We start from the raw sequence: 115,343 nt of genomic DNA, 5'->3' as shown, positions 1-115,343 counted from the left end.
CATCCCCGACATTCTTCAACGTGACGTTTCGCCACAGGTGGGCTTTCCTGCCTCAACCATGCCGTCAGCGGCCCAAGGCGCGGCGCCGGCGCGCCCCTCCTCGGCCGAGGCGCCCCCCGGGATGTGGCCGCGCTCTCGGACGCCATCGCCGGATGGCGTTACCAGCTCCCTGGATTTCCACAGATCGGCAGCACGTCATCCGGGTAATGCATGGCGCGCGCCTCGCGCCTGCGCGGCGGGAGGCGGCGCGGCGAGGGAGGCCGCCGCGAGGCGGCCGCGGCCACGAGAAAAGCGTCTGGTACCGCGTGGATGCAGCGCAGGCCTCGACGGTCCACGCGAGGTCGAGGCGCGCGGACGGCGGGCTCGAGCGCGGCGCGCTGGCGAGCGGCCGGGCATGGCGAGCGGCACGACCGGCGCGGCCTGCCGCGAAGGACCGCAGTCGAGCGATCCCACAACCAGCGTTCGAGGAGAGCAAGGAATTCGCGGTTTGTTGCGATGCGTCTCCGTCCCAGGGTCGAGAGAGCGCGATACGCTCTTCGTTTCTCTCGATCCCTGCGGCAGCCATCGTGGGCCAGTGTTGGCCTGAGCACCTCGATCTGGCTCGATCTGCCGAGTCCGTCCGAGTCGACGGCGAGAGGCGAAATTCCACATCTCCAGATCACATCTGGCGCCCCGGACGTGCTCACTTCCCGGAATACGACGATTCGGCACGAGAGTTGCTTGAATATGACCCATGAAAAAGAGGGGGCGAGAGGGCGAGCGTCGCGAGGAGACCTGCCTGCTGATTGCTGAGCCCGGCGCGCCCTGGACCGAGTGCGCCGCCTGGCTGAGCACCCGGACGCGCGACCTCCACACGGTGATTCAGCTCCCGAGCGAGCACGCTTCGACGTTCCAGTCGCGCTTGCAGGAGAAGCTCCGGCTCCTCGGCGAGGTGAGCACGGCCGTGTTCGTCGCGGGGTCGTCCGCGAACAAGCTCATGGTCCGGTCCTCGCTCGTGCGCGCCGTGCTCGGCGCGCTCCCTGGCGTGAGGCGCGTCGTGCTCTGCCCCGGCTCGGACCCGCAGGCCCCTGCGGCTCGCGAGCTCGCGGGCCTGTCGCTGACGATGCGCGAGCTGATCGGCAGGAGCGGCGCCGTCACCTTCTCGCTCGAGGGCCCGAGGGGCGAGCCGCTGCGCGGCCTCGCGCACCTCTCGGCCCGCGCCGCCGCCTGAGCGGCCCTGGCGCGAGGGCGACAAGATCCCTGTTTCACGTCCATCGACAACACGCACACCTTCGGTGTCCGGGAGGAGAATGCATGAAAGCGACACAGCTCTTGAAGGGGCAGCACCGCGAAGCCGAGAGGCTGTTCGATCTGGCGGCCTCGGGCGTCGGCGATGTCCGGCGGGTGACGGACGAGCTCACGAAGCACCTGCTCGCCCACATGCTCGCCGAGCAGGTGGTGCTCTTCCCGGAGCTGCTCGCGATCGAGCCGGATCTCATCGGCGGGGCCTGCGAGGAGCACACGGTCGCGCGGTTCGAGATCCGGCGCGTCGTCAACACGGCGCCAGAGGACCCGAGCTTCAAGGCCAGGCTATCCACCCTGAGGGAGCTCGTCATGCACCACGCCGACGAGGAGGAGCGGGAGCTCTTGCCGCGGATCGAGGCGGAGCTGAGCGAGGAGGCGAACGAGCGGCTGGGCCAGCAGATGCTGGAGCTGTTCGACGCGCTCATCGCCCATTCCCGCCGCTCCCACAGCCACGGCCAGAGCCACGCCCCGGCGCGCACCGCGACGGCGGCCTGACGGCGGCGGCCTCCTGCCGCTCTCCTCCTCCTCACGCTCGGTTCATCGCCCGGCGGGCACCTCCAGCGCTCGACGCGCGCCGCGAGGGCCTGCGCCCATGTCACGGGCGGTGTCCTGGGGCGATGGCCTGGAGTCGGCGCCTCGGGACACACGGCATACGGCGGCGGCCGCGGCGACCGGAGACGTCTCCCGCGGCCATCGCCGCATGCCGTGCCCCGAGCCGGGGAGCCCGGGGCCAGCGTGAGTCGCGAGGGGGGGTGAGGGCCGGTGGGCTCACGGGGTGGGCGCCGGCGCGTCGCCGGGGCCGGTCGGGCCGCCGTGCGCGGGCCCGTACCCGTGCGACTCGCCGTAGCCGAGATCCTCGGGGACCATCTTGTCCGCCGCGGCCGACGGCTCCGGCGAGGCGGCGCTCCGCGCGTCGTCCGAGGCGAGCTCGTAGACGCCGCGCTCGAGCTCCATCTCGTCGAGGGCCGAGCCGCAGGCCCGGCAGGGCGTGGCCGCCGTCGATACGAAGATGTACCGGCGACCGCAGGATTTGCAGCGGAGCTCGCGGATCATCGCACGCCCGCCGGGTCAGCTGGGTCGACCGCGCCGGGTCGCCTCCTGGGCTTCGCGCAGCGCGTCGCCCTCGGGGCCGTCCAGCGCCTCGGCGGCCTCCTCCGCGTGCTGCTCGATCTTGCCGCCCTTCACCGACCTCTGCACGCCTTCGCGGTAGCGCCGATCGGCCGTGTGGTTGCCCTCGCCTTCGATGTCCGCCGACTGGGTCTGCTGAGTCGTCTTCTGGTTCTCCATGGTGTCCTCCTCTGTTCGAGCTTGCTGGCAGGCTCGCGTCAGACGCGCCGCCTCGCCTCCTGGATGGCGCGGTCCAGCTCTTCCACGCGCTGGTCGACGCCCTTCTTCACTTGTTCGAGGTTCGTGCTCGTGGCTGCGTCGAGATCGCGCAGGCTCCTGCGGACCGCCTCCGACTTGTCCTGGAGGTCCTTCACCATCCTGTCGACCTCGTCCCTGGACAGCTTCTTCTCGGCCTTGGCGCGGAGCTCGGCGACGTCCTTTTCGAGGTCCTCGATCTTGCGCGTCGCGGAGGTGCGCACGTCCTCGCGCGCCTTCAGGAGCTCCGCCTGGGCCTCCACCGTCTTTTCCTTGGCCTCCAGGGCAGCGTTGTTGAGCTTCTCCGCGGCCTCCCGGAGCGCGTTGTCGGTCTCCCGCTCGGCCCGCTGGTCGATCTCGGCGACCTTCTTGTCGAGCTCGGTGGCGACCTCCGCCGCCTTCTGCTCCGCCTCGACCTGCGCGCGCTCGGCCTTGGCTTGCGCGTCTGTCGGGGAGTCGCAGCCCGCGACGACGCTCATGACGATGGCGATAGGAAGGAATGTACGGACGGTCAGCATGATGATCTCCTCCGGTCTGCCGCTCGGGCCCGACCTTGCGCCCGGGCGAGAGCCCGGCGCGACACGTAAAGCCCCATCGAAGCTGCCCGGGGTCGAGCCTCTCGGCGCCCTGGATGGGTTCCTCCACCGGCCATTGCGACGGGCGTGCCACGCAGAACCGCGGAGACCGCCCGGCCCGACGAGACATATCGCCCCGATCGTGGCCGCCATGCACGTGCAAGCAGGCATCGCCGACACAGCGCGCGACAACCAACAACGCGTCGCGTCATCACGTCGCCCGTGGACGGGGTCTGCGCAGCGCTGGAGTGCGCGGCCGACGAAGGCATGGAGTCGTGGGGTTCGCAGGAGAGAGGATGAGATGGCGCGCGCGGCGGGGCGGCCCGGGCGCCGGGATCGACGCGGCCGCGTGGGCTCGTGTGAGACGAGCGCCCACGCGGCGCTCGAGGGGCGACGTGGAGGGCGTCAGGCCCGGACGCGGCGGCCGAGCGCGAGGGAGACCACCGCCAGGACGAGAAAGATCACGAAGAGCAGCTTCGCCACCGAGGCGGCGCCCGCGGCGATGCCGCCGAAGCCGAAGATGGCGGCGATGATCGCGACGATAAAGAACGCAACACTCCAACTGAGCATGATAACCTCCTGATCGGGTGAATTGGTGTTCCAGCGTCTCGAACCATCGTTGTTGCAGCCGCCGTGCCGCGACGCCCCATGTTGACCCGCATGTCGAGCAAGACGGTTGATCCCCCCGGCCCCCGACAGCCCGCTTCACCGGCGGTCGCACGGCCCGGGCGGGCGCAGGCGCTGCGGCAAATTGTCTCGTTCGTGACGTCGCGCACCGCACATCGCCGCGAGCACCGGCCGCCCGGGCTCGGCACAGGGTTTGCCCGCGTCTGGGCCCGTGCGCGCGCGAGGGAAGTCGGGCTCGGCTCAACAGCCGTATCGAGGTCGACGTCGGCGGAGGACCACAGGCGGCTATCCCTTGAAGGGGGCGGTCGCCTGCCCGACGCCGCGTGGGCTGCGCTGGCGGGGCGCCTTGTGGCGCTCGGTCAGCTCGCCGAATATGTCGTGCTCGCAGACGCCACCCGCGGCCCAGGTCGTCCAGGGCCGCTCCCCGCTCGCTGCCCGGGCCCCTGACGGCGATGGCTGCCGGGACTGCGCCGACGCCGCGAACGACCCGATCATGACGACCCCGCTCTCCACGCTCATCAGGACCCGCCGCGAGGCCATCATCGAGCGGTTCGTCGGCGAGCTGCGCAGGCGAAGCGCGGTGGCGCGGGACCTGCCGAAGCCGCTGCTCATCAACTCGTTACCGACCTTCCTCGACGAGGTGGCCGCCAGCCTGGAGAAGGGCGCTCCCACGAACGGCAGCGACGAGGCCGCGCGCGAGCACGGCGAGGCGCGCTGGGAGAACGGGTTCGACCTCGACGTGATGGTCCGCGAGTACAGCGTCCTCCGGCGCGCCATCCTCCGCGAGCTCCACGAGTCAGGGGTCGCGCCGAGCCTGAGCGACCTCGAGGCGCTCTCCGAGCGCGTGGACGCCGGGATCGCCCAGGCGGTCGGCGAGCACACCCGGCTCCAGCTGGCCGCGCTGGAGACCGAGCGCAAGCGCACCGAGCTCGAGCGGGGCAAGAGCGGCTCGCTGCTCGCCGAGGCGCCGGCGCCGATCTGCCTCCTCAAGGGCGAGGGGCTGGTGTTCGAGCTCGCGAACCCGCTGTTCTGTCAGCTGGTCGGCCGCGACGATCTGCTCGGCAAGCCGCTCGTCGAGGCGGTCCCGGAGCTCCGGGGGCAGCCGCTGCACGCGCAGCTCGAGGCCGTCATGGCGAGCGGCCAGCCGAGCGTGGCGAACGAGATCCCGGTGCGGATCATGCACTGGACCGGGGAGCTCGTGGAGCGGCTCTACAACGTCCTGTGCAAGCCGCTCCACGGCGTGGGCGGCGCCGTGGAGGGCGTCATGGCGACGGCGTTCGAGGTGACGGAGCAGATCGGCGCGCGCCGCAAGGCGGAGCGCCTCGCGCTCGAGCTCCAGCAGAGCGTGGCCCAGCGCCTGCGCGCGGAGCAGGCGCTCCGCGTGAACGAGGAGCGCTTCCGCAAGGCGCTCCGCGGGTCGCCGGTCATGGTGTTCAACCAGGACCGGGACCTCCGCTACACGTGGATGCACAACGCCTTCGGCAAGTCGGAGCGCGAGGTGCTCGGGAAGACCGACGCGGAGGTGCTGGAGGACCCGGACGCCGCGAGGGCGCTCGAGCGGGCGAAGCGAGAGGTGCTCTCCAGCGGGGTCGGCCAGCGGCGCGAGATCGCCCTGCACTCGGGCGGGCGCACGCAGCACCTCGACATCTCGATCGAGCCGCTGACCGACGACGCGGCCGAGATCGTCGGCATCACCTGCACGGCGACGGACATCACCGAGCGGAAGGCGATCGAGCAGGCGCTGCGCGCGAGCGAGGCGAGGTTCCGCACGGTGCAGGAGGCGTCGCCCGACGGGTTCATGATCCTGCGCAGCGTGCGCGACGCGTCCGGGGCGATCGCCGATTTCGAGTGGGTCTACGTGAACCCGGCCACCGGGCCGATCGTCGGCGGCCGCGGCAAGGATCTCGAGGGCAAGCGGCTGCTCGTGGAGATGCAGGGCAGCTCGCTCGCGAGCGCCTTCGACACGTACGCGAAGGTGGTCGAGGCCGGCGAGGCCGCCCGGGTCGAGATCTCCTGCGCGCACGAGGGCGCGCCGCAGACGTTCCGCGCCATCGCGGTCGCGCTGGGCGACGGGGTCGGCATCTCGTTCCACGACATCACCGAGCAGAAGCGCTCCGAGGCCGAGCGCGCCCAGCTCCTCGAGCAGGAGCAGCGGGCGCGCCAGCACGCCGAGCAGCTGAACAAGCTCAAGGACGAGTTCCTCGCGACGGTGTCGCACGAGCTCAGGACGCCGCTCCAGTCGATCCTGGGCTGGGCGCGGATCCTCCGGACGGGCGAGGTGGACACCGAGTCGCTCGAGCGGGGGCTCGCCACGATCGAGCGCAACGCGAAGGCGCAGTCGCAGCTCATCGAGGACGTGCTCGACGCCTCGACGATCATCGCGGGGAAGCTGCAGCTCCGCACCGATCCGGTCGACGTGCGGCAGGTGCTCTCCGCGGCGCTCGATCTCGTGCGCCCGGCGGCGCTGGCGAAGGGCGTCACGGTCAACGCCTGGGTCGTCGAGGACGTGGGCATCTTCCTCGGCGACGCCGATCGGCTCCAGCAGATCGTGTGGAACCTGCTCACGAACGCCGTGAAGTTCACGCCCTCGGGCGGGCAGGTGCGGGCCTTCGCCCGGCGCGTCGAGGCCATGCTCGAGGTCGAGGTGGAGGACAACGGCGAGGGGATCCCGAAGAGCTTCCTGCCGTACCTGTTCGAGCGGTTCCGGCAGGCGGACGGCGGGATGACCCGGGCGCACGGGGGCCTCGGGCTCGGCCTGGCCATCGTGCGGCACCTGGCCGAGGCGCAGGGCGGCACGGTGAACGCGGAGAGCGACGGCGAGGGCAAGGGCGCGCGCTTCCGGGTGCGCCTGCCGATCCGCGCCGAGCCGCACTCGACGCCGCCGTCCCCGCAGCGCCGGGGCAGCGACGCGCCGGGGGGCGCCGCGCGCCGCTTGCTCGAGGGCATCCGGGTGCTCGTGGTCGACGACGAGACCGACGCGCGCGAGCTGCTCGGCATCATCTTCGGGCGCGCCGGCGCCACGGTGAGCGAGGCGGCCTCGGCCGGCGCGGCGCTCGAGGCGCTCCGCGCCGGCGAGTTCGACGTGCTCGTGAGCGACATCGGCATGCCGGGCGAGGACGGCTACGCGATGATGCGGCGGCTGCGCGCGATGGGGGCCGAGGTCCCGGCGAGCGGGATCCCGGCGCTCGCGCTCACCGCGTACACGCGCGTGGAGGACCGCCGCCAGGCGATCGCCGCCGGCTTCCAGATGCACCTGGCCAAGCCGATCGAGCCGAACAGCCTGGTGACGGCGGTGGCGCACCTCGTCGGCCGCGCGGGCAACCGCGGCAGCTGGCCGTAGCCCCCGAGGCCCGCGCCCCGGCGGGGCGACCGTGGCCCTCGAGCGCGCGGCCGCCGGCGAGGGCCGTCTGGCGCGGGCAGCCGTCGTGGGGCCCGGGCCCACCGTGGCACCGATCGCCTCTTCCCGACGCCGCGGGCCCACGTTAACTTCAGCCGCGCGAAGCAGGCCGTATGCGGTGTCTCCGTCATCCGGAAACGAGTGAGCCGGCCTCCAGCTCCGTCGCCATCGCCCTGCCCACGTGCAGCGTTGCTCTCGTATGCTATCGACGGGCCAGCGTTTTGCCCCTCAGCGAGGACGAGGATGGACGGTAAAATCCTGAATATTATCCTGGTCGAGGACGACACCGTCGACGTGATGAACGTCCGCAGGGCGTTCGAGAGGGGCAAGATCACGAACCCGCTGTGGGTCGCGGGCGACGGGGTCGAGGGGCTCGATCTGCTGCGTGGAACCCAGGTGCCCAGGGACCGGCGCCTCGTCCTGCTCGACCTGAATATGCCCAGGATGAACGGCATCGAGTTTCTGCGAGAGCTCCGGTCCGACGCCTCGCTGCGGGCGACGCCTGTCGTCGTGCTGACCACCTCGAACGACGATCGGGACAAGGTGGACGCGTACGACCTCAACGTCGCCGGCTACCTGCTCAAGCCCGTGACTTTCCTGAGCTTCGTCGAGCTCATGACGGCACTGAACCGGTACTGGACGCTCGTGGAGATGCCTTGAGCCATAGGTCGGTTCGTCTCCTCGTTGTCGACGACGACACGGTCGATCGGATCGCGATCCTGCGCGCGCTGCGCAGCGGCCGCGTCGACGCCGAGATCAGGGAGGCCGACTCCGTCGATTCGGCGCTCGCGGTGCTGTACGAGCAGCAGATCGACTGCGTGCTGCTCGATTTTTACCTGCCCGGGGGCGACGGGCTCACGGTGATCGAGGCGGCGCGCAAGGCGAAGCTCACGGCGCCGTTCATCATGCTGACCGGGCAGGGCGACGAGTCGCTGGCGGTCGATCTGATGAAGCGGGGGGCGGCGGACTACGTGCCGAAGAACCTGCTGACGCCAGAGCGCCTGGTGCAGAGCCTGCGCTACGTGCTCCGGCTGAACGAGGCCGAGCGCCGCGAGGACGAGGCGCGCCGGGCGCTCGCGCGCCACGCGAACCAGCTCGCGCAGCTCACCGAGGCGACGCTGCGCATCCACCGGTCGCTCTCGCTGAACGAGCTCATCCAGCGCACCACCGAGGAGGCGCGCGCGCTGCTCGACGCGAACGTGGCGGTCGCGCGGCTGGCCGCGCGGGGCGTGGCGCAGCGGTCGATGACCGGCATCTCGCTGTCCGAGGAGTACGCCGCGCGGGAGGACCGCGACAGCATCCGCGAGGTCGCGTTCGGCCTGATCGAGCGGCGGAGCACGGGCGTCCGGCTGACCGGCGACGAGATCATGAGCGATCCCACGTGCGCGGACGTGCTGTCGCGCGCGCCTTCGGAGCTGCACCCGCGCTCGCTCGTCGCGGCGCCGCTGCGCGGCCGGGACGGCCAGTGCATCGGGAGCATCTTGCTGCTCGACCGGCGCGACGGGCCGTTCGTCGAGAGCGACGAGGTGCTGCTCACGCAGCTCGCGCAGTCGGCGTCCGTCGCCCTCGAGAACGCGCGGCTCTACAACGAGGCGCAGGCCGCGACGCGCGCCCGGGACGACCTCCTGGCGATCGTGTCGCACGACCTCCGGAACCCGCTCAACACGATCGCGATCACGGCGTCGCTCCTGCGGAGCGATCTGCTCCAGCGGAAGGACGGCGAGGAGGACGACGCCGTCCAGCTCGTCGACCGGATGGACCGCGGGATCCAGCGCATGACGCGGCTCATCGAGGATCTGCTCGACGCGTCGCGCATCGAGGCGGGGCGGCTCGTCGTGTCGCCGCGGGTGGAGCGGGGCGGGGCGCTCGTGCGCGAGGCGCTCGAGGCCGCCGCGTCGCTCGCCGAGGCCAAGGGCTGCCGGGTGACGCAGGGGCCGCTCGACGCGGGCCTGGAGGTCCTCGCCGACCGGGATCGCGTGCTGCAGGTGTTCTCGAACCTGCTCGGCAACGCGCTGAAGTTCACGCCGAAGGGCGGCGTCGTGAGCGTGTCGCTCTGCCGGGTCGCCGGCCTCGCGCGCTTCTCCGTGGCCGACACGGGGCCGGGCATCCCGCCCGAGCACCAGCCGCACCTCTTCGATCGCTACTGGAAGGCCGCGCAGGAGTCGCGCACCGGCGCGGGGCTCGGCCTGTACATCGCGCGCGGCATCATCGAGGCGCACCACGGGACCGTGGCCGTCGAGAGCACCCCGGGCCAGGGGACGACGATCCACTTCTCGCTGCCGCTGGCGAGCTGAGCGCCCGTCGCCGCGTCGACGGGCGCGCTCGCCTCAGCTGGCCTGGCTCGCCGCCGGATCCGCGGGCTCGTCGCGGGCGACCGGCGCGTCCTCTCGGTGCGTCAGCCGGTAGAGGACCGGCAGGACGAGCAGCGTGAGCGTGGTCGAGGAGAGGATCCCGCCGATGACGACCGTCGCGAGCGGGCGCTGCACCTCGGCGCCGGTGCCGGTGGCGAGCGCCATCGGGACGAAGCCGAGCGCCGCGACGAGCGCCGTCATGAGCACGGGGCGGAGCCGCGCGATCGAGCCGTGGAGCACGGCGTCGTCGAGCCCCTCGCCGCGCTGCCGCAGGTTCTCGATGAACGTCACCATCACGAGCCCGTTCAGCACGGCGACGCCCGAGAGCGCGATGAACCCCACGGCCGCCGAGATCGAGATCGGGAGCCCGCGGCCCCACAGCGCGAAGATGCCGCCGGTGAGCGCGAGCGGGACGCCGGTGAAGATCAGGGCGGCGTTCCTGAGCGTCCCGACGGAGAGGAAGAGCAGGACGAAGATGAGCCCGAGCGCCAGCGGGACCACCACGGCGAGGCGCCGCTGGGCGGCGAGCATGTTCTCGAACTGGCCGCCCCAGGACATCCAGTAGCCCGGCGGGAGCTTGATCGCGGCGTCGATCCGCTCCTCGGCGTCGGCGACGAAGCCGCCGAGGTCGCGCCCGCGCACGTTGCACTGGACGACGACGCGGCGCTTGCCGCTCTCCCGGCTGACCTGGTTCGGGCCGTCTTCCAGGCGGAGGTCGGCCACCGCGCCGAGCGGCACGAACGCCGCTCGCCCGGGCGGCCGAGCCGCCGCGGCCACGGTCGGGCCGCTCGGCCCGGTCGCGTGCTCCGGCGCGCCCCGGAGCGGGATCGGGAGCCGCTCGAGGGCCGCGACGTCGCGGCGGATGGCGTCGGGGAGCCGCAGCACGAGGTCGAAGCGCTTGTCGCCCTCGAAGACCTCGCCGGCGCTCACGCCGCCGATCGCGGCCTCGACGACGTCCTGCACGTCGGCGACGTTGAGCCCGTAGCGGGCGACCATGCGCCGATCCACGTCGATGGTCAGCACCGGCAGGCCCGTGACCTGCTCCACCTTGACGTCGGCGGCGCCCGGGGTCGCCCGCAGGAGCGCGCCGATCTTGTTCGCCTGCTCGAGCATCACGCCGAGGTCGTCGCCGAAGACCTTGACCGCGACGTCGCTCCGCACGCCGCTGATGAGCTCGTTGAACCGGAGCTCGATCGGCTGGCTGAACTCGTAGTTTTGCCCCGGCAGCTCCCGGATCGCCTCCTCGATCGCCTCGGCGAGCTCCTCTTGCGTGGCCGCCTTCTTCCAGGCGCTCCGGGGCCTCAACATCAGGTAGGTGTCGGAGACGTTCGGGCCCATCGGATCGGTCGCGACCTCGGCCGTGCCGGTGCGGGCGAAGACGTGCTCGATCTCGTCCGGGAAGCGCTCCTTGAGCAGGCGCTCGAGCTGCGCCTGCATCGCCACGCTCGTCGTGAGGCTGATCGAGGGGATGCGCGCGGGCTGGAGCGCGAGCGCCCCCTCGCTCAGCTTTGGCGCGAACTCGCGGCCGAGCCCCGCGGCGGCCAGGCCGGAGGCGACGAGCACGACGCCGGCGGCGGCGACGACGAGCGGCCTCCGGGACAGCGCCCAGGCGAGCGCCCGGCCGTAGGCGCCCTTCGCCCGGTGGAAGAGGAAGTTCTCCTTCTCCGACACCCTGCCCGTGAGGAGCAGCGCGACGAGCGCCGGGACGAACGTCATCGACAGGATCGTCGCCCCCGCGAGCGCCAGGACGACGGTCTGCGCCATCGGCCGGAACATCTTCCCCTCGATGCCCGTGAGCGTGAGGATGGGCAGGTAGACGATGGCGATGATCAGCTCGCCGAAGATCGTCGCCTGCCGGACCTCCTGCGACGCGTCGTAGGCGAGGCCGAGCCGCTCTTCCCGGGTGAGCGCGCGGCCGAGCCGGCGCTGCTCCTCGGCGAAGCGCCGCACGCAGTTCTCGACGATGATCACCGAGCCGTCGACGATGAGGCCGAAGTCGATGGCGCCGAGGCTCATCAGGTTGCCGCTGATCTTGCCCTCGACCATGCCGGTGACGGCGATCAGCATCGAGAACGGGATGGCGAGCGCGGCGATCAGCGCGGCCCGGAGGTTGCCGAGCAGGAGGAAGAGCACGACGACGACGAGCGCGGCCCCCTCGAGCAGGCTGTTCCGCACGGTGCTCAGGGTGGCGTCGACGAGGTAGGTGCGGTCGTAGACGGTCTTGACCGTCACGCCCTCGGGCAGCGACTTGTTGACCGCCTTGATCTGCTCGTCCACGCGCCGCGAGACGGCGCGGCCGTTCTCGCCGACGAGCATGATGGCCGTGCCGATGACCGCCTCCTCGCCGTCCTCGGTCGCCGCCCCCGTGCGCAGCTCCCGGCCGACGCCGACCTCGGCCACGTCCTCGATCCGGATCGGCACCTCGCCGTGGTTGCCGACGATGATGCCCCGGATGTCGTCCTCGCTCTGCACGAGGCCCGTGGCGCGGACCAGGTACTGCTCGCCCTTGTGCTCGATGTACCCGCCGCCCGCGTTGGCGTTGTTGCGGGCGAGCGCCTCGAGCACGTCGCGGAACGAGAGCCCGTAGCCGACGAGCTTCGCCGGGTCCGGCGAGACCTGGTAGAGCCGCTCGTAGCCGCCGATCGAGTTGACCTCGGTGACGCCGGGCACGGTCCGGATCTGGGGCCGCACGATCCAGTCCTGGATCGTGCGCAGATCGGTCAGATCGTACGGCTGGCCGTCGGGGCGCCGGGCGTCCGGCGCGGCCTCGAGCGTCCACATGTAGATCTCGCCGAGGCCGGTGGCGATGGGGCCGAGCTGCGGCTCGCCGAGCCCCGGCGGCAGGCTCTCCTTCGCGGCGCCGAGGCGCTCGGCCACGAGCTGCCTCGCCCAGTAGATGTCGGTGCCGTCGTCGAAGATCACCGTCACCTGGGAGAGCCCGTAGCGGGACAGCGAGCGCACCTGCTCGACGCCCGGGAGCCCGCCCATGGCCCACTCGATGGGGAACGTGACCTGACGCTCGACCTCGACGGGGGAGAGCGCCTTGACCGACGTGTTGATCTGCACCTGGACGTTGGTGATGTCCGGGACCGCGTCGATCGGCAGGCGCGTGAAGTTGTAGGCGCCGAGCGCGCCGACCGCGATCGTCAGGGCGACGACGAGGAAGCGGTGGCGCACCGAGAACGAGAGGAGCCGCGAGAGCAACGTGAGCATGGGCCGCCGCTCCTCAGTGCTGGTGGCCGGCCTCGGACTTGCCGAGCTCCGCCTTGAGGATGAAGCTGTTCTTGCCGACGTAGCGCTCGCCGGCGGCGACCCCCGCCAGGATCTCGACGACGGCCGCGTCGCGCGGCGGCTCGGCGCCCTGAGCGCCGGGCTGCGTGTCGGCGCCGTCGGCCCCGGTCCCCGGCGCGCTCGTGCCCCGGCGCCCGATCTTCACCGCGCGGGCCTCGAAGCCGCCGCCCTCCTCGACGAAGACGACCTCCTTGCCCTCGACCCGCTGGATGGCCTCGTCCGAGACGACCACGGGCGCGGCCGCCTCCTCGACGGCGATGTCCGCGGTCGCGAAGAGCCCGGGGCGCCACGCGGCGCCGGGGCTCTGCAGGACGACGCGGGCCACGGCGGAGCGGTTCTGCTCGTCGACGACCTGCCCGAGGTACGCCACCGATCCTCGCGCGACCTGGTCGATCCCCTCGGCCTTGACCCAGGCGGTCTGGCCGACCTGCACGCGGCTGAGATCCTTGGCGTAGACGGTGACGTTGACCCAGATCGTGGACAGGTCGGCGATGACGAAGACCTGGGTGTCCTCCTTGAGGACCTCGCCGATGGCGATGTGCTTCTCGATGATGGTGCCGTCCATCGGGGCGACCAGCGCGTAGCCGGTGCCCTTGGCCGCGCCGGCGCCGGCGGTGGCGCTGAGCTTCTGGGCGGCGCTCCGGTGCTCGATCCGCGCCTCGGCGACGGCCTGCCTGGCCGAGAGGTACTCCTTTTCGGCCGAGATGCGCTCCTTCCAGAGCGCCTCGTGGCGCGTGAAGCTCGCCTCGGCGAGGTCGAGGCGCTCCTTGGCCGCCAGGAGCTCGCGCTGGAGCTCGGCCAGCTCGCGGCTGTCGAGCACGGCGAGCACCTCGCCGCGCTTCACCGTGTCGCCGAGCTGCTTCTTCACCTCCCGCGCGGTGCCGGGCACCCGCGGGGTGACGTGCGCGATGGCCTCCGCGTTGAGCGCCACCTCGCCGGGGAGCGTGACGGTCGCCGCGACCCTGCCCGGGCCGGCGGCGAGGATCTCCAGCCCCGCGTTCTGGCGCATCGCGGGCGAGAGCTCGAGCCTGCCGCCCGCGTGGGCGTGCGCTTCCTCGTCGTCGCCGTGGTCCTCGTCGTCGCCGTGCGCGTGGCCCTTGCCGTGCGCGTGGCCCTTGCCCTCGTCGTGCTCGTCGCCGTGGCCGTGGGCGTGCCCTCGCTCGCCTTCGCCGTGCTGGTGCCCGTCGTGCTCTCCGTGGCCGGCCTCGTGGTCGTGCCCGTGGCGCCGATGCTCGATGAGCACGGTGAGGGCGACGGCCCCGACGAGGAGCGCCAGCACCGCGGCGAGGGCCGCGGCGATCGCCTTCGGCGACAGCTCGATCTTCCGCTGGGGAGCGCTCATTGGAGGGCCCTCCCCGCCGCGACGAAGAGCTCGATCTTGGCCGCCGCGTGGGCGTGCTCGGCCTCGAGCAGCGCCGCCTCGGCCTCGATCACCTCGCGGCGGACCAGCAGCACGCTCGCGAGGTCCTTCTCGCCGAGCTCGTACCCGCGCGCCGAGATGGCGGCCGCGCGCTCCATGAGGGCGGCCGTCGGCGCGAGGGCCTGGAGGGCCTCCTTCGTCGCCCGGTAGCGCGCGTAGAGCTGGTGGATCTGGCCCACGGCGCCGGCCCGCGCGGCGTCGGCGTGCGCCCTGGCGACGTCGATCTCGGCGGCGGCCGTCGCGGCGCCGGCCCGGTTGGCGTTGAGGATCGGCAGCGGGACCGCGAGGCCGAGCATGCCGATGTTCGCGCCGTCGTCGTGCTCGACCTGGGCGACGACGTTGACGGTCGGCCACCCGGCCGCGCGCTCTCGCTCGGCCTTGGCGCGGGCGGCGTCGACCGAGGCCTCGGCGGCGCCGACATCGGGGCGCCGCTCCACCTCGCCGAGCATCGACGCGAGCGGCGGCGGCTCGCCGGGAGGCACGAGGGGTCCCTCCACCGGGAGTGCCTGCGCTGCCGGCGAGCCGAGGCCGAGCTGGGCGAGCAGCGCGGCCTTGTCGGCGTCGCGCGTGCCTTCCGCCGCCTTGGCGGCGGCGACGTCGCGCCCTTTCTGGAGCAGCGCCAGGGTGACGTCGACCTCCGGCACCTCGCCCGCCTTGCGCTGCCGCTCCGCCGCGGCGTGGAGCCGCTCTGCGAGGGCGACGCGCGCGCGGGCGAGCTGCACCTGCCGCTCGTCGCGGAGCACGACGGCGTGCTGGAGCAGGGCGGCGAGCAGGACGCGGCGCCGGCCGTCTTCGGCGCCGATCTCGGCGGCGCGCTGCTCGGCTCTGGCCGCGGCGACGCGCTCACCTCGCTGGCCGCCGAGCTCGATCGGCCACTCGAGGGAGGCCGACGCGGCCGGCGGCTTGCTTCCGTCGGGGTTGAGGCGGACGCCGCCCATCCCGGTGAGCACGGGGTTCTCGAGCGAGAGCACGCCGGCCGCCGAGGTCACCGCGCGGGCGACGCCGGCCTCGGCCGTGGCCACGCGCGCGCCCGGCGCTGCGCGGGCGAGGTCGGCGACGCGGGCGCGGCTGAGGGGCGGCTCCGCGGCGGGGACGGCCGGGGGCGCGAGCAGCAGAGACAACAGGAGACCTAGGGCAATCGAGGAAGCGACGAACGGACGACGCACGCAGGAGCGAAGCATGGACGGGCAGCCCTCGAGCGCGTGGAGCGCTCGCGCGAAGAACCGCGGTTGAGTCCGGTCAGGTGCGCGCGAGGGGGCCGAGCCCGTGGCGGCGTGGCGCGGGGGCGCTCACGCGCCGGAGGACGGCGGCCGTGCTCGTGGATGCGACGCCTGACGCGGGCGCCTCAAACGAGGGGGCGTCGGGGTGGCCGTTCGAGGCGGCAGGAGGGGGAGCGCCCTGGCATGGCCGGGGGCGACGATGCGGGGATCTCGTAGGCCTCGAGGAGGATGTACGGCAGCACCGCCTGGAGGGACAGCGTCATGGGGATGCGGCCGCACGCGCAGTCGCTGCAGCTGGGCGGACAGTCGTGGTGCGAGCCGTCCGGCGCCGCGTCCTTCTCGCCCTCGTCATGGGCGGACGACGGCTCGAGCATCGGGTGCTCGCACGCGATCGCCACGCCGAGCGCCTGGAGGGTGTGCCCCTGAGCGACGAGGCCGACGACGAGGAACACCGAGAGCGCGGCGCAGATCCAGCGAAGGATCGCGCTGCGGGTACGGTGGGGTCGCCGGACGCGGGACATCCGATGCGAGGGTGGAGGAGGATGGGGCGAGCGTCAAGGAGGGCGCGGGCCAGGCTGAGCGCGGGAGCGATCTGCCGCTGCGGACGGGGCGGCGTCGGAGTCGTGCTGGCAAAGCAGAGGCGGGACCTGCGGCGCATTCTTGGAGAGATGGTGACGCGGATGCGCATGAAGCACAGGTCGCGCGCGGGAGCGTGCCGCTCGGCGTGCGCGATAGATTCGATCGAGGTGCGGATACGTTGAGCGGTGCGCATATCCCGCCGAACACGCTCGATCGGGTACTCAGCGGCGCGTCTCGGTTCGGTGTGAGAATGGGAGCAGCACAGCAGGCACGCCGTCCAGGAACCGAGGCATGCCGTCCAGGAACCGAGGCGCGCCGTCCAGGAACCGAGGCGCGCCGTCCAGGAACCGAGGCACGCCGTCCAGGAACCGAGGCACGCCGTCCAGGAACCGAGGCACGCCGTCCAGGAACCGAGGCGCGCCGTCCTCCGGGAAGCAGGCGGGACCGGTCACCGGCCGATGAACGCCAGCAGGCCGCGCGGTGGCGGCCGAGAGCGCCCGCGCCCCGCCGTTCGCTGCGAGCGCGGTCAGTCGTGGCGCTGTGCACACGGGCCGCGGTAGATGCGCTCGGTCACGTCGCGAGCGTCGAACGGCTCGGCCGCGGCGGTGTCCTCTGCGCGTCGAGCCGCTCGACCGCGCGCTACGGGAGCGTCGTGTCCGTCACGGTAAGGCAATGGTTCGTCAGCTCCACGCCCTCGCGCTTGTACACCACGCCGGTCGCCACATCGGTCATCGCGCCAAGGCCGAGCTCGCCGTAATCGACCTCGAGCTGAGTCACATAATCCGGAGAACCGTCGCCCTCGGTAGGAACGTCGATGCTGAATGTGGCGCCCGTGAACAGGTTCTGCAGGTAATAGGTCGCCGTGTCCGGCACCGGCACGCTGGCCCTCTCGACGTCGATCAAGGTGTAATGATTGACCAGTACAGCGTCATCCGAGGAAATGTCCTCCTGGAGGGCTAGTTGAGCGGCTCGCTCGAGGCCAATCGCTCGAGAAACGTTGTTGTCCGGCCAGCTCGCCAGGAGAAAGAAGCTCGTCGTGTAGCGCTCCTCGCAACCGAAGCCCACCTCCTCGGCGGACAGCGCCACGGACCAGTAGCGGCGGTCCGACGCGTTCTGCACGAGCTCCCAGCCTCTGAGCGTGCCAGCGGGCATGTCCCATGCGACGAACACGATGCGCTCGAGCCGCGGCGGCCCGAGCGGGGGCCAGTAGACCTCGGGGAGCCAGAGGTCGTCCTTGCACAGGAGACCACGCTGCCGGAGGCCCGAAGCCAACCTGTGATCGTTCCTGCTGTGCCCGGCTCGAGCGAGCAGCTCCTCGACATCGACGGGGACCGGGGGGTGATCGCCCCCGTCGTCGCCGCAGGAGACCGCCGCGAGCGCGACCATCGCGATTCCAACGAGCTTCGACCGCTGCATCCTTTCCTCCTCGGCTCACTGGGGAAAGCCGGCCACGTCGATGGCCACCCCATCGTCGCCAGCGGACCCAGCGACGCTCGGGTTCGCCCCAAGCCCGCCCTTGCCACCCGTTCCCGCCTTGAGCTCAGCCTCCATCACCACCGGGAGCGAGGCACCTACCACGGCGACGGCGATCGAGGGCCCGCCCTGCCCTCCGCCGCCGTGCCCGCCGTTGCCCCCTTTGCCGCCGTCGCCGCCGGAGCATCCGAAGGGCGAGCCGCCGAAGCCCTGCCCGCCAGGCGCCCCGAGCCCGGGCGCCCCGCCGATCTGGAAGACGCCGCCATGGCCGCCGTCGCCGCCTCGCGCGGCCGTGATCCCGGTGCCGTGGAGCTCCACGCGCGCGTTCAGGATCACGAGACCGATGCTCGCGCCCCCATGGCCGCCGCCGTGCCCGCCGCGCCCGCCGCAGCCGCCCGAGCCGCCGGAGCCGCCGCCCGCGCCGCCGGCCTTGCGCGGGGTGCCGCAAAACATCGCGCCCGCCCTCGTGCCGCCCCCGCCGCCGCCCCCCTGCCCGGGGAGCCCGTCGCCGCCGTCGCCGCCGTTCACCCCGAGGTAGTGCCCTCGCGGGCCGAACGCGCCCAGGCCGCGCGCGCCCAGCCCGTGCGCGCCGTCAGGACCGTTCGCGCCGGTGCGCCCGTTCAAGCAGTCGTCGGTGCTGGTGGCCCCCTGGCCACCGAGGCCGAAGCCGCTGGGGTTCGGGATCGGCGTCAGCTCGCCGTCGCCGCCGGGCGCTCCGTGGTCGACCGTTCCATCCCCGCCTCGCCCCCCGATCGAGTCCCCTAGCTCACAGCCGGTCTGCACCACCTGGTCACCGCCGGGCACGACGTCGCCGGCGCACGCGTCCCGCCCGAACCGTCCGTGGCGCCCCGCCCCGGCCGGCTCGTTCTTCGGATCGCCAGGCGCACCGTCGCGGCCCTGCGCGCCATCGCCCGCGGCCAGCTCGCCACGGTGCAGGGTGATCCCAGCGCCCTCCAGCACGATCGCCGCGATCGACGAGCCGCCCGGCACCGTGGCCGACGCCGCCCGTGCCTCCAGATCGAAGACCTTTGCCGTGGCATTGGCCTCGAACATGAGCGGAATTTCGTTCGGCCCGGGCTCGATCACGGTGCTGCTCCCGCCGCCATCGTGGATCCACTCGAGATGGCAGTCGAAGCCGCCCCAAATCTCCAGGGTCCCGCGGACTCGCACGGCCTCGGGGAAGTTTTCGCTACAGGCATGAACCCTCGGAGGCCGCTGGGGCTCCTGGGCCAAGAGCTCGATGGCCCTCGCGATCGTCTTGACAGGAGCTTTGCTCGTCCCCGGGTTTCGATCGTGGCCAAGGCTCGAGCTGACGAAGACGCCGCACTCGTCCTTCGCAACGAGGCCCGCCTGGGGTTCGTCGGGACAAGGCGGTTCCTTGTCGGGCAGCTCCTCCTCGGCCGGCGGCTCACAGCGCAGGCGAGGCCCGCAGGGGACCTCCGCGCAGCCGGCGCCCGCGCCGCAGGAGGCCAGCATCAGGACGACGGCCTCCGCGAAGACAGAGCGCCACGAACGCGTGCGCTGGATGGATAGCGGCATCGAGGTCACCTCACCACACCCCGCTGAACGACACGCCGGCCTGATCGCCGGCGATCATCGGCACCACACGCACAGGCTGCCGGCGCCGCTCGACGCCATGGATAATGAACGAGCCGATCGTCGCGGCAGCGACGACACCCGCGCCGATGAAGAAGCCCGTCGCGACGTCCCGGGCCACCTCGTGCGCATCGTACAAATCGTTGATCTCGGCGCACGCCAGGGCGTTCTCGGGCGACGGCGATGCGCAGATCGAGCGGCTGTTGCCGTTGTTTCGCAGGAGCCGCGCGGCGCGCCGCTCCGCCTCTTCGGCGTACTGCGCCGCGAGAACCGAGGCGACGAGGCCTCCCGTGAGGCCGAGCGCGGTGACGCCGATTCCGCAGATCCGCTGCGCGCCCGCCGTGCCATCGAACGACCCGGGCGGAGCCGGTTGGGCCGGCGGCGCGAGCGGGCGCTTGGTCACGGCTTTCTTGGAGGTCACGGGCTTTGTCGAGGCCCGAGCGGGCACCGGGGCCTCCTTGGGCTTCTCAACGAACCGGAGCGCGACCTTGATCGCCTTCCCCTTCTCCACCTGGACGGTTTGCTCGGCATCGAGGAAGCCGGGGAGCGTGGCCTTGATCGTGTGCGTACCGGGCTCGACGTACGTATAGCCGGACGTCGACGCGTCCCTGCCCCGGACCTCCCCGCCGATCGTCATCAGCGCGCCCGGATGGCTCAAGGCGAAGTCGATCTGCCCCACCTCGCGCCGGGCTCTCTCAAGGCCGTCCGTGTAACGGCGCCGCTGCGCGGCCGTTCCCACCCCGGGATCCTTCAGGCATCTATCGATGGCCATCGCGGCGTCGACGTGCCGCCGGAGGGCGAGCAGCGCCATTCCCCATTCGCAGCGGGCCCTGCCGCCTGCGCCGAGCTTGTACGCGAGGTAATAGGCCTCTTCTGCCTGCTCCCATCTTCCCTGGTCGCGGGCGACGTCTCCCACGCGGATCAGCGCCTCGACATCGACGTCGGGCTTGCCCTCCGCCTTCGCCGGAGGCCCGCCATCGTCGGGCCGAGGTGGGTCGGCGCGGCTTGGCTCGGCGACAGCCAGGCTTGCAGCAAGAAACAACAGCGCCGCGACGCAAGATGGCGTGATCCGAGCCTGCGACAAGCACTCTCGAAGGATGCACATACCGCGTGGCTCACGTCGCGCCATCGAGGAAAGCTGCCGCCGCGCTGGCTTGCCCAGCACGGCGTCCTTTCATTTGTCGCCCATGGCACCCTGTCGTGGCACGGCGGTCAAGCGTCGGTCGCATCCATCGCGCGCCGCCTCTTCCGCGAGGCATTCCGCTCGAGCGTCCGGGATTCTCGGTGAAATGGCGAAATCGACCGTGGCGAACATGTCGCCGACGCTGAGGTCAACCCACGAGTCGTGGCCCTCTCGCGCAAGCCGCGCCGAATCGCCGATGCAGCGCGGCCCGCGGCGAGGTCTCTGCGATTCGCGGCGATATGGCTGCCGACGCTCCTGGTCAATCGCACGAAGACGCCGAACACGACCGGACCGAGCCAGGCAGCCGAAACGACACGTCGAGGCGACCGAGCGGAAGACCCCTGAGGCGCTCCCAAGCTCGCTCACGCGTGCATGCCCCGCGCGCGCTCGCGTGACGTTCGCCCAGAACAGGCGTTCGGTCCTGTCGCACGCCCCCGGAGCTCCACTCCCCCACACGGCGGGTGCTGCTCGCGCGCGTCGCGCTGGGCACAGACGAACGCTCAGCGGCGCGGCGTCAGGGCAGGCCGTCGAGCCTCAGACGCGATCTCCAAAACCGAGCCCCCCGGCGACCCAGGATGGCCACCGCTGGCACTGCACACCAGCTGACGGGAATCCGCTCAGCCAGGTGCGGACAAGGATTGGAGAACGATGCGTCGTAGAGAGAGAGACAGAGTGCGAAGGGGGGGACTTGAACCCCCACGGTGTTACCCGCTAGCACCTCAAGCTAGTGCGTCTGCCAATTCCGCCACCTTCGCGAGTGGGTCGCGGGACGGAACCTACCCAGCTGGCCAGGGAAGTCAAGCTAATCCTCTCGAAGTCGTCACACGGCGGCCCCGCGCGCTGCCCAGCGCGGTGTGCCGGCCTGGCGGCCTCGGCAAGCAGCCTGCCGCAGCGGTCGCGGCGAGGCACGAGCGCGCGACCGCTGCGCGAGCGAGCCCCCCGCGCCGCCCTTCGAACGCTGAGCGGGCCCCCGCGCCGCCGCTCCCGTCAGCGGACGAGCGCGTCGACGATCTCGCGGATCTCGAACGGCTTGCGCACCCACGACACCCCGGAGTTCGCCGGGAGGGGAGCCGCGACGGCGCTGCCGGACATCACCACGAGCCGCACGTCGGGGTTGGCGCTGCGCACCGCGGAGACGGTGCCGAGGACGTCCTGCGCGATCGGCGAGATGTCGAGCAGCGCCGCCTGGAACGGGCCGGACGCGAGCGCGCCCGGGAGCTCCACCGCGCTCTGGACGCTGACGATGCTCGCCCCGCGCGCCGTGAGCGCCGTGTCGAGCAGATCCACCACCGCGTCGTCGTCCTCGACCACCAGGATCCTCACGCCCTCGAGGACCGCGCCGGGAAGCGGCGACGTCGTGCTGCGCGGCGCAGACGGCGCCTCCTCGGCCTCCGCCTCCCTGGCCTCCACGTCGTCACCCGACGAGCCGCCCGCAGGCGCGGGCGCGGAGCCCTCGATCGGCCAGCGCAGCTCGAAGCGGGCGCCCTCGTCCGATGGGACGAGCGCGAGCGCGCCGCCAGCAGAGCTCGCCAGCGCCGCAGAGTGGCGCAGGCCGATGCCCGCCCCACCCGGACGCGTCGACACGCCGGAGCTCAGCAGCGTCGCGCGGCGCGACGGCGGCACCCCAGGCCCCTGATCCGCGACCCCGACGATCACCGCCGCGCCGTCCAGCCTGGCATCCACGCGCACGGCAGAGCCGCGCGGCGAGAGCGCGACCGCGTTGAGCAAGAGGTTCGTCAAGATCTGCACCACCGCGGCGCCGTTGCTCACGCAAGCCCGCGCGACGTCGGGATCGATCTCGGCGCGGAGCGCGATCGACGAGCGGCGCGCCTCGGGCTCGAGCCCGGTCACCGCGTCGTCGATGACATCGGCGAGCAGCCGCGTCGGCTCGCCCAGCGGCGTCGACGCGACCTCGCCGTCGCCGGCCGGACGCCCCGCGGCGTCCGCGCCGATCGCCCGCCGGATCAGGCGGCGGGCGTCGCGCGCCCGCGACACGGCGACGCCGAGCGCGCGGCTCAGCTCAGCGCCGTGCTCGGCCTGGGCCCGCTCGATGCAGCCCACGATCACCGTCAGCGCATTGGAGACCTCGTGCAGCGCGACCGCGAGCTCCTGCGCCGACGGAAGGGACGCGCTCGCGCGCTCCTCGTCGGTACGCTGCCCCGATTCGCCGCGCAGAGGTGGCGCGAGGGTCAGGCCATCCTCTGTTGAAGGCTCCGATGTCCCACCGCGCGTCGGCTGCGCCACGGGCGCTAGCCTATCTCGCTCCGCGCTGAGCTGGTACCGCCCTTTTTCGCTCCGACTTCACCTGGACGTCGATGGGGGGAGCGGCAGGACGTAGGAGCCGTCGGGCTCCGACCGGGTCTCGCCGATCTGGATGACCCCCGTGACCGTCCCCTGCGCGGTCTTCCTCTCGACCGGCAGCCAGGCCACGACCGCGGCGTCGCCGAGCCGGTCGCCCGACGCGTCGCGGACCACGCCCTGGAGCACGGCCGGGTACGACGTGGCGAGCTCCAGGTCGATGACCGCGGCGTCGGTCGGGGGGACCACCAGGCGCGGCAGCACGAGCCACGGGTAGGCGGAGCCCGGCGTCGGCCGGACCGAGAAGTCGAACTCCCCGGGGTCGGCGCCGATGGAGAACGCGCCGTTGCGCAGGACCCCGGACGCCTGCCGGGGCAGCGGCGGCTCCGGGTTGAGCACCTGGTTGAGGTAGTTCGTGACCTCGCCGAGGGAGGGGACCGCGACCACGCTCGCGCCGTCCATCCACTCGCCCGTGGGCCCCTGGACGCGGCCGCGCAGCGTCCCGGCCTCGGGGATGAGGATCGACTGGCCGCAGTAGCAGTCGTCGCCGGCGGCGAACCTGAGCGACTGCCTGGCCCTCGCCTTGGTGGTGTCGTTGATCGGCTGCGCGAAGACGACGTACTCGCCGGGCGGGAGGTCGGCCCGGAAGAGGCCGCTCGAGTCGGTCTCGGTGTCCAGCTTGTAGGCGGCGGTGGGGGCCTGGTCGATGTTCGCGCTCTGGATGCGGACGGCGGAGAGCACCGGGTTGCCGTTCGCGTCGAGCGTCCGGCCCTCCACGCGGCGCGCCGCCGCGTCGAGCTGGAGCAGCGAGAGGGTCAGGTTCGCCGTGGACCCGTGGAGCGCGACCGCGGCGAGCTCCCAGTAAACCGTGGGCCGCGGCTCGCCGTCCTTGGGTCGCAGGCGGATGAGCGGGCTCTTCTCCTTGTCGGTCCAGTAGAACTTCACGCTGAACTCGACCCGCGACGCGGTCCCCGGCGGGCTGGGCTCGCCTTGCTCGAGGACGCCGACCTGCGAGATGACGCTGCCGGTCAGCGGGTCGACGACGTCGAGCTTCCACCCGTCGACGCTCAGGCCCGCCGGCACCTGCAGGCTGCCTTGAAGCACGGCGGGAGCCTCGGCGTTGATGCCGAGCGTCCACGGCTCGGGCACCTGCTGGTTCGGCAGGAAGATGGGCGGGGGGAGGTCGTCGCGGCAGCGGCTGTGCGGCTGCGGTACCAGGTAGAGGTGATAGCTCCCGGCGGGGACCGCGAGCCGGAATCGGTGGCCGTCGGAGCCGTTCGGCTCCGAGACCGCCGCGTAGCTCTGGGCGGGCAAGCCCAGCAGGGGCGCGATGCGCCGGAGCTCGGCCTTCACCGGGAAGTCCCCGCCGGTGAGGTCGCCGCAGTAGGAGCCGCCGAGGCGCAAGGTGACCGTGACGCTCACGGGCGGAGGGACCGTGAGATCGAGGGAATGCACCTGCCCGCCGGCATCGTCCGGGGGGAAGCTGCTGCCGGCGTCGAGATCGAGGAGGTGAGAGACCTCGGCGCTCACCTCGCGCGAGACGCGCGGCCGGATCTCCAGGAGGAGCCCGTCGAGGTGCGCGCTGGTCGAGACGCACGCGCGGTGCCCGTCGACCTCCGCGCAGGTCGCCCCCGGGCCACACTCGACCGACCGGTCGCAGGCGTTGGTGGGGCTGGAGTCCGCAGCCTCGAGGGGGATGCTGCACGCCGCCGAGGCCGGCAGGCAGGCGAACAGCAGGGCGCGCACGGCGGGTCGCGAGCTCACGGCGCCCTCCTCGCCGAGCGCGCGACGCGCTCGGCGCCGAGCGCGCGCGGTGTCGGCGCCGTGGGAGCGCGCGGCGGCGCCGAGAGGACGCTGGCGACCGGAAGCCGCCGAGCCGAGGAGAGGAACGCGCGCGGCCCGAACGGGTCCGCACCCGAGCAGGCGCAGGGAAAAATCACGTTGGAAAGAGAAGGCGATGTTCGTGCCAACGCGCCGCCGGCGTTCCGGGCAGCGCGAGGCGTGCGCGCTGTCCGCTGGGCAGCGCGAGGCGTGCCTCCTGCCAGCGGGGCGGCGCGCAACGGGCGGCGAGGCCGTGACAGCGCTGTCGCGTTGAGACGGACGCACCGAGGTGACCAGGCCGCAAACGTCGCAGCGGGGTGAAGCGTGGGCGTGCACACGGGAGACCTCGGGTGGACGGGGTGCAACAGGGGCCAGGCCGGCGCGGGGCGCGCGGTCGAGCGCAGAGGAGATGTCGTCGAAGGCGGCAGCGCGGCGGCTGCATCGACGCCTACGTGCCGGCGCGGAAGCGCGAGCTGCCCGTGTCGACCCGCCGGAGTGAAGGCACCGTACCGGGCTGCCATCGCGCTTCGGCGTACTCCATCCGCGTCGCGAGGCGTACGAGATCGGCGATCTCCGGGTGCGCCGCGCACGCGGCGGCGAGCCCCTCGGGGTTGGAGAGCGGGACCGAGAGCTCGAGGCCGCGCTCCTTGATCGTCGCGCGCACCGCGGTGGCGAGGTTGCCCGCGGCGAAGAGGCCGGCGCGGCGCATCGCGGTGCGGGTCGTCTTGACGGCCGCCTCGTAGGTCATCTTGCTGGCGCTGTCGCAGATCTCGCGGAGGCGGCGCTCGGCGCGCGGAGGGATGAGCTGCCAGAGGTTCTGCTCCAGCCGCACCACGGCCGGGTTGCCGCGCGTGCTGTGCGCGGTCGCCTCCAGCGGGCCGAAGGCGGCGACGACCGCGGAGAGGAGCGTGCGGAGCTCGTCCTCGGCGCTGGTGTTCACGAGGACGTAGTCGGGCATGGCGCCGGCCAGGTGAGCGCCGAGCAGGTAGCGCAGCTCGGGGCTATCCTCGCGGATCTCGCCGCGCAGGAGCACGGCCGGCGGGTTGACCCGGATGACCTGGCCCTCGGGCGACGGCGGCGCAGGCGACGGCGCGCGCTGGTGGAAGAGCGCGGTGCGCAGGAGACCCAGGTGACCGGCCACGGCGCCATAGAGCTCCCCGAGCACGGTCGGCGACGTCGGCTGGACTCGCTCGGAGGCGACGAGCCCGGACTGGGTCGCGTCGCGGCGGTAGAGGCCGGTCTCCCAGACGAGCGCGAGCGCCTCGTTGACCGGCGACTCCAGGTCGCGGAAGAGCAGGGCGCTCACGAGCTCCGGCGCGTCGCGCTGCGCGGCGAGGAGCGGGGGCAGGACGGCGCCCTCGCCGCGCCGGTCGGACGGCTCGTCGCCCTCGAAGGCGCGCAGCACGTGCTCGATGGCGCGGGCGTAGGTCATGTTCTTGTCGGCGATCGCGGCCGCCTGGAGGCGCTCGAGGGCGCCCCGATCGCCGAGCCGCAGGTGGGCCTGCATCCGGCGGACCGCCAGCGCCTCGCGGGAGCGATCGTCGCGCGGGGCGAAGCTCTTCATGAGCCGCTCGCCCGCCTCGTACGAGCCGGCGGCGAGCTCGCGGAAGAGCGAGGCCTCCTCGAAGCTCTCGGCCGCAGACGGCGGCCACGTCGTGAGGAGCCGCGTCGCGGAGGAGGGCGGCTGGAGCGACGCCGGGACGGAGACCGGCGGCGAGGCGTGCTGCGCGCCCGCGCCGGCGCGGCCCGGGGCGGCGCCGCTGCGCGCGACGTTGCCCTCCGCGGCCCCGGAGGGCGACGCCCCCGCGGGCGGGGCGACCGCCGGCCCCTCGAGCAGGTCGTCGTCCGACAGCGCGGGAGCGCTGGCCTGCGATGCGTCGGCGGCGATCAGCGACTCGTCGAGCGGGTCGTTGAGCTCGACCAGATCGATGTTCGGATTGCCGGAAGCCGGCGCGACGCCGCTCGACGGCGCGCGGCTGCTCGCGGGCGCGCTGGCGCTCGACGGCGCGCGGCTGCTCGCGGGCGCGGCGCCGCTCGACGGCGCGCGGCTGCTCGCGGGCGCGCTGGCGCTCGACGGCGCGCGGCTGCTCGCGGGCGCGACGCCGGTCGACGACGCGCGGCTGCTCGCGGGCGCGCTGGCGCTCGACGGCGCGCGGCTGCTCGCGGGCGCGGCGCCGCCGGCCGATGGGGATGGGCCGCCGGGCTGCGCCTCGGGCGCCGCCGGGGCAGGCTCCAGGGCGGCGGCCCGGGCCGCTGAGGCGTGAGGGACCTCCTCGGGCGGCAAGGTCGCCCGCTCGCTGGCCAGCTCGGCGTTCAGCTCGGCGATCTTCAACCCGAGCGAGCGATCCGAGCCCGCCAGCACCGTGGCCTGCGAGAGGATCTGCGCTGCGCGGTCCGGATCGCTCGACGCGTGCAGGCGCGCGAGCTGCATCAGCGCGCGCGCCCGGTCGATCCCCGAGCTCTGCGCGACGAGCTCTTCGAGGGCCTTGCGGGCGGCCTCGGGCTCGCCCCGGGAAGCCGTGAGCTCCAGCTGGCGCCGCAGCGCCAGCGCGCGCGTCTCCGGCTCCGCCGCGGCCTCCTCGAGCAGGCGCGCCGCCGTCTCGAGCTCGCCGGCGTTCTGCGCGGTCTCGGCGGCGGCGAGCGCGACGCGGCCGCGCGCGCGCATGCCCTGGAGATCGCCGCCGAGCGCGCGCTCGAACAGCGGGAGGGCGGCGGAGAAGTTCCGCTTCAGCGCGAGGCGCTCCGCCATGCCGAGCGCGACCAGCGTGCTCGGGCCGACCTCGGCGTGGCGCCGGGTCAGCTCGCGCATGCCCGCGCCGTGGCCCTGGATGACGTCGAGCGTCTCGGCCAGGAGAAACGCGTGCAGATCGACGTGCGCCGGGCGCAGGCGCGGCGCGATGCGGCCGAGCTCCTCGACCGCGGCCTGCGCGTCGCGCGGCGTCCCGGTCCCGCGCAGGCGATACTCGATGCGGCGCGCCTCGAGGACGGCGTCGGGCGAGTCCGGGGCGAGCTTCATGGCCCGGCGAGCGCGCTCGAGGGCCGTGGCGTCGTCGCCGAGCATCGAGGTGGCGCGGGCCGCCTCGACGAGCAGCTGCGCGCGCCGCTCGGGGGCGTCGCGCGACGCGCTGGCGAGCTGATCGAGCGCCGCGGCGAGCGCGTGGCCGTCGCCCTCCCGGCGGGCGATCTCGACGCGGAGCTCGATCACGGCCTCGCGCGGCGCGATGCGCGCGACGCTCTCCAGGGTGTCCTTCGCGGACTCGACGTCCCCGCCGCCGAGGTAGCTGCTGCACGCGCGGAGGTTGTACTCGGCCCGCTCGTCGGTGGTCGTCGCGAGATCGCCCAGCCTGCACCAGAGCGGGGCGGCGCGGAGCGGCGTCCCGAGCCGCTCGTAGATGTCCGCGAGGAACCGGAGCGCGCTCACGTCGTCCGGCGACGCCGCGAGCAGGGCCTCGAGCTCGGCGCACGCCTCGTCGAGCAGGCCGAGGCGCTGCTCGAGCAGGGCAGCGCGCCGGAGCCGCAGCGCCCGCCGCGTGTCCGGCAGCGGGGCCGCCTCGATGCGGCGCGCGAGGAGGGCGGCGACGGCGGCGTGATCGCCGCGATCGCTCGCGTCCTGCTCGACGACCTCGAGGGCGTGCAGGTCGGTGAGGTCCAGCCGGGCGATCGCCTCGTAGAGCGCCACCGCGGTGCCGCGATCGCCGAGCTCCTGGGCGAGCGGCGCGAGCTCGCGCAGCACGAGCAGCCGCTCCTCGTCGCTGGAGGCGGCGCCCTGGAGGCGCGTGAGCACGTCGAAGAGCTGCCGGCGATCGTCGCCGCGCCGGGCGAGCCGGATGAGCTCGTCGAGGTGCGCCTTGTCGAACGGGGTCTTCTGCGCGGCCTCGAGGAGGAGCTCCAGCGCGCCGTGGAGATCGCCGCCCGCGGCGAGGATGCCGGCGAGCTCGCGCGTCATCTCGAGGCGGGCGGCGCCCGTCACGTCCACGCGCGAGAGCTCGGTCTGGAGGAGCGCCTCGAGATCGCCGCCGCGCTCCTCGGCCGCGTACAGCCGCCGCAGCTGGGCGACGATCCCGGCGCGCGCCTCGCCCTGGAGCTGGCCGCCGGCGAGCGCCCGCTCGAGGGCGACGATGGCCTCGGCGCGCTGGCCCTCGCGCTCGTGCTTGTCGGCGAGGTGCAGCAGCGCCTCGAGGCGCCGCGCGACCGGCAGGGCGTCGTCCAGAGCGCGCTTCAGCGCCTCGTCGCCGCTGGCCTCGACCGCCGCCTCCGCCTCGTAGGCGAGCACGTCGTCCTCGGGCGCGCGGCGGGCCGCCTCCACGAGCAGCGCCGCCGCGACCGGCGGCACGTTCAGCGCGCCGGCGAGCTTGCTCGCCCACCGGAGCAGGCCGGGGCCGACGCTCGAGTGCGGCCGCATCGCGGCGGCGTACACCGCCGCGATGAGGTGCGACGCCGGCTCGGTCTGCCGGGCGAGCTGGCCGACGATGTCGAGCAGCGTCTGGAACTCGTCGACGTCGCCGTCGGCGAGCATCGCGCGCTCGATCGCGGCGAGCGCGAGCGCGGGGGAGTCGAGGACCTCGACGGCGATGCGCGCCATCGCGAGCCCCGCGCGAGCGCCGTCGGGCCCATCGAGCTTCGCGATGCTGGCCTTGACCGCGCGGTCGAAGCGGATGGCCTCGACCTCCGGCTGCCCGGTGGACGCGACGAGGTCGCGGATCGCCGCGCCCACGTCCTCGACGATCGCCGGATCCGGGCGCACGATCATCGCGCGGAGCAGGATGTCGAGGCGCAGCCGGAGGCCCTCCTCCGTGCGGCCGGTGAGGGCCGCGGCGCGCTTCAGCCACGCGTTGCGCGACGCCGGATCGGCGGTCGCCGCCACCCGCTCGAGCGCGCGCACGGCCTCCGAGGGCTCGCCGGCGTGCTCGGCGAGCCGCGCGAGCAGCACGTACGACGTGCCCTCGGTGGGGACCGCCTCGAAGCTGGCCACGGCGTGCGAGAGCGCGAGCTCGAAGGCGCCGCGCCGCTCGAGCTGCCGCGCGGCGCGGTAATGGGCGGCGCGGCGGCCGTAGCAGCCCAGGGCCGCGTCGGCGAGCAGCCGGTAGGTCTTGTCGAGGACGTCGACGCCGCCGTCGGCGTCCGCCGACTTCTCGACGAGCGCGACGGCGTCGGCGCGGAGCGGATCCAGCTCGATCGCGCTCGCCGCCGCGGCGAGCGCCCGCTCGGGCAAGCCGTGCTCGTGCGCGAGGTTGGCGGCCTCGATCAGCAGGTTGGCGCGCCGGCGCCGCTCGGGTCCGACGTCGCCCGACCACCTGCTCTCCTCCGCGGCGGGCTGCGCTCCCCCGTCGCCCCGCGCCTGGGCGGCCCGGGCGACGATCGCGTCGAGCGCGGCCTCGACGCCCGCGAACTCGCACATGTCGCGCGCGTAGCGCTCGGTCCCGCCGCTCGGCGCGATCTCGCTCGCCCGGAACAAGGCGGACTCGGCGCCGCGATGATCCTCCGCCAGGTCCCAGAGCAGGCTCCCGAGCTCGCGCCACGCGGCCGCCGCCTCCTCCGCGGCGTCGCCGCCCTGCGCGGTGAACGCCCGGGCCTTCGCGTCGGCCAGCGCGATGGCGCCGTCGGAGCTCAGCCCCTTGCCGAGCGGCGATGTTTCGATGCGCTGCACCCGCGCGAGGACCTCCTGGGGGTCGGTCTCCGCCGCGGCGGCGCGCGCGAGCTCCTGCGCCGCCCCGTCGGGGTCGCCGCCGTCGAGGCGACAGTCGGCGAGCATGAACATGAGCTCCGCGGCGTGCGACGCCGTCATCTCCACGGCCAGCCACCGCTCGAGCACGGTCACGGCGAGGTGCGGATCGCCGGCGCGGCGCGCGAGCTCCAAGAGCCGCTCGCGCAGGAGCGGGTTCTGCGGGCCGAAGACGTCGAGCGATCGGCGCGCGAGCGCCGTGCCGCGCTCGGGGTCGAGGTCGTAGAGTGCGTGCAGCGCGCTCGCCAGCGGGGCCGCCATCTCGCCGAGCGGCTTCGGCTGCGCCAGGATCCACGCGAGCGCGTCCGAGAGCCGGGCCGCGTCGCCGGCGACCGCGGCGCGGCGGATGAGCTCCGTGGTCGCCTGGGGGGACCCGGGCCGGAGCGCGAGCCACCGCTGGGTCCACGCGAGCGCGAGCGGCAGCTCTCCGAGCGCCTCCAGCGCCCTCGCGAGGCCGTCGCAGAGCGCGCCGCGCGGGAACACCGTGGTGATGGAGCGCTCGATCGCGGCGGCGACCGCGCGGTCGACCTCGAACGGCGGCGCCTCGCCCGCCTCGGCGGCGGCGGAGAGCTCCGCCGTGAGGATCGACGCGAGCGTGGCCACGGCGCGCGTGCTCGACGGATCGGCCTCGCAGGCGAGCACCGCGACCTCGCGCGCGAGCGCCGCGGCGCGCTCCCGCTCGTAGAGCGCCGCGGCGACCGCGAGCAGCACCGCGCGCAGCGCTGGCCAGACCGGCGCGGCGAGCTGCACGATCGCGTCGGCGCGCTCCCGCAGGCGCCCGGCCCGCGTGGCCAGCACGAGCGCAGCGCTGGCGGCGCCGCGGTGCCCCGGCGCCTCGCCGAGCAGCGGCGACACCTCGTCGAGCGCGCGGGCGTCCTGGCCCTGCCGCCGGGCGATCGCCGACAGGAGGAGCCGGGCGCGCACCAGGTCGACCCGCGTCAGCGCGGACGCGCGGATCGCCTCGGACCTCACCGAGCGCACGCCGTCGCCCTCCGAGGACGGCGGCCGCGCCGCCTCGGCCAGCCGCGCGCGCAGCAGGGCGTCGAGCGCGGCGCCGCCCCCGGTCCGCCGGCTCAGCCGATCGAGCGCCAGGAGGCAGCCGCGGTCGGTCGGCAGCGCCCGCGCGAGCCCCACGAGCGCCTCCTCGTAGGCGGCGCGCTCGTCCGGGCGGCCGCGGTAGATCACGACGAGCCGGCGGAGCGCGTCGATCCGCCCCTCGGCCGTGTCCGCGCCGCGGAGCGCGCGCTGCGCCGCGGCGAGCGCCTCGTCCTGCGCCTTGAGCCGCTCCGCGATCCGCTGGAGCCCCGCCGCGGCGCGCTCGGGGTCGCCGCCGACGCGCTTCAGCGCCTCGAACGCCCACCGCGCGAGGCCGGGGTCGCCGATCTTCTCCTCCGCGAGGCGCGCGAGCTCCGAGAGCGCGTCGATGCGCGCCGCCGCGTCGTCCCTCGCCCTCGCGTCCGAGCCCTCGCCGATGCGGATGAGCGCCTCGACGAGGGGCGCCATGTCGTGCAGGGTCGCCGCGTGCTCGCGGAGCGCGGAGCGCGCCGCCGCGTCGCTGGAGTCGCTCGCCGCGGCCTCGATCCAGGCCTCGACGGCGCGATCGGGGCTCGCGAGCGGGCCGGCGTAGAGCCGCGCGAGCGCCGCGTACGCCTCGGCCCTCGGCGCCCCGGCCCGCTGCTCGGCCCTGATCTCGAGCCGCGCGGCCACGAGCTCGTAGAGCCCTGCCTGCTCGAGCACCTCGTCGATCGCGCGGGCGGCGTCGCCGTCGACCTCTCCGTCGAGGCCGGCGTCGAGCACGCAGCCGACCGCGCGCGCCCAGTCGCCCTCGCTCGTCGCGCCCTTGAGCCGGTGGCCGTGGACCTCCGTCGCGCGCTGCAGCGCGGCCTCGCCCTCGCCGCCGGACGCCCGCGCCGCGAGCGCTTCGGCGTGCGCCCGGAGCACCTCGTCGGCGGCGCCGTGCCGGCTGCGCACGAACAGCGCGGCGGCCATGGCCTTGGCCGCCGTGTCGTCGTGGGGGGCGATCTCGAAGGCGCGCAGGCGGTCCTCGAACGCCGCCTCCCGCTCGCGCGCGGCCTCGCGCCGCTTGGCCGCCTCCAGGTACGCCTTCGCCGCGGCGGTGGGGAACACCTCCTCCGACGCCCACGCGGCGATCGTGCCGAGCAGCTCGCTCGCCATCGCGTCGTCCGGGGCCAGCTCGCTCGCCTCTTCGAGCGCGTCGACCGCGCCCGCGACGTCGCTGGCGCGCGCCAGGAGCACGGCGATCTTGACCAGCATCCGCGCCGTCGCGCCGGGCGGCTGCGCGTCGTCGCGGAGGCCGCGCAGCGCCGCTGCGGCCAGGGCCGGCTCGCCCAGCCCGGCCAGCCAGCCGGCCAGCTCGCTCCTCATCGCGGCGTCGTCGCCCAGCGAGAGCGCCCTCCGGGCCAGCGCCGCCGCCCGGTCGAGCTCGACGCCGCGCGCGGCGAGGATCCTCGCGAGGGCGAGGGCCGCCTCGCGCTCTCCTTGCGCGTCGCCGGCGGCGCGGCGCTCGTCCACGCGCGCGCGCCAGTAGGCCTCCTCAGCGCGCGGGCCGCGGTGGCGCGACACCGGCGCGACGGCTCGGCTCCCTCCGATGAGCAGCTGCCCCGCGGAGGCGGGCCCCGCTGGCTCCATCAGCTCCGGCGAATGCAGCGACCTCCGCGCGCCCGACGCTGATGCTGCCCGTTCCGGAGGTGAAGAGCTCATTTCGGCGACCCGCTTCGGGTATGCTGAACCCGATCAGCCTAACAGAACGACCGCGGTACAAGGCCAATCTTCCGGTGCGATCTCGCGCCTTACCTCAGCGTCACCGCGAACGGTAACACCGTGAGCGCCCGCTCTCCGGCCAGGAGCGGCGCCATGGAGGCGGCGAAGGTCCCGATCTCCGGCGCGACGCCGAGCCACTCGGGCAGCAGGGCGCCCGCCATCGCCTCCCGCGCGCGCTCCCTCAGCGCGGCGCGGTCCGGGGCCCGCGCGGCGCTCTCGCCGGTCTCGTCGCGGGCGGCCAGGAGCTCGATCAGGCCTCCATCGTCCTGCTCGATCTCGACCGGCGCGTCCTCGGGCAGCTTCGCCAGCTCGCGCGCGAGCGCGATCGCCCGCTCCAGCCCGCCGAGCTCATCGACGAGCGATCGCTCGTGGGCCTCGACCCCGCCGAAGATCCGCCCCTCCGCGGACGGCGCGATCGACTCCAGCGGGAGGTTCCGGCCCGCCGTGATGCGCTTCAGGAACAGATCGTAGACCGCCTCCATGCTGGCGAGCACGCGGGCGCGGGTGGGCTCGTCCCAGGGCGTGAGCGCCGACATGTACGCGGCGCGCGCCGCCCGCGTCGGATCCGGGTTGGCCGCGACGGTCTCCGCGTTGATCCCGATGTCCGCGAGCGCCTTCCCCACGGCGAACTTGCCGCCCACGACGCCGATCGAGCCGATGATGCTCGTCGGCTCGGCGAGGATCTTGGTGCCGGCGCAGGCGAGGTAGTAGCCGCCGCTCGCCGCCATGCCGCCGATCGAGACGACCAGCGGCTTCTCCTCCCGCAGCCGCATCAGCTTCTGCCAGAGCAGATCCGACGCCAGCGCGGACCCGCCGGGCGAATCGATCCGGAGCACGACCGCCTTCGCGCTCGTGTCCTTGGTCAGGCGCGTGATGATCCGCCCGAGCTCGCGCTCGCCGATCCCGTCCGACGAGCCGAGCGGCATCCCGCTGGCGGTCATGGTGATGCCGCCGATCGCCGGCACCACCGCCACGTGCGGCGTGCCCAGCGTGCTCGCCCCCGAGATCGAGCGGAACACGTCCACGAGGCTCCGCGAGAGGCTCGCGTCGCGCGGGGCGCCGCCGAACCGCGGCACGGAGAGCTCGGTGCCGGCGAGCTTCTTCGCGTCCTCGATCGCGGCCTCGACGTCGCCGAGCTCGTCCACGAGCCCCCTCGCCTTCGCCTCCTCCGGAGCGAACGGGCCGTCCTCGACGGCCTCCCGGAGCTCCGGCTTGCCGCGCCCCTCCACGATGCCCGAGAGCCACGCCTCGCGGAGCCCGCTGAGCGCCGACTGGAGCGACTCACGCGCCTCGGGGCTCGCCCCTTCGCGCGTGAACGGCTCGCTCGCGCCCTTGAACTTCCCCACCTGGAGGAAGTCGACGTCCACGTTGAGCCTGTCGAGCAGCCCCTTCGCGAACATGAGCTGCGCCGCGATCCCCACCGTGTCGACCTGCCCGGCCGGGCTCAGCCAGAGCTTGCTGCAGGCGGCGGCCGCCAGCAGCATCGTCGCGTTGTTGTACTCGTCCGCGTGACACACGACCGGTCGCCCCGCCTTGCGGACGTCGCCGAGGATCCGGCCGATCTCGTGGGCGCGCGCGAACGCGAGGCGCGCGCTCCCGAGCCGCACGAGGAAGCCCTTCGCGCTCTCGGCCTCGGAGAGCGCCCGCAGCGACCGCACGAGCTGCGCATGGGTCCTGCCGCTCGGCGGGCCGAAGAGCGACGCCGACGCGCTCTCGGGGAGCCCGCGCGAGAGATCGATCTCGACGACCGCCGGCTCGTCGAGGCGCCCTGCGGGCGGGGCCGGCAGCGGCGCGGCCCGCTCCCTCCCGGTGCACCCCGCCATCGATGCCGCCGCCGCGAGGGCCCCCGCACCGAGCCACCGCATCCGTCGAGCTCGGCGCTTACTCATGCTTGATCCCGGGCAGATCGGAGGTGTCGATCACAGGCGCCGTCGTGCTCGGCGCGGCGGCCGGCGGCGGGTGAACGCCGGGGAGATCGCTCGTATCGATCGTCCCCCCCGGGGCGACGTAGTCGTCCGGCACGCGGCCGTCGTCCGGCCCCGGCGCCCGGCGACCGCGCCCCGGCGCGGCCGACGAGCTCGGGCCGGGAGCGCCCGGCGCGGCCGACGAGCTCGAGCCGGGAGCGCCCGCCGCGGAGCCCTCCGGGCGCGCGCTCGAGGCCGGCTCGACGCCGCCCCTCGGCTTGTCCTGCTCGTCCGGCGCCTTCTCGACGCGGTCGATGAAGGCCCGGAGCGGGCGCGCGAGCAGGTGCGGCGGGCTCATGGCGAGCAGGCGGTCGCTCTCGACGCGCGCGGCCGCGAGATCGCCGGACCGCGCGAGCGCATAAACGAGGAGCGCCCGCGCCCGCCCGGGGATCTGCTCGACGCTCGCCGCCGCCCGGAGCCGCTTGACGACCGTGGCCCAGCTCGGCTGAGCCTCCGCGAGATCGAGCGCGGCCAGCGTGAGGGAGTTCTCGGGTTGCGCGCTCTCGGCCGAGATCGACGCGACGAGCTGCCGCGCCGCGGCGAGGTCCCCCTGCACGCGGAGCAGATCGATCGCGGCGCGGCTCACCTCGGCGTCCGTCGGCGCGACGCGCCGCGCGTGATCGACCGCCTTGCGGGCGCGGTCGATCGCGCTCTTGAGCTCGTGCCGCATCGTGTCCAGATCCGGATCGTCCTCGGCGAGCAGCTGCAGCCGCAGCCACCGCATGTCCGCGTTCACCGTCTCGACCCGGGCCAGCGCCGCGGCGACGCGCGGATCGTCCTCGGCGAGCGCGCTCGCCTTGACGAGCTTGTCCCTCGCGGTCTCGAGATCTCCCTCGGTCAGGCTCCGCTCGCCGTCGGCGAGCAGGGTCGCGACGCGATCGTCGCTCGTCGCCGGACGGGCCTGGACGGCCGGCTTGAGGTACCTCGGCCCGAGCGTCGCGACGCTCACCACCGCGAGGCCGACGACGACGAGCCCGACGATCCACCGCGCGATCCCGGTCCTCTTCATCGGCAGCGAGGTGATCCGCGTGTCGCCGTCGCCGTCGTCGGCGTAGGAGGGCCCGCCGTCGGGGTCGGCGGACGACACCAGCGGCATCGCCCCCGCCCTCCGCCCCACGCGATCCTCGGCCGGCGCGCGCGGCGCCCCGCGCCTCGCCACGGGGCCCTCGTCTCCATGGCCGTCGGCCGAGGCAGGAGCGGCCGCGCGCTCGGCGCGCGGCGGCGGCGCGCTGTTCGGGATCCGGAGCGGGCCGACCCCGGCGGCCCGCCCCTGCCCGTCACCGCCGGCTTCGGCCCCCGGCTTGACGCTGCGCGCCTCGGCGACCCCGGCGCCGCGGAGCGTCCGCGGCTCTTGCCGGCGCGCGGGGTGCGCGTCCGGCAGCGGCGGCGCCTCTTCCGGCGGCACCACGACCCCGGGCAGCGCGCTCGGCTTGAGCATCGCCCGCGCCGGAGCGCTGGCCTCGGGCTCGAAGGCCGCGGGCAGCGTCGCCCGGCGCGGCGAGGGGCGCTCCTTGGCGGACTGGACCTCCCGCACGTCGCGCACCACCGTCTCGTCGTCGTGGATCGACCCGGGACCCGCCTCCGCGCTGGGCTCTGCGCGCGGGAGCGGGATCGCGACCGAGCCGTCGGTCTGCATCGGCGCCGGGCCGCCGAGCCCCGGGGGCGTCAGCGACCTCGAGCGGCTGGGCATCGGCGACGGCCCGCCGATGCCCAGCGCGGTCCCGGCCATGACCATGCTCCCCGGGCCCTTGAAGAACGGCTCCAGCTCCGCGATGGAACCGAGCCGCCGCGGCCGCGCGTTCCCGCGCGAGATCACGTCGTCGCGGGTGACGTGGCCCTGAGCGATCGCCGCCTGGAGCTCCCGGAGCATCCTGAACTCGAGCTCCCGGCCGCCGAGGGTGCGCACCAGCCACTTCTCGGGGAGGGCGCCGTCGGTGCGGCGCACCTTGAACTGGTAGCCGCAGTTCGTGCACTTGACCGTCGTACCGCGCTCCGACACGAGCGCGTCGTCGAACTCGTACTCGGTGCTGCAACGCTCGCAGGTGACATCCATCGGCTCGACCGGTCCCCGTGTCCTCGCGAACGGCTGGCCCACAGGCGCGAGCCTGCCGGGATTCCTCATTCGGAGGTGGCCGCCCGGAACTCGGCGGAACGGTAGCACGGGTTCCCCTGCGTGCCCCAAGCGGTCCGCGCCGCGCCGCGCCATCCTGTCCGGCCGCCGCGAGCCGCCCGCCGCGGCCACCCGCCGCGAGCCGGCCGCCGCGGCCACCCGCCGCGAGCCGGCTGCGCGAGCCACCCGCCTCGGCTTCACGCCGCGAGCCAGCCTCCGCCGGGCGCGGCGCATCCGCCGCGAACCGCCGCGCGCGCGGGCCACATCCCGACGTGAACGCGGCTTCACGGCGCGCGCGCGGGCCGCCGAAATGCGCCGCGTCTCGCTGGGCTTGTTCGGGGCATGTCGCTTGCTACGCTCGTCCGGTCGCGACCGTCACGCGCGAGGGCGCCGCCCCTCGACGCCGGGCGGCCGAATGCCTTCGGGAGACGGTGAATGAAGCGACTTACTCTGCTGGGTCTCGCGAGCGTGCTGGCGCCCCTCCTCGCGGGTTGCCCCATCTACGATGACGCCGACAGCCACTTCTGTGATGCAGAGGACTGCGGGCCCGGCATCCCGAACTCGAACGGCTGTGACGAGCCGGCCGACTGCGGGATCAACGAGACCTGCGGCGAGGACAACGAATGTCACGTCGGCGACTGCACCGCCTGGGGGTGTAGCGACGGCTTCGAGTGCGTCGTCGACGACGATCACACCGCCTCGTGCGTCGCGACCGGCTCGACCGGGCAGGGCGGCGGCGGCGGCGGCAGCGACGCGGTGTACTGCGGCAACCCCGACGACTGCGCCGAGGGCGAGACCTGCGCGCCGGACGGCACCTGCCAGCCGGGCAGCTGCGATCAGGTCCTCCCGAGCGGCGAGCGCCTCGGGTGCATCCACGGCTATGTCTGCGAGGGCGCCGGCGACGACGCGACCTGCGTCCCGGCGACCCCGGCCGCGTGCGGCGCCGACGCCGACTGCGCCAGCCTCGGCGCCGGCTACCTCTGCGTGAGCGGCATCTGCACCGCGCCCCAGGACCAGTGCATCGACCAGACCCAGTGTCCGGTCAACGACAAGTGCGTCGAGGGCAAATGCACGCCCGCCTGCAGCGAGGACGCGGACTGCCCCAGCAGCTACCGCTGCGACACAACCCTCGGCATCTGCTCCCAGCCTGCGCAGCCCTGCGTCATCACCGACGACTGCGGCGGCCCCTCTGCCGTCTGCGTCGACGGCGCCTGCGTCCCGAGGAGCGACGGCGAAGACTGCCCCGAGGGCGACGTCCGGGTCGAGAACGGCTGCATCCCGAATCAGTCGAGCAACTTCGTGTGCGGCGAGGATGGGGCGCAGGACGTCTGCGCGCCGGGGTCGCTCTGCCTGCACCACAGCTGCTACATCTCGTGCGGCCCGTCGAACCCGAACGCCTGCGACAACCAGTCGCCCTCGCTGAGCGAGTGCAGGACCGTGACGACGTTCTCCGGCGTGCACCAGGTGTGCGGGTCGAGCGAGAACCTCGGCGGCGAGTGCGATCCCGAGACGTCCTGCGCCGACGGCGGGATCTGCGTCGACGGCTTCTGCCGCTGACGCCGCGGCGCTCCCCCGCGTCACCCTCGCTCTCGGGCAGGGCGCCCGCGCGCCCTGCTCCCTCCGTGCGCAATATGCCCTTGGCATGCGCGCTGCCTCACGTCCCGCCGGTCACCGTTCCAACCAACGTGAATCCACGCTGAGGGATGCGCGATGCTCGCGCCCCGCACGCTGTGTGAACCGACGGAGCCACAATGAAGGCAACCGATCTCGTCAATTACATGGCCGACATGTTCCCCTACAGGAGAAGGAGCTCACTCGACTGGATCATCCCCGTCTCGGTCGGGCTCGGCCTCGGCGTCGCGGTGGGCGTCGGGGTCGGCGTCCTGGTCGCGCCGACGTCGGGTGACGAGGCGCGCCGCCGGCTGCGCGACAGCACCGGCCGGCTGCGCGAGCGCGCGGAGAAGGTCAAGGATCGCGCCCTGGGCGCCGCGCGGCGGGCCCAGGAAGAGATCCAGGAGAGCACCAGCGCGCCCCCCACGGGGGAGCGCTCGTTCGCCAACGACCTCGGCGTCCGCTGAGCGAGCCCCCAGCGCAGGGCGCGAAGGCGCCGCACCGTCCCAGCGCGGCGCGGCGCCTTCCATCATTTCCCGAACGCTTTCCGGCGGCCGAGCGACATCTGCGCAGCCGGAGCGGCACAAGCGATGCTTTTCCGAGAGCAGATGGATTGAGCGAGACACCTCGCGAAGCGCGTCACAGGGGTCCTCGGCGAATGATGTATTACCGGACGCTCACTGCATTCTTCCCAGGCCGCACGGAAGCCGCGGGCGCGCTTGGCCGCCTCCTCGCCCTGGGCGTCGCGGCCGAGGACATCAGCATGGTGCCCAAGCAGCACACCCGTCTGGACGAGCTCGAGCTGACCATCCACAGCAAGGCGTCCGAAGGGGCCGCCTTGGGCGCTGTGATCGGCGGGCTCGTCGGGGGCGCGCTCGCCGCGATGACGGCCGGAGGCGCGCTGATCATCCCGAGGCTCGACGCGTTCCTGGCGGGGCCCATCGTCGCGTGCCTCGCTGGAGCGGGCGCCGCCGGCGCGGCCGGCACCCTGCTCGGCGCCGTGCTGGGCGCGCGCTTGCCCGAGTACGAGGCGCGCCGGCTCGACGAGGCCGGCAGCGCCGGCGGCGGCGCGGTGCTCTCGGTCCGATGTCTGCCCGACGTGTCCCGCAGCGTCGAAGAGGTGCTGAGCGAGAGCGGCGGTCGACGCATCCGCAAGACGTACAGCCGCCGAGCCTGAAGGGGCTCGCCCGGCGCAGCGCGACGGTGCGAGGTGGGACGGCGCGCTCCCCGGGGGGCAGCGCGCGGCATCTGGGGGGACGGAGGTGGGGCAACGCGCCCGCGCACGACGGCGGACGCGCGTCCCGCGCACCGGCGGCGCAGGGCGCGCTCGCGCGGGCGCGGGGCTCAGGGCGACGAGCCGAGCTGGCCCTGGGACCGCGCCTGCTCGTCGAAGAAGGTACCGACCGCCTGGGCAAAGGTGCCCTTGACGTAGCTGCGGGTCGCGAGGGCCCCGAGCCTGCTGAGCACGCGCGGCGTCAGGCCCCCGCCGAGCAGGAACCCGAGCCCAGCCGCCGCAGCGAGCGCGACGTGCGGGTTCTCTCGCGCGAACGCCGAGACCGCCCGCGTGACCTCCGTTGCATCGAGCCGGCCGAGCGCGTCGTCCGCCTTCTCCCCCGCGTCGCGCTCCCGTGTCGCCTCGACCTCGCCTTCCGTCATGGTGACCTCCTCAACCCAGCCGTGTAACGACCCGTCCGATCAGGTAGCCCACCGCGGCCACCGCGCACAGCGTGGCCACGGGGCGCTCTTGCACGAGCGAGACAAGCCGCTCGTCCGCGCGGCGGACCTCGCTGAGGACGCGAGGGACGACGGCGGGGACGTCCGCTTGCCGCACTCCGCTCCCGGGCTCTTGTTCGAAGCTTGCATCCTTGACGACCATCGTGAGCCGGCCTCCAGCAACGCCCGAACCATCCGGAAGACGTGCATCGGATGCACGATCCGGAGACCGCCGCGCCGGCGCGGGGCAGCAGGGCGAGCAGATCCAGGAGCGAAGCGCGCGCGACGCGCGCGGGGCGGCGGCGCCTCCCGGGACGTTCGTGCTCACCGAAAGGAGAGCGCCAGGGGAGCGCCGCCCGTGGTGGTCTCGCGCGCCGGCCGCGCCCTCGCGGGCCACCGCCGTCCAGGTGACGGGCGCCGCGCGCGCGGAGCCCGCGCCGACCGTGACGGCGGCGGACCGCCTAGAACCGCACGCCGAACGCCCGGAGCGCGCGGCGCAGCGCGTCCGCGCCGTCGCACACGGCCACGCGATCGGCGTCGGGCCGCGCCGCGGCGCCCTGCGGATCGCCCTTGAACCAGACGGCCCGCATCCCTGCCGCGAGCGCGCCGTCGACATCTGCGGCGAGCGAATCGCCCACGTGCACCACCGCGGCGAGCGGCGCGCCGAGGCGCTCGGCCGTCCACGCGAAGATCTCCCTGCCCGGCTTCTCGAACCCGAGCCGCCCCGAATCCGCGATCGCCACGAAGTGCGCAGACCAGCCGAGCTCTTCGACCAGCTCGGCGAGCCGGCCCTCCGAGTTCGACAGCACCGCGACCGGCACGCCGGCCCGCCCGAGCTCGACCACGACGTCGATCATCCCGGCGATCGGCCGGCGCCAGAGGTTCTTCCGGGGCTGCTCCGTCCAGAGCCAGTCGACCGCCGCGCCGACCGCGCCGGCCGGAACGCCGCCCGCCTCGAGCAGGCGGCCCATCATGATCTTCCACGGGTGCCCGCCGAGCCCGCGCCGGATCGCGTCGTTGTAGACGCGCCACCCCTCGTCGACCCCGCCGTCCAGCTGCTCCCGGGACACGGCGATGCCCCGCTCGGCGAGGCGGACGGAGAGCATCCCGGTGTCGAGCTCCACCAGGGTCTGGCCAAAATCGAAGGAGACGGCGGTCGCGGGCTCGTTGCGCATGATTACTCGGCGTACATCGCCTCGATCTCGCGCGCAAAGTTCTGGCTCACGCTGCGCCGCTTGATCTTCAACGTCGGCGTGAGCTCGCCGTCCTCGATGGTGAAGCCGCGCGGCAGGATCGAGAACTTCTTGATCGTCTCGACCTGCGCCAGCTCACCGTTCACCTCGTCGACGGCCCGCTGCACGGCCTCCCGGAGCTCGGGCGACGCGTGCGAGAGGTCGCCGCTCAGCCCGCGCTCGGCCGCGAAGCGCTTCACGGCGTCGGGCGCCAGCACGAGCAGGGCGGTGAGGAACTTGCGCCCGTCGCCGACGACCACCGCCTCGGCGATGAGGTCGTGGCGCTTCAGCGCTTCCTCGATGTTCTTGGGGGAGACGTTCTTCCCGCCGGCCGTGATGAGGATCTCCTTCTTCCTCCCGGTGATGTGGAGGAACCCCTCCTCGTCGAACCTGCCGAGATCCCCCGTGTGGAGCCAGCCATCGACCAGGGCCTGCGCCGTCGCCTCCGGGTCCTTGTAGTAGCCGAGGAACACGGTGGGCCCCTTGACGAGGATCTCGCCGTCGTCGGCGATCCGCACGTCCATGCCCGGCACCGCCGGGCCGACGGAGCCGAGCTTCGTCCTGCCCGCCAGGTTGTAGCTCGTCGCGCCGCTCACCTCCGACTGGCCGTAGACCTCGGTGATCAGGAGGTCGAGCGACGCGAAGAACTCGAGGAGCTCCTTCGCGATGGGGGCCGCGCCGGTGCTGCACACGTGCGCCCGGCCGAGCCCGATGGCCGCCTTCACCTTCGAGTAGACCAGCTTGTCGTAGAGGCGGTGCTGCAGCGCGAGCAGCGGCCCCGGCTGCTCGCCTCGGGCGCGGAGCTCGCTGTGCTGGAGGCCGACGCGCCGCGCCTGCTCGAGCGTGAATTTCTGGAGGCGCTTCGCCCCGGCGAGCTTCGCTTCGATCCCGGCCCGCATCTTCTCCCAGACGCGCGGGACCCCGAAGAAGGCGGTCGGCCGCACCTCCCGGAGGTTGTCCGCGAGCGCCTCCATCGACTCGGCGAAGTACACGGCCGCGCCGACCGAGGCCGGGAGGTGGATCGTGAACATCTGCTCGGCGATGTGCGACAGCGGCAGGTAGGACAGGCCGATGTCCCAGGGCGAGAACGGGACGATGCGCGCCGCCACGTCGGCCGCGCTCGTGAGGTTCTCGTGGCTCAGCATGACCCCCTTCGGCGGCCCCACCGTCCCGGAGGTGTAGAGCAGCGTCCCGAGCCCCCGCGGCTCGAGCGCGTCGAGCCGCTGCTCGAACAGCTCGTCCGGGACGCGGCTGCCCCTGGCGAGGAACTCGTCCCACGACAGGACCCGCGGATCGCCCGCCTCCGCCGTGCCCCGCATCAGCACCACCCACTCGAGCTGCGGCAGCCGATCCCACTGGCGGACGATCTTCTCGAGCTGGGCCCTGTTCTCGACCAGCACCAGCTTCGAGGCCGAGTGGTGCACGACGTGGCGCACCTCCTCGGGCGAGCACGTCGTGTAGATGCCCGCGGGAGCGCCGCCGACGGCCATGCCGGCCACGTGGAGCACCACCCACTCGGGCCGGTTGAAGCCGAGGAGGCTCAGCGCGTCGCCGGGCGCGACGCCGAGCGCGATGAGCGACTTGCCGGCGCGCTGCACCTCGCTCGCGTACTCCCGGAAGCTGGTCATCCTCCAGAACCCCCCCTCCTTCACGTAGTGGGCTGGAGCCTCGGGCCGCACCTTCGCCTGACCCAGCAGGCGCCGCGGAATCGAGTCACAGGGCATCGGCCACCTCATCACGAGACATGGTGCGCACGTCGAGGCGAGCTTCTCACACTCTCCTCCCAGGTACAGAAACCTCGCAGACCGTGACGCTTCTCACAATAGCAGGCGCCGCCTCGGGTTGCCGAGGGGAGACGCCCCGCTGCGCTCGTGTGTCCAGCGGCGCTCCGATGCCGGCCTCGGCGGTCCTCGAGGCTGGAGGCGCGCTCAGGTGCGGGGCGCCCGGCGATGGTTATTGCTGCGGTTACGGGCTGGACGCCGGCGCGCCGTCGTGGGCGCGCCGATCCGCGTCCGCCCGCCGCTGCGCGAGCGATTGCGCGCGCTACCGTCGGCTTGACTGGACGGCGTTGGATCAGGACCATTCTGCGGTGAGCGAGCACAAGGGGACGAACGACGAGGCTGACTGGGCGGTGGACTCCGCCCGCAGCAACGAGCTCGCCGCCTCTGGCCCGCCGGAGCATGTGCAGGCCGCGATCGACGCCCGGACCCTGCGCTCGCGGCAGCTGCCCGCCCCTGTGGCCTCGGAGCCCCCGCCGACGATCCCCATGCGGCGCCCGGACCGCGACGCGCCGACCGCCGTCGGCCGGGATGCGCCGCCGGATGCGCCGCCGTCCCCTCCCGACCGGCACGCGCGCAGCCTCGGCAAGTACCGGTTCATCGCGACGCTCGGGCGCGGGGGCATGGCGGACGTGCACCTGGCGGTCGCGGTGGGGCCGGCAGGCTTCAGCAAGCTGCAGGTCATCAAGCGCCTCCGGCCCAACATCGCCGACGAGCCCGAGTTCCGGGACATGCTGCTCGACGAGGCCCGCCTCGCCGCCCGGCTGAACCACCGCAACGTGGTGCAGACCAACGAGGTCGGCATCGCGGACGGCGAGTACTTCATCGCCATGGAGTACCTCGACGGGCAGCCGCTCAGCCGGGTGATCTCCCGCGCGCGCGAGCAGGAGCGCGCGATCCCGCTCGCCGTGCGGCTGTGGATCCTCAGCGAGGTGCTGGCCGGCCTCCACTACGCCCACGAGCTCGTCGACTACGACGGGACGCCGCTCAACGTCGTGCATCGCGACGTCAGCCCCCACAACATCTTCATCACGTACGACGGCCAGGTGAAGATCGTCGACTTCGGGATCGCGCTCGCGGCGCACCGCGTGGTCGAGACGCAGGCCGGCACGCTGAAGGGCAAGGTCGCGTACATGGCGCCCGAGCAGGCGTTCTCGCACTCGTCGCAGATCGATCGGCGCGCCGACATCTTCTCGGCCGGCGTCATCCTCTGGGAGATGCTCGCCAGCCGCCGGCTCTGGCGTGGGCTGACGGATCCGCAGATCATCTCGCGCCTGATGCGGGACATCCCGGACGTGCGATCCGCGCGCCCCGACGTGCCCGTCGATCTCGCGCGCATCTGCGCCCGGGCGCTCGCCCAGGCGCGCGACCGGCGCCATTCGACGGCCGCCGATCTCCGCGCGGAGCTCGATCGCTGCGCGGAGCGCCTTGGAGAGCAGGTGACGGCCGAGCAGGTCGGCGAGCTCGTGAGCGCGCTGTTCGCGAGCGAGCGGGCCGAGATCCGGACGATCATCGATCGCCAGCTGAAGCAGCTGCAGGAGCACGGCCCCGACGCGGGGGGCGCGGAGCTCGGCGGCCGCGCGTCGAGGCTGCCTTCGCTGCCGACGCGCGAGCCGCTCGACTCGTCTCCTTCCGCCGAAGAGGGGGCGATCACGGCCTCTGATCCCTCGGCGCCCGCGCGCCCTCTCCACCGCTCGAACCCTCCGCAGGCGACGCTCCACGCCGTCGTGCGGACCGAGCCGGCCCCGGCCGCGCAGCCCGGGCCGGCGCCGCGGCGCTCGCGGCTGCCGCTCGTCGCGGCGGCCGCGGTGGTCGCGCTGATCGGCGCCGCGACGGTGTACCTGAAGGTGCGCGATCCGGGTCGGCCGAGCGCCCGCGCGATCGCGCCGCCGGCCGAGAGCGCGCCGCCCGCGCCAGCGCCGCCGCCGCCCGCGCCCTCCTCGTCGGCGGCCGAGAGCAGCCCTCCGCGGCCCGGGACCGACGCCGCGCTCCTCCGGGCGTCGATCAAGGCGAGCCCGGCCAGCGCGAAGATCCTCGTCGACGGGGTGGAGCTCCCGTCGAACCCCTTCGACGGCAAGCTCCTCAAGGACGGCGCGGCGCACCGGATCGAGATCTCCGCGCCAGGCCACGTCGCGCAGCGACGGATGCTTGTGTTCGACAGGGACATCGAGCTCGAGGTGACGCTCCATCAGGCGCCCAAGGGGCCCGCCCCCTCCCCCGCGATCACGGCCGCGGCGAGCGCCGCAGCGACCACCACCGCGACCTCCGCGACCTCGCAGCCGGTTGCGCCCCCTGCCGAGGCGGATCCGACCATCCCGCCGCCGAAGCCCGACCCGTACTGATGCGGCGGACGCCGTTATAGATCGCGGTAGCCCGTGGGCGGATCCACGAGCTTGGCCGCCTTCGCCACCCCGCGGAACACGTAATCCGAGTAGCTGTAGGGGCCGTCCGACCACACGAGAAAGTCGTCCTCGAGCACCCCGTTCGGCGCCCCCTCGCAGAGCTCCGGCGCCGCGAGGACGGGGCCTTCGTTGTAGATCGGCGCCGACGCGTTCACCTCCTCCTCGGCCTCCTCCATGGCGGTCAGCGCCCCGGCGTGCCGGTCCGCGTCGAGCTCGTCCACGGGGTACAGCTCCCAGTCGAGCAGCACGAGCTCCGGGTGCGGAGGATCGTCCGGGGCCGACTCGAACGGGGCGTGCGCGGCCTCGGGGAGGCCCGTCCGCGCGAGCGCCTCGAGCAGGCGATCCCGGTAGCGCGGCGCCGCCGCGTCGGGGGTCCAGAAGGCCGTGAGCGCCGCGATCACCTCCTCGGTCTTCGCCTCGCGCCACAGCGACGGATCGCGCGAGCCGAGCTCGAGCCCCCGCTCCTTCTTGAGGCGCGCCTCGAAGGCGGCGGCGTGCGGCGCGAACTCCGGCAGCTCGGCGAGGGCGTGATCGACGGACCAGTGGAGCCGGTGATCGACCTCGCGCACGTAGCGGTGCTTGCCGAGAGCACGGAGGAGGCGGGCGATTTCGTCGGGTGTGCGCGCTGCGAACGACCAGGCAAGCATCATGGGGCTGGGCTCATCGATCCGTGCAGGTGACGGCGCGCCGCGCCCGCTCGCCGGCGCCGCTCAGGCGAGCACGGGCGTCGAGCAGCTCGGCACGGGGTGACTTTCCATCGCGCGGACGCGGCGTCGATCACTTCTTGCCGGGCACGTGCCATACCCCGGCGAACCACACCAGGGATCCGTCGGCGCGGCGCACGGTGGCGGTGGGCGCGAAATACCCGCCCGGCGGGACGGCCTCCCATCGTCCCGGCTGCCACGCCCAGCGGCGGCTCCGCCACTGCCACTCGCCGTCGATCCAGACGAGGCCCGGCTTCTCGGGCGGCGAGATGATCTCGACGCGCGCCGGCGGCGGCGGGTAGGGCACGACCACGGCGGGCTCGCTCGGCAGGTGGGGGCCGGTCGGAGGCAGCGGGAGCGAGCTGCCGCAGCCCGCGAGGGCCAGGGGCAGCGCGAGCGCGCGCGCGCGGCGGAGCAGGACCTTCATCCAGCGTCGATCCATGAGAAGTACGCCTCGAGGATGTCGCGCCCGACGAGCAGGCACTCCAGCGTCGCGAGCGCGAGGAACGGGCCGAAGGCGATGCGGGCCTGGCCGAACCCCTCGCCGGGCTCCTCCGCGAGCGGATCCTGCGCGAGCTCCTTCTCGGCGGCGGCGCGCTCCTCGGGGGACATCGCCGAGAGCTCGGCGCGGATCTGCTCGCGCTCGAGGCGCACCGCCTCGGGCTCCTCGATGCTCCCGCGCAGGAGCAGCAGGGCGATCGCCACGATCGAGCCCTGGACGGCGCCGGCGCCGAGCACGAACAGCGCGCCCCCCCAGCCGAACCAGGCGCCCGCCAGCATGAGGAGCTTCGCGTCGCCGAGGCCCATGCCCACGCGGCCGCCGCGGAGCCGAGGGTAGATCACGACGAACGGGAGCCAGACGACGGCAAAGCCGACCGCGGCGCCGAGGAGCGCGTCGGTGAAGCCCATCGAGCGCAGCGACGCGGTGGCGACGCCGAGCACCGCGCCGCCGATCGTGATCCCGTCGGGGATGTACATGTGCTCGAGGTCGATGAACGTCGCGGCGACGAGCCCGAGCGCGAGCGCGAGATCGGCGGTGTACGTGGCGAGCGCGTGGAGGATCGGCGTCGACCAGGGGAGCCGGAGGATGATGAGCTCGACGATGGCGAGCGACAGGACGCCGCCGACCGCCTCGACGAGGGGGTAGCGCGGCGACACGGGGGCGCCGCAGCAGCGGGCGCGGCCGCGCAGCAGGAGGTAGCTGAGGACGGGGATGTTGTCGTAGGCGCGGATCGGCGTGCCGCACGCGGGGCAGCGCGAGCCGGGGCGGACGACGCTGAGCTCGCGCGGGACGCGGTGGATGACGACGTTGAGGAAGCTCCCCCAGAGGAGGCCGAAGCACAGCGCGAAGGCGCGCAGGAACCACGGGGGGAAGTCGGCGAGCGTCACCTTCGGCTCATGTCCTCGGGCTCGAGGCGGCGAGCCGGAGCATCATCGTGAGCGCCTGCTCGAGCTCCGCGACCGTGGGCTGCACGGGGTTCTCGGAGAGCGCCGCCTTGAGATCGACGAGGCGCCCGCCGAGCTCCTGGTAGTGGCGGCGCACGCCCTCGGTCGGCGCCTCGGCGACCCACCGCCTCACGATCTCGCGCAGCTCGTCGAGGTCGCTGCCGGCGAGGAGCTGCGCCATCTGCGAGGCCATCGGATCCGGTGCGTCGCTCACGCCCTGCCCCATCCCGGCCAGCATAGCGCGGGCACTTTGACGGGCGAGGGGTCCTGCGACATAAGGCGGAGCGCTTTCGAGGAACCGTGCCGACGAGGACGCCCGCCGCTGCCCTGATCCTGCTGGTCGCCGCCGCCATCGCGGGAGGGGCGGGCTGCGACCGCGCGGAGCCGCAGCCGCAGCCGCAGGCCGGGGAGAAGCGCGCGGACGGCGGCGCGCCGGCGGCGCCCGCGCCGTCCGGGAAGGTGCTCGAGGCGGCCGAGAACGAGTCGCCCGCCGCGAGCGCGAGGCCGCAGGCCGGCGCGGTGCCGGCGGGGCCCGCGCGCGTCGAGATCCCCGCCGGGAAGCTCGTCGCGGGCAGCACGCCCGGGGACAAGGGGCGCGATCCCGCGCTGGAGCCGGCGTTGCTCGACGTCGAGCTGGGCGGCTTCACCATCGATCGCTACCTGTACCCGAACGATCCGGCGCAGCCGCCGCTCACCGGCGTGACGCGGGCGCGCGCCTCGGAGCTCTGCGAGCAGGCCGGCGGCCGGCTGTGCACCGAGCTCGAGTGGGAGCGCGCGTGCAAGGGCCCCGAGGGGACGCCCTACGCGGGCGGGGCCGCGTGGGATCCGGCGTGCGCCAAGGCGCCGGCGTCGTGCGCGTCCGGGTTCGGCGTGCTCGGCATGGGGGCCGCGCTGCGCGAGTGGACCGCGAGCGACGTCGCGCCGATCGAGAACCTCCAGCCCAAGGCCGCGGCCGTGCGCGGGGCGACGGCGAGCGCGAGCAGCGTGGATCACCGGTGCGCGCGCCGCGCGGCGGTCGATCCGGGCGCGTCGGGCGACGACATCGGCTTCCGGTGCTGTCACGGCGCGCCGAACGCGGCGTCGATCCCGTCGCCGCAGTGGCAGCAGACGTACCGGCGCGCGGAGATCGGGCCGCAGCAGGTCGCGGAGCTGCTCGCGTCGGTGCCGCAGCTCCGCGATCTCGGCGGGGAGGTCACGTTCTTCAAGGAGCCCGACGACGTGAAGGTCGTGCTCAGCCGGGGCCGGACGCGGCTCTCGCCGAGCGGCACGCCGGCGCTCCAGCCCGAGGCGAGCCCGCCCCCGAACACGACGCTCACCACCTCGCCGCTGCTCTGGAACCCGGTGCCGGGCGAGGAGGTGCTCGTGGTGACGGGGAAGTCCGACGATGACTCGTTCATCGTCGCGTTCCTGAAGCTCCCCGGAGACCGCTACCGGATCGCGTCGTCGCTGCTGCTGAAGGGCGATCGGGGGCCGATCGCGCTCGGCTTCAACGGTTACGTGCGGCGGCGGCTCACGTGGGCGACCTGCTGGGATTGCCGGGGCGAATCGGGGAACGTCACCTACCGGGACGACAACCGCGTGGTGATCACGCAGAGGTGATCGCGCCGGGCGCTGGCAGGGCGCCGGCCCCTCCCCGGCCGCTCAGGTGTCGGTGCCGAGCAGCGCGTGCCGGTACGCGGTGGCGTACTCGATGATGCGCTCGACCGCGTCGACGAACTCGGAGCGGTCGAGCGACTCGGTGGGCAGCTCGGCGCACAGCAGGATCTCGTTGCGATCGCCGAGGGCGAACTTGGCGATGCGCATGTCGCGGTTGGCCTCGAGCAGGTGACGGAGCAGGCCGAGCATCTGGCCGGTTTCCTCGGCCAGGGGGGTCAGCCTCGCCCCGGCCTCGTCGCGGCCCTGCATGTCGATGGAATCGAGCACGCCGAACATCGAGAGCACGACCCAGTTCTCGGTGCACTGGACGAAGAACGGCGGGAGATCGACGACCCCTTCCTCGCGCGGGCGGATGCGCAGGGTCGACGGCTTCGTCAGCTCGACGCTGTAGCCGATGTCTTCCGTCCAGCGCTGCAGGGTCGCCACGTCGATCACGGTTCACCGTGATCGCCCCGCTGCCGCCGGAGATCAAGATGCGCGCGCGGCGAGGCGCTCGCGCTGGGCCGAGGCGGGGCGCCGCCGCGCGGAGGAGCGAGGCTCCGCGGAGCGGCGCGCCTCGGGCCGCCGCGCGCCGCGGCGGCCGCGCTCCGGCAGGGGATCCGCGCTAGAGGCTGAGGACGGCGTCCTCTCCCCTGCCGGCGATCTTCGCCTCGATCAGGCTGAGCAGCGCCTGCCGCCGCTCCTCGAGCTCGACGAGGGCGCGCGGCGGCACCAGCTCGTCCTCGATCCCGCCGGGGCGCAGCGCCGCGGCGGCCTGCTCGGGGCCGAAGCGCGCGAGCGCGTCGCGGAGCGCCCGCGGGAACCGCGCCGCTTCCACCAGGCGATCGAGCTGCCGATCCAGCTCGTGCGACTTCACGTGCAGCGGGAACGCGCTGGCGTTGGCCTCGAGGCTGAGGGCCCCCGCGCTCACGTCGATGACGATCTCCTTCCGGAGCCCGTTGCCGGCCAGGTAGTCGAGCGCGAGCACCTCCAGGTAATCGCGGAGGATGGAGGCGCGCTCGCCGCGCGCCGGCGAGCGCGAGCGCGCCCAGCGCGCCCACACGTCGAGCTCGGGCGCGTCGTCGAACCGGACCGACCGCCGGCGGGACGACACCCAGCGCGGGCCGGGCGGACCGGGCGCGGGCGCGAGGACCAGCGCGTCGACCGTCCCATCGTTCATGACCGCGAAGCGGCGCAGCAGCTTGCGCCCGTTCGGCTCGCGGCCGATGAGCGCCGCGAGCTCGCCGATGCCGATCCGGCGCGCCGTCGCGGCGGGCACGACGTGCGCGCCGAGCGCCCTCGCCAGCCGGTAGAACGCGACCGGATGCCGGAATGCGAGCGGGGCCTTCTTCTGCGCCGGCGCGAGCTTCACCTTCACCTCGCGGGGCCCCGCGCCTTCGGCGCCCACGCCGAAGGCCAGGATCGCCTCGAACCGACCGTCGGTCGGTTTGCCCGTGAGCCGAAGCGCGCGCAGCGGAGAACGCTGGAGCGCGCGCGCGACCTGCGCGTCCCCTGCGGCGCTCGCGACCTGCGCGTCCCCTGCGGCGCTCGCGACCTGCGCGTCCCCTGCGGCGCTCGCGACCTGCGCGTCCCCTGCGGCTCCAGCGCGCGGCGCCGGGGACGCGGGCGGCTCGCCCGATGAGCGCACCGGGGCCCCGCCGGGCGCAAGCGCGACCTCGTTCTCCGCCAGCGCCGCGATCGCGCCGGCGGACCCGCCGCTCGGCTCGGACGACGGCCGCGCGCACGAGGCCGCGATCAGCGCTGCGGCGACGAGCAGGCGCCGCGCCGCCGCGCCGCCGCGCGGTCGCAGCCGCCCGCGCGCCGGTCCGGGCGCGGGTGCGTCTGGCGCACGGCGGCTCATCGATCGTTCGAGAGCCCGCGTGGGTCCCCTGGCGAGGGCCCTTCCTCGGCCGGAGGCTGCGCCGACCCATCCATGGCCGGAGGCTGCGCCGACCCATCCTCCGCCGGCCGTTGCGACAGCTCCCCGCTGTCCGGCGCCTGCGAGGGCCCGACGCTCGCGCCGCTGCTGTCCGGCGCCTGCGAGGGCCCGACGCTCGCGCCTTTCCCGACCGGGGCTCCACCGAGGACGCGCTCGAGCAGGAACTGCTCCACGCGCTCGATGACCATCTTCTTGCGCTCCAGCGGGACGACGTGCGTGCCGCCGCTGACCATCATCAGCTCGCCGCGCGGCAGCGCCGCCGCCATCTCCTCGGCGAGGCGCGGCGGCGTGAACGTGTCGCGATCGCCGGCGATCACGAGCGCGGGCAGATCGATCTGCGGGAGCAGATCGATCGTCGAGTGCTCGCCGGCGCTGCGCAGCATGTGGAGGAACATCGAGAAATCGATGTCGACCATGTGCCGCATGTACGGCAGCAGATCCGCCGGGGTGACCGCGCTCGCGTCGACCTCGCGGGCGAGCAGCGCGATCCGCAGCGCCATCGGCGCGGGTACGCGGCTCCAGATCGCCCGCGCGATGTGCGGGTACGCGTCGACCTGCTCGATCAGCCGCGGCAGGAGCTGCGCGAGCACGTCCGTGCCCTTGAAATGATGCGTGATCCTGCCGGACGAGCCGCAGATCAGCACGAGCCCGCGCACCCCCTCGCGGTGGGTCCGCAGGTGCTCCAGGATGACCTGACAGCCCATCGAGTGCCCGAAGAGCACCACGGGGCCGTCGCCGATCGCCGCGCGCACCGCGGCGAGATCGCTCGCGTGGTCGCGGAGCTCGACCGCCTTCGGATCGACCGGCAGGCTGCTCCGCCCGTGGCCGCGATAGTTCCAGTGGGCGACGTTGACCGTACGGGCCAGGTCGTCCCACAGGTACTTCCAGATGAAGCCATCGCACGCGATGCCGTCACAAAGCACCGCGGTGAGGCGTTCCGAGCCCGCCCCGACCCCGCTGGCCAAGCTTCCGATGCCGCCGGGACCTTCCCGGTAGCGGACATAGATCCGCGTGCCGTCCTTCCCGGCGGCGAAGAGCTCTCGACCCATCGATCCCCGAGCGACGCGGCTTACGCGAGGCTCGCGGCGATGTTAGTCGCCGCTGTCCTCGTCGTCAGCCACGTCGTTGACACTCGGAAGCTTTTTGATGTCTATCCGCGCCAGCTTCCACGCGCGCTGCACGACCCAAGAAAGCGAGCGATCGAGCCGCGCCGCTTCCTCCTTGATTTCCTGCAGCATCGACTCCGGAAAGTAGAGGCTCTGCTTCCGCTTGTCCGTCTTCGAGGCTTCGTTGTTTTTCGCCAGCGTGTCCTTGTCGGTCATACGCTCTTGGGGCTCCTCCCGATCCGCCACAGAAGAGCACCTTAGCGTACGGCGCACTTCCGTGGAAAGCATTCGTTTTTCCATGATGCCGATTGCGGCCACTATGTGTGTATCTCCGCGATAGGCGCTCTGCGTCATGACTCCGGGAAAGCGATTTTCCCCGCGATCGCGCTGGCCGCGACGATCAGGGGACTGGCCAGGTAGACCTGGCCGGGTCCGCTTCGGCCCGGGAAATTCCGGTTGATGGCCGAGACCGTGACCTGATCCTTGCGGTCGGATACACCGGGTCCGGCCTTGATGCACGCCCCACAGGAGGGGTCGACGAGCTCAGCGCCCGCCTTCTCGAAGATTTCGAGGTAGCCCTTCGCCTCGGCGTAGCGGCGGATGTCCTGGGAGCCGAACTGGATGTAGAGGTGCACGCCGTCGGCGACGCGCTTGCCCTGCTCCACCGCACGGCGCAGCACCGACGCGTACATGTCCATGTCGGCCTTCTTGCCGCCCGTGCACGAGCCGCCGTACGCGATGTCGATCTTCACGTCGCCGCCCGCGACCTCCCGGAGCGACCGCAGCGGCACGCCGTTCCGCGGATCGCCGGGCGTCGCGACCATCGGCTCGATCGCCGCGAGATCGATGTCGAACGTCGCCACGTACTCCGCGCCGGCGTCCGCGCGCACGACGCGCGCGCGCACGGCCTCCGCGGCGAGCCCGCGCTGCTCGACGAGGTAGCGCACGATCTCCTCGTCGGCCTCGATGATGCCGGTGAAGCCGCCCGCCTCGACCGCCATGTTCGTGAGCGTCGCCCGCTCGTCGAGCCCCATCGCGCGGACGCCGTCGCCCGCGAACTCGAGCACCTTGCCGATGCCCTGGCCGGTCTTCCAGAACGGCTGCGAGAGCAGGAACAGCATCACGTCCTTGGCGGTGACCCCCGGACCGAGCCGCCCGGTCAGGTTGAAGCGCACCGACTGCGGCACCGCGACACGGACGTCGCGCGTGAGCCACGCGTTCGCCATGTCGGTCGAGCCGACGCCGAACGCGAAGCACCCGAGCGCCCCCGCCATGCACGTGTGCGAGTCGGTGCCGGCCACGATCTGCCCCGGCAGCGCGAGCTCCTCGATCACCTTGTTGTGACAGATGGCCTCGGAGCCCACGGTCCTGCCGTCGCGCTCGACCTCGCCGTACAGCTTGATCCCGTGCCGCTCGGCGAAGGCCTGCTGCACCGTCGCGAGCGAGGCTGCCTGCTCCCGCAGGCCGAGCTTGAGGTGCACCTCCGGCATCACGCGATCGAGGAACGTGAGGTGATCGCGGAAGGCGAAGACGCTCTCCGGCTCGGTCACGACCGCGTCCGGCCCGAAGCCCGCCCGGAAGAGCGACTCGGCCATCGGCGTGACGTACTCGTGCGAGAAGCGCACGTCGATGCGGACGAAGAGCGCGTCGCCCGGCTTCACCGCCGGGACCCCGATCTTGCCCGCCCTCGCGTCCACGATCGCGTGCGCCGCGATGATCTTCTCGCACAGGGTCATGGGCCGCGGCGGCGTGTCGAGCGTGGGCGACGAGACCTCGCCGGCCATCCGCGCCTTGTTGTAGGCGAAGAGGCCGCCGTACTCGACGACGTCGGCGCTGATCGGATCGAGCCCGCGGGTGAACTCGCCGATCGGGATCTCGTCGCCCCGCGCGAGCCGATCGAGGAGCGAGAAGTCGGTCGTCGTGAGCAGCCCGATGTTCTGGCAGTTCTGGCCGTAGATCTTCTCGATGCTGCGCGCGACCACGATCTGGATCCCGGCCTCGCGCTCCGAGTACGGCGCCGTCTCGCGCGAGCTGCCGCACCCCTTCGAGCGCCCGCTGACGATGACGCCGAAGCCGCCGCTCTTGATGGCGTCGCGCTCGATGTGCCCACCGCGCAGCCCGACCAGGCAGTACCGGGCGAGCGTCTCGTCGTAGTAGTAACAGACCCAGCCCGGCGTGAGCTCGTCGGTCGAGATGTTGTCGATCAGCGTGTGCTGCGCGGGATCGAAGCGAAGCTCGCCGCCCGCCAGCTGCTGCTTCAGCAGCTCCGGGTCCTCGGTCAGGTAGAGGATCCTCCCGGTGACTTGGACCGATTTCCGGCGGGGGATGGGCATCTTTGACCTCGGATACCTCGGACGCCCCAGAGCGCTCGGCGCGCGCGACGGGACCTAGACACACCTAGTCGCTCTGGGCGGAGGCGCCAACGGCGGTCTTCGCCGGCGCGCGCGGAGCTCGGGCCGCCTCACGCCGAGGGCAGGAAATCCAGCATGGGCGAGCGTCGCCGGCCGGGCACCGCGCCTTGACCGCGCACCGGGGAGGTGGTGTCTTCGCGGCCGCGGCCGCGGCCGGGCCGCGAGCGATGACCCGACCCACGATTTCCAGCGTTCCCGTCGCGATCCTCGGCGCCGGCCTGACGGGCATGGCGGCCGCGTACCACCTCGGGCGAGCGGGCGTGCCGCACCGGCTGTTCGAGCGCCTGCCGCGCCCGGGCGGCCACGCGATCACGCTCGAGGACGGCGGCTTCCGCTTCGATCGGACAGGGCATCTCCTTCACCTGCGCGACCCGGCGACCCGGGAGCTCGCGCTCGGCTGGCTGGGCCCCGACCCCCTCGAGATCGAGCGGCGCTCGATGATCTGGTCGAACGGCACGTACACCCGCTATCCGTTCCAGGCGAACACCTTCGGCCTGCCGCCCGCCGTCGCCTACGAGTGCCTCCGCGGCTTCATCGACGCACACTTCGCCGGGGACCGGCCCGAGCCCAGGAATTTCGAGGAGTTCTGCCTGGCGCATTTCGGCGAGGGGATCAGCCGCCACTTCATGATCCCCTACAACAGCCGCCTCTGGGGGGTGCACCCGAGCGAGATCACCGCCGACTGGTGCTCCCGCTTCGTCCCGTTGCCGAAGCTCGAGGACGTGCTCGCCGGGGCGGTCGGGCTGAACGACCGCGAGCTCGGATACAATGCGAAGTTCCTCTACCCGCGGCTCGGCATCGGCCAGCTGACGCACGGGCTCGCGCGGGCGCTCGCCGAGCAGCGGCCGCGGGACGCGGGCACCCCGGCGATCGAGCTCGGCCGCGCGCCCGCGGCGATCGACTGGCGCGCGCGCGAGCTCGTGTTCGACGACGAGATCGTCCGGTACGACGTGCTCGTCTCGTCCGCGCCGCTGCCCGCCCTCGTGAGGCTCCTCGCGGACGCGCCTCGATCCGTCGCCGAGGCGGCCTCCCGGCTGCGCTGCACGCACCTCCACTACCTCGACGTGGCGCTCGACACCCCGTGCGGGCAGCCGCTGCACTGGGTCTACGTCCCGGAGGCGAAGTACCCGTTCTACCGCGTGGGCTGCTACTCGAACTTCTCCCCCGCCATGGCCCCGCCGGGCAAGGCCGGCCTCTACGTCGAGCTCGCCGATCGCGCCGAGCCCGATCTCGCGGCGCTGCTCCCCCGCGTCGCGGAGGGCCTCGTCGAGATGGGCCTCATCCCTGCCCCGAGCGCCATCCGCTTCGCCCGGCTGCGCCGCATCGACTACGCGTACGTCGTGTTCGATCACAGCTACTTCGGGTCGCTGGAGGCCGTGCGGCCGTTCCTCGAGGGCCAGCGCATCCTCTCGTGCGGGCGGTACGGCGGCTGGAACTACTCCTCGATGGAGGACGCGCTCCACTTCGGGCGCGACGCGGCGCTCCGCGCGCAGGCCCTCCTCGGAGGTGCGCCGTGAGCGCTGCCGACCCCGGCCGCGAGGCCGATCCCGGCCGCGAGGACGCGGGCGAAGCGCCGGAGATCTCCATCGTCATCCCCGTGTACAACGAGGAGGCGATCCTCCACGCCGCCGTCGTGGACCTGCGCGAGCGCCTGCTGCCGTTCGGATGGCGCTGGGAGCTCGTGCTCGCCGAGAACGGCTCGCGCGACGGGACGCTCGCCATCGCCGGTGAGCTCGAGCGCAAGTACGCGGAAGTGCGGCACTTCTCGATCGGCGAGCCGAACTACGGCGCCGCGCTCCGCGCGGGCATCGAGCGGGCGCGCGGGCGCTTCGTCCTCTGCGACGAGATCGACCTGTGCGACGTGGACTTCCAGCGCCGCGCGATCGCGATGCTGCGTGCGGGCGGCGTCGACATGGTGATCGGCTCGAAGCTCATCCAGGGGGCGCGCGACGACCGCCCGTGGGCGCGGCACGCGGCGAGCCAGATGTACAACGGGCTCCTCCGCGCCACGCTCGGCTTCCGCGGGACGGACACGCACGGGCTCAAGGCGTTCCTGCGCGAGCCGCTCCTCGGGATCGTGCGCGAGTGCGTCGTGGACAAGGACGTCTTCGCCAGCGAGCTCGTCATCCGCGCCTACCGGGCGGGCCTGCGGATCGAGGAGATCCCCGTCCGCGTGCTGGAGAAGCGGCGCCCCTCGATCAACCTCACGCGCCGCGTCCCGAACGTGCTCCGCAACCTCGCGAAGCTGACCTGGGCGATCCGGGTCCGCGGCTGACGGCCGGCCTCGGCCAGCATCTGCAGCGCCGCGCGCGAGGCTGGGCCCGCTCGTGGAAAAGTTCTGGCATGCTATACGCCGCAGGTGACGATCCTCCCCTCGAGCGCCGCAAGGCCGGCCCGCCGCGCCGACACCGACGTGGACGTCGTGGTCATCGGCGGCGGTGTGAACGGCGTGGGGGTCGCGCGTGATGCGTCGCAGCGGGGCCTGAAGGTCGCCCTCTTCGAGCGCAACGATCTCGCGTTCGGCGCGAGCGGGAACTCGAGCGGCATGATCCACGGCGGGCTCCGGTACCTGACCAGCGATCCGCACGTGACCGAGAACTCGTGCCGCGACTCGGGGCACATCCAGGCGATCGCGCCGCACCTCTTGTTCCGGATCCCCTTCCTTGTCCCGTTCGAGAACGCGAGGCACGGGCGCATCCTCTACACGCTCGCCGACGGCTTCTTCGAGGCGTACGACAAGTACCAGCCGCTCAAGCGCGGCAAGCCGCACGCGCGCCTCTCGCCCGACGAGCTCCGGCGGCTCGAGCCGGGGCTGCACGGCGATCTCGTGGGCGGCTTCAGCTTCGACGAGTGGGGGATCGACGGCGCGCGGCTCTGCATCGCCAACGCCGTCGACGCGATCGAGCGCGGGGCCAAGGTGTACGTCGGGCACACGGTCGAGCGGATCGAGCGCCGCGAGGACACCGGCGAGGTCGTCGCCGTGCGCTACCGGGACCGCGTGACCGGCGAGGGCGGGCGGCTCCGCACGAGCGCGGTCGTGAACGCGACCGGCGCGTGGTCGCCGATCACCGCGTCGCTCGCGGGACTCCCCGCCGCGAGCTCGCGGGTGCGGCCCGGCAAGGGCGTGCACGTCGTGTTCGACCGGCGCCTCACCAACTACGCGATCATGGCGAGGACGATCGACGGCCGTCAGATCTTCCTCGAGCCCTGGCAGAACATGAGCGTCATCGGCACGACCGACGACGACTTCTACGGCGACCTCGATCAGGTCCGCGCGACGAGCGAGGAGGTGAGGTACCTGGTCCAGGGCATCGCCCGCGTGTTCCCGCAGATCCACGAGGCGCGCGCGATCGGCACGTACGCGGGCGTGCGGCCCACGCTCTACGCGTACGGGCCGACCGAGGACGCGCTCTCGCGCGAGCACCAGATCGTCGACCACGCGGCGCACGGCGCGCCGGGCCTCTACTCGATGATCGGGGGGAAGCTGGCCAGCTTCCGGCTCTTCGCCCAGGAGATGACCGACGTCCTCGCGCGGCGCTTCGATCTCGGCGCCCGCTGCGTGACGCACACGACCGCGCTGCCCGGGGGCGACCGCGCCGTCGACGCGCTCGCGCTCTCGCGGCGGCTGGAGATCGACGCGGTGGCCGCCCGGCGGCTCGTCTACCGCCACGGCTCGCGCGCGCTCCGGATCGAGGAGCGCGTGCGCGAGCGGCCGCGCGAGGCGGCGACGGTGTGCCCCTGCGAGCCCGTCATCGAGGCCGAGGTGCGCTACGTCCTCCGGCACGAGCTCGCCCGGAGCGTGGCCGACGTCGCGCGCCGCACGCGCCTCGGCCTCGGCGCGTGCGGGGGCATGCGCTGCGCGGCGCGGTGCGGGCAGATCGTGGCGCAGGAGCTCTCGCTCCCGCCGCGCGACGGGATGCGGCAGGCCGTGGAGTTCCTCTCGCGGCAGGCGATGACGCGCGCCGTCGCGCTCGGCCCGGAGCAGGCTCGGCAGGAGGCGCTCGCGATCGCCAGCGTGCGGTCGGAGCTCGGCGCGCCCGCGGGCGACGAGGCGACCGCGGCGGCGTGCGAGGACAGCGATCGCCGGCCGACGCGCACCGCGCGGGAGCCGGAGGAGAGGGCGTGGCGCGATCGATCCTCGTGATCGGCGCCGGCGTCGCCGGGCTCGCCGCCGCGTGGAGCGCGCGGCGGCGCGGGGCGCAGGTCACCGTGATCTCCGCGGGCGTCGGGGAGACGGCGCTCGCGGGCGGCGCGGTCGACGACGTCCCGTGGGAGCAGGTCGAGCGCGCCGCGCGGCTGCTCGGCAGCGATCTGCCCGCGGGCGATCTCGCGCCGGCGGCGAGGCAGTTCGCCGCGGAGCTCGGCCTGTGGGACGTGCCGCAGGCGTCCGGCGTGCGCCTCGCGACCGTCGCCGGCCGGATCCGCCCCGCGCGCGGCAGGGATCGCGCGCTGCTCGATCTCGGGTCGCTCCGCCGCACGCGCGTCCTCATCCCGCGCGCCGCGCGCGCCGCTTGGGACGCCGACGCGCTCGCGGAGGCGCTCACGGACGAGCCGTTCGCCCGGGCGCGGGGGCTCCGCTTCCTGCCGGTCGACGCGCCGGTGCTGCGCTTCGACGACGAGCGGCAGATCGCCGACGGCGACCTCGCGGCCCGGCACGACGATCCGGCGCGGCTCTCCTGGCTGCTCGATCGGCTCCGGCAGGCGCTCGAGGGCGCGGGCGGCGCGGGGGCGATCCTGCTCGGCCCCTGGCTCGGCGCGCGCGCGCCGAGGGCCGACGCGCTCGCGGCGCGCCTCGGCGTCCTCGTGGGCGAGGCGGTCATCGGCGCCGGCTCGCCGGCGGGGCTCCGCTTCGAGGCGGCGCGCGACGCGCTGCTCGCCGCGATCGGGGCGGCGCGGCGCCACGGCCGCGTGCGCGCGGTGGGCGGCGACCCCGGGGGGCCGGGCGGACCGGGCGAGGGCGTCGCGGTCCACGTGGAGGGCGAGGACGTGCCGCTCGCCGCGGACGCGGTGATCCTGGCGATCGGCGGCCTCGCCGGCGGGGGCATCGCGTATGCCCCGCCCGAGCGCGGCGCCGGTCCCGACCTCCCGGCGCGCGGCGGCGCGCCGTTCGCGCTCTCGATCGACGCGCCCGTCACGCTGGGCGACGCGCGCGGCGCGTTCGGCGTGGTGAGCTCGATGCAGGGCCCGGAGCTCGACGTCGTCGCCTGGCCGCGCGGCGAGCGGCCGGGCGCGCTGGAGTCGGTGGGCGTGCGGTGCGAGGGCGTCCGCGCCGCCCCCGGGATCCTGGCGGCGGGGGCGACCGTCGCCGGGAGGGCGCGCACCGTGCTCGACGCGGTGACGACCGGGCTCCGCGCCGGCGCCGAGGCCTGACGCCGGCCGCGGACCGACGCCGGCGCCGGGGGCCGACGCGGACACGCGCGGCCGTCGGCGCCGGTCGCTCCGCGCGTGTCCTCGCGCGCTAGCGCCGCGCCGGGATCGCGCGCAGCAGCTGCTGGTAACCGACCGCGAGCGTGAAATCGCTCCCGCGGGTGGGATCGGCGGGCACGTCGCCCTCGGGGCCGCGCGCCGCGGCCTCCGCGCGCTTCTCCACCAGCACGGCCCTCGGCGAGCCGCCGCCGATCGATCCCTCGGCGGGGAGGTGCCCCTCGAGGTCCTGCTCGCGGAGGATGGCGGCCGGCATCGGCTGCTGCGCGCTCTCGATGACGATGTCCGGCCGGATGCCCTGCGCCTGGATCGAGCGCCCCTTCGGCGTGTAGTAGCGCATCGTCGTGAGCCTCACCCCGGCGCCGCCGGGGAGCTCGTAGATGGTCTGCACCGACCCCTTGCCGAAGGTCGTCGCGCCGACGACCGTGGCGCGACCGCTGTCCTGCAGGGCGCCCGCGACGAGCTCGGCGGCGCTCGCGGAGTACTCGTTCACGAGCGCGACCACGGGCAGCGAGGCGAACGCGCCGCCGTCGTGCGCCTTCGCCTCGTCGACGACCTGGTTGCGCTGGCGCGTCGAGTAGATCGTCCCCGATGAGAGGAACTCGTCGGCGAGGGCCTCCGCCTCGTGCACGAGGCCGCCGGGGTTGTTGCGCAGGTCGAGGATCACCCCGGCCAGCGGCGCCTTCGATCCGGCGCGCAGCCTCGCCGCGGCGCGGAGCATCTCCTCGTGGGTGCCGTCCTGGAACTGCTTCACGCGGACGTACGCGACGTCGCGATCGAGGCGCCTCGCGGCGATGCTCGTGACGTGGATCTGCTCCCGCGCGAGGTCGAACGTGAGCGGCTCGGCCGCGCCCTGCCGGCGGATCGTGAGCTTCACCCGCGAGCCGGGGGGCCCGCGCATGATCTTCACCAGCTTGTCGAGGCGCTCGCCGCGCACGGGGCGGCCGTCGATCGCGATGATCTGGTCGCCGGAGCGGATGCCCGCCCGCGCCGCCGGCGAGCCCTCGATCGGAGCGATCACGGTGATCTGGTCGTCCTTCGTGTCGACCTCGATGCCGACGCCGCCGAACGTCCCCCCGGTCTCTTCCTGGAACTGGGCGAACTCGGAGGCGTTCATGTACGCGGAGTGCGGGTCGAGCTCCGCGACCATGCCCTTGATGGCGCCGTCGATGATCTTGTTGCGCTGCGCCGGCTCGACGTAGTTGTTCTCGACGAGCACGAGCACGCGCGCGAGCTGCTCGAGCGGCGCGTAGGGGCTCTGCGCCTGTGTGCTCGCACCCGCGAGGTGGGAAGTCGCCGCCCCCCCTGCGAAGGCCGCAGCGATGAGCCCCAGGGTGCGCATCCAGCTCGAAAAGCGTCGCATCCGCCGACCATAGCAGCGGCGCGGGCGAGCGCGGCCAGCGCGCGGCCGCGCCCCGGCCGTCGGCCGCGCCGGGACCGTCGCCCGCCCGGCGCCGCCGCCGGCTCGGGCGCGCCAGCGCGGGCGTACCGCCCGGCCGGTCGAAGTCGCGCCGCGACGCCCAAGGTCCAGGGCGCATGGTTTGTCCTAGGAGGAGTGTTCGGCTATCTTCGCGCGCCTGAACGTGGAACTTGCCTCCTCATCGCCCTGCTCCGCCTCCGCGGTGCAGGGCTCGCCGCGAGGGGCTTCTCTCGCCGAGACGGTCAGCGGCCGTCGCGAAGAGCTGTCCGCGGCTGCGCTGTCGTCCGTGCGCGGGAGACAATTCGCACCGCGAGGCGGCTAGGATGGCCAAGACCACCGATCGTGAGCTCGTCGATCAAGCCCGGGGCGGAGATGCCCAGGCGTTCGGGGTGCTGGTCCGTCGATATCAGAAGCGCATCTTCCGGCTGGCGTTCCACCTCGTCCGCTCGGGCGCGGAGGCCGAGGACGTGACCCAGGAGACCTTCGTCCGGGCCTATCAGGCGCTCGATCGGTTCGACGGGCGGAGCGAGCCCTTCACCTGGCTCTACCGGATCGCCGTGAACCTCTCGCTCAACATGATCCGGGCCCGCAAGCCGACCAGGAACTCGACCCCCACGGACGATCCGCGGATCGAGGCGCTGCTGCTCGAGACGCGCCCGAGCCACGGCGTCGATCCGGCCGCGACGACCCAGCGGCGCGAGCTCGCGGCCGCGCTCTGCGACGGCATCGATACGCTCTCCGACACGCTGCGGACGACGCTCATCCTCGTGTGCATCGACGGCGTGCCCCACGAGGACGCGTCCAGGATCCTGGGGTGTCCGGAAGGAACAGTCGCCTGGCGCGTCCACGAGGCGCGCCGCAAGCTCCGCGTATACCTCGCGGAGCGTGGTTTCGGAGGGGACGCCGAATGAACGTCACCAGCAAGCTCGACCTCGACCAGATGCTCAACGATTGGTCCGCCCCCACCGCCGACGAGGCGGCGTGGGAGACGCGGGCAGCTCGCATCGTCGAGGTCGCTCTATCCCGGCGATCGGAGGATGCGGCGGCGGTGGCCGACCTCCTCGCAGCCCCGGATCTCGCCGCAGAGCCAGGCGAGGAGCAGGCCGGGGGCGTTTCGCGAGAAGCACGCACCGCAGGAGAACGCAGTACCATGGCGGACGGATCGGAAGCAGGCAGGGCCTCGAAGTCTGATGCGAGCCTGTCGGGCGGCAGCGCCTCGCGGCCCCCGGAGAAGAAACGTCAATCGCTGAAGGAGATCGCCGAGCGCGCCAGCCAGGCGCCGGGCCGCGCGAGCGGCGCGACAGGGAGCAGCCCGGCGCTCTCGACGCCGCTGCCGTCCGCGCGCGGTCCGCTGTCCACGCCGGTGCCGTCCGGACGCGGCTCGTTGTCGACGCCGCTGCCGACCTCGGGACGCGGCTCGATGCCGCCCGGGCGCGTGTCCTCGCCGCCGGGGCGGGGGTCGATCTCCGGCGTCATGCGCGCGTCGTCGCCTGCGTTGCGGCCGGCCGAGGGGGTGACCGAGGACTCCGGCGTCATCGATCTCAACCGGCTCAGCGCGTCGGTTCCCCCGGAGCACGTGGAGGCCGCCGAGAGGGCGCAGCTCGGCACGGCCGATACGCTCGAGAGCGAGAGGCAGGACGCGGTCGCGGCGGTGTCCGCGAGGAGGCCGCGCGCCCCGTCCGCGCCCGTCGCCCCGCCTGCTGCGAAGAAGCGGTCCGGCGGGATGGTCGCCGGCGCGGCGCTCGCGGCCCTGGGCTTGGCCGCGGCGGTGGCCGTCGTGGTGAAGACGAGGGCACCTTCGCAGCAGGAGACGGCGACCGCCACCGCGGCAGCGCCGACCACCGACGTGGCGCCCGCCGCGCCGCGCGAGGAGAAGCCGGCAGCGCCCGCTGCCCCGGTCGCCGCCGCGCCGGCGGAGAGCGCGGAGCCCGAGCCGCAGCCCGTCGAAACGGCGACGGCGGAGAAGCTGGCCGCGGCGCCCAAGACGGCCGCCGCGCCGGTCGGCGGCGGCGCGGCGGCGCCAGCGGCTGCGCCCGAGGCGCCTGCGCCCGCCGCGGCGCCGAAGCCGGAGCAGGGAAAGGTGGCGGCGGCGCCGACGCCGGCGGGCAAGCCGGGGGATCTGCCTTCCGCCATGCAGGCCGCCGTGGGCGACGACGGGGAGAAGCAGCCGTCGGTCGTGTCGGAGGCGCCGGTGCCGGCCTCGGGCCCGCTGCGGCAGCAGAACATCCCCGAGCAGCCGTCGCAGGGCTCGGTCCAGGCCGCGCTCGGCTCGGTCATGGGCAACGCGAAGGCGTGCGTCGCGGGCGCGGACGACGTGTCGCGCGCGCAGATCACGTTCTCGTCGACCGGCCAGGTGAGCAAGGTCAACGTCAGCGGCTGGGCGGCTTCGAACGGCCAGTCGAGCTGCGTGCAGGCGGCGCTCAAGGCCGCGAACGTGGGCCCGTTCTCCAAGCCGTCGTTCTCGGTGAGCGCCACGATCCGGCCCTAGCGCGCCGGGAATCCAGGCGGGCCCAGCCTCCTGGCGGACCCTGACCCAGGAGGGCCCACGTCCCGGTTGACACGAGGGCGCCCGCAGGTAGAATGCGCGCCCCCATGGTTTCCGCGACTCAGCAAACCCAGCGCATCCGTCAGCGCAAGGCGCGCACTTCGGGCACCCGCCGCAAGCGCTTCGAGCGTGCTCACGGCACCCCCAAGTTCCCGATCCATCCGGCGGGTTACGATCAGAACGCGCCGGACGCCCTGCGCGCTGCCACGCCCGCCGAGGCGCAGGCGAAGAAGTAGGAGAGCTTTTCTCATGGCCAATCACGCATCCGCCGACAAGCGCAACCGCCAGCGCATCACCAGGACCGCGCGCAACCGCGCCGCCAAGTCGGAGCTCCGCACGGTCGTCAAGAAGGCGCGCACCGGGCTGAAGGGCGTTCCGCAGGAGTCCACCGCGCTGGTCACCGCCGCGGTGAGCGCGCTCGATCGCGCCGCGTCGAAGGGGACGATCCCCGCCAAGCGCGCGTCGCGTGTGAAGAGCCGCCTGGCCCTCGCCCTGCACAAGGCGAGCGTCGCTGCCAAGACCGCCGCGGGCTGAGCACCAACCCCTTCGTACGTACGCCCCGCTCACCGCAAGGTGAAGCGGGCGTCGTCGTTTTGTCTGCCCCGATCGCCGGAACGCCGCCGCCGGTCTCGCCCCGCGCCATCGCGGGGCGAAACCGGCGGCGGCCCGACGCTCCCGCGCGTCAGTGCGCCTCGGCCCACGTCGGGCCGTGGCCGATGTCGACGACGAGCGGCACGTCGAGCGGGAAGACCGACTCCATGGCCTCCCGCACCTTGGCCTTCGCCTCGTCCACCGCCTCGATCGGCACCTCGAACGCGAGCTCGTCGTGCACCGTGAGCACCATGCGCGCGCCGGGGACCACGGGGCGCGGGATGCGCACCATCGCGAGCTTCAAGAGATCCGCCGCCGTCCCCTGGATGGGGGTGTTCTGGGCGATGCGCTCCGCCTGAGCGCGGCGCATCCGGTCGCTGCTGCGCAGGTCCGGGAGCAGCCTGCGCCGGCCGAGCAGCGTGCGCACCGACTCGGAGCGCTTCGCCTCGGCCATCGTCCGCTCCATGAACTCGTGCACGCCGCGGTAGCGCGCGAAGTAGGCGTCGATGAAGCGCGCCGCCTCCGCGCGCGAGATGTCGAGGCGCTTCGCGAGCGCCGCCTCGCCCATCCCGTAGATCACGCCGAAGTTGATCGTCTTGCTCCGGCGCCGCATCTCGTCGGTGACCCCCGCCTCGTCCACGCCGAAGATCTCCATGGCCGTGCGCACGTGCACGTCCTGCCCGGTGCGGAACGCGTCGACGAGCACCGGATCCTTCGACAGGTGGGCGAGGACGCGCAGCTCGATCTGGGAGTAGTCGGCGCTCACGATCACGCTCCCGGGCGGCGCGACGAACGCGCGCCGGATCATCCGGCCGAGCTCCGTGCGGATCGGGATGTTCTGCAGGTTCGGATCCTGCGACGAGAGCCGACCGGTCGCGGCCACGGCCTGGCTCCAGCGCGTGTGGATCCGGCCCGTGGTCGGGTGCACGAGGCGCGGCAGCGCGTCGACGTACGTGCCCTTGAGCTTGGCGATGGCGCGGTGCTCGAGCACCACGCCGGGGAACGGGTGGTCCTCCGCCAGCGTCTCCAGCACGTCGGCGTCGGTCGAGCGGCCGGTCTTCGTCTTGCGCTGGGAGCGCAGCTTGAGCTCGTCGAACAGGACCGCCTCGAGCTGCTTCGGCGACGCCAGGTTGATGTCGTGCCCCACCATCTCGCGCGCCTTCTGCTCCAGCGCCGCGAGCTCGGTCGTCATCTGCGCGCCGAGCTGCGCGAGCGCCTGCGGGTCGACGAGGACGCCCGTGAGCTCCATCTCCGCGAGCACCGCGGAGAGGGGCAGCTCGATCTGCACGAGCAGATCCTCGAGCCGCTCGGCGCGGAGCCGCGGGCGCAGCCGGTCGGTGAGCGAGAGCGCGACGTCGGCGAACGCCGCGCCGTAGGCCGTGGCCTCGCCGAGCTCGATCTCGTCGAGGCCGCGCTGCGCCTGCCCGCGGCGCTTCGGGGCCACCTCGTCGAGGGTCTGCATCTTGGCGCCGAGCTCGCGCTCGGCGAGCTCGTGGAGCTGGTTCTTCCCCTCGGGATCGAGCAGGTAGCTCGCCAGCATCGTGTCGAACGCGACGCCGACGAGCCCGATGCGGTGCCGCAGGAGGACCACCTCGCAGAACTTGACGTCGTGGCCGACCTTCGGGAGCTCGGGGTCGGCGAGCAGCGGGCCGAGCACCGCGTCGACGTCGCCCATCGAGAGCTGGGCCGGCGCGCCGAGGTAGCGGTGGCCCAGGGGGACGTAGACGGCTTGCCCCGGCTCGCAGGCGAGCGCGATGCCGCAGACATGGCCGCTCATCGGCTCGCGGCTCGTCGCGTGCACGTCGATGGCGAGGCGCCCGGCCGCGCGCGCCGATTTGGCGAAGGCCTCGAGCTCCTCGCGCGTCGCGACGACCCGGTAGGTCGCCGCGCGCGCCGTGGGCTCGGGCGCGCGGACGGCCTTCAGGAAGCGCGAGAACCCGAGCTCGGTGAAGAGCTCCCGGAGCCTCCCGGTGTCCGCGCCGCCGTAGCGCAGCGTCTCCAGGTCGAGCGAGACGGGGGCGCTGCCGTCGAGCGTCACGAGCTTCTGCGACAGGAGCGCGTCTGCCTCGTGCTGCTTGAGCGACTCGCGGATGCGGGGCTTCTTCACGTCGTCGAGGCGGGCGTAGATCGCCGAGAGCGAGCCGAACTGCGCGAGCAGCTCGGCGGCCGTCTTCAGGCCCACGCCGGGGACGCCGGGGACGTTGTCCGAGCTGTCGCCGACGAGGGCGAGCAGGTCGCGCACCTGCTCCGGAGGCACGCCGAACTTCGCGACGACCTCGGGGTGCCCGTAGACCTTGTCGCGCATCGCGTCCCAGAGCATCACCCGATCGCCGTCGACGAGCTGCATGAGATCCTTGTCGCTCGACGCGATGACCACGCGCAGCCCCCGCTCCTTGGCCCGCGCGACGGCGACGGCCACGAGGTCGTCCGCCTCGAGCCCCTCCTGGATGAAGATCGGGATGCAGTACGCCTCGACGATCTCCCGGCACCGGTTCATCTGCACCCCGAGGTCCGGCGGCGGCGGCGGCCGGTGGGCCTTGTAGCGCGGGTCGAGATCGTCGCGGAACGTCTTGCCCGGAGAGTCCATCGCCACGCCGAGGTACGCGGGCTTCCGCTCGTCCACGAGCTTCGAGAGCATCGCGACGGTGCCGTACGTCGCGTGCGTCGGCTCGCCGCTCGGGCTCGAGAGCGGGCTGATCGCGTGGTAGGCGCGGAAGACGTAGCCCGAGAGATCGATCAGGTAGAGGACGTCCGGAGCTCCGGCCGGGGGAAGCGCGGTAGGGCGCGTGGACATGGACCGACCCTTAGCACCTCGGGGAGCCGACGTTCACCGAACCACGATGTCGCGCCGCATTGTCACGTCGATGACCTGCCCGTCCCGCTCGACGCCGACGGAGACGCGCGTCCCCACCGGGCCGCGGAGGCGCTGGATGCAGTCGGCGAGCGGGAGCTCCTTCGCGTTCTCGCCGTCGATGCGGACGATGATGTCGCCTTGCTGGAGCCCGGCGGACGCGGCGGGCCCGCCCTCGATGATCCCCGCGATCATGACGCCGCTCGACGAGACCGACAGCATCGCGCCGATGCCCGTGAGCTCCTCGCGCGACCCGCCGTCGTCCAGCATCCGGAGCTCGATGTCGGCGCGCGCCGAGCCCGTGCCGCGCGCGTCGAGGCCGGACACGATCTTGGCCATGTAGTCCTCGTGGCGCACGCGCACCGAGAACGGGCCGCGCGCCGGCACCCCCTCGAGAGCGTATTCGCCGTTCGCGTCGGTGAGCACCAGCGAGATCGCGTTCGCGCCGGACGAGGTCACGGAGTCGAGCTCGACCTGGGCCTCGACGACCGGCGCCCGCGAGGCGGCGTCGATGACCCTGCCCCTCAGCGTCGCCCCCTGCGGCAGCACGATCCGCACGCCCTCGATGGTGCGGCCCGCCTCGACGTCGACCGCCGAGCTCCGCGTCGGCGGGCGGCCGGCCGCGCTCACCGTCAGCACGTAGCGGCCCGGCGCGAGCTCGTTCAATCGAAACGCGCCGCCCGGATCGGTGACCTTGCGCGCGCGGCCGTCGACGCTCCCGCGCGCCGCGGCCCCGGCCGGCACGAACGACTCGATCGCCAGGAGGTACGCCTCGACGGGCCTGCCCGATTGATCCACGACCTCGCCCGCGATCGCGCCTGCCGCGACCAGGTGGAGGACGTTGTCGCGGCCCGCGGCGAGGCGCGTGGGCTCGGCGTCCCCGAGCGGGGGCTGCGCCGCGGTCGCGGTGCACCCGTCGGCCTCGGGCGGCAGCTCGAAGCGGCCCTCGGTGTCGGCGCTCGCGGTCATGCCCGGCTCATCGCGGCAGCGGACCACGGCGCCGGCGCTCGGGCGGCCCTCCGGATCGAGGACGACGCCGCGGACCGGCTCAGCGCGCGCGACCGTCGTCTCGCGTGGCGGCGGAGCCGGCGGCGGCTCGACCTCGACCTCGCGCGGCGCCGCGTGCTCCGGCTGCGGCGGCGGGAGCAGCGCCGAGGCGGGCTCGCGCCGCGCCGGCATCACGGGCTCGGGGCGCGGCACGAGCAGCCAGAAGAGGAGCGGCGCCACCAGCAGCGCCACGGACAGCAGGGCCGCGGAGAGCCAGGCCCTTCGCTGCGCGCCCGCCGTCCGGCTGTCCGTCATGCCGTCCTCCGCCGTCGATTCAGCGGCCGGCGTCGGCCTGGCCGGCCGAGCCCTCGCCCGCGCCTTCGGGGATCGCGTTCGAGTCGATCGGCTCCGGCGCCGCCTCGTCGGCGGGGCCGAGCGCGGGGCGCGCTGGCTCGGCGGGCCACGGCGTCTCGCTGGAAGAGCCGCCGCACGCCCCGACGAGCAGCGCGAAAGGTAGGAGCAAGGTGCCGGACCGCATGGCCGGCATCCTAGCTCGTTTTGGTGGGGAGGTCATAACGACCGGGCCTGCGCCCGGCCGTGGGCGAGCGGGGCGCGCCGGCTCGGCGCGGCGCTCCGGCTCAGCGCGTGGAGAGGTTCGTCCGGGCGATCCAGAGGCAGCCGGCGGCGTTGACCGCGCACCAGACGATGAGGGCCATCCGGCCGAGGGGGCCGGCGACCTCGCCGAGCGCGACGACGGAGGTGAGGTAGGCCGCCGTGCCGACGGCGAGGCCCGCGATCGCCGGCCGGAGCTTCTTCACGCCGAAGAAGAGCGAGGTGAGGCCGAGCGGGAGGAGCGCGTTGGCGAGCGGCAGCCAGCGGTGGACCGAGGCGCCGATCAGCAGGTCGAGGTCGGCGAGCGGCCGCGCCAGCACGTCGACGGCGAGGTCCACGCGCGGCAGGAGCCACGGGGCGAAGAAGAACAGCCCCGGCCCCGCCGCGAGCGCCGGGAGGAGGAAGCTCGCCTGCCACGGGCTCGTGGCGTTCGCCTCCTTCTTGCGGGCGCGGCGGCCGACCCACGTCGCGAGCACGAGCAGCGCGAGCAGCCGCACGACGATGTGGCTCTGCGTGACGCGCACGACCGAGCTCGCGGCGTCGAGGATGCCGGCCCCGTAGAGGAGCTTGCCGCCGTCGGAGTCGTCGACCACGCGCGCGCCTGCGCGGAGCGCGTCCTCGACCGCGCGCGGGTCCGACACGCCGAGGCTCACGAGCAGCGCCGCCGCGCCGGCCACGTGGGGCGCGGCCATCGAGGTGCCGCTGTACACGGGGTAGCCCTCGCACTTGTCGCGCCCGCGGTTGCAGATGGTCTGCTGGGTGACGTTCACCCCGGGCGCCGCGACGTCGACGCCCTGGCCGCGCGAGGAGAACCGCGCGACCTTGTCGTTCGCGTCGGTGGCGCTCACGCCGATGACGCCGTCCGAGGCGCCGGGGAATTGCACGCGCCCGCCGGTGTTGCCGGCCGCCGCGACGACCACCACGCCGCGCGAGATCGCGTAGTCGATCGCGCTCTGGAGGACCTTCGAGTTGCGGGGCCCGCCGAGGCTCAGGTTGATGACGTGGGCGCCGTGCTCGGCCGCCCAGCGGATGCCGTCGGCCACGTCGGCGGTCGTGCCCCATCCGCTCTCGTTCAGCACCTTGACCGGCATGAGCCGCGCGTGGAAGGCGAGCCCCACGGCGCCGATGCCGTTGTTGGTCGACTGCGCGATCGTGCCCGCCACGTGCGTGCCGTGGCCCTGGTCGTCGTTCGCGTGGCTCGTCTTGGTGACGAAGTTCCATCCCTCCACGCACTCGGTCGAGGCGAGGTCGGTCCCCTTGGTGAAGGGCCCGTGGTCCTCGCAGGCGATGCCGGTGTCGACCACGGCGACGGTGACCCCGCGGCCGGTGGCGAAGTCCCATGCGCGCTCGGCGCCCACGCGCGCCATGTGCCACTGGTCCTTCAGCAGCGGGTCGTTCGCGGCGAACGAGGCGCGCACCCAGGCGAGCGGCTCGGCCGCCTCCACGCGCGGATCCCGCGCGAGCCGCTGGAGCGTCTCGTTGACCGACCCCTCCACGGTGGCGATCTGGATCCGGGTCTCGGAGGCGAGCGCGGTCGGGACGGCGGTCAGCGAGAAGTCGCGCGCGAGCGCCGCGAGCGCGCTTTCGTCGAGATCGTCGCGCGCGTCGACGACGATCTGCCCGGGGATGTCGTAGCTGGTCTCGTCGAGCTCGGAGGCCAGCCCGTGCAGCGGCTCGCCCGCGGTCGCGACCGGCTCGCTCAGGCCACTGAAGCCGCTCGAGCGATCGACGTCGACGGGCAGCGCGGGGCTGACGTATCCGGGAAGGCGAGGCTCGAGCATCCCGGGGGAGCGCGCCGCGAGCGCGACCCCGGCGCCTCGGTTGTCCGTTCCGTCGGCCCTGGCCGCGCCGGACACCGCGACCAGCGCCGCTGCCGCGAGCAACGACGTCGCGACCGCGCGTCCGGTTGGGTGAGTAGCGGTCCCTGACCCACGCTGAAGGCGAGACTTGTGCATAGGGGTCTCCTCATCGGCAGAGTAGCGCCGCAGTCCCCGAGCAGCCATCGCTCTGGCGTCGACGTACTGCGCCCAGCGCCGACGCATCACCGTGCCGCGCCCGCGCGCCCGCTGCGCACATGACCGCCGCGTCAGCAGCGCTGCAGCATCATGACCGCGGACATCCTGGAATCGCCCCCACATCCCCCTCGCCCCCTGACGAGCTCGGCAAGCTCTCCCCTCTCGCCCCGCTGCCCACCTGGAAAGAGCCGCCGGCGGAGGGGGGAGCGGCGCGGGCGGGCGGCGGGGGTGGGCCCCACAAACCCGAGCGCCGGCCCGCATCGAAGCGAGTCGCCCCCAGTCCTCCCCCCACCCGTCCAACTGGCAACAGCCCCCCACAAGGCGCGAGTTTGTGGGGGGACCCCCGCCGCCCGCCCGCGCCGCTCCCCCCTCCGCCGGCGGCTCCCCCGCGCGTGGAACCCCGCCCGGCCCGCGCCTCTCAGGGCGGCCCGCCGCTCACGTCACTTCGCCGCCGCCCAGAGATCGGCCATCCACGCTTCCACGTCGCTCACGGCCCGCGGGATATCGATCGACAGGTTTCGACACCCCGTCTCCGTGACGAGGACGTCGTCCTCGATGCGCACGCCGATGCCGCGATAGCGCGCCGGCACGGTCTCGTCGTCGAGCTGGAAGTACAGGCCAGGCTCCACCGTGAGCACCATCCCCGGCTTGAGCTTGCCGTACTTGTAGACCTGCTGCCGCGCCTGCGCGCAGTCGTGCACGTCGAGGCCCAGCATGTGGCTCACGTTGTGGAGCGAGTACCGGCGGTAGAACTGCTTGTCTTCCTTGAGCGCCTCCTCGGCCGGAATGCTCAGGATGCCGAGCCGCTCGAGCCCCCGCGCGAGCACCCGCATCGCCGCCCGGTTCGGCTCCATGAAGTCGTTGCCCGGCTTCACCTCGTGGATCGCCGCCTCCTGCGCCTCGAGCACGAGCTCGTAGATCTCGCGCTGCTCCTTGGAGAACTTCCCGTTGATCGGCAGCGTCCGGGTGATGTCGGCGGTGTAGAGCGCGTTGCCCTCGACGCCGGCGTCGAGCAGCACGAGCTTGCCCGGCTCGAGCGCGCCGTCGTTCCTCGTCCAGTGCAGGATGCAGGCGTGGTGGCCGGCCGCGGCGATGGTCCCGTAGCCGACGTCGTTGCCCTCCACCCGGGCGCGCAGGTTGAAGACGCCCTCGAGCTCTCGCTCGCTCCGCCCCTTGGGGAGCGCGCGGACGACGTCCTCGAAGCCCCGCTTCGTCGACGCGACCACCGCCTCGAGCTCCTCGATCTCGAGCGCGTCTTTGAGGAGGCGCATCTCCGAGAGCGCCTCGCCGAGCTGCTTGTCGCGATCGTGCTTGGCGAGGAGCTTGTCGACGCGCTCGGACACGCCGCGGAGCACGCGGTGCGGGCGCGTCACCGTGCCGACGAGGCCGCTCAGGTACGCGTCCAGCTCGGGGAGCCCGCGGCACTCGTCGACGCCGAAGCGCGCGCGGCTCTGCTCGACGCCGAGGCGGGGGCCGACCCAGAGCTCGCCCTTCGCGCGATCGGTGAAGAACGTCTTGTCGCTGCGCCCGGGGTTCGGCTCGACGAAGAGGATGTCCCGGTGCCCGCCCCCCTCCTGCGGCTGCAGGACGAGCACGCAGTCCGGCTCGAGGTTGCCCGTCAGATAGAAGAAGTCCGAGCCGGGGCGAAAGCGGTAGTGCGTGTCGTTGGAGCGCACCTTCTCGTGCCCCGTGGGGATGACGAGCGTCTCCGCCGGGAAGAGCTTCGACAGGGCGCGGCGACGGGCGGCGAACACGTCCGCGTGCGCGATCGGCTCGGGGAGCTCGCGGGGCGCCGGCGCCCAGCGATCCAGCATGAACGCGATCAGGGCCTCCGGCAGCGTCGAGTCGTGGCTCGCCGGCTTGGCCTCGGAGCCGGCGACCGCAGCGGCGGGCGCCTCGGCGGGGCCGCTGCCGGTGGGCGCGCTGTGGGCAGGATCCGCCTGGACGGGGGCGGCGCTGGTCTCGGGCGTGGTGCTCATGGGGCTCAAACTATGGGTCGATCGGGCAGGGTCGTTCAAGCCAAAGCGCTCGCCCGACCCCGCCCGCGGATCGCCCCGCAGGGGAGGCAGCGCGTCACGCGACCGAAGCGCCGCCGTCGATCGCGAGGATCTGGCCGGAGATGAAGTCGTTTTCCGCAAGGAACACCACGGCGCGCGCGATGTCTTCGGCCTCGCCGAGCCGCCGGAGCGGGATGCGCTCGCGGAGGCGAGCGAGCGTGGCCTCGTCATACGAAGAGGGCGGAAGGACCGTCCCAGGCGCGACGCCGTTGACGCGCACGTCCGGCGAGAGCCCCACCGCGAGGCCGCGGACGAGGTGGGCGAGCGCGGCCTTCGAGACCGAATAAGGGATGTAGTTCTTCCACGGGCGCTCGGCGCTCACACAGACGATCGCGACGACGCTGCCGCGGCAGGCGCGGAGCGCGGAAGCGAGCTCTAGCGTGAGCAGGTACGGCGCGGTGGCGTTGAGCGCCAGGGCGCGATCCCACGCGTCGGCGGAGAGCTCGGCCGGCGGGACCCGATCGAAGTTCGCCGCGTTGTGGACCAGGAGGTCGAGCCGGCCCGACGACCAGTCGAGCGCCGCTCGGGCGACCGCGGCGATCGCCGCGCGATCGCAGAGATCGGCCTGGAGCGCGACGGCGCGCCGGCCGAGCGAGCGCGCCTCGTCGACGACGGCGTCCGCGCCGGCGCCGCTCGTGGCGTAGTGGACGGCCAGGTCGGCGCCCGCGGCGGCGAGCGCGCGGGCGGTCGCGGCGCCGAGGCGGGTACCGCCGCCGGTCACGAGGGCGACACGGCCGGTCAAGGGAACATGGGGCATGAGGGTTCTGTAGCCGATGTGGGGCCGCGCGCGTCGAGATCGCCGGCGACGCGCCGCCTGGCCGGCGCTCGGCGGCGCTCGGCCGCGGGCCGCCGTTTTTTTCGCCGGCGACGCGCGCCATGGCACGCTGGAGCGGCTTTGCCGATGCCTCCGACACGCCGAGTCGCCGCAAAGGGACGCTCCAAGGAGCCGCCGCGCCGCCTGTGCGCCCTCGCCGCCGCGCTGCTCTGCGCGGCCGGATGCACGGAGAAGCTCGAGTCCGTCGAGCTGCCGGGCATCGACCTGCCGGGCCTCGATTGGCCAAAGACGAGCGCGCCCGCGGCGCCGGCGAGCGCGGCGCCGCGCGCCCAGGGCGCGCCGAGCGCGGCCGGCGCGGCGAGCGCCGCGGCGCGGCCCCCGGGGACGCCGCGCGCCGCCGCGGCGGCGAGCCAACCCGAGTGCGACGAGCTGCCGTCGGAAGAGGAGGAGCGGCGCGCGCAGCTGCCGCCCCTGACGGCGCTCGGGAAGGCCGTGCCCACGGAGCCGTGGACCCCGCCGCCGTACGAGGTGCTGCCCGGCGTGACGCTCCCCGCGCCGATCGCCGCGAAGGTCGAGCGGATCGACCGGGGATACGCGCGCCGCACGCGCGAGCACCTCGTGATCACGAGCGGGACACGCGACGCGAACCGACAGGCCAGGGCCATGTTCACGAAGCTCAGGCTCGGCGACGATCTCCTCAAGCTCTACCGGAACAAGGCGGCCGTCCAGGAGATCACGAAGGCCTACCGGGCGAGCTCGGGCAAGCCGCCGGAGCAGGTGGTCGCCGCCATGGAAGCCGTCATCCAGGACCAGATCGACCGGGGGATCTACGTCTCCGCGCACCTGCGCCGAGGCGCCGTGGACGTGCGCAACAGGACCATGTCGCCGAAGGAGAAGCGCGCGTTCCTCGAGAGCGCCTCCGAGGTAGGGGGCGTCCTGGTCATCGAAGAGACGACGCCCGCGCACTACCACCTGCAGATCGACTGACGGGCAGGCCGCCGCTCCCGTACGCCGGCGCCGGCCTCGCCGCGGCGTCCACGGACGCCCTGCGGCCGGGGTGGGCGCGTCAGTGGGCGCGCACCGGCGCGGCCGGGCCCGCCGCGCGGCGCAGGTGCAGCGAGAGCCCGAGGAGCAGGGCCCCCACCGCGATCGCGAACGACCCGATGAGCCAGCTGAGCGCCAGCACGCCCGCCGCCGGCAGCGCCACCATGAGGACGCCGAAGATCACCGAGGTGACGCCGCTCAGCCCGAGCCAGAACTCGTTGGCGATCACGTGCCGGAGCCGCACCGCGCCGATGATCCGGAAGATGCCGGTCACGATGGCCCACGCCGCGATCAGGCCGTAGAGCGAGAGCGCGGTGATGATGGGCCGCCAGAACGTCAGTAGGGCGATACCGATGTCGAAGAGGCCCTCGACCACGGTGATGCCCCCGCCGCGGCCGCCGATCGCGGACGCGAGCGCGGCGCAGCCGTCGAGCAGCGCCCACACGCCGAACAGCAGGACGAGCGTGGCGAGCGACGGGAGCGGCCACAGGAAGAACAGGATCCCGATGAGGATCCCGACAACGCCCCTCACGGCGATCACCCACCAATACCGCCCCAGCATCTCCATGCTCCACCCCCCTCCTCTGGCGCTCACGGCGCTCGCTCTCAGCAGACGCGCCGCCTTGTCGCGCCGCGCGCCGCCCCTCCCGCGCGGGTGCGCTGTACCGCTCTTGCCCGCTCGGACTCACGCTGCCCAGACCGAATGCACGTCCCCTGCCCGCCCGTGGCGGACGAGCTGCTCAGCCGTCCGGTCGCGCGAGCCGCTCGCCGACCGCGGCGGAGGCTGGCCTAGGGCCGGCCCGAGGGCGCGGCCTTCTGGACGGAGCAGGGCGTCTATCGGGTGTCGCGACGGAGCGCTTCGGCGCCTGGGCCGTCGAGGCCATCCGCAGGGCGGTCGGCCTCGACGTGCCGAGCCTGCTGCGCTGTGCCCCGCGACGCCGGGAGGCTCACAGGCCGGCGATCGGCCCGCTCGCAGGGTCGCCGTACTTCGACAGCTCGACGCCGAAGTAGTTGATGATCGAGCAATGGAGCGCGCCGGTGGGGGCGTTGTTCGCGTGCACGGCGCGGCCTGTCTGGAAGCCGCCCACGCGCCCGGCGAGCATGATGGGCATGTTCTTCCGACCGTGGGAGTCGCCGTCGCCGTTCTCGGACGTGTAGAGCACGAGCGACTCGTCGAGCAGGTTGCCCGTCGCGGTGGTCGCGGCCTTCATGGCGTTGAGCAGGTACGCGAAGCGGCGCACCTTGAACCGCGAGGTCTGGACGACGCGGGCGTTGGCGATGCGCATCGCCTCCGCCTGCGGCAGGCTGTCGAGGTCGGTCGCGCGATCGCGGTCGCCGAGCTTGTGCGAGATGAAGTGGTCGCTCCAGGTGCCCACGCCGTCGGGCAGGTCGTAGCCGGAGAAGTCGAGACCCCAGCTGTTCGAGTACTGCAGCACGAGCACCCGCGTCAGGTCGCAGGTGAGCGCGAGCAGCCCGAGATCGATCATCTTCTTGAACTTGCCGTGCAGGTCGAGGCCCCGCGTGGGCTTGCCGGGGACGGTGCAGCTCGACTGGGTCGTGGACTGGATCTGCTTCTCCAGCTCGAACACCGACTCGAGGTGCTGCTCCACGCGCGCCCGGTCCGCCGCGCCGAGGCGCTGGTTCAGCCGCCTCGCGTCCTCCCTCACCCAGTCGAGGACGCTGGCGCGGCGCCGCCGGATGTTGTCCATGTCCTCGTTCGGGCTGCCCAGGTTGCTGAAGAGCGTGTCGAACAGGGCGGCCGGGTCGCGGAACGCGTCCTCGACCTGACCGCCGTCCCGGAACGAGATGAAGCCCTGCGTGACCGCCGTGTCGCCCGTCGGAGACAGGTTGAGGCTGCGGTACGGGGTCTCGGCCGCGATGTGCTCGGCCAGGTACTGGTCGAGCGTGGCATTCTTCGGGACGGCCTGTCCGCCGCCGTCGGTGTGGGCGCAGAGCGCCATCGCCGGGCTGTGGATGTCGGAGCAGATCACCTGGTGATCGACGCCGGACACCATCGTGACATCGCGCCAGATCGGATCCCCCGCCGGCCACTCGCGCTCGGCGTCGAAGCCTTTCATGTCCACGAGGCACGGCGTCAGGCCCTCGGCCGAGAGCGGACCGGCCGTGCGCGGGTGCCACGCGCCGGGATCGGTGCCGTTGGGAACGAAGAAGGCCACGAAGCGCTTCGGGTCCGCCGGCGCCGCGCTGGCGCGCTGCGGCCGCATCGCGTCGAGGAACGGGAGGGCGACCGCGACGCCGGCGCCGCGGAGCAGAGCTCTTCTCGAGATCTTCACTGGCGACACTCCTCTTCCATCATCGGTCGGACGGGTTGCGAGCACATCACTCTGGCGCCCTCCGCAGCCGGAACGCCGGAGACCGCGCGAGGGCGGTCAGGAAGGAACGGAACCGGTTGCCGTCCTGCGCGAAGCTCTCCGCGGCGGCGTCGATGGCGCAGCGATCCTCGACCGCGGGCTCGCGTCCCTGGGTGTACGTGAACAGCTTCTCCGCGACGCACGCGGCGAGATCGGGGCTGCGCCGGAGCTCCGCCGCCAGGGCGGCGAGGGAGTCGAACGACTCGTTGGCTGCGCCCTGGAAGCGCGGCTCCAGCCCGAACTCGTCGATACCGATGCTCCCGTCGTACCGCCCCTGCTTGTCGTACTGGGCGAAGCCGACGCCGATAGGATCGATGAGCGCGTGGCAGCCGGCGCACCCCGCCTGGGTGTTGCGCTTCTTGAGGACCTCGAGGTAGCTCAGGCCGGACAGCTCGCTCTCCAGCTCCTCGAGCAGCCCGGCGGGGATGGTGATCTTCTCGCAGAGGAAGGCCGCCCGGAGCCACTGGCCGCGCACGGCGATGAGGTCGCCGTCGTTCTTGGCGCTGATCAGGCTGGCGTGCGTGAGCAGCCCGGTGTTCGCACGGTGGTGGCCGGCCGGGAACTCCACGCGCGTCACGCCGTCGCCCGTCGCCTCGAGGCCGTAGAACTTCGCGAGCGCCGGGGTGACGTACGTGTGGTTCGCGGTGAGCGCGTCGAAGAAGTCGGCGCCGGGGGTGAAGGCGAGCTCGTCGAGGACGAGCTCGCTCTCGGTGATCATGTCCGCGAGCAGGGCGGGCGTCGACGCGTCCGGGTTGGCCGGCGGGCGGAGCTGCTCAAAGGTGAGCCACTGCTTGAAGAAGGCGTTGAAGAAGAGCGGCGTCCGCTCGTCCTCGACCATCTCCTCGGCCACCGCGAGGAGCCCGTCGGGCGTGTCGAGCTCGCCGGCCTCCGCCCGCGACAGCAGCGCTGCGCTCGGCGATCGGCCCCAGAGCGTGAACGACAGCCGCGAGGCGAGCTCCAGCGGTGACAGGGGCGACGTCTCGGCGCCGTTCGCGCCGACCTCGATCCGGAACAGGAAGCTGGGCGAGGTGAGCAGCGCCTCGATGACGAAGCGAAACGCATCCGCCCTGTCCTGCGCGACCTCGCTGGCTCGCCCGACCAGGTCGCTCACCTCCTCGGCCGACAGCGGCCTTCGATACGCCAGCTTGCCGAAGCGCTGCACGAACCGCTCGAGGCAATCGGCGGCCTCCGGCTCGCAGCCGAGCACCGAGGCCCGGCGCGCCTCGTCCGCCATGAGCTCCTGCCCGAGCGACTCCGCCATCCCCAGATAGGCGCGGAGATGCTGATCCGACACGTTCTGGAGGGCGGCGATCGTCCGGAATCCGCCCTGGCCGGTGTCTTCCGGGATGCTGTCCACGGCGGGCGGCTCGGCGAGCTGGAACAGATCCTGGAGCGTCAGCTGGTACTCGAGCCGGGACAGGCGGCGCAGGACGCTGGGGCTGGTTCGAGCGACGCTGCAGTCTTGCGCCGCCGGCTTCCCGGTGACGGGGTCGATGGGGTCGTCGATGTCGCCACCAGGGCTGCCGTCGCTGTTGCCGAGCTGCCCGGTACAGGCAACCCCCGTCAGGCAGAAGAGCGCCACGGCGGACATGCCCGCCGCGATGGAACGCCGGAGGAACGGTACCGATCGATCGGTGTCGGGCGGCATTGTCTTGCTCATGGAGTGACCAGCCATTCAGGTGGAGCGCACCCGGCGCGCGCCGAGACATTTCGGCGATGCGCCGCGTCGTGGTCTGAAGCGCACTTTTGAAGCAAGGCGGTACGTGCGCGCCCCGGCGTCAGCTCGGGGCAGGGGCTACATTCCCATAGCATGCTCCTCTGATCGCCGCTTGCCGCGGATCGCTGTCTGCGGCGCGCCTGACTCGGCTCTAACTGAAGTTATGAAGGCAAGCCGCATCCTGCGGGAGCGAGCCATCGTCCACCACGGTGACGGCGCCAGGAGCACGCGCCGGCCGAGGCTCCCGCGGCGGGCCGGCGTGTGCTCTCCTGCGCGCTCGTCGCCGCCGCAGGCAGCGTCTGGCCCTCGAAGAGGCCAGCTCTGGTATATTGCAGGCTCACTGCCGAGCCCCGGCGCGACGCCGGCTCCGGATGCGACAGGCGAGCTTGGCGACGGCGAGGCCGGGCGCGAGGACCGAGCCCGAGGAGACACGGCATGACACGCACCGACTACGAACAGATCGCGGGGGTCTTCGATCGGCGTTATCAGGGGGGCAGGTACGCCGGGGCCGAGCAGGTGGTGCTCGACCTGCTCGGGCCTTCGCCAGGGCGGCGCGCGCTCGAGGTGGGGTGCGGGACGGGGCACTGGCTGGAGCTCTTGCACAAGAACGGGTTCGAGGTGACCGGGCTCGACGCGTCGCCCGGCATGCTCGAGCAAGCGCGCGCTCGCCTGCCGTCGGCGACGCTCGTCCACGGCTCGGCGGAGCGGCTTCCCTTTCCCGACGCCGGGTTCGATTGCGTGCTCTGCATCAACGCGCTGCACCACTTCGGTGAGCCGCGCGGGTTCATGGCCGAGGCGCACCGGGTGCTCGGCGCCGGAGGGGTCCTCATCAACATCGGCCTCGATCCGCACCAGGCGATCGACCGCTGGTTCGTTTACGATTACTTCGAGTCGACCCGGGAAGTCGACCTGAAGCGGTACGCATCGGTGGACACCGTGCGACGCTGGCTCGAGCAGACCGGGTTCGTCGTCGACGGGACGAGGCTCGCCGTGCACATCGAGCGGCAGGTCCCCGCTTCGGAGGCCCTCGCGAAGGGCATCGATCCGCGCGACACGAGCCAGCTCGCCTTGCTGACGCCGGAGGCCTTCGCGGCGGGGGTCGACCGTATCCGGCGGGAAGAGGCGAGGGCGCGGCAGAGCGGCGGCGAGCTCTCGCTGGTCGTCGACCTGCGCATGTGGGCCACCGTCGCCCGCAAGCCCTGAGCCGAGCGGGCGCGCTGCCGTCGAGGCGGGCCCTCCCGGGCATCGTTCATCGCGCGAGCATGAGCAGCGAATACCCGCCCAGCACGCGGGCGGTGAAGTCTTCGTTCAGCGCGAACAAGAGCCGCCTCGGATACCTCAGCAGCTTCGCCTTGAAGGATTTGCTCGGGAGCTCAACCGAGCCGGCAGTGTAGAAATAATCGATGATCTCGTAGCCGGCCTCCTGCAGGCTCGCCAGCGCCGTCTGCTTCACGAAATAGTGGATGTGCCCCACGTTCCTGCGCACGTCGAGGATGGGCTTCATCCTCAGGACCGCCTGGACCGAGAGATCCAGGGGCACGTGCAGGATCTTGTAATCTGCCTTGCTCTTCAGCCGCCGCAGGAACGTGTAGTAGTCCTCCACGTGCTCGATGACGTCGATGCTCATCAGGACGTCGCACGAGATGTCCTTCTCCAGGAGGTCTTCCTGATGGAACGTCAGCCGGTCTTTCTCTCTCGCCTTCGCCAGCTGGAACGCCTGGGGAGAGATGTCGTAGCCGTGGAACTCCACCGACGCCGGCAGCCGCTGATGCAGCTGATTCAGGACCTCTCCGGCGCCGCACCCCACCTCGTACACGACCTTCGGCTGGATGTGGTTCTTCTCCAGGATCCGGAGGATCTGCTTGGCTTTCCACGGGGAGTCCTCCGCATGCCAAGTCTTGTTGTTCTCCAGATATCCGCCTTCGATGTAAAGCCCCGCGCTCGTCATGGGACGTCCCTCCTGGCACTCACGTCGTGCCGTAGGATGCGCCGGCAACGGAGGCATTCATCATGGATGAGCTCCCGCCCCCCGCGCGGATCCGCGAGCCGAATGGTCGCCGGCCGGCCGTTGCCGCGTCGCTTGCGGCCGAGGGCCGCCCTCTCACCGCGCCCGGAGACCCGCTGCCCGAAGACCCGCTGAATGAAACGAGCGGCCGCTCAGCTGCCCTCGCGGCGCCATTGCCGGTCCTGCCGGCGAGCTGCGCGCGCCCCGACATCCTCGTTCCGCCGCTCGGCGAACGAGCTGCTCGCCGCCGGAGTCGCCCTCCGCGACCCCGGGCCCGGGCGCGCGCCGCCCTTGATGCGGACCTCGGTCACGACCTCGTCCCACTGCGCGTCGTAGCCCTCGAAGTGGACCCGGTAGGAGCCCGGGGCGACGACGCCGGTGATGATCGCCGGCTTGTACGACCCCTTCCACTCGACCTCGACGCGATCGCCGACCTTCCGCGCGCTGGCGCCGCCCGAGGCGCGCTGCTCCTCGTCGCGGAGGCGCCGGGCGCTCCCCTCGTGCAAGCACTGCTCCCGGTGGCACGCGAGCCCGGAGGCGCAGTCGTCGTCGGCGCGGCACGGCGACCCGAGCGGCGCCTTCTTCCCGCAGGCAGCGAGCGCCGCAGGCAAGGTGGCCAGGATCACGAGCGCTCTCAGGGCGGCGATGGCTCGAACGCGCACGACGCGTCATCCCAGCAGAGCGGCCGGTGCCCGACAACAGGAATCGCAAGGCCCGCGGCCTCGCATCGCCTGCGCTTTACCCCTCCCCTTCACCCCTCCCCTTCACCCCTCCCCTTTTCACCCCTCGGCGCCCCGGACACGCGATGTCCCCGCGCCCCCGGCGAACCGCGCCCTGCCAGCGGGGCCGCCCTCTGCTATGGTCGCCCCCGCCGTGCGTCTGCTCGCCGCCCTCGCGCCCGTGGCCTTGCTCGTCGCGGCGCCGCCGCTCCTGGGCTGCGGCGGCGCCCCCGCGACGGACGCGGGCGTGTGCGCGGGCGCGGGCGTCTGCGGGTCCCGCTACTGCGTCGCAGGGCGCTGCCGGCCGCCGAGCGACCTGCCCTCGCCCATCGACGCGCGCCGCGTGCTGCTCCCGCCGGCGGACCTCGCCGTCCTCGCGGAGGACGGCGCCGCGGCCGCGCCCGGCGTGCCCGACGCGGTCGCGCTCGGGCACGCCGGGGCGGGCGACGTGGTCCTGCTGCTCCGGTTCACGCCGACCTTCGGCGTCGACGCCGACATCGCGAGCGCGTTCGTCCTGCTGGAGCCCGCCCCGCTGGCGCCGCCCGCCGAGCGCGCGCTCACCCTGGAGGTCGCGCGCATCCTCGAGCCGTGGCGCTCGGAGACCGCGACGTGGGGCCGACAGCCGCGCCTGTCGATCCCGGAGGTTGCCGCCATCGTGCGGCGCCGCCCAGCGACGCCGCTGCGGATCGACGTCACCTCGCTCGTGCGCGACTGGGCCAGGCGGCGCAAGGACGACCACGGCATCGCCATCCTCGCGCCGGGCAGCGACGCCGTCGGCGCCGCGACCTCGATGGGCATCTCCCAGGGCGCCGGCCCTCTCCTCGAGGTGTACGTACGGTGAGCACCGGGCACGACGACGAGGACGACGACGTCGGCGCGCGGCACTCGCTCCCCCTGCCGCTCATCCGGCACGACGGCGGCGGGGGCAGGCCCGCCGCGCCCAGCGCTCCGCCGCTCACGCCCAGCGCTCCGCCCGCGTCCGGGGCGCCGCTCACGCCCGGCGCTCCGCCCCTCGCCCGCGGCCTGCTCGACGACGACGAGCCCGCCGTCACCCAGCGCTCGATGGCGAGCGTGCGCCCCTTCCCGCTGCTCCGCCCCACGCCGCCGCCGGCGACCGAGGAGGCCCCGCCGCCCGCGCTGCTCCGGGTGAGCGACCTCCGCGTCTCGTTCACCGCCGACGGCCGCGTCACCCGCGCCCTCGACGGCGTGTCGTTCACCGTGCCGCGCGGGCGCACCGTGGCGCTCGTCGGCGAGTCGGGGTGCGGCAAGACGGTGACCGCGCTCAGCATCCTGCGGCTCCTGCCCGCGCCCTATGCGGCCATCGACGGCGGCTCGATCGAGCTCGACGGGCAGGACCTCCTCGCGCTCGGCGAGCGCGAGATGCGCGCCGTGCGCGGCGGGAAGATCGGCATGATCTTCCAGGAGCCGATGACCTCCCTGAACCCCGTCTACACGGTCAGCGCGCAGATCGCCGAGGCCGTCCGGCTGCACCTGCCCATGTCCCGCGGCGACGCCCGGCTCTACGCGGTGAGCCTGCTGCGCAAGGTCGGCTTCCCCGAGCCCGAGGTGCGCGCGAACAGCTACCCGCACGAGCTGTCCGGCGGGATGCGCCAGCGCGTCATGATCGCGATGGCCCTCGCGCCAGGGCCCTCGCTGCTCATCGCCGACGAGCCGACCACCGCGCTCGACATGACCACGCAGGCGCAGATCCTGGACCTCCTCGAGCGCATCAAGGCCGAGACGTCGATGAGCCTCCTGCTCATCGCCCACGACCTCGCCGTGGTCGGCGAGCTCGCGGACGAGATCGTCGTCCTCTACGCGGGGGTCGTCGTGGAGCAGGGGCCCGCGCGCAACGTGCTCGCGGCGCCGTCGCACCCGTACACGCGCGCGCTCCTCCGGAGCATCCCGGCGCGCGGGTTCCGCCCGCCCCGCGTGCGCGGCCAGCGATCGCCGCGCCTGCCGACCATCCCGGGCGGGCTGCCCGATCTGCGCGATCCGCCGCGCGGCTGCCGCTTCAGCGACCGCTGCGACGCCGTGTTCGATCGCTGCCGCGTCGAGCCGCCGGAGATGTACGCCGTCCCGCCCGGCACGGGGCGCCACGCGGCGCGCTGCTTTCTGCTCGCGGGCCCGGGGCGCGCGGGCGACGAGGGCGCCGCGTGACGCGCGACAGCGGCCTCCCGCCGCCCGGTCCGAGCGACCGCGCCGGCGCGGCGCGCCTCGAGAGCATGCCCCCCGAGAGCATGCCGCCTGAGAGCATGCGCCCCGAGAGCATGCCCTCCGAGAGCATGCGCTTCGACAGCGCGCGGGGCGAGCGACCGCTCGTCCAGGCGGAGCGGCTCTCGAAGCTGTACCCGGTCCAGCGCGGCCCCTTCGCGAAGCCGGCGTTCGTGCAGGCCGTCGACGGGGTGAGCTTCCACGTCGACCGCGGCGAGACGCTCGGCCTCGTCGGCGAGTCGGGCTCCGGCAAGAGCACCCTCGGGCGCCTCGCCATCCGGCTCATCGAGCCCACGGTCGGCCGCGTCCTCTTCGACGGCGTGGACCTCACCACCCTCTCGGCCCGCGCGCTCAGGGCCATGCGCCGGCGGATGCAGATCGTCTTCCAGGACCCGTACGGCTCGCTCAACCCGCGCATGACGCTGCGCGAGATCGTCGGCGAGGGCATCGTGATCCACCGCCTCGCGCGGAGCCGCGACGAGGAGACCGCGATGGTCGAGGGCGTGCTCCAGAAGGTCGGGCTGCGGCCGGACATGATGGAGCGCTTCCCCCACGAGCTCTCCGGCGGGCAGCGGCAGCGGGTCGCGATCGCCAGGGCGCTCGCGGTGCGCCCGGACTTCATCGTCTGCGATGAGCCCGTGAGCGCGCTCGACCTCTCGGTCCAGGCCCAGATCGTCAACCTGCTCGAGGAGCTCCAGGACGAGCTCTCGCTCAGCCTCCTGTTCATCTCGCACGACCTCCGCGTGGTCGAGCACGTGAGCCACCGCGTCGCCGTGATGTACCTCGGCCGGATCGTCGAGCTCGGCCCGGCGCAGGCCGTGACCGAGCGGCGGCACCACCCGTACACGCGCGCGCTCTTCGAGGCGACGCCCTCGATCGAGCGCGGGGGCAAGGCGCGGCGCCTGCTCCCGGGCGCGCCGGGGAGCGCGATCAACCCGCCCGAGGGCTGCGTGTTCCACCCGCGCTGCCGGAAGGCGGAAGAGGGCAAGTGCGACGTCGAGCTCCCGCCGCTCGAGGAGCTCGTCCCCGGGAGCGGCCACCGCGTGGCGTGCTGGTACCCCGAGGTCGAGTGACGCCAGCGCGGCCGGCGCGCTTCCGGCGCGCGGCGGCCCAGGGTGGCACAACCGCTGGCCCGGGGTGGCCAGGGCCCTGCCCTGCTCCGGCCGACCTCACCCGCCCTCGCGCGGGTATCTTCTTTGCCGCGCTGATGCCCGTGCGCCACGGCCGACGAGCGAGGTGGCGCGAAGGATGAGAGGTGAGCGAATGGTGAATGACATGCTTCGAGCTCTGGCGGTGGCCGTGCTGTCCGGCGTGTGCCTGACGGGCTGCGGCGGCGGCAGCAACGGGGGCGGGGGCGGCGGCGGGGCCGGCAGCGGCGGGACCGACGCCGGCGGCGGCGGGGCGCCCCCGGGGGCCGAGCCGTGCGCGGTGCGCGACGTGGAGGGCACGATCCCGGGCGTGAAGATCTCGATCTCGTCGAGCCGGTGCATCTACCGGGTGGGAGAGCCGGCGGAGTTCACGTACGAGGTCACGACCGACTCCAGCGTTCCTCCGATCGCGATCGCGGCCTCCGACGGGTGCGGGCGCTGCGTCGAGCCGAGCGCGGATCCGCTCTCGTTCGTCAGGTACCGGATCAGCGGGGAGTCGGAGGCCGGCGATCCGCAGAGCTACTGCCTGTGCGACGTGGGGTGTTGCGCGCCGGACGAGGCGGCGACCGTGCAGGTCGACGCGACGACGGCGACCCATACGTTCCGCTGGTCGGGGCGGCAGTGGAGCGGGCCCTCCGACACGAACAACCCGGAAGACGACTTCTTCCCGCCGGGGACCTACGATGTCGAGGTGACGTTCGACGGCGAAGAGCAGGGCTCCGTGACGGCGACGCTGCCGATCGAGATCGTCCGCTAGCGGCCAGGGCGCCCGGCGCGATCCTCCGCTGTCGGCCAAGGGGCGACGCCGGGGTCGCCCGGCGTTTCTGCTAAGGTCCGCGCACCATGCACGCCTGGCGCGGACACTCCTTCGGCTCCCCCGAGATCCTGGTCTGGGAAGGGGTGGACGACCCCCCGCTCGCCGAAGGGGAGGTCCGGATCGAGATCGCCGCCTCGGCGATCAACTTCCCCGACGTGCTCTTCACGGCAGGCGCCCATCAGGTCAAGCCGACTCCGCCGTTCATCCCCGGCTTCGAGGTCGCCGGCGTGGTGGTGGAGAGCCGCGCGCCGTCGCTGCCGCCGGGCACCCGCGTGGCCGCGACGCTGCCCGGCTCCGGGGGATACGCGACGCACGTGATCGCGGGCCCGCGCACGACGTACGCGCTCCCGGTCGGCATGCCGTTCGAGGACGCGGCGGCGCTGACCATCACGTACCAGACAGGCTACCTCGCGCTGCACCGGCGCGCCCGCGTCAGGCCCGGCGACACGGTCCTCGTGCACGCGGGCGCAGGCGGCGTCGGCAGCGCGGCGATCCAGCTCGCCAAGGCGGCCGGCGCGACCGTCATCGCGACCGCCGGCGGCGAGCAGAAGGCGGCGGTCTGCCGCGCGCTCGGCGCCGACGTCGCGATCGACTACCGGCGCGAGGACTTCGTCGCCGTCGTCAAGGAGCGGACCGCGGGCCGAGGCGCCGATATCGTCTTCGACCCCGTCGGCGGAGACGTCTTCGACCAGTCCACCAAATGCGTCGCCTTCGAGGGCCGGATCGTGGTGATCGGCTTCGCGTCAGGCCGCTTCCCCGCCGCGCGCGCGAACCACCTTCTCGTGAAGAACTACGACGTCCTCGGCTTCTACTGGGGCACCTACAGCCGCGCAGAGCCCGCCGTGACGCGAGCCGCGCAGGACGCGCTCTACGCGATGTACGGCCAGGGCGCGATCAGGCCGCTCATCTCGGCCGCGCTGCCCATGGCCGAGGCGAAGGCGGCGATGACGGCGGTCGCGTCCCGCGCGACCACCGGCAAGGTGGTGCTCATCACGAGGTAATGAGGGGCGCCGCCGCCGCTCCGGCGAGGGGCGGCGGCGCGGAGGAAGGGGTCAGTTGCAGGCGGTCCCGGTGGACTTCTCTTCGAGCGTGCCGAGCGTGTCCTGATCCGTCGTCTTCAGGCCGAAGCCGTAGGGGAACAGCGCCGTCTGGCCGTCGTTGCGGTTCACGCGCTGGCACTCGCTCCCGGGCCACGAGAACGAGAGCTTGCCCTGGAACTCCTGCACGCCGAACAGCACGTCGGCCACGCCGCCGCCCTCCGAGCCGGGGAGCCACGCCGCCACGAAGGCGTCGGAGGCGTTCAGCTCCTTGTTCACGTAGAGCGGGCGGCCCGACAGGAAGACCGTCACGATCGGCAGCGCCGGCGCGGCCTGGCGGATGGCCTTGAGCACCCGGAGGTCCTCGGGGTGGAAGAGCGCGTGCTCCAGCGTCTTCGCGTGATCGATGTTGTCGTCCGCGTCCTTCCCGGGCTGGATATCCCCCTTCATCTCCGCGTAGGGGGTCTCGCCGATCACCACGATCGCCGCGTCGAAGTTGCCCGAGGCGGCGGCGCCGTCGGCGCTCAGCGTCGCCTGACCGCCGCCGGCCGACACGAGGTCCTGGATTCCCTTGTAGATGGACGTGGCGCCCGGGAAATCGGCGTTCGTGTTCTCCGTGCCCTGCCAGGTCCGCGACCACCCGCCGGCCTGGTTCGAGATGCTGTCCGCGGACTTGCCCGCGACGAGCACGTTCGACGACGGCGCGAGGGGGAGCACCGAGCCCGCGTTCTTGAGGAGCACGAGCGACTTCCGGACCGCCTCGCGCGCGAGGTCCCGGTGCTCCCTGGCGCCGAGCACCGACTGCTCGCCCGCGAACATCCGCTGCGACGGGGCGCCCTTCGTCTTCTTCGGGCCGAGGAGCCCGGCCCGCATCTTGACGCGCAGGATCCTCGTCACGGCGTCGTTGACCCGATCCATCTTGATCGTGCCGGAGTTCACCTGGGAGACGGTGTTCATGTAGAACGCCTTCCAGTCGGTCGGGACCATGATCATGTCGACGCCGGCGTTGATCGCGGCCGCGCACGAGCTGTTCGAGCAGCCCTCCACCTGCCCGTGGCCGTTCCAGTCGCCGACGACGAAGCCGTCGAAGTGGAACTTGTCCTTGAGCACGCCGGTGAGCAGATCGCCCTTGCCGTGCATCTTCTCGCCGCGCACGCGGTTGTACGACGCCATGACCGTCTGCGCGCCCGCCGGGATGGCCGACAGGTAGCCCTGGGCGTGGATCTCGCAGAGCTCGGTGTCGCTCGCCAGGTTGTTCCCCTGATCATCGCCCTTGTCGGTGCCGCCGTCGCCGAGGAAGTGCTTGGCCGTCGCGATGACGCGCGCAGCGCCGAAGAGGTCGGCGCTGTTCGCCGCGCCCTGGATGCCTTGCACGACCCGGCCCGCATAGGCGTTCACGATCTCGGGATCCTCGGAGTAGCCCTCGTACGTGCGGCCCCACCGGTCGTCACGGACGGTCGCCAGCGTCGGGGCGAAGGTCCAGTCGAGGCCCGTGGCCACGACCTCCTTGGCCGTCGCGGCGCCGATGCGCTCGAGCAGACCGGGCTCGTTCGCCGCGCCGAGGCCGATGTTGTGCGGGAAGAGCGTGGCGCCGCGGACATTGTTGTTCCCGTGCACGGCGTCGATACCCCAGATGATCGGGATGCCCGCGTGGCCGCCCGACGTGTCCACCGAGGCCTTGTAGAAGGCGTCGGCGAGCTCGACCCAGTCCGCCGCCGTCGCGCCCTTGTTGCGGCCCGGCCAGGAGCCGCCGCCGTTCAGCACCGAGCCGATGTTGTACTGCTTGACCTCGTCCGGCGTGATCGAGCCGATCTCGGCCTGCACCATCTGGCCGACCTTCTGCTCGACGCTCAGCTTGCCGACGAGCTCGGCCACGGCCGCCTCGATCGCCGGATCCTTCGCGATCGCGCTCTCGACCTCGGGCCAGCCGCCGTCGCAGGGGAGGAGGTTCGCGCTGTCGCCGGCGCCGCTGCCGCCGCCGCCGGTGCTGTCGCCCGCGCCGGTGCCGTTGCCGCCGCCGCCGGTGCTGTCGCCCGCGCCGGTGCCGCTGCCGCCGGCGCCGCTGCCGGTGCCGCTGCCGCTCGTGCCGCTGCCGGCGCCCGCTCCGGTCGAGGAGCTGCTCGGATTGTCGGACGTGTCGTCCCCGCACGCGGCCGGCGCGATGACAACCGCCGCCGCCATGATCCATGTCGCATACCGTGTGAGGCGCATAGGTGCTCCCCTTTTTGTCGATGAGATGAAGGATGGGCTCCGAGGTGAACCGTGACAGTCAAGCAAAGCGTCGATTGGGATGAGCCCCGCGCGCCCTTGCGATACGCCCGAGCGAGGGTGGCGCGCTGGATGACACGGTGCGTCCTGGAACGCTCACCGGTTAACCATGGCCTGAGTCGCGCGGCAATACGTAAACACGATGGCGCGGCGCGGTAATTCACCCGTGGCAGAACGCCACGACCTGCGCAAGAGGGCCACGGCCCGCCCCGCGATCCGGTGGCGCGCGCTCTCTTGGAGGGTGGCCGCAGATTTGCAGGCTGCTTTTGCCGATCGCGCAGGCCGCATTTCCGGGGAGATCCTGACGATGGCGAGACGTCCTCACCTTGCGATTGCCGTGCTCGTGCTTGCTCCTGGGCTCTCCGCCGGCTGCGGCCAGGCGGACGCGCCGCCCTCGAATCGAGGCGCGCCGCCGGGACAGGAGAAGAAGATCGATACAAAGATCCTCGAGAAGGGCGCAGAAGCGCTCCAGGACCTGAGCCCCGTGCGGGCGATCGACCACTACCTGGACGGGTTCCACGTGATGAAGGAGGACCCGGACCATCACATGGAGGCCCATCATTATTGCAAAGGGATCAATGAAGAGTTCACGCAGTGTGTGATCTTCGACGGGAACACGGAGGACGCGAACATCATCGGGGTCGAGTACATCATCTCCGAGGCGATGTTCGAGGGCCTGTCCGAGGACGAGAAGCAGCGCTGGCACCCGCACAACTACGAGATCCTCTCAGGCCAGCTGACGCTGCCCGGCGTGCCGTCGGTGGCCGAGAAGGCGGCGCTCAAGAAGAAGATGAACAGCTACGGGAAGACGTGGCACATCTGGGACACCGGACACCTGGGGCACCCGGCCGCGCACAACCTCCCCGTCGGCCAACCGCTCCTCGCGTGGTCGTACAACCGCGATGGGGAGATGCCGGCCGCCCTCGTGGAGGCGCGCGACAAGCGCGCCGGGATCGACACCGCCGAGAAGCGGAAGGAGCGCGCCGATCTCGCGGCGATCGCGAACCCGCAGCGGGGCGTGGACGATCTCAAGTCCAGGTTCCCGAACGCGACGGGGGCTCCGGAGGGCGTCCGCGCGAAGTGACCGCGGCCGGGCGCGGTGGCCGTGCGCGCGGGCGGGCGAAGGCGTGCAGAAAGATTAGTACGTCTAACTATCTATGTCATTCGACGTCGCGCGACCCCTCTCCGGGCCATGAGGGCGCCGCCGCGCGCTCGGGACCGCGGCGGACCGGCGATCGCGAGCACGAACCGCCGCCACCCGCGCTAAGGCGAGCCGCCAGCCGAGCCCGGGTGCGAAGTTCCGCGGATTCAGCGGAAGCGTAATCCGCCGAGATGGCAATGCCAAAATCTTGCGTTCGCTGTCAGCGGCATTTACCCGCGACGCAGCGCATGCCTATTCTCCGCGCATGGTTTTTATTCCACGTACTTCCATTCGTCTGTTCATGACCACGGGCGCGCTGCTCGTCGCGCTCGCTGGGTGCGGTGACGACGATTCAGGGACGACCACCGGCACAGGGAGCACCGGCAGCGGCACCACCGGAACCGGAACTGGCACGGGGACGGCCGGCACCGGCGGTGAGGGCGGCACCGGCGGTGAGGGCGGTGAGGGCGGCGCGACCGGCACCGGCGGTGAGGGCGGCGCGACAGGCACCGGCGGTGAGGGCGGCGCGACCGGCACTGGCGGTGAGGGCGGCGCGACCGGCACCGGCGGTGAGGGCGGCGCGACAGGCACCGGCGGTGAGGGCGGCGCGACCGGCACCGGCGGCGATCCCACGACGGGTGTCGGTGGCGCGGGCGGCGATCCCACGACGACCACCACAACGAGCGCCGGCGTCGGCGGCGCGGGCGGCGAGTCCTCCACGGCCGCCGGCGCTGGCGGCGCGGGCGGCGATCCCACGACGACCACCACCACGAGCGTCGGCGTCGGCGTCGGCGGCTCGGGCGGCGATCCCACGACGACCACCACCACGAGCGTCGGCGTCGGCGGCTCGGGCGGCGAGTCCTCGACGGTCGCAGTCGGTGCGGGCGGCGCCGGTGGCGAGTCCACCACCGTCGCGGTCGGCGCTGGCGGCGCCGGCGGCGAGTCCACCGCCGTCGCGGTCGGCGCGGGCGGCGCCGGCGGCGAGTCCACCACCGTCGCGGTCGGCGCGGGCGGCGCCGGCGGCGAGTCGACCGCTGTCGCGGTTGGTGCCGGCGGCGCCGGCGGCGAGTCCACCACCGTCGCGGTCGGCGCTGGCGGTGCCGGCGGCGAGTCCACCGCCGTCGCGGTCGGCGCTGGCGGCGCCGGCGGCGAGTCCACCACCGTCGCGGTCGGCGCTGGCGGTGCCGGCGGCGAGTCCACCGCCGTCGCGGTCGGCGCTGGCGGCGCCGGCGGCGAGTCCACCACCGTCGCGGTCGGCGCTGGCGGTGCCGGCGGCGAGTCCACCGCCGTCGCGGTCGGCGCTGGCGGCGCCGGCGGCGAGTCCACCACCGTCGCGGTCGGCGCTGGCGGTGCCGGCGGCGATAGCGGCGCCTCCGCCGTCGGCGCTGGCGGCGCCGGTGGCGACGGCGGTGCATCGGCGGTCGGCGCTGGCGGCGCTGGCGGCGACACCGGCGCGGGCGGCGCGGGCGGCGACACCGGCGTCGGCGGCGCGGGCGGCGCTGGCGGTGGCGAGGGCGGCGCCGGCGGCGAGGGCGGCGAGGGCTCCGGGCTCACGAGCTGGGCGGACGACGTCCAGCCGATCCTCGAAGCGCGCTGCGGGGCCTGCCACACCACCCGGGAGCCTCCGCGCGGCGATTTCCGGGTCACCGACTTCGACACCACGCAGCTCGACGCGGGCCATGAGCTCTGCGAGGGGATGACGAAGGGCGAGTGCGCCCTCACGCTCATCCGCGCGGGGATCATGCCGCCCAACCGCGGCTGCACGGGCGACGAGACGGACGACAGCAACCCGCAGTGCCTGACCGAGGACGAGGTGCTCATCCTCGAGGCCTGGGTCACGGACGGCCAGCTCGAGTGATCCGTCGAGGCGCGGCGATCGCCGCCGCGCCTCACCTCACCTCGGTTGCTCCAGGAGCGCTCCGTCTCGATAGGCGACGATGAGCCGCTCCAGGATCTCGATCTCCCGCACCAGCTCCTCCCCCTTCTCGGTGTCGCCCACGCGGCGCTCGGCCTCGTAGACCTCCACGTCCGAGATCGCGGGGATGATGTCCTCCCCCGCCTCGACCGCCTGCTCGACCGACGTGAAATGGTGGTGCTGCGCGAGCCGCGCCCCGCTCGCCTCGAGCACGAGCGTGTACCCCTTGTCGCCGTAGGCCTCCGAGAACGCCCCGTCGATCGTCACCGCGCGGTGCGACGCCTTGATCGGCGACTCCCCCTGCTCGACCCGCACCGGCACGTGCCCGTTCACGATCAGCCCGCGCTCCTCGTCCAGCCCGAACTCGCGGCACACCCGGCCGCAGAAGCCGGCGTCGTGGATCAGGTGGAAATACGGGTTCTTCGTCTCCTTGTGCGTCCTCGCGTCGGCGACGAAATAAGACTCGAACGTCGTCATCCGGTCCTTGCCGAACATCGGCGAGAGCGGGCCGGTCCAGAGGTACCAGAGCATGTCGAGGTCCTCCTGCGCGCCCGTCCGGAATGCCCGGCGCACCACGCGCTCCAGCGCGTCGAACAGCGCCCTGCCGCGGCGAGGCTCGCCGTCGACCTCGAACGGCAAGAACGCGCCCTCGCCGTCCACCGGGACGCAGCCGTGGAAGACGAGCGCCCGATCGCGCCGCAGCCACGTCGTCCCCTGCTGCACCATCCAGCGCATCTGGCGCGACAGCGCAGCGCTCTTCGAGAACGACTCCTTGAGCAGCGCGACGCACGCCGCCTCCTCCGGCGTGAGCGCGTACGGATCGCCGGAATCGACCGTCGGGAAGCGCGCGTCGAGCAGCGGGTACACCTCGCCGTCGATCGCCACCGTGCCCGCGCGCGGGTCGATGCGGTGGAGCAAGCACCGGTGCCCGAGGGCATACTCCGGGCGCCGCCGGCAGAGCTGCCCCTCCAGCTTGAACTGCAGGACCGCCATCGCCTTCTGCATCCGCGCCATGAGCAGCGCGTCGCGCAGCCCCTCGCCCCGCACCGCGAAGCGCTCGGCCGGGTCGTCCGCGTAGGCGGTGCGCGCGAGGCGATCGACCGGCGCGACCGGGATGCCGAAGCCCTCCTCGAGCTGCGACAGGCGCCCGTACCGGAGCGAGAGGCGGACCACGGTGGCGATGAGCGCCTCCTGGCCGAGGCTGGCGCCCATCCAGCTCACGTCGTGGTTGCCCCACACGACCCGCGCCCGCGGCTGGCGCATCAGGTACTCGATCACCTTGTCCAGCCGCGGGCCGCGATCGCCGAGATCGCCCGCGACCACGAGCTCGAAGACGGTCAGGTTCCGGATGACGCGCGCCGTGGCGCGCAGGATCTCGATCTCGCGGCGATGCTGCACGAACGGGTCGATGAGCGCGTCGACGTAGGAGCCCTCGCCGAGGGCGACGCGCGCCGAGACGAGCTCTCGGAGCAGGCCGCGCATGTCGTCCGGGAACGCCTGCTCGACCTGGCGCAGCGTGTACCGCAGCGACAGCTCGCGGATGACCTCGACCTCGCGCGCGAGCGTCCAGAGCAAGAAGGCCCGCCGCTCCGCCTCGCCGCGGGCCGCGACCTTCGCGTAGCTCTCGCGAGGATAGTAGATGATCGAGAGCAACGCGCGCTTCTCGTCCGGCGTGAGCCGGTCGCCGAAGACGCGCTCGACCAGCGGCCGCAGGCTCCCCGAGGCGTTGTTGATGATGTGCTTCAGCTTCCTGTGCTCGCCGTGGACGTCGCTGACCACGTGCACCGTCCCCTTCGGGAGCGACAGGATCGCCCGCAGGTGGCCGATCTCGGAGAGCGCGGCCTCGGTCGTCGGATACCGGCCCGCGAGGGCGCGGAGGAGGGGCAGCTCCCGCGTGTCGAGCATGGCGCCGCAGCATAAAGCAAAGGCGCCGGCCGCCACACCAGGCGAGCGCGCCGCTGCGACGCCCGCGCGCCGCGCGGGAGCGGGCCGCCGCGCGGGAGCAGGACCGGGCCGCCGGGCTCGCTGTCGCGAGGGGAAACGCGGCGCCTGCGCAGCAGCGTTTCCCCTTGCGGCAGCGCGGCGCCCGATTACGCAATAACACCGGGGGCGCATGCAAGCGTCGAGAGCCATGGATCCCTGCCCGGCGGTGGGGCTCGACGAGGGTGATCCTGCCCGGGCCGATGGTCCGGCGCGGGGCGCCGGGCCCCTGCTTCGCGGGCAGAACCGGATTCTCCGGATGGTCGCGGCCGGAGAGCCGCTCTCCCAGGTGCTCGACGCGCTGATCCGGTTCATGGAAGCCCAGTCGGGCAAAGCGCTCTGCTCGATCCTCCTCGTCGACGACTCGAAGACGCACCTCCGCTGGGCGTCGGCGCCCAGCCTGCCAGAGGCGTACAACCAGGACGTGGACGGACTGCGCATCGGCGCCGTCAGCGGCTCGTGCGGCACCGCCGTCCACCGCAAGCAGCCCGTGATCGTGTCGGACATCGAGCACGATCCGCTCTGGGCGCGGGCGCGCGAGCTCGCGCTCTCCCACGGCCTCAAGGCATGCACCTCCGCGCCCATCCTCGACGGCCAGGGCGAGCCGCTCGGCACGTTCGCCTTCTATTACCGCGAGCCGCGCGCGCCGAGCTCACGCGATCTCGCCCTGCTCGCGATCTCCCGCGATCTCGCGGGCATCGCGATCGAGCGCAGCCGCAGCACCGCGCGCGTCGAGGAGGCGCTCCGCGCTCGGGACAACTTCCTCACCGTGGCCTCGCACGAGCTGAAGACGCCCATCGCCACCCTCCTGCTGCAGATCACCTCGCTGGAGCGGCTCCAGCGGGCGGCGGGGTCGATGCCCCTCCGGGAGATCGCGCCCAAGCTGGGCAATCTGGAGCGGCAGGGGAAGAAGCTCCTCAAGCTTGTCGAGCAGCTGCTCGACGCCACGCAGCTCCTGTCCGGCCGGCTCGAGGTCGAGCGCGCGCCGGTCGACCTCACCCAGACCGTGCGCGACGTCGTGGGCCGGCTCCTGGACGGGGTCGCGGAGGTCGCGCCGGAGGTCGAGATCCACGCGGAAGGCCCGGTGGTCTGCGAGGGGGACGTCTTCCGGATCGAGCAGGTGCTCGTGAACCTCCTGTCGAACGCGTGGAAGTTCGGCCGCGGGGCGCCCGTCGAGATCTCCGTCGAGCGGGGCGACAGCGCCGCGCGGCTGGTCGTCCGGGACCACGGCATCGGCATCGCCCCGGCGGACCACGCGCGCATCTTCCAGCAGTTCGAGCGCGCCGTCTCGGTGCGCAACTACGGCGGCCTCGGGCTCGGCCTGTGGGTGACACGCCAGCTCGTGGAGAGGATGCAGGGCCGCATCTCCGTGCAGAGCGAGCTCGACGCCGGCTCCACCTTCACCGTCGAGCTCCCCCTTCCCCATGAGCAAGTCAGTCCTGATCATCGATGACGACGTGGACCTGGCGACCACCCTGGCCGAGGCGCTGTGCGACCTCGGGTACGAGGCCACGCCCTTCTTCAGCGGGCGGGAGGCGCTCGAGCGCCTCCACGACGGCGCGCGGCCGGGGGTGATCCTGCTCGATCTGATGATGCCGAAGATGAACGGATGGAAGGTGTGCGACGAGCTCAGCGCGTTCCCCGGGCTGGAGGACATCCCCGTCGTCATCATGACCGCGGCGTCGAACATCAGGCAGGCGATGCCGCCGCACGCGCGCGAGGTCATCAGCAAGCCGTTCGAGCTCGACGCGCTGCTCCGGACGATCGACGCCGCGTGAGGCCTGCGCGCCGCGCCTCGGCGCCGCGCGCGCGAGCGGAGCCGCCCGCGCGCGCGGAACCGCGGGTCAGCGGCGCCCGGAGACCTCCTTCACGGCGAGCGCCGGATCGGCGGCGATCTCCTCCTGCGCGAACAGCGCGGGCCGCCACTCCTTGCGCGAGAACAGCTCGGTCTGATCCGCGAAATGGGGCGACTCGGGGTCGGTCGACTGCGAGTAGCTGAGCAGCGCCTCGGCGCGGGGGCCGCCGCTCGTGTGCTCGACGGCCATGACGAAGCTCGTGCCGAAGTTGATCGGATAGCCCGAGGTGGTGAGGCCGGTCGTCGCGGAGACGATCTCGCCCGTGTTGAGCCTGGGCAGGAGGGTGCTGTTGAGGCTCGCCGTGGAGAAGAGCACGACGTTGGCCACCCCTTCCCGGTTGGTGCCGCCGTGGATGGGGATGGCCTTGTCCTTCATGGTGAACTGGGCCTCGCCGAGCGGCGTCGTCGGGTCGAGCCCCGCCTTCGCGAGCGCGAGCGTCGCCTGGGCCAGCGCGACCAGGATCGGATCCGCGCCCTCGGCCGGGGGCTCGACCAGATCGCGCGGGGTCTCGATCGGATCCTCGGGGTCGAACGGCTGAGCGTAGAGCTTGCCCGCGTCCGTCATGTCCGGGGCCGAGAACCGCCCGAGCAGCTCTCGCCAGACGAGGGCGCCGACGCTCTCGAGGTCCACCCGGCCGTCCCACGCCGCGAGCGCGTCGCACGCGCCGCCGACGTCGACCGGCTCGCCCTCGACGTCGACCGGCGCCGCGCCGTCGCAGCGCTCGACCACCTGGGCGCGGAGGCGCTCCGCCGTCATCCCGCGGTTGCTGAGGATGGCGTCCTTGAGCTCGTCGCGCGAGAAGAGGCCGTCCTCGCCCGAGGCGCCGTCCTCGCCCTGCTCGGTGAGCAGGACGAGGTTCATGCGCGTGCGCGCCGAGATCGGGCTGCCCGGCGTGCCAAACAGCCTCGAATACCCGGTGATCGGCGCGGCGGGGTTCGCGAGCCACGCCGTGTCGTTGGCGTTCATGACGAAGTCGGTCCGCGAGAGAGAGGGGATGTCGCCCCACGGCACGAGCGCGCCGGCGCCCTGCGTCTCCACCCACTCATCCCGCTCCTTGCTCCCGTCGAGCAGCACGATGCCGGAGCTCGCGAGCACGCCGGTCAGCCCGTCCCGCGCGAGCGCGCCCTCGTAGGCGCGCACCGCCTCGGCGCTCAGGTGGGGCACGCGCGAGGCGTCCATGATCAGGGTTTGCCCCTCCGCGTCCACCGCGGTCGTGAACACGAACGGGATCCCGCGTGTCTCCTCGTGCACCCGCCGGAGCTCGTCGAGGCTCCTCGCGCGGTCCATCCCGAGCCACTGGTCGAGGGCGAGCCCGTTGTCCTCGTTGGCGTCGCGCAGGGCGAAGGCCTGCTTGGTGGACCAGCCGAGGACCGAGGCCCCGAGCATCGGGCCGTGGTGGCTCCGGTACATCACCCGCGAGACCTTCGCGATCGAGCCGTCGTCCCCGAGGACATCGATGGTGTGCTCGCGGCGCTCCATCGCCCGGGTCTCGCCCTCGTAGACGTAGGCCGTCGGGTCGCCCGGATCGAGGGAGAGCCGGTAGACCGTGAAGTGGTTGGCCGGAGAGACCGTGTGAGTCCACGCGACATGCTCGTTGAATCCGATGTTGATGATCGGCATTCCGGTCAAGGCAGCTCCGTAGACGTCGAGCTGCCCGGGGATGGTGAGGTGGGCCTCGTGGAACCGGAGCTCTCCCTCCCAGGGGAAGTGCGGGTTGGCGACGAGCATCCCCCGGCCGCCCTCGGCGCGATCGCGGCCGATCGCCCAGGCGTTGCTGCCGAGGTGGAGGCGGGTGAAATCGGGGAGCTCGAGATCGCGCGAGCGGGCCCGGTCGCCGGGGGCCTTCGCCCCCTCGCCGGACGCCCCCGCGTCCTCGTCCGAGGCCTTCGGCGGCGCGGCGCGGCTGAGATAATCGAGCAGCTGCAGGCTGCCGGAGAACATGTTGATGTGGAGGTAGTACGCGGCGAGATCGACGGCGCTGACCGGCTTGACCCACGCCGCGCCGGCGCAGGGCTCGGGCAGGCCCTGAGCGCCGGTGTCGGCGAGGTACTGGTTGTAGCCCGCGACATACCCGTCGAGGAGCGCCCTGCCGTCGGGGGACAGCCGCCCCAGCATGGCCTCGGCGCGGTCGACGACGCCGAGCGCGAGGTAGGTGAAATCGCTGTCGACGTTCGCGTCGTCCTCGCCGGGGCCGAACGTCTTCGCGCGCTCGCTCCGCACCTTCACGACCTGATCGGCGAGCGTACAGACGAAGTCGCGCGCCCCGGCATAGGCGAGACCGAATCCGATGCTGCCGATGTCCTCGGCGAGGATGTGCGGGACGCCGTGGCTCGTCCAGCGGATGGTGGCCTGATAGTCGCCCTGGCCGACCGGCCCCGGCCCCACGTCGGCATCGTCGCCGCACGCGGCCAGGAGACCGAGGCAGCTGAGCCCAGCAATGATTCTTTCGTACATGGATTCTCCCTAGTTTCGCGATCTGCGCCGAGGGAGAGATAGCCCACGGGGAGGCGGGGTGATGTGAAGAATTTCCCCTGTCTCTTTCTTTTGGCCTCCCTGTTCGGCGCCGCGCCCGCGGCGCTGCGCAGGCGAGCGCGGGGAGCGAGGGGCCGGGGCAACGCGCGTTGCGCAGGGCGCGGCGGGCACGGTTGATGAAGGCCATCGCGGCTGTGCAAGGCTCGCTCTCCAGTGGACCGGCCGCGCCCGCGGCGCCGCGCGCGGGCGGGCCGGCGCGCTCCGGCCGAGCCGTCGCCGCGGCGCTCCTCGCCGCCCTCGTGCTCGCGCCGGGGTGCGTCCGCGAGGCGGCGAAGGAGGCGACCCGCGGCACGCTCGAGGCGCTCGATCGCGGCGCGCAGGGCCGGTCCGCGCCCGCCGGCGGATCGGCCGAGGGGACGCCGGCCGAGGGCGCGCCCGAGCGCGAGCGGCCGCTCGTGGGGGCGGTCGTCCACGACGCGGTCCGGGCCGGCGCGGCGGAGATGGGGCTGCAGGCGGAGCGCCTGTCGCCGGTCATCGCGCAGACCAGCGAGGCGGTGAGCAGCGCCGTGGTCCAGGGCGCCCTCCAGCACGATCGGGCGCTCGTCACCCTGGTCGAGCAGGGCTCGGGCGCGGCGGCGAGGGCGGTGGCGCGCGAGGGGACGGCGGAGCTCGTGGAGCAGCTCGCCGGCTGCCCCGCCGGCGACCCGGGCTGCTCGAGCGCCGCGATCGAGCGCGCGAGCCGCGCCGCCGCCGCGGGCTTCGCGGACGGCCTGGGCAGGGCGATGCAGCCCTGGATCATCGTCCTCGCCTTCGGCGGCGGCTTCCTGCTCGCCGCGCTGATCGCCGTCGCCATCGCGGCCGTCGCGCGCCGGCACGAGCGCGCCGCCGCGCCCTGATTCGTGGCGACGCGCCTCTCCGTTCTCACCGGACCGCGGTGACAGGTGGGGTGGCCGAGGGACGTCGCAGCGCGCCTCGAGCGCAACATTCTCCAAGAACGCCCCGCGCTCCGTCGTTAGGGTCCCCCACGTGGAGGCCACCCATCGTGGGCCGTCCTCCGGAGGAGACATCATGTACGATCACATCGGCGTGAAGGTGAAGGACATCGACGCGAGCGTGCGCTTCTACACCGCTGCGCTCGCGCCGCTCGGCCACGTGCTGTGCTCCCGCGACGAAGCTTCCGCGAGCTTCGGCCCCGAGGGCGCGCCGGCCCTCTATCTGCAAGCGGACGACGGCTCCCGGGGCCCCGGCGCGCACATCGCCCTGCGCGCCGCGGACCGTGCCGCGGTCGATCGGTTCCACCGAGAGGGCCTCTCGGCCGGCGGCCGCGACAACGGCAAGCCCGGCGTGCGCGCGGATTACAGCCCCACGTACTACGCCGCGTTCCTGCACGACCCCGACGGCAACAACCTGGAAGCGGTTTGCCTGAAGCCGTAGTCGTTCTGCGCACGCACGGGGCGGCGCGAGTGCCCGCGGCGTCGCTCAGGGGAACGGCTCGTCGAAGCGATCGTGCAGCTCGCGCGCGGAGCGGAGGCGCCGCGACCCCTTGGGAAGCAGCACGTCCGGCGGAGGCGACGCAGATCCCCGGGACGGACCTCGACGAGCAAGGACTCGCGAGGTAGCGCCTTGCGATAGCGAGGTTGCTGACGCACGCGGGGGCGGCGCAGCCGCCGCGCCCCGGTCGCAGAGCTCATCGAGCGGTCCCCGGAGGTCCCTCCTGCGCTTTTGCTCCGATCAAGACGCGCAGATTGTCCGCGTAGCGCGGATCGTCGCCCCCGCAGAAGGGCAAGCCTCCCATCATGTCGTCCACGCTTTCGCCCACGACCGCACGATACGTCCCGCTCGCGTCGATGTCCCCCTCGTGGCCGTCGAGGATCGACGCGCCCGGGACGTCGTCGACCGAGAAGAGCATCCGCGCTCTGCGGCGGATCAAGCATTCGTCCTCGACCTCCACGGGGCATCCTTCCTCCGTGCCGGTCACCATCCAGATCGGCGAGAAATAGCCGTCGCCGGGCTCTGGCGTCTCGTATCCAGCTCGGAGGCCCCCCGCGAGCAGCGCGCCCGTGACCTCGGAGCCGGCGCGCACCACGAACCATTGGTTCTCGCCGAACTCCGGGTCGGTCCGCGCCGCCCGCAGGAACACGGGACCGCTCGAGGGAATGGCGCCGGCAATGCGGGAATCGGCGATGGAGAGCGTCACGCTGTGCTCGGCACCGTCGCCCTCCGTACAGCGAAGGTCGCGCGACGTCGGGGTGGCCGCCTCCACCTGGCAGGGCGCGGCGACGTTGTACAGAAAGTAACCGTTCGTCTCGCCCCGCCAGTCCTCGATCGTGAGCTCGAAATCCGCCGAGATCCCGGCCTGCCGGGGCTCGCACGCGGACGTCGGCTCCGGGCTCGTCGGGTCGTCGCCGTCGTCCGGGGTGACGGGTTGCGACGTCTCGACGGGACCACACGCGAACGCCATGCAGAGGGGGACGACCGACACGAATGCGAGAGCAGAAATGGAAGTGCTCCTCATGCGGCGGCATTCACGCAACCCGTGTGCCAGCGCGGATACGACAAGATCACGGCCTCTGGCGCCGGTCATCCCCCCGGCGTGGCCCAGGCTGTGATGCGGTGAGACGAACTGTGCCATTCCCTCGCGGCCGGACGACGGCATGGCTTGCCTCGGCCGAGCCGAGGATGCCCCGCGAGCTACGCCGGAGCGCGGCGGGCAGCGCACAAAGGCAAATTGGGCGCGCCGGTGCCGCGGTTCACCGAGGCGCGCATCGAGCCGACCGACCTGACCGAGATCGTCCCTGTGGAGCACCGCGCCGATCGCCGTCCCGGTCGTGACCGAGCCGGCCGACGCCCGAGCGAGGCCCGAGGTCGCGGTGCTGTCGGTCATGGCGCACGGGCAGAGCGCGGCCGGCCTGGCGATCGCGGTGGCTGCCCTGGGGCGCACGGGCAGAGCGCGGCCGGCCTGGCGATCGCGGTGGCTGCCCTGGCGGCCGCTGCCGGGCTGGATCAGGAGCAGCAAGCCCTCTACCTCGATGTGGTGCTATCCTCTCTGAACGAAGCAGCGAGGCGGAGCCTGGAGACGAAAATGAAGAGCGGTTACGAATTCCAGAGCGATTTCGCGCGCAGTTACGTGGCCAAGGGTCGGTTGGAGGGACAGCGGGAAGAGGCCGCGAGCGCCGTGCTGAAGGTGCTCGAAGCGCGCGGCCTGGAGATCCCCGCGGAGGTCCGCGAGCGCGTCCTCGCGAGCACCGACATGACCGAGCTCGACCGCTGGCTCCGCCGCGCCGTTCTCGTCGCCGACGCGAAAGCGCTCTTCGATACTACCAGCTCCTGACGTCTGGAACGCCCCCTGCCGGCACATCCGCGGGCCGCCCTCGCCTCCCTGCGCACGCTGGCTCAGGCGACCCGCGCTCGCGCCCGAGCATCGAACGCTGCTCCTCGATCGCCACGTCGAGGAGATCCCCATGGCGGAGATCGCCAAGCGACGCGGGCTCCCTCGCTCCACGGCCTACAAGCATCACGCCCGCGCGCTCGCGGCGTTGGTTGAGCTCGCGCAGCTCGCGCGCGAGGGCGAGCCGAGATAGCCAATCCCCGCTCGCCGGGCGATGCGGCGAGGTGCGCCTCGCTCTCCCGCCCCCCACCTCCCGCCCCCCACCTCGCGCCGCCGATGGCGCGCGTCGGTCCTCCGATGGCGCACGTCGGTTTTTTGCTGTCCCCCATCGCTCTCTCGATCCCTCACGTCGGTTTTCTGCTGCCCCACCTCGGTTTTTCGATGATCCACATCGGTTTTTCGATGATCCACGTCGATTCGTCGATGTGCTCCCTTGACAGGCGCTCCGACGATGCGCTTCTCGGGACATCGATACGGCGGCGTTCCGCCACATTGGTTGTTTTTCACCGCTCTACATCCATCCCATCAGGAGGTTTATCCCCGTGCCCACTCCGACCCGCATCGACACGGCAGAGCTCGAGCTCGCCACCGCCAAGGCCCGCAAGAAGATCGACGAAGCCTTCGCGCTCCTCGCGCCTTATCTCGTCGTGCTGAACGAGGCTGAACGCGCCGCCATCCCGCGGGCGCGGGAGGGCTTCGAGCAGGCGACGCGGTCGCTCTGCCGCGCGATGGCCGAGCATACGGCGGTGGCCACCGCGGCCGGCTTCTCTTCCGAGGCGGTCCTCGAGGACCTGAACAACCTCGACGTGATCAGGCCGCTCTTCGAGCGCGTCGAGGAGCTCCGGCAACGGCTCGCCGACAGCCGCCTCGCCTGGTCGGCGGAGGCGTGGAGCCCCTCGCTCGTCGCCTACGGCGTCGCCAAGGCCGCATCGGAGGTGAACCCCGCGCTCCGCACCGTGACCGCCCCGCTCGCGAAGATCTTCGCGACGCGCCGCGCGCGCGGCGGGGAAGAGCCGCAGCCGCAGCCGGCGCAGTCGCCCGAGACGCCGCCCGACGCGTGACCGCCGCCGCCCTCGCGGGTGACGCTCCGCTCCAGGGCTGTCCCTGAATTTGCAGCCAGCCTCGAACTCGAGGGGCAAACCAAGGGCATCGACGATCAGATGGATCTTGGCCCAGAGTTGCCTTTTCGTGCCTCCTCCCGGGGTCCAGGATGCGCGCCGGGTGACACCGGCACACTCGACTGACGTGGCCCTGAGCTTGCGTCGTCCCTACCATGCGAATGGTTCCGGCGGTTGCCGCCCTGATCTCTCTCCATGGAGTCGCTCTATGCGTTGCCTCTTGTGTCATGCACCCATCAGAAAATTTCGATGGGACGGAGACCGACACACCAACCAGCGATCCAGAAGCCAACAACCTGACATTCGACGACGAGACGGAGAATGGTCCCACGACCGAACCGGAGGCGATCGGCTCCTTCAAGATCATCCGCTGTAAAAGGTATGAGCACGGCGCCGAGCGCATGATGAAGTGCGCCGACGCAGGAATATCTTGCCCGGCAGGACGAAACACCCGTTCAAATCCAACGTCAAGACTGGACTACTGATGCAATGCAGAGCCCTCGGCCTGGCCAGCAGCTGCTGGTACTATTACGAAAACGGAGATATCTGTCGGTTCGTCATCGGGGTTCCTATTGTGTGCCGCTACGAGGGTGGAAAGCCTGATTGAGAGCGCGCACGTGGGACTCGGCAACCCGCGCGGCGCGCTTCCAGTCCGATCCGAACAGAGACTCCATGCACTGAAGAGCGAGCGGGCCGAGCTCGGGCGGCCGCCCGCCGCCCAAGAGGGCAGCGGAACCCAGTTCGCGGAGTCGCCGCATCCGCTCGACGTCTCCCGCGGTGATGGCTGTAGGCCCGTGCAGGCGACCGCGAATGTGCTCCAACATCGCCCCCTCGGCGGCGGTCAGGGTGTTTTCCCACGCCCCGGGATCCACCTGGAGATCGGCGTCACCTCGTTCGATCGCGTCGGCGAGGATGCGGATGTAGCCGACGGCGTAGAGCTCGGCCGTAGCCGCCCACTCGAGCAGATCCTCGTCCTCTTCGTTGAGCAGATCCTCTTCCTCGTCGTCGTCGTTGGTGAGGGGCTGATCCGGGTGAGGCATACCCGGAGTCTAGGGCCCGTCCCTAAATTCGTCGACGGCCGAAAAGTTGGGGATGCCTCATCGCCGACAAGGCCTACGACTCGAACGCCATCCGAGCGGGGGGCGCCGGCCGCTCGAGCTCCGCGCCGGATTGGCAGCCATGCCAGCTTTCGGCGGCCTTCCGTCGGCCCTACAAATCGGTCCGGGGAGGCTCGACCATGACCAAGAAGGCATCGCGCGAACCGCGCATCGATCTGAACACGGCAACGGAAGAAGACCTCATGGCCATCGAGGGCGTCGACGGCGAGCGGGCTCGGCTCATCATCGAGCACCGGAGCGAGCGCGGCCCCTTCCGGAGCTGGGAGGATGTGCACCAGGTGCCCGGCATCGACGGCGCGATGCTCGGCAGGCTCCAGCGCAGCGGCTCGCTGGGCGGCGCGGCCGAGGCGTCGGAGGGGGGCGCCGGAGGAGCGGCCGAGGCGGCTCCGGGCTCGGCGACGAGGCGGCGCTCCTCGGGAGGCGGCGACATCGGCGACGCGACGGCCCTGGAGCAGATCATGGGGCTCATCCTGCTCGACAGGGCGGCTGCCGAGGCGTACCGCGTGGCGCTCGGCGTGTGCAAGGCGCCGGAGATCAAGAAGCAGCTCGAGGGGTTCCGGGCGGATCACGAGCGGCACGAGCGCGAGCTCCTGGACGCGCTCGGCGCCTCGCCGCCGGACGAGGCCGATGAGCGCGGCCAGTGCATTCGCCGCTACACCGAGCTGTCGGCGCGCGAGGATCGGACGGCGCTCGTCGCCATGCGCGGCAACGAGGAGCTCACGAACGACGCCTATGCCTCGGCGCTGGCGAGCGATTTGCCGGAGGCGGTCCGACGGATGGTGGAGGCGAACTGGCAGGACGAGCGGCGCCACATCCGCTGGATCAACGAAGAGATCCGGACGCGCGGCTGGGAGCTCCCGGAGGTGCCGTCGACGCTGGCCGAGGCCGCCTGAGCGGAGTAAGCTCGCGGGAGCTCGGCTGAGCTTGCGCGGGAATGGCCTCTCGAACCAAGGGAACGCGCGGCGGTGCTCCTCCTCCGGGTGGCGTCGATGACGAGGAGGAGGTCGACGCCCTTTACAAGAAGCCGCTCGCCGACTTCACGCGCGCCCGGGACGAGCTCGCGAAGCGGCTGCGGCAAGCCGGGGACAAGGGCGCGTCCGATCGCGTGAAGGCGCTGCGGCGGCCGACCGCGGCGGCCTGGACCTTGAACCAGCTCGCGCGCCGCTATCCGCAGCGGATGGAGGCCCTGCTCGACGCGGGCGAGCGGCTGCGCGAGGCCCAGCGGGGGGCGCTCGGGCCGGGCGGCGCGCAGGGGCTGAAGGACGCGAGCCAGGAGCACCGCGCGATCGTGAACGAGCTCCTGCGGGCGGCGCCGGCGCTCCTCGCGGAGGGGGGCTATCGGGAGAAGGGCAATCCGATGGACCGCTTGCGGGACTCGCTGCTGGCGACCCCCACCGCGAGCCCGTCGGATCTGGAGCTGCTCGCGCGGGGGCGGCTGTCGGGAGAGCTCGAGCCGGGGGATCTCTCGGACATGCTCGGGCTGCTGCGAGGGCGGCCCTCCGAGAGGCCCGCCGAAGCCGGGACGGGCCGCGGGAGCAAGGGGGCGAAGGCAGAGGCGCCGTCGCGACGCCGGGGGCGCGCGGCCAAGGAGCCGCCGGAGCGGCAGAAGAGGGCGGGAGAGGAGCGCGAGGGGCGGCGCGCCGCGAAAGAGCGTGAGAGCGCCGCAGAAGAGCGCGAGCGCGAGGGGCAGCGCGCCTCGAAAGAGCGCGAGCAAAAGGCGCAGCGCGCCGCGAAAGCGCACGAGCGCGAGGGGCGGCGCGCCGCGAAAGAGCGTGAGCGCGAGAAGCAGCGCGCCACGAGAGAGCGCGAGCAAAAGGCGCGGCGCGCGGCCGAGGAGCGCGAGCAGAAGGCGAAGCTCGCCGCCGAGCGGCGGGAGCGGCTCGCGGCAGAGCAGCGCCAGCAGAAGGCGCAGCTCACGGCGGCAGAGAGAGAGAGCGGGATCAGGCGAGCCGCGAGGCATCGCGGGCTGCCAAGGAGGCAGATCGCCTCACGAGAGAGGCAGCCAGGATGAGCCGCGCCGCAGAGGAGGCCGAGGAGGCCGCACGGACCGCGAGGAAGCGCGCCGGCGAGGCGGAGCGAAAGGCGGCGGAGGCGCAGCAGAAGGCGGCCGATGGCGCGAGCCGCCTCGAAGCGGCCGAGGACAGGCTCGATCGGCTCGGGCGATGACGCCCTTATGGCTCTGATGAAGAGGATTTGAACCGCAGAGGCACAGAGGAGAGAGAAATAACCAATTCTCTCTTTCTCTTCCCTCTGTGCCCTCTGCGCCCTCTGTGGTTCAATTCTCTCACGAAACCAAGGGAGAGCCTGGGCAACGCGGCGCTCGACCGCCCTGCACGAGGAATGGCCCGGACGCCGGGAGAACCGAGCCCATCTCCTCGGCGCCTCAGCGGTTCAATCCCGCCTCGTCCGAGCGCCGCTCCCGGCGCCGCGTTACCGCTTCTTTCGCGGCTTCGGCGGGGCGGTCGGCTTGATATCGATGGTCGTGGCGCCCTGACACGGCACCTGCGCCGTCACACCCGCGCTGAGCCACTCGGGGAACTTCGTCTTGCCGGGCTTCCCGACGCGCACGAAGAAACGACCGCAGCGGATGACCAGCGGCTCGTTGACATCCCCCGCGTACTTGCCGGTCACATAGACGCCCCCCGGCTCGGGGAACCCCACCGTGAGCACGCCCTGTCCCTTGGGCAGGGTGGCGGGGTTGACCCCTTCCCGCCCCTGGCCGGCGGCCTCTTTCGCTGCGGCCTCTTTCGCTGCGGCCTCTTTCGCTGCGGCCTCTTTCGCTGCGGCCTCTTTCGCCGCCGCCTCTTTCGCTGCGGCCTCTTTCGCTGCGGCCTCTTTCGCTGCGGCCTCTTTCGCTGCGGCTTCCTTCGCTGCGGCTTCCTTCTCCTTCGCTGCGGCTTCCTTCTCCTTCGCCGCCGCCTCCTTCGCCGCGGCCTCCTTCGCCGCCGCCTCCTTCGCCGCGGCCTCCTTCGCCGCCGCGGCCTCCTTCGCCGCCGCCTCCTTCGCCGCCGCGGCCTCCCTCGCCGCCTCCTTCGCCGCCGCGGCCTCTTGCGCCGCCAGCTCCTTCGCGGATGGCGCCTTCCCCTGCGCCTTCGCGCCCGGCGCCCGCTTCGCGGAGGTCGCAGCGCTCGGCGCCGGCGCCGGCGCCGCCGTCGCCGCGGCGACGGGCTCGGCGGCCGGCGCCGCCTGCTCCACCGGCGCGGCGGCCGCCGGCACGGGCCGCTCCCGCCGCGCGACGTAGATCCACAGCGCCGCCACCACCGTCGCCGTGATCGCCGAGACCGCGATCGTCCCGGCCGGCGACAGCGAGCGCGGCGCCTGCCAGCCCATCGTGGGCGAACGCTGGCGCCGCATCCCCGGCGGCGGCGACGACTCCGCCGGAGGGCCGCGCAGGCCCGCCGCGCTCGGATACGGCACGCCCCCGGGCGGCGTCCCGCCCGCCGTGCGGTCCACGGGCACCGCCACCCCGGGCGGCGTCAGGCCCGTCGTGCCCATGGGCACCGTCACCCCGGACGGCGTCACCGGCGAGGCGGACGGCGGCTTCGGCGGCGGCGGCGCGAAGAACGCCGGCGTGAGATCCGCCGGGAGCGCCGGCGGCGGACCGAAGCGGATCGCCTCCGGGATCGCCGAGATCGACGGCCCGAAGCGCACCGACGGAGCGCCGGTGCCCGGGATCGTCGCGTCGTCCTCCTCGAACACCGGTTCCACCTCGGGCAGCGTCGCCGGCCCGCCCCCCGCAAGCACCTCCTCGGCCGCCGCCGCGTCGCGCTCCGCCGCGCGCTTCGACGCCTCGTACAGCCGGCCGAACGTCTCGCGATCCGGCAGCGCGGGCTTCCGCCCCTCGGCGCCCTTCACCCCGACCGCGGTCGGCAGCGCCGCCGCGACAGGCGTCGGCGGCGCTTGAGTTGCCGGCGCCGCCGGCACCGGGATCGTGATCGGCTCGGGCCCCGGCGCGCGGGCCGACCTCTTGCCGTCCGGGCGCGTGGCCGCCGCCAGCGCCTCGGTCGGCGCCGGCGCGGGAGGCGTCGTCCCCGCCCGCGCGCCGCCGGGCCGGAGCCGCGCGGCGCCGCCCTCCCTCCCGGCCTGATCCTTCGCGAACAGATCCTTCGCGAGCCGCTTCGCCGCCTCCGCCGCGGGCCGCGCGGTCTGCCCGCCCTTGCCCTTGACCGGGATCGTCGGCCGCCGGTCCTCCTCGGGATCCGCGTCCTCGATCTCGATCGTCGCGTGCGCCGACTGCACGCGCGTCACGAGCTCCGCCTTCCCCTTCTCCGGGCGGGCGACCTTCGCGAGCGTCTGCTCGATCTCCTGAGTGGTGGTCTTCCGCTCGTCCGGCGACAGCGACAGCGCCGTGTCGAGCAGCGCCACGACCGGGCGCGGGATCTCGGGGCGGATCGACGCGATGCCAGGCGGCTTGGTGCCGTCCGCCGGCGGCCGTCGCCCCGAGAGCAGCGACCAGAGCAGCAGCCCCACGCCGTAGATATCGGCCTTGACCGTGACCCGCTCGGCGCGCACCTGCTCGGGCGCCATGTAGCCCGGCGCCCCCTTCACCACGCCCGCGATGGTGTCCGGCGTGCGCCCGAGGATCTTGCCGATGCCGAAGCCGGTCAGGCGCACCTGCCCGTCCCACCCGATCACGATGTTCTCCGGGTGGAGGTTCCGGTGAATCACCGGCGCGGGGCTGCCGTGCTCGTCGGTCAGCCCGTGCGCGTGCGCGAGCGCGCCGGCGATGCAGTGGACCAGGTAGTAGACCGCCGCGTCGGCGAGCTTCTGCTGCCGCGCCGCGAGGTGCTGGAGCAGCCGATTGAGGTTCACGCCCTCGACGTGCTCGAGCACGAGCACGAGCCGGCCGTCGTGCTCGAAGAAGTCGAACATCCGCACGATGGCCGGGTGGTTCATCGACGCGCAGATCGACGCCTCGCGGGCGAGCTCGTCGGCGAAGCGCGGATCGCCCTCGGCCGTATTCGGGACGAGCTTCAGCACGCAGACGCGGCGAAACCCGAGCGGGCCGTCCAGCCGCCCGAGATAGACGCTGGTGGGCCCAGAACCGGCCAGGCGCCGGAGGATCTTGTAGGCCCCAATCGTCTCGGGAGCGGGCTCCGTCGGAAACATCCGGGGCCGATCATACCCAAGCGCGGCGAAGCCCCCAAGCCAACGACCAACACGGCTCGCTTCGCGGCGCCGAGAGGCGTCTCCGGGCGCCTCGGTAAGACGCCCTGCTCCACGCGCCCTGTACGGCGCGTCGCTCTCCCGCTCGCGGGAGAGCGGTACAGCTGATCAGCAGAAACCCGAACAGCTGTGACGGATTACGGGGCACGCTCCGCCGCGCGCGCCGGCGCGGCGCGGAGACCCGCGGAACGCGCGCACCCCGGGCGCGGCGCGCCTCCGCGCCGCGCCGGCGCGCGGAAGCGACGCCGCGCGATCCACGCCGCCCCCGCGCGCGGCGTGTGGAGAATCCGCGACCGCGCGGTCGCGCTCGCGCGGCTGCGCCTCCGGCCTTCGAGCGGCGCTGGGCCTGGGTTATAAGCCGCCGCGATGAAGCTCCGCGCCTTTCATCGGCTGCTCGCCGTCGTCCTCCTCGCCGGCTGCGAGGCCGCCGTCCCGCCGCCGCCCGCGCCGCCCCCGCCCCCGCCGCCGAGCGCCGCCGCCTCGGCGCCCGCGCCGACCGCGCCGGCCCCTCCAGCCGCGCCGGCGTCGCGGTTCCCCGCGGGGTGGCCTTACCCCGAGGGCGCGCCGCCGGTGCGGGGGCCCTCGATGGTCTCCAGCGACGCCGCGCTCGCCACGAAGGTGGGCGCCGACGTCCTCTCCGCCGGCGGCAACGCCGTCGACGCGGCCGTCGCGACGGCGTTCGCGCTCGCCGTGGTGCACCCGACGGCGGGCAACCTCGGCGGCGGCGGGTTCATGGTCGCGCGCCTCGGCGACAAGGAGCACGCGCTCGACTTCCGCGAGACCGCGCCGGCCAGGGCGACCCACGACATGTACCGGGGCAAGGACGGCAAGCCCACCGAGAGCTCCCGCGTCGGCCACCTCGCGCCCGGCGTGCCCGGCAGCGTCGCCGGGCTCTGGGAGGCGTACGACAAGCTCGGCTCCAAGAAGAAGACCTGGGCCGAGCTCATCGCGCCAGCGATCCGGCTCGCGAAGGAGGGCTTCCTCGTCGACGAGAACTTCGCGACCACCGTCAAGGCGGCCTCGGGCAAGCTCGCGCGCTTCCCGGCCTCGGCCGCGCTGTTCCTGCCGGGCGGCGCGCCCATCCAGGTCGGCGCGACCTGGAGGTCGCCCGAGCTCGCGGCGACGCTCGAGCGCATCGCCGAGAAGGGGCCCGCCGGCTTCTACGAGGGCAAGACCGCCGAGCTCGTCGTCGCCGAGATGCGGCGCGGCAAGGGCATCATCACGGCCGCGGATCTCAAGAGCTACAAGGCGAAGTGGCGCGAGCCGGTCGTGTTCGAGTACCGCGGGCGCCGCGTCGCCTCCATGCCGCTCCCCTCGTCGGGCGGCCTCGCCCTGGCGATGATCGCGCACCAGCTCGATGGGCTCGACGTCGCGAAGCTCGGCTGGCACTCGCCGTCGCACGTGCACGTGGTCGCCGAGGCGATGCGGCGCGTCTTCATCGCGCGCAACGAGATCCTCGGGGATCCCGACTTCGTGAAGAACCCGGTGGAGGAGCTGCTCTCGGTCGCGTGGGCCGAGAAGCAGCGCGCCACGATCGCGCCGGACCGCGCGACCCCGACCGACGAGCTGACCCGCGGCGCGGGCGTCAAGGACTCGGGCGGCCGCGGCCCGCACACGACGCACTTCTCGGTGGTCGACGCGCAGGGCAACGCCGTCGCGCTGACCACGACGCTGAACGGCTGGTACGGCTCGGGGGTGACGGTGACCGGCGCGGGCTTCGTGCTGAACAACGAGATGGACGACTTCGCCACCGTGCCCGGCACCGCGAACCAGTTCGGCCTCGTGCAGGGGGAGGCCAACGCCGTCGCGCCCGGCAAGCGCATGCTCTCGTCGATGTCGCCGACGATCGTGACGGGGAAGGACGGGCGCGTGGAGCTCGTGCTCGGCGCCGCGGGCGGCCCGACGATCCTCACGGCGGTCTTCCAGATCCTCTCGAACGTGGTCGACTTCGGCTTCGACGTGACCACGGCGGTCAACGCGCCGCGCTTCCACCAGCAGGACTACCCCGACAAGCTGATCGCCGAGACCGGCGGCTTCCCCGACGACCTGCGGCGCGCGCTCGGCGCGATGGGCCACGTCATCGACGAGCGCGGGCACATCGCCGACGCGCCCTCGATCGGCCGCGAGGGCGCCGCGTTCGCGGGCGCGCGGGAGCCGCGGCGGCCGGGCTCCGAGGCGGCGGCGGGGAAGTAGCCGGCGATGGCGACCGACGTCGTCCCGCCGCTGCGGCGCTCGCTGATCGTGCCGCTCTCGCAGGCGGACGCCTTCGACCTGTTCGTCCGGCGGATCGCCGACTGGTGGCCGCTCGCCACGCACTCGGTGGGCCGCGGCGCGGCGGTGTCGTGCCACGTCGAGCCGTCGGTCGGCGGCCGCGTCTTCGAGCGGGCCCGGGACGGCACCGAGGCGCTCTGGGGGACGGTCGTCGCCTGGGACGCGCCGTGGCGGCTCGCGTTCACGTGGCACCCGGGCCGCGCGCCCGCCTCGGCGCAGGAGGTCGAGGTGCAGTTCGTCGAGCTCGTGGCGGCGCAGACGCGGGTCGAGGTCGTGCACCGCGGCTGGGACCGGGCCGGCGAGCGCGCGGCGCCGATGCGCGCCCGCCACGACGAGGGCTGGCAGATCATCCTGGCGCGCTTCGAGGCGCTCTCCCGCGACGAGACCGCGCTGCCGGCGCCACGCGGCCCCGGCGGGTGCAACGCCTGACCGGGCCCGCGGTAGGGCCATCCCGCTCTCCCCACATGAGCTCACGCGACACCCGCGTATCCCACCACGAATTCAGCCCCATTCCCTGCCCCGGCCCGCGCCCGCACCGTCGCCGCCGCGAACGCGCGTGGATCACGCCGCGCCTCGCCCGAATTCAAAGGAGCCGATTGCGCTCCTTTCAATGAACCGTCGACATGCCGCCTCGTCGCAAAACATCAGGAGCCCCCCTAAGGAGTTCCGTCCACCCATTCGCTCCGGCGCTCCAACGGGCGCGCGCCGGAGCCGTGACGCGCGGCGTCTCGGCCGCGGAGCCCCACGTGAGAGGGCACGATCCGTGCGGTGGAGAAGCGGCGGTTCGACCTTGACACAAGCCGCTCGTTTCGATTGCTTACGGTGATGCGCCCCGCCGAGCACGTTCGTTCCTCCGGCGGTTCGCGCGCGCTTCCAGCGACGCAGCCGATCTCCGCGCCCCTGAAGACTGCCGTCTTTCCGGGGCCTTCCTCTCGATACAGACCGAACGCCGCGCCGGATCGATAGTCCTTATCATTCCAGGGGGTAGCAGTCATGGTGGAACTACTGAATCACGAGCTGCTCGACACGCTGCACGACGGAGCTCGCAGCAGCGTCTACCTCGGCCGGAAGAAGAGCACGGGCAAGATGTGCGTCATCAAGGTGGCGCGCAAGGGCGTCAATGGCACCCGCAACGTCGCGATCCTGAAGCGCCAGTACGAGATCACGCGGAACCTCGACCTGGATGGCGTCGTCAAGGTGTACGACCTCGAGGTCCGCCTCGATTACGCCGCGCTCATCATGGAGTACTTCGCGGGCCGCTCGCTGCGCTCGGTCATCGACGAGGGCATCGCCGGGGGCGGCAATGGCCGGGGCATCGGGCTCGCGCGGTCGGTCCGGATAGCGCTCCAGCTCGCGGACACGCTCGGCGCCATCCACGAGCGGAACATCATCCACAAGGACATCAAGCCCAGCAACATCATCGTCGACAGCGACGTGAGCACGTCGAAGCTCACGGACTTCTCCATCGCCTCGCTCCTGCCGGGGGAGCGCGCGGCGGTGTACGACCCCTGGTCGGCCGGCGAGGGCACGCTCCAGTACATCTCGCCCGAGCAGACGGGCCGGATGAACCGGTCGATCGACTTCCGCTCGGACTATTACTCGCTCGGCGTCACGCTCTACGAGCTCACGACGCGGCGCCTCCCCTTCGAGACGACGGATCCGCTGGAGCTCGTGCACCATCACATCGCGAAGACGCCCGTCGCGCCGCACCTCCTCCGGCCGGAGATCCCGGAGGCGCTCTCCAGGGTCATCATGAAGCTCCTGTCGAAGACGGCGGAGGAGCGGTATCAGAGCATCTTCGGCCTCAAGGCGGATCTCAAGGCCTGCCTCCACATGCTGGAGCACGGCGCGCCGGCGCTGGACTTCGTGCCGGGGAGGAAGGACAAGCCCACGAGGCTCCAGATATCGCAGCGGCTCTACGGCCGGCAGGAGGAGGTGGGCGCGCTCCTCTCGGCGTTCAGGAGCATCAGCGGCGCGGGGGGAACGTCGGAGCTCGTCCTCGTGGCCGGCTACTCCGGCGTGGGCAAGTCGGCGGTGGTGAGCGAGATCCACAAGCCGATCGCGAAGCAGGGGGGCTATTTCGCCGCCGGCAAGTTCGACCAGTTCACGCGCAACGTCCCGTACGCCGCCGTCATCGGCGCGCTGCGGGAGATCGTCCGGCAGATCCTCACCGAGAGCAAGGACGAGCTCGCCGACTGGAAGGCGCGGATCCTCGCGGCGGTGGCCCCGAACGGCCGCGTCATCGCCGAGGTGATCCCGGAGATCGAGCTCATCCTCGGCGAGCAGCCGCCCGTCCCGGCCCTGGGCTCGATGGAGACGCGGAACCGGTTCAACCTGACGTTCCGGAGCTTCATCGGCGCGATCGCGCAGAAGACGCGGGCGCTCGTGCTGTTCCTCGACGATCTCCAGTGGGCCGACACGGGCTCGCTCAACCTCATCAGCGTCCTCCTGGAGGACGCCGACATCCGCCACCTGCTCCTGCTCGGGTCGTACCGCGACAACGAGGTGGACGACGCGCACCCGCTGCGGGTGATGCTGGGCGCGCTGCCGCGCAGCGGCGCGCGCGTGCGCACGATCGCGCTGAAGCCGCTCGCGCCCGAGCACGTGAACCAGCTCGTGTCCGACACGCTCGACGCGCCTCCCGGGGAGTGCCGTCCGCTCTCGGACATCATCTTCGCGAAGACGCACGGCAACCCGTTCTTCACCATCCAGTACCTCGAGAGCGTCTGCCGCGACGGTCACCTGCGCTTCAGCTCGGAGACGGGCGCCTGGACGTGGAACATCGCCGACATCGAGCGGATGGACGTCGCGGACAACGTCGTCGATCTCATGGTCCGGCGGATCCAGGGGCTCCGCGCGGCGACGCAGCAGGTCCTGAAGCTCGCCGCGTGCGTCGGCAACCAGTTCGATCTGAGGATCCTCGCGCTCCTCCACCACAAGGACCTGCGCGCCACCGACGAGGATCTCTGGGACGCGCTGGACGCGGGGCTCGTCGTGCCCGTCGACGGCGACTACAAGATCGCGCGCTTCCTCGACGACGACGACGACGAGGGCCCGGTCACGTTCAAGTTCCTGCACGACCGCGTGCAGCAGGCGGCCTACAAGCTGCTCACGGAGGTCGAGCAGGAGAGGACCCACCTCGAGCTCGGGCGGCTCCTGATCCGCGAGACCCCGATCGAGTCGATCGAGGAGCGGATCTACGACATCGTGATGCACCTCAACATGGGGGCGGAGCTGATCGTGGACCGGCGAGAGCGCTTCGAGACGGC

General features: G+C 73.1%; 87 protein-coding genes and 1 tRNA gene (1 of these 88 running past the window's edge). 40 read left to right on the top strand and 48 right to left on the bottom strand.

The genetic code is table 11. The annotated features are described in order from the left end of the window. Positions 1-733 precede the first annotated feature (733 nt). Positions 734-1,210 carry a hypothetical protein gene (locus tag WMF20_RS48425; protein WP_437608700.1) on the top strand — a complete coding sequence of 159 codons (477 nt, stop codon included), beginning with the start codon at positions 734-736 and terminating at the stop codon, positions 1,208-1,210. Positions 1,211-1,293: 83 nt separating this feature from the next. Then, positions 1,294-1,779 (top strand): hemerythrin domain-containing protein, encoded by a 486-nt coding sequence (locus tag WMF20_RS48420; RefSeq protein ID WP_437608699.1) that lies wholly within the window; start codon positions 1,294-1,296, stop codon positions 1,777-1,779. 273 nt (positions 1,780-2,052) lie between these two features. On the opposite strand, the gene WMF20_RS48415 is transcribed toward WMF20_RS48420, so the two are convergent. The 4 genes from WMF20_RS48415 to WMF20_RS48400 all read right to left on the bottom strand — a co-directional run bounded on the left by WMF20_RS48415 (position 2,053) and on the right by WMF20_RS48400 (position 3,791). Next, on the bottom strand, positions 2,053-2,337 hold the full coding sequence (locus WMF20_RS48415) for a hypothetical protein (RefSeq protein ID WP_437608697.1): 285 nt from the start codon (positions 2,335-2,337) through the stop codon (positions 2,053-2,055). A 15-nt stretch (positions 2,338-2,352) separates the two neighbouring features. Beyond that, positions 2,353-2,571, bottom strand: a complete 219-nt coding sequence (locus tag WMF20_RS48410) for a hypothetical protein (protein ID WP_437608695.1) — start codon at positions 2,569-2,571, stop codon at positions 2,353-2,355. A gap of 38 nt (positions 2,572-2,609) precedes the next feature. After that, positions 2,610-3,164 carry a hypothetical protein gene (locus WMF20_RS48405; RefSeq protein WP_437608693.1) on the bottom strand — a complete coding sequence of 185 codons (555 nt, stop codon included), beginning with the start codon at positions 3,162-3,164 and terminating at the stop codon, positions 2,610-2,612. Positions 3,165-3,626: 462 nt separating this feature from the next. Beyond that, a complete protein-coding gene (locus WMF20_RS48400) occupies positions 3,627-3,791 on the bottom strand; it encodes a DUF1328 family protein (protein ID WP_129580598.1) in 165 nt (54 codons plus the stop codon). A gap of 550 nt (positions 3,792-4,341) precedes the next feature. Here WMF20_RS48400 and WMF20_RS48395 point away from each other — a divergent pair. The 3 genes from WMF20_RS48395 (at position 4,342) to WMF20_RS48385 (ending at position 9,539) form a co-directional block, all read left to right on the top strand. Further along, positions 4,342-7,188: a PAS domain-containing protein gene (locus WMF20_RS48395; RefSeq protein WP_437608691.1), complete on the top strand. Its 2,847-nt coding sequence runs from the start codon at positions 4,342-4,344 to the stop codon at positions 7,186-7,188. A 300-nt stretch (positions 7,189-7,488) separates the two neighbouring features. Further along, complete coding sequence (locus tag WMF20_RS48390; protein WP_061606753.1) at positions 7,489-7,905, top strand: response regulator; 417 nt, start codon at positions 7,489-7,491, stop codon at positions 7,903-7,905. Further along, on the top strand, positions 7,902-9,539 hold the full coding sequence (locus tag WMF20_RS48385; protein WP_437608689.1) for an ATP-binding protein: 1,638 nt from the start codon (positions 7,902-7,904) through the stop codon (positions 9,537-9,539). Before WMF20_RS48390 ends, WMF20_RS48385 begins: the two co-directional genes overlap by 4 nt. A 33-nt stretch (positions 9,540-9,572) precedes the next feature. Here WMF20_RS48385 and WMF20_RS48380 read toward each other — a convergent pair whose 3' ends face one another. From WMF20_RS48380 to WMF20_RS48320, 13 genes are all read right to left on the bottom strand, one after another. After that, positions 9,573-12,809, bottom strand: coding sequence for an efflux RND transporter permease subunit (locus WMF20_RS48380; RefSeq protein ID WP_437608687.1), 3,237 nt, complete (start codon positions 12,807-12,809; stop codon positions 9,573-9,575). A 13-nt stretch (positions 12,810-12,822) separates the two neighbouring features. Beyond that, positions 12,823-14,229 (bottom strand): efflux RND transporter periplasmic adaptor subunit, encoded by a 1,407-nt coding sequence (locus WMF20_RS48375; RefSeq protein ID WP_437608685.1) that lies wholly within the window; start codon positions 14,227-14,229, stop codon positions 12,823-12,825. Then, positions 14,226-15,428, bottom strand: coding sequence for a TolC family protein (locus WMF20_RS48370; protein ID WP_437608683.1), 1,203 nt, complete (start codon positions 15,426-15,428; stop codon positions 14,226-14,228). Before WMF20_RS48370 ends, WMF20_RS48375 begins: the two co-directional genes overlap by 4 nt. Before the next feature lie 224 nt (positions 15,429-15,652). Further along, positions 15,653-16,048 (bottom strand): hypothetical protein, encoded by a 396-nt coding sequence (locus WMF20_RS48365; protein WP_437608681.1) that lies wholly within the window; start codon positions 16,046-16,048, stop codon positions 15,653-15,655. 697 nt (positions 16,049-16,745) lie between these two features. Continuing rightward, positions 16,746-17,522, bottom strand: a complete 777-nt coding sequence (locus tag WMF20_RS48360; protein WP_437608679.1) for a hypothetical protein — start codon at positions 17,520-17,522, stop codon at positions 16,746-16,748. 15 nt (positions 17,523-17,537) lie between these two features. Beyond that, positions 17,538-19,118, bottom strand: coding sequence for a hypothetical protein (locus WMF20_RS48355; protein ID WP_437608677.1), 1,581 nt, complete (start codon positions 19,116-19,118; stop codon positions 17,538-17,540). A 10-nt stretch (positions 19,119-19,128) separates the two neighbouring features. Continuing rightward, complete coding sequence (locus WMF20_RS48350; RefSeq protein ID WP_437608675.1) at positions 19,129-20,340, bottom strand: PEGA domain-containing protein; 1,212 nt, start codon at positions 20,338-20,340, stop codon at positions 19,129-19,131. A gap of 691 nt (positions 20,341-21,031) precedes the next feature. After that, positions 21,032-21,113 (bottom strand) — tRNA-Leu (locus tag WMF20_RS48345). Between the two features lie 232 nt (positions 21,114-21,345). Continuing rightward, the gene (locus tag WMF20_RS48340) at positions 21,346-22,602 is read right to left on the bottom strand and encodes an ATP-binding protein (protein ID WP_437608673.1); all 1,257 of its coding nucleotides are present in this window, start codon (positions 22,600-22,602) and stop codon (positions 21,346-21,348) included. A gap of 57 nt (positions 22,603-22,659) precedes the next feature. Further along, entirely contained in the window at positions 22,660-24,420 is a 1,761-nt protein-coding gene (locus WMF20_RS48335) for a carboxypeptidase-like regulatory domain-containing protein (RefSeq protein ID WP_437608671.1), read from the bottom strand. Positions 24,421-24,925: 505 nt separating this feature from the next. Then, entirely contained in the window at positions 24,926-32,782 is a 7,857-nt protein-coding gene (locus tag WMF20_RS48330) for a hypothetical protein (RefSeq protein ID WP_437608669.1), read from the bottom strand. 227 nt (positions 32,783-33,009) lie between these two features. Next, positions 33,010-34,845, bottom strand: a complete 1,836-nt coding sequence (locus tag WMF20_RS48325; RefSeq protein ID WP_437608667.1) for a S49 family peptidase — start codon at positions 34,843-34,845, stop codon at positions 33,010-33,012. A 16-nt stretch (positions 34,846-34,861) separates the two neighbouring features. Beyond that, the gene (locus WMF20_RS48320; protein ID WP_437608665.1) at positions 34,862-37,039 is read right to left on the bottom strand and encodes a zinc-ribbon domain-containing protein; all 2,178 of its coding nucleotides are present in this window, start codon (positions 37,037-37,039) and stop codon (positions 34,862-34,864) included. Positions 37,040-37,489: 450 nt separating this feature from the next. Here WMF20_RS48320 and WMF20_RS48315 point away from each other — a divergent pair, with 450 nt between their 5' ends. From WMF20_RS48315 to WMF20_RS48305, 3 genes are all read left to right on the top strand, one after another. Beyond that, positions 37,490-38,611, top strand: a complete 1,122-nt coding sequence (locus WMF20_RS48315) for a hypothetical protein (protein ID WP_437608663.1) — start codon at positions 37,490-37,492, stop codon at positions 38,609-38,611. 194 nt (positions 38,612-38,805) lie between these two features. Continuing rightward, positions 38,806-39,132 carry a YtxH domain-containing protein gene (locus WMF20_RS48310; RefSeq protein WP_237244791.1) on the top strand — a complete coding sequence of 109 codons (327 nt, stop codon included), beginning with the start codon at positions 38,806-38,808 and terminating at the stop codon, positions 39,130-39,132. 296 nt (positions 39,133-39,428) lie between these two features. Continuing rightward, the gene (locus WMF20_RS48305; RefSeq protein ID WP_237244790.1) at positions 39,429-39,842 is read left to right on the top strand and encodes a hypothetical protein; all 414 of its coding nucleotides are present in this window, start codon (positions 39,429-39,431) and stop codon (positions 39,840-39,842) included. A gap of 167 nt (positions 39,843-40,009) precedes the next feature. Here WMF20_RS48305 and WMF20_RS48300 read toward each other — a convergent pair whose 3' ends face one another. From WMF20_RS48300 to WMF20_RS48290, 3 genes are all read right to left on the bottom strand, one after another. Then, positions 40,010-40,321 (bottom strand): hypothetical protein, encoded by a 312-nt coding sequence (locus tag WMF20_RS48300; RefSeq protein ID WP_437608661.1) that lies wholly within the window; start codon positions 40,319-40,321, stop codon positions 40,010-40,012. 518 nt (positions 40,322-40,839) lie between these two features. Further along, positions 40,840-41,553 carry an HAD family hydrolase gene (locus WMF20_RS48295; protein WP_129580579.1) on the bottom strand — a complete coding sequence of 238 codons (714 nt, stop codon included), beginning with the start codon at positions 41,551-41,553 and terminating at the stop codon, positions 40,840-40,842. Between the two features lie 2 nt (positions 41,554-41,555). After that, on the bottom strand, positions 41,556-43,334 hold the full coding sequence (locus tag WMF20_RS48290; protein WP_437608658.1) for an AMP-dependent synthetase/ligase: 1,779 nt from the start codon (positions 43,332-43,334) through the stop codon (positions 41,556-41,558). A 365-nt stretch (positions 43,335-43,699) separates the two neighbouring features. Between WMF20_RS48290 and WMF20_RS48285 the strand changes: the two genes are divergently transcribed. Beyond that, complete coding sequence (locus WMF20_RS48285) at positions 43,700-45,730, top strand: serine/threonine protein kinase (RefSeq protein WP_437608656.1); 2,031 nt, start codon at positions 43,700-43,702, stop codon at positions 45,728-45,730. 14 nt (positions 45,731-45,744) lie between these two features. Here the strand turns inward: WMF20_RS48285 and WMF20_RS48280 are convergent, their stop codons facing one another. The 4 genes from WMF20_RS48280 to WMF20_RS48265 form a co-directional block, all read right to left on the bottom strand. Beyond that, positions 45,745-46,440, bottom strand: coding sequence for a hypothetical protein (locus WMF20_RS48280; protein ID WP_437608654.1), 696 nt, complete (start codon positions 46,438-46,440; stop codon positions 45,745-45,747). A 127-nt stretch (positions 46,441-46,567) separates the two neighbouring features. Next, a complete protein-coding gene (locus WMF20_RS48275) occupies positions 46,568-46,936 on the bottom strand; it encodes a YXWGXW repeat-containing protein (protein WP_437608652.1) in 369 nt (122 codons plus the stop codon). Further along, entirely contained in the window at positions 46,918-47,883 is a 966-nt protein-coding gene (locus WMF20_RS48270) for a prepilin peptidase (protein ID WP_129580575.1), read from the bottom strand. Before WMF20_RS48270 ends, WMF20_RS48275 begins: the two co-directional genes overlap by 19 nt. 7 nt (positions 47,884-47,890) lie before the next feature. Next, positions 47,891-48,154 carry a hypothetical protein gene (locus WMF20_RS48265; protein WP_237244789.1) on the bottom strand — a complete coding sequence of 88 codons (264 nt, stop codon included), beginning with the start codon at positions 48,152-48,154 and terminating at the stop codon, positions 47,891-47,893. An 86-nt stretch (positions 48,155-48,240) separates the two neighbouring features. Between WMF20_RS48265 and WMF20_RS48260 the strand changes: the two genes are divergently transcribed. Then, positions 48,241-49,539: a formylglycine-generating enzyme family protein gene (locus WMF20_RS48260; protein ID WP_437608650.1), complete on the top strand. Its 1,299-nt coding sequence runs from the start codon at positions 48,241-48,243 to the stop codon at positions 49,537-49,539. 42 nt (positions 49,540-49,581) lie between these two features. Here the strand turns inward: WMF20_RS48260 and WMF20_RS48255 are convergent, their stop codons facing one another. The 5 genes from WMF20_RS48255 to WMF20_RS48235 all read right to left on the bottom strand — a co-directional run bounded on the left by WMF20_RS48255 (position 49,582) and on the right by WMF20_RS48235 (position 54,953). Further along, positions 49,582-50,031: a YbjN domain-containing protein gene (locus tag WMF20_RS48255; RefSeq protein WP_437608648.1), complete on the bottom strand. Its 450-nt coding sequence runs from the start codon at positions 50,029-50,031 to the stop codon at positions 49,582-49,584. A 169-nt stretch (positions 50,032-50,200) separates the two neighbouring features. Next, on the bottom strand, positions 50,201-51,436 hold the full coding sequence (locus tag WMF20_RS48250; RefSeq protein WP_437608646.1) for a hypothetical protein: 1,236 nt from the start codon (positions 51,434-51,436) through the stop codon (positions 50,201-50,203). After that, entirely contained in the window at positions 51,433-52,563 is a 1,131-nt protein-coding gene (locus WMF20_RS48245) for an alpha/beta fold hydrolase (RefSeq protein WP_437608644.1), read from the bottom strand. The genes WMF20_RS48250 and WMF20_RS48245 overlap by 4 nt, the downstream gene beginning before the upstream one ends. Before the next feature lie 42 nt (positions 52,564-52,605). Beyond that, the gene (locus WMF20_RS48240) at positions 52,606-52,836 is read right to left on the bottom strand and encodes a TIGR04563 family protein (protein ID WP_012241296.1); all 231 of its coding nucleotides are present in this window, start codon (positions 52,834-52,836) and stop codon (positions 52,606-52,608) included. 134 nt (positions 52,837-52,970) lie between these two features. Continuing rightward, positions 52,971-54,953 carry an aconitase family protein gene (locus WMF20_RS48235; RefSeq protein WP_437608642.1) on the bottom strand — a complete coding sequence of 661 codons (1,983 nt, stop codon included), beginning with the start codon at positions 54,951-54,953 and terminating at the stop codon, positions 52,971-52,973. A gap of 245 nt (positions 54,954-55,198) precedes the next feature. Here WMF20_RS48235 and WMF20_RS48230 point away from each other — a divergent pair, with 245 nt between their 5' ends. From WMF20_RS48230 to WMF20_RS48215, 4 genes are all read left to right on the top strand, one after another. Then, the gene (locus tag WMF20_RS48230; protein WP_437608640.1) at positions 55,199-56,548 is read left to right on the top strand and encodes a protoporphyrinogen/coproporphyrinogen oxidase; all 1,350 of its coding nucleotides are present in this window, start codon (positions 55,199-55,201) and stop codon (positions 56,546-56,548) included. Beyond that, on the top strand, positions 56,545-57,306 hold the full coding sequence (locus WMF20_RS48225) for a glycosyltransferase (RefSeq protein ID WP_437608638.1): 762 nt from the start codon (positions 56,545-56,547) through the stop codon (positions 57,304-57,306). Before WMF20_RS48230 ends, WMF20_RS48225 begins: the two co-directional genes overlap by 4 nt. An 84-nt stretch (positions 57,307-57,390) precedes the next feature. Then, complete coding sequence (locus WMF20_RS48220; RefSeq protein ID WP_437608636.1) at positions 57,391-59,175, top strand: glycerol-3-phosphate dehydrogenase/oxidase; 1,785 nt, start codon at positions 57,391-57,393, stop codon at positions 59,173-59,175. Further along, complete coding sequence (locus WMF20_RS48215) at positions 59,154-60,401, top strand: FAD-binding protein (RefSeq protein ID WP_437608634.1); 1,248 nt, start codon at positions 59,154-59,156, stop codon at positions 60,399-60,401. The genes WMF20_RS48220 and WMF20_RS48215 overlap by 22 nt, the downstream gene beginning before the upstream one ends. An 88-nt stretch (positions 60,402-60,489) precedes the next feature. Here the strand turns inward: WMF20_RS48215 and WMF20_RS48210 are convergent, their stop codons facing one another. After that, on the bottom strand, positions 60,490-61,818 hold the full coding sequence (locus WMF20_RS48210; RefSeq protein WP_437608632.1) for a S41 family peptidase: 1,329 nt from the start codon (positions 61,816-61,818) through the stop codon (positions 60,490-60,492). 380 nt (positions 61,819-62,198) lie between these two features. Between WMF20_RS48210 and WMF20_RS48205 the strand changes: the two genes are divergently transcribed. Further along, positions 62,199-62,786 carry an RNA polymerase sigma factor gene (locus tag WMF20_RS48205; RefSeq protein WP_020741791.1) on the top strand — a complete coding sequence of 196 codons (588 nt, stop codon included), beginning with the start codon at positions 62,199-62,201 and terminating at the stop codon, positions 62,784-62,786. Positions 62,787-63,114: 328 nt separating this feature from the next. On the opposite strand, the gene WMF20_RS48200 is transcribed toward WMF20_RS48205, so the two are convergent. Then, positions 63,115-63,351 carry a hypothetical protein gene (locus WMF20_RS48200; RefSeq protein ID WP_437608630.1) on the bottom strand — a complete coding sequence of 79 codons (237 nt, stop codon included), beginning with the start codon at positions 63,349-63,351 and terminating at the stop codon, positions 63,115-63,117. Here WMF20_RS48200 and WMF20_RS48195 point away from each other — a divergent pair. From WMF20_RS48195 to rpsT, 3 genes are all read left to right on the top strand, one after another. Then, positions 63,350-64,363, top strand: a complete 1,014-nt coding sequence (locus WMF20_RS48195; RefSeq protein ID WP_437608628.1) for a hypothetical protein — start codon at positions 63,350-63,352, stop codon at positions 64,361-64,363. The genes WMF20_RS48200 and WMF20_RS48195 overlap by 2 nt on opposite strands. A 104-nt stretch (positions 64,364-64,467) precedes the next feature. Continuing rightward, complete coding sequence (locus WMF20_RS48190) at positions 64,468-64,656, top strand: hypothetical protein (protein WP_061623942.1); 189 nt, start codon at positions 64,468-64,470, stop codon at positions 64,654-64,656. A 13-nt stretch (positions 64,657-64,669) separates the two neighbouring features. Continuing rightward, the gene (gene rpsT, locus WMF20_RS48185) at positions 64,670-64,954 is read left to right on the top strand and encodes a 30S ribosomal protein S20 (RefSeq protein WP_129580564.1); all 285 of its coding nucleotides are present in this window, start codon (positions 64,670-64,672) and stop codon (positions 64,952-64,954) included. 148 nt (positions 64,955-65,102) lie between these two features. On the opposite strand, the gene polA is transcribed toward rpsT, so the two are convergent. From polA to WMF20_RS48155, 6 genes are all read right to left on the bottom strand, one after another. Next, the gene (polA, locus tag WMF20_RS48180; protein WP_437608626.1) at positions 65,103-67,805 is read right to left on the bottom strand and encodes a DNA polymerase I; all 2,703 of its coding nucleotides are present in this window, start codon (positions 67,803-67,805) and stop codon (positions 65,103-65,105) included. Between the two features lie 33 nt (positions 67,806-67,838). Then, a complete protein-coding gene (locus tag WMF20_RS48175; protein ID WP_437608624.1) occupies positions 67,839-69,164 on the bottom strand; it encodes a carboxypeptidase regulatory-like domain-containing protein in 1,326 nt (441 codons plus the stop codon). Between the two features lie 19 nt (positions 69,165-69,183). Continuing rightward, a complete protein-coding gene (locus WMF20_RS48170; RefSeq protein WP_437608622.1) occupies positions 69,184-69,387 on the bottom strand; it encodes a hypothetical protein in 204 nt (67 codons plus the stop codon). Between the two features lie 100 nt (positions 69,388-69,487). Continuing rightward, entirely contained in the window at positions 69,488-71,344 is a 1,857-nt protein-coding gene (locus WMF20_RS48165) for a S8 family peptidase (protein ID WP_437608620.1), read from the bottom strand. Between the two features lie 572 nt (positions 71,345-71,916). Next, positions 71,917-73,455: an aminopeptidase P family protein gene (locus tag WMF20_RS48160; protein WP_437608618.1), complete on the bottom strand. Its 1,539-nt coding sequence runs from the start codon at positions 73,453-73,455 to the stop codon at positions 71,917-71,919. 94 nt (positions 73,456-73,549) lie between these two features. Then, complete coding sequence (locus tag WMF20_RS48155) at positions 73,550-74,290, bottom strand: SDR family oxidoreductase (protein ID WP_437608616.1); 741 nt, start codon at positions 74,288-74,290, stop codon at positions 73,550-73,552. 144 nt (positions 74,291-74,434) lie between these two features. Between WMF20_RS48155 and WMF20_RS48150 the strand changes: the two genes are divergently transcribed. Further along, on the top strand, positions 74,435-75,295 hold the full coding sequence (locus WMF20_RS48150; protein WP_437608614.1) for a hypothetical protein: 861 nt from the start codon (positions 74,435-74,437) through the stop codon (positions 75,293-75,295). Positions 75,296-75,374: 79 nt separating this feature from the next. On the opposite strand, the gene WMF20_RS48145 is transcribed toward WMF20_RS48150, so the two are convergent. From WMF20_RS48145 to WMF20_RS48135, 3 genes are all read right to left on the bottom strand, one after another. Then, positions 75,375-75,920, bottom strand: coding sequence for an HdeD family acid-resistance protein (locus WMF20_RS48145; RefSeq protein WP_437608612.1), 546 nt, complete (start codon positions 75,918-75,920; stop codon positions 75,375-75,377). A gap of 379 nt (positions 75,921-76,299) precedes the next feature. Continuing rightward, the gene (locus tag WMF20_RS48140; RefSeq protein ID WP_437608610.1) at positions 76,300-77,646 is read right to left on the bottom strand and encodes a DUF1552 domain-containing protein; all 1,347 of its coding nucleotides are present in this window, start codon (positions 77,644-77,646) and stop codon (positions 76,300-76,302) included. 46 nt (positions 77,647-77,692) lie between these two features. Next, complete coding sequence (locus tag WMF20_RS48135) at positions 77,693-79,384, bottom strand: DUF1592 domain-containing protein (RefSeq protein ID WP_437608608.1); 1,692 nt, start codon at positions 79,382-79,384, stop codon at positions 77,693-77,695. A gap of 492 nt (positions 79,385-79,876) precedes the next feature. Here WMF20_RS48135 and WMF20_RS48130 point away from each other — a divergent pair, with 492 nt between their 5' ends. Then, entirely contained in the window at positions 79,877-80,644 is a 768-nt protein-coding gene (locus WMF20_RS48130; RefSeq protein ID WP_437608606.1) for a class I SAM-dependent methyltransferase, read from the top strand. Between the two features lie 46 nt (positions 80,645-80,690). Here WMF20_RS48130 and WMF20_RS48125 read toward each other — a convergent pair whose 3' ends face one another. Both WMF20_RS48125 and WMF20_RS48120 read right to left on the bottom strand, forming a co-directional pair. Next, complete coding sequence (locus tag WMF20_RS48125; protein WP_437608604.1) at positions 80,691-81,389, bottom strand: class I SAM-dependent methyltransferase; 699 nt, start codon at positions 81,387-81,389, stop codon at positions 80,691-80,693. 209 nt (positions 81,390-81,598) lie between these two features. Then, positions 81,599-82,108, bottom strand: a complete 510-nt coding sequence (locus WMF20_RS48120; RefSeq protein WP_437608602.1) for a hypothetical protein — start codon at positions 82,106-82,108, stop codon at positions 81,599-81,601. Between the two features lie 211 nt (positions 82,109-82,319). Here WMF20_RS48120 and WMF20_RS48115 point away from each other — a divergent pair, with 211 nt between their 5' ends. The 5 genes from WMF20_RS48115 to WMF20_RS48095 all read left to right on the top strand — a co-directional run bounded on the left by WMF20_RS48115 (position 82,320) and on the right by WMF20_RS48095 (position 87,345). Next, the gene (locus tag WMF20_RS48115) at positions 82,320-83,006 is read left to right on the top strand and encodes a hypothetical protein (protein ID WP_437608600.1); all 687 of its coding nucleotides are present in this window, start codon (positions 82,320-82,322) and stop codon (positions 83,004-83,006) included. Beyond that, on the top strand, positions 83,003-84,325 hold the full coding sequence (locus tag WMF20_RS48110; RefSeq protein ID WP_437608598.1) for an ABC transporter ATP-binding protein: 1,323 nt from the start codon (positions 83,003-83,005) through the stop codon (positions 84,323-84,325). Before WMF20_RS48115 ends, WMF20_RS48110 begins: the two co-directional genes overlap by 4 nt. Further along, positions 84,322-85,452: an ABC transporter ATP-binding protein gene (locus WMF20_RS48105; RefSeq protein ID WP_437608596.1), complete on the top strand. Its 1,131-nt coding sequence runs from the start codon at positions 84,322-84,324 to the stop codon at positions 85,450-85,452. Before WMF20_RS48110 ends, WMF20_RS48105 begins: the two co-directional genes overlap by 4 nt. Positions 85,453-85,654: 202 nt before the next feature. Beyond that, positions 85,655-86,284: a hypothetical protein gene (locus WMF20_RS48100; RefSeq protein WP_437608594.1), complete on the top strand. Its 630-nt coding sequence runs from the start codon at positions 85,655-85,657 to the stop codon at positions 86,282-86,284. Between the two features lie 86 nt (positions 86,285-86,370). Further along, complete coding sequence (locus WMF20_RS48095; RefSeq protein WP_437608592.1) at positions 86,371-87,345, top strand: NADPH:quinone oxidoreductase family protein; 975 nt, start codon at positions 86,371-86,373, stop codon at positions 87,343-87,345. Positions 87,346-87,396: 51 nt separating this feature from the next. On the opposite strand, the gene WMF20_RS48090 is transcribed toward WMF20_RS48095, so the two are convergent. Then, the gene (locus tag WMF20_RS48090; protein WP_437608590.1) at positions 87,397-89,562 is read right to left on the bottom strand and encodes a glycoside hydrolase family 3 protein; all 2,166 of its coding nucleotides are present in this window, start codon (positions 89,560-89,562) and stop codon (positions 87,397-87,399) included. A 394-nt stretch (positions 89,563-89,956) separates the two neighbouring features. Between WMF20_RS48090 and WMF20_RS48085 the strand changes: the two genes are divergently transcribed. Both WMF20_RS48085 and WMF20_RS48080 read left to right on the top strand, forming a co-directional pair. Then, complete coding sequence (locus WMF20_RS48085) at positions 89,957-90,733, top strand: OBAP family protein (protein ID WP_437608588.1); 777 nt, start codon at positions 89,957-89,959, stop codon at positions 90,731-90,733. 358 nt (positions 90,734-91,091) lie between these two features. Continuing rightward, complete coding sequence (locus WMF20_RS48080; protein WP_437608586.1) at positions 91,092-92,648, top strand: hypothetical protein; 1,557 nt, start codon at positions 91,092-91,094, stop codon at positions 92,646-92,648. Between the two features lie 36 nt (positions 92,649-92,684). On the opposite strand, the gene WMF20_RS48075 is transcribed toward WMF20_RS48080, so the two are convergent. After that, positions 92,685-94,610 carry a fructose-1,6-bisphosphatase gene (locus WMF20_RS48075; RefSeq protein WP_437608584.1) on the bottom strand — a complete coding sequence of 642 codons (1,926 nt, stop codon included), beginning with the start codon at positions 94,608-94,610 and terminating at the stop codon, positions 92,685-92,687. 226 nt (positions 94,611-94,836) lie between these two features. Between WMF20_RS48075 and WMF20_RS48070 the strand changes: the two genes are divergently transcribed. Further along, entirely contained in the window at positions 94,837-96,138 is a 1,302-nt protein-coding gene (locus WMF20_RS48070) for a sensor histidine kinase (protein WP_437608582.1), read from the top strand. Then, positions 96,110-96,463, top strand: coding sequence for a response regulator (locus WMF20_RS48065; RefSeq protein ID WP_129580545.1), 354 nt, complete (start codon positions 96,110-96,112; stop codon positions 96,461-96,463). Before WMF20_RS48070 ends, WMF20_RS48065 begins: the two co-directional genes overlap by 29 nt. Positions 96,464-96,529: 66 nt before the next feature. On the opposite strand, the gene WMF20_RS48060 is transcribed toward WMF20_RS48065, so the two are convergent. Continuing rightward, positions 96,530-98,995 (bottom strand): acylase, encoded by a 2,466-nt coding sequence (locus WMF20_RS48060; protein WP_437608580.1) that lies wholly within the window; start codon positions 98,993-98,995, stop codon positions 96,530-96,532. A gap of 194 nt (positions 98,996-99,189) precedes the next feature. Between WMF20_RS48060 and WMF20_RS48055 the strand changes: the two genes are divergently transcribed. Together WMF20_RS48055 and WMF20_RS48050 are read left to right on the top strand one after the other, a co-directional pair. Continuing rightward, entirely contained in the window at positions 99,190-99,909 is a 720-nt protein-coding gene (locus WMF20_RS48055; RefSeq protein ID WP_437608578.1) for a hypothetical protein, read from the top strand. Positions 99,910-100,081: 172 nt separating this feature from the next. Next, a complete protein-coding gene (locus tag WMF20_RS48050) occupies positions 100,082-100,447 on the top strand; it encodes a VOC family protein (protein ID WP_437608576.1) in 366 nt (121 codons plus the stop codon). Between the two features lie 253 nt (positions 100,448-100,700). Here WMF20_RS48050 and WMF20_RS48045 read toward each other — a convergent pair whose 3' ends face one another. Continuing rightward, the gene (locus tag WMF20_RS48045; RefSeq protein WP_437608574.1) at positions 100,701-101,495 is read right to left on the bottom strand and encodes a hypothetical protein; all 795 of its coding nucleotides are present in this window, start codon (positions 101,493-101,495) and stop codon (positions 100,701-100,703) included. Between the two features lie 246 nt (positions 101,496-101,741). Between WMF20_RS48045 and WMF20_RS48040 the strand changes: the two genes are divergently transcribed. The 3 genes from WMF20_RS48040 to WMF20_RS48030 all read left to right on the top strand — a co-directional run bounded on the left by WMF20_RS48040 (position 101,742) and on the right by WMF20_RS48030 (position 103,462). Beyond that, on the top strand, positions 101,742-102,344 hold the full coding sequence (locus tag WMF20_RS48040) for a hypothetical protein (RefSeq protein WP_437608572.1): 603 nt from the start codon (positions 101,742-101,744) through the stop codon (positions 102,342-102,344). Next, positions 102,328-102,594 (top strand): sigma factor-like helix-turn-helix DNA-binding protein, encoded by a 267-nt coding sequence (locus tag WMF20_RS48035; RefSeq protein ID WP_437617243.1) that lies wholly within the window; start codon positions 102,328-102,330, stop codon positions 102,592-102,594. Before WMF20_RS48040 ends, WMF20_RS48035 begins: the two co-directional genes overlap by 17 nt. 349 nt (positions 102,595-102,943) lie before the next feature. Then, positions 102,944-103,462, top strand: a complete 519-nt coding sequence (locus WMF20_RS48030; RefSeq protein WP_437608570.1) for a hypothetical protein — start codon at positions 102,944-102,946, stop codon at positions 103,460-103,462. 626 nt (positions 103,463-104,088) lie between these two features. Here WMF20_RS48030 and WMF20_RS48025 read toward each other — a convergent pair. Beyond that, on the bottom strand, positions 104,089-104,559 hold the full coding sequence (locus WMF20_RS48025; protein ID WP_437608568.1) for a hypothetical protein: 471 nt from the start codon (positions 104,557-104,559) through the stop codon (positions 104,089-104,091). A gap of 197 nt (positions 104,560-104,756) precedes the next feature. Here WMF20_RS48025 and WMF20_RS48020 point away from each other — a divergent pair, with 197 nt between their 5' ends. The 3 genes from WMF20_RS48020 to WMF20_RS48010 are packed head-to-tail and all read left to right on the top strand — an operon-like array spanning position 104,757 to position 106,803. Further along, a complete protein-coding gene (locus WMF20_RS48020) occupies positions 104,757-105,530 on the top strand; it encodes a helix-hairpin-helix domain-containing protein (RefSeq protein ID WP_437608566.1) in 774 nt (257 codons plus the stop codon). 41 nt (positions 105,531-105,571) lie between these two features. Beyond that, positions 105,572-106,648: a hypothetical protein gene (locus tag WMF20_RS48015; protein WP_437608564.1), complete on the top strand. Its 1,077-nt coding sequence runs from the start codon at positions 105,572-105,574 to the stop codon at positions 106,646-106,648. Beyond that, positions 106,645-106,803 carry a hypothetical protein gene (locus WMF20_RS48010; RefSeq protein WP_437608562.1) on the top strand — a complete coding sequence of 53 codons (159 nt, stop codon included), beginning with the start codon at positions 106,645-106,647 and terminating at the stop codon, positions 106,801-106,803. Before WMF20_RS48015 ends, WMF20_RS48010 begins: the two co-directional genes overlap by 4 nt. 264 nt (positions 106,804-107,067) lie before the next feature. On the opposite strand, the gene WMF20_RS48005 is transcribed toward WMF20_RS48010, so the two are convergent. Continuing rightward, positions 107,068-109,746 (bottom strand): serine/threonine-protein kinase, encoded by a 2,679-nt coding sequence (locus WMF20_RS48005; protein WP_437608560.1) that lies wholly within the window; start codon positions 109,744-109,746, stop codon positions 107,068-107,070. Between the two features lie 423 nt (positions 109,747-110,169). On the opposite strand from WMF20_RS48005, the gene ggt reads away from it, so the two are divergent. The 3 genes from ggt to WMF20_RS47990 form a co-directional block, all read left to right on the top strand. Then, positions 110,170-111,996: a gamma-glutamyltransferase gene (gene ggt / locus WMF20_RS48000; protein WP_437608558.1), complete on the top strand. Its 1,827-nt coding sequence runs from the start codon at positions 110,170-110,172 to the stop codon at positions 111,994-111,996. Between the two features lie 6 nt (positions 111,997-112,002). Continuing rightward, on the top strand, positions 112,003-112,503 hold the full coding sequence (locus WMF20_RS47995) for an SRPBCC family protein (protein WP_437608556.1): 501 nt from the start codon (positions 112,003-112,005) through the stop codon (positions 112,501-112,503). A 564-nt stretch (positions 112,504-113,067) separates the two neighbouring features. After that, positions 113,068-115,343, top strand: partial view of an AAA family ATPase gene (locus WMF20_RS47990; RefSeq protein ID WP_437608554.1) — the start only. Its footprint extends 2,695 nt past the window's final position; the window shows 2,276 of its 4,971 coding nt (coding positions 1-2,276); it begins with the start codon at positions 113,068-113,070; the stop codon falls past the right edge of the window.

Source organism: Sorangium sp. So ce834, from assembly GCF_051521425.1.
GTDB classification, from domain to species: domain Bacteria; phylum Myxococcota_A; class Polyangia; order Polyangiales; family Polyangiaceae; genus Sorangium; species Sorangium cellulosum_D.
Note: the sequence above shows the minus strand (reverse complement) of the source record. Positions and strands in the feature narration are given on the sequence as shown.

Coding starts and splice junctions, on each gene's coding strand:
- WMF20_RS48195 (WP_437608628.1), top strand. CDS start 63,350: ATGCGCGCGTCGTCGCCTGCGTTGCGGCCGGCCGAGGGGGTGACCGAG.
- WMF20_RS48325 (WP_437608667.1), bottom strand. CDS start 34,845: ATGCGGTGGCTCGGTGCGGGGGCCCTCGCGGCGGCGGCATCGATGGCG.
- polA (WP_437608626.1), bottom strand. CDS start 67,805: ATGTCCACGCGCCCTACCGCGCTTCCCCCGGCCGGAGCTCCGGACGTC.
- WMF20_RS48390 (WP_061606753.1), top strand. CDS start 7,489: ATGGACGGTAAAATCCTGAATATTATCCTGGTCGAGGACGACACCGTC.
- WMF20_RS48230 (WP_437608640.1), top strand. CDS start 55,199: ATGACCCGACCCACGATTTCCAGCGTTCCCGTCGCGATCCTCGGCGCC.
- WMF20_RS48085 (WP_437608588.1), top strand. CDS start 89,957: ATGGCGAGACGTCCTCACCTTGCGATTGCCGTGCTCGTGCTTGCTCCT.
- WMF20_RS48125 (WP_437608604.1), bottom strand. CDS start 81,389: ATGACGAGCGCGGGGCTTTACATCGAAGGCGGATATCTGGAGAACAAC.
- WMF20_RS48015 (WP_437608564.1), top strand. CDS start 105,572: ATGGCCTCTCGAACCAAGGGAACGCGCGGCGGTGCTCCTCCTCCGGGT.
- WMF20_RS48060 (WP_437608580.1), bottom strand. CDS start 98,995: ATGTACGAAAGAATCATTGCTGGGCTCAGCTGCCTCGGTCTCCTGGCC.
- WMF20_RS48410 (WP_437608695.1), bottom strand. CDS start 2,571: ATGGAGAACCAGAAGACGACTCAGCAGACCCAGTCGGCGGACATCGAA.
- WMF20_RS48090 (WP_437608590.1), bottom strand. CDS start 89,562: ATGGCGGCGGCGGTTGTCATCGCGCCGGCCGCGTGCGGGGACGACACG.
- WMF20_RS48235 (WP_437608642.1), bottom strand. CDS start 54,953: ATGCCCATCCCCCGCCGGAAATCGGTCCAAGTCACCGGGAGGATCCTC.
- WMF20_RS48240 (WP_012241296.1), bottom strand. CDS start 52,836: ATGACCGACAAGGACACGCTGGCGAAAAACAACGAAGCCTCGAAGACG.
- WMF20_RS48145 (WP_437608612.1), bottom strand. CDS start 75,920: ATGGAGATGCTGGGGCGGTATTGGTGGGTGATCGCCGTGAGGGGCGTT.
- WMF20_RS48245 (WP_437608644.1), bottom strand. CDS start 52,563: ATGGGTCGAGAGCTCTTCGCCGCCGGGAAGGACGGCACGCGGATCTAT.
- WMF20_RS48025 (WP_437608568.1), bottom strand. CDS start 104,559: ATGCCTCACCCGGATCAGCCCCTCACCAACGACGACGACGAGGAAGAG.
- WMF20_RS48005 (WP_437608560.1), bottom strand. CDS start 109,746: ATGTTTCCGACGGAGCCCGCTCCCGAGACGATTGGGGCCTACAAGATC.
- WMF20_RS47995 (WP_437608556.1), top strand. CDS start 112,003: ATGGCGACCGACGTCGTCCCGCCGCTGCGGCGCTCGCTGATCGTGCCG.
- WMF20_RS48050 (WP_437608576.1), top strand. CDS start 100,082: ATGTACGATCACATCGGCGTGAAGGTGAAGGACATCGACGCGAGCGTG.
- WMF20_RS48395 (WP_437608691.1), top strand. CDS start 4,342: ATGACGACCCCGCTCTCCACGCTCATCAGGACCCGCCGCGAGGCCATC.
- WMF20_RS48170 (WP_437608622.1), bottom strand. CDS start 69,387: ATGCGGTCCGGCACCTTGCTCCTACCTTTCGCGCTGCTCGTCGGGGCG.
- WMF20_RS48360 (WP_437608679.1), bottom strand. CDS start 17,522: ATGCAGCGGTCGAAGCTCGTTGGAATCGCGATGGTCGCGCTCGCGGCG.
- WMF20_RS48365 (WP_437608681.1), bottom strand. CDS start 16,048: ATGTCCCGCGTCCGGCGACCCCACCGTACCCGCAGCGCGATCCTTCGC.
- WMF20_RS48095 (WP_437608592.1), top strand. CDS start 86,371: ATGCACGCCTGGCGCGGACACTCCTTCGGCTCCCCCGAGATCCTGGTC.
- ggt (WP_437608558.1), top strand. CDS start 110,170: ATGAAGCTCCGCGCCTTTCATCGGCTGCTCGCCGTCGTCCTCCTCGCC.
- WMF20_RS48075 (WP_437608584.1), bottom strand. CDS start 94,610: ATGCTCGACACGCGGGAGCTGCCCCTCCTCCGCGCCCTCGCGGGCCGG.
- WMF20_RS48130 (WP_437608606.1), top strand. CDS start 79,877: ATGACACGCACCGACTACGAACAGATCGCGGGGGTCTTCGATCGGCGT.
- WMF20_RS48010 (WP_437608562.1), top strand. CDS start 106,645: ATGAGCCGCGCCGCAGAGGAGGCCGAGGAGGCCGCACGGACCGCGAGG.
- WMF20_RS48305 (WP_237244790.1), top strand. CDS start 39,429: ATGGTGCCCAAGCAGCACACCCGTCTGGACGAGCTCGAGCTGACCATC.
- WMF20_RS48100 (WP_437608594.1), top strand. CDS start 85,655: ATGCTTCGAGCTCTGGCGGTGGCCGTGCTGTCCGGCGTGTGCCTGACG.
- WMF20_RS48065 (WP_129580545.1), top strand. CDS start 96,110: ATGAGCAAGTCAGTCCTGATCATCGATGACGACGTGGACCTGGCGACC.
- WMF20_RS48310 (WP_237244791.1), top strand. CDS start 38,806: ATGAAGGCAACCGATCTCGTCAATTACATGGCCGACATGTTCCCCTAC.
- WMF20_RS48300 (WP_437608661.1), bottom strand. CDS start 40,321: ATGACGGAAGGCGAGGTCGAGGCGACACGGGAGCGCGACGCGGGGGAG.
- WMF20_RS48205 (WP_020741791.1), top strand. CDS start 62,199: ATGGCCAAGACCACCGATCGTGAGCTCGTCGATCAAGCCCGGGGCGGA.
- WMF20_RS48150 (WP_437608614.1), top strand. CDS start 74,435: ATGCCTCCGACACGCCGAGTCGCCGCAAAGGGACGCTCCAAGGAGCCG.
- WMF20_RS48190 (WP_061623942.1), top strand. CDS start 64,468: ATGGTTTCCGCGACTCAGCAAACCCAGCGCATCCGTCAGCGCAAGGCG.
- WMF20_RS48290 (WP_437608658.1), bottom strand. CDS start 43,334: ATGCCCTGTGACTCGATTCCGCGGCGCCTGCTGGGTCAGGCGAAGGTG.
- WMF20_RS48405 (WP_437608693.1), bottom strand. CDS start 3,164: ATGCTGACCGTCCGTACATTCCTTCCTATCGCCATCGTCATGAGCGTC.
- WMF20_RS48200 (WP_437608630.1), bottom strand. CDS start 63,351: ATGACGCCGGAGATCGACCCCCGCCCCGGCGGCGAGGACACGCGCCCG.
- WMF20_RS48175 (WP_437608624.1), bottom strand. CDS start 69,164: ATGACGGACAGCCGGACGGCGGGCGCGCAGCGAAGGGCCTGGCTCTCC.
- WMF20_RS48155 (WP_437608616.1), bottom strand. CDS start 74,290: ATGCCCCATGTTCCCTTGACCGGCCGTGTCGCCCTCGTGACCGGCGGC.
- WMF20_RS48380 (WP_437608687.1), bottom strand. CDS start 12,809: ATGCTCACGTTGCTCTCGCGGCTCCTCTCGTTCTCGGTGCGCCACCGC.
- WMF20_RS48070 (WP_437608582.1), top strand. CDS start 94,837: ATGGATCCCTGCCCGGCGGTGGGGCTCGACGAGGGTGATCCTGCCCGG.
- WMF20_RS48160 (WP_437608618.1), bottom strand. CDS start 73,455: ATGAGCACCACGCCCGAGACCAGCGCCGCCCCCGTCCAGGCGGATCCT.
- rpsT (WP_129580564.1), top strand. CDS start 64,670: ATGGCCAATCACGCATCCGCCGACAAGCGCAACCGCCAGCGCATCACC.
- WMF20_RS48020 (WP_437608566.1), top strand. CDS start 104,757: ATGACCAAGAAGGCATCGCGCGAACCGCGCATCGATCTGAACACGGCA.
- WMF20_RS48280 (WP_437608654.1), bottom strand. CDS start 46,440: ATGATGCTTGCCTGGTCGTTCGCAGCGCGCACACCCGACGAAATCGCC.
- WMF20_RS48295 (WP_129580579.1), bottom strand. CDS start 41,553: ATGCGCAACGAGCCCGCGACCGCCGTCTCCTTCGATTTTGGCCAGACC.
- WMF20_RS48055 (WP_437608578.1), top strand. CDS start 99,190: ATGAAGGCCATCGCGGCTGTGCAAGGCTCGCTCTCCAGTGGACCGGCC.
- WMF20_RS48135 (WP_437608608.1), bottom strand. CDS start 79,384: ATGAGCAAGACAATGCCGCCCGACACCGATCGATCGGTACCGTTCCTC.
- WMF20_RS48420 (WP_437608699.1), top strand. CDS start 1,294: ATGAAAGCGACACAGCTCTTGAAGGGGCAGCACCGCGAAGCCGAGAGG.
- WMF20_RS48275 (WP_437608652.1), bottom strand. CDS start 46,936: ATGGATCGACGCTGGATGAAGGTCCTGCTCCGCCGCGCGCGCGCGCTC.
- WMF20_RS48375 (WP_437608685.1), bottom strand. CDS start 14,229: ATGAGCGCTCCCCAGCGGAAGATCGAGCTGTCGCCGAAGGCGATCGCC.
- WMF20_RS48080 (WP_437608586.1), top strand. CDS start 91,092: ATGACCACGGGCGCGCTGCTCGTCGCGCTCGCTGGGTGCGGTGACGAC.
- WMF20_RS48210 (WP_437608632.1), bottom strand. CDS start 61,818: ATGCGACGCTTTTCGAGCTGGATGCGCACCCTGGGGCTCATCGCTGCG.
- WMF20_RS48425 (WP_437608700.1), top strand. CDS start 734: ATGAAAAAGAGGGGGCGAGAGGGCGAGCGTCGCGAGGAGACCTGCCTG.
- WMF20_RS48250 (WP_437608646.1), bottom strand. CDS start 51,436: ATGAGCCGCCGTGCGCCAGACGCACCCGCGCCCGGACCGGCGCGCGGG.
- WMF20_RS48415 (WP_437608697.1), bottom strand. CDS start 2,337: ATGATCCGCGAGCTCCGCTGCAAATCCTGCGGTCGCCGGTACATCTTC.
- WMF20_RS48355 (WP_437608677.1), bottom strand. CDS start 19,118: ATGCCGCTATCCATCCAGCGCACGCGTTCGTGGCGCTCTGTCTTCGCG.
- WMF20_RS48400 (WP_129580598.1), bottom strand. CDS start 3,791: ATGCTCAGTTGGAGTGTTGCGTTCTTTATCGTCGCGATCATCGCCGCC.
- WMF20_RS48315 (WP_437608663.1), top strand. CDS start 37,490: ATGAAGCGACTTACTCTGCTGGGTCTCGCGAGCGTGCTGGCGCCCCTC.